Below are 115,343 nucleotides of genomic sequence, written 5' to 3' on the forward strand. Positions count from 1 at the left end.
GTCTTTGTAGCGTTCTTTTGTAATGTAGGCGCCGACACTCGCTGTTGTGTTTATCACAACGTTTTCTGTTCTGATATCACGATCAGCTAAGCTTTCCTCTATGCGGGCAGCGAGTCGTTCAGACTGACCTTCACTATAGCAATGGCTTAACACCACAAACTCATCGCCTCCTAAGCGGCCCACTGCATCTTGCTCTCTACAACGACTCATCAAAATTTTAGCTATTACTTGCAGCACTCTGTCTCCAGCATGGTGACCATACTGGTCATTAATTTCTTTAAATTTATCAATATCAATGAAGAGGAGTGTTAAATAGCCACCTTCTTTATTGAAGTTATTCAACAGCGACTGCGCTACTCCTTCCCAACCGCTGCGGTTTAATACTTTACATAAGGAGTCTGTCGATGCGCGTTTAAATGCACTAAGCCTGTCGTCATTAAGTTTTTTAACTTTTCTTGAAGTAGCAATAGCAAAAATAAAGGCTTCTATAGTTATCCCTAACACAAGGGAGTATCGATACAAAAATGGCGATACTTCTGTAAAAACTAAACGGAAAAGCATGGACAAAACCATCGCTGCGATCCCCAGCATTACTAAATTTGCACAATGCACTTTGCGATAGGCAGCGTAAACACAACTTGATAGCGTGCACGTCATAGTAATAAGGGTAATTAGACTCAACATGCTGTTTATTTTCATGGCATCTGAGACTGGAAGAATAAGCTGGACTACGGAAAACGCGAGTGCTGCACATGCCATTCCTAACATAAATTGGCGCTGCCACCCTTTTAGAAGCGCTTTAAAATCAAGTAGCTGATCTAAGAATTTCACGCCTGCAAAAAGGGTGATCCCAGCAAATAGTAAATGCAGTTGGAAATTCGCAAGCAAAGCGACTTGCGGAAATACAATGTTTAACAACCCTTCTTGGAGTAAAAAGAATACACCAGCACTGAAAACGTAAAAGCTATAGGAGTACAGGCCATAGTTGCGCATACTTGCCCCCAGCATGCCTACGTATAGAGTAAGCGCCAGACAAAAGCCAATAAATAGGCTCATCGTGAGGGTGTGAATAGATGCGAATTTATGGAAATTACCAAGCGATGTCACTTTAAACGATACGCGGCGTTCCACCTGAGCATTAATATCCAGATAAAAGCGGTTGCTTGAACTGTCAATTAAGTATGCTTCAAAGGCACTAGGTAACCTTTCAACTTTGCGCATTTTGCTATCGTATAGCTGGTTGTAATTAATATAATTACGCGGGAAATACAAAACATACTGCGCATCGACATTACAGCTTAACACAAGTCGCTGATCGCCCGCTTTAAGAAGAAAGGCTGTTGTAGTGGGCGCATCAATTTCGTTTTCAAAGTTGCATTTAGCAAGCGAGTGGGCACTTGCTGCACATAAAACAAGCCCTATAAATAAGCGAATAAAACTACCTGACACACGCCATGTCATAGATTTGCTTCCTACTGATACCGCAGCCAAATCCATGTAGCAAAAATATCCCTGTACGGCTATTACACTAAGATAAGTTATGCTTGGTTATATTTAGGTATAAAAACCAACACACATTAAGTTTAGTTTATAAATTTCAGTTCGCTCGAAAAAAGTTACTTTTATTTAGCGTCGCTCAATGGCTGGTATAGCAAAGTAAGCATCTAAGTCTGATTCTTTTAATGCGTCGAGTTTGCGCTTTCTCTGTGCCCTTTCGTTAATGGTTTCTCCAAATACTTCCATGTGCAAATCGGCTATAAGGGCCTTACCTTGTTCTTTGCTGATTAAGCCTATTACTTCACCGGCGTGCATGAACCCTTGCACGCGATATTTTTCTGCCTCTACTTTTTTCCCATCTTTACTTGCCTTGTAAAGACTTACCAGTTGCGCTTTGCAGGCGTCTAAAAATAGTTGTTTTTCACTCTCGTTTTGCATTTTCGCATCCCTTTTATTTGCCTGTATACCTTAGCGGTATTTGCTAGTTTTAGATAGCTGCCTTTACCAAAGGTCCAGTATTGTTTTTCTACTGTTTTTGATGGGTACAACTAAAGTTCATTGGTGAGGATGAGGCATAACACCTACGCTTTATTAAGTGCTAGAGGTTTAATCTTCTAGGAAGTCACGGGTAAAAAAAGCGAGCTCCACTATGCGAGTATCAACACTTTTAGGTATTGCCACTTTCTTGGTATTTCCCCCCATTGCTGAAGCTAAGGGGGCTGCAAATGGCGCTGCTCATCATTGGGAAACGTCACCCCATCATTTATCGGCACTAATAGGTACCACTTACACAAAAGAGTGTGGCAACGCATTCACATTGGGCATCGATTATGAGTATCGGCTTAGCGACTTTTTAGGCGTGGGGTTTGTTGCAGAATACGCTTTTGAAGACTTAGACGCTTATACTTATTTGCTAGTTGCCGACCTTCATATTACAAATAACTTTATTGCACAGATAGGCCCTGGCGTTGAGTTTCACGGTAGCCATAAAATGGAAGTGGCAAGGTTGGGCTTTCTATACGAATTTGAAATGTCGGGCATTACCGTGTCGCCGCAGCTTCATTACGACTATCATCGAAACCACAAAAGCGCGGTTGTTGCGGGGCTTGCGATTGGTATGTCGTTTTGATGTTCAGGAACAATAAAGTTAGTACACTAATTAAAGCCTTAGTGTAAAACTGTCATACTTTTTGCCATCAACTCTAAACCATTCATTATTAATATTTCGTGAAACCTATAGGTATTTGAGTAAACAGGATGCTTGTGACTCTCTAGAAATCAAGTTGCTTTTGATGCATATGTATCCCCCACAACTACCGCAAAAGCCCGTAGACATCTAACGCAGGCTATCGACTATATCCATTCATCCTCGAGCCAAGCAACTCCATCATTAGTTACTCTTCCCCTCAAAAAATCAATACGAAACCTCTGTTGTGTCGTGCCGGAAAAAACTTCGCCAGATTCAAAGCGATCAAACAAAGCACGAATTATTCGTGCATACCTCCCATTTATGCTAACGTGCTTATCTAAAAAGGGAGTAAGAAAGTCAAGTTCCGCAAAAGAGTAACTACAGCTTATTTTTGAATGTCTGAAGTAGGAAAGATGTCTTCTCAATACCTCGGGTTTAACTTCAAGTACTTCTTATGGGAAACTATTTCCGTAACTGCCGCCGAAGCAAATTCACTCAAATACAATTCCGCCATTCCATCTAAACGGAGCTTCACTTCTTCCCAATTAAACATAATGTCATTTTGTCCATATCCTTGACGTCCATAAAACTTCAACCATTAGAAAATAGCTTTTTATACATATCTAAGTAAAATATGCTCCCGCATTAGTTTTGAGTATTTTGGATGACAGTTAAAGCAATAGATTTATTCGCTGGTGCGGGTGGCTTCACTTGTGCGGCGCATGATGCAGGAGTTGAAGTTATTGCTGCAATTGAGTTTGATCAAGCTGCATCAATAACTTATCACAAAAACTTTATTGAACGCGAAAATCGCAAAATTGATTTGAGATCGGGTCCTTTCGATGGCGATATTAATAATGTCGACCCAAAAAAGCTCCGTGTTAATCTAAGACTAAAGCAGAAAGAATTAGATTTGATTCTAGGTGGACCGCCATGTCAGGGATTTTCTACTCACCGCATTAAGGACACTGGAGTAAATGATCCTCGAAATACCCTCCTCTTAAGGTATTTCGAATTTGTCAATGAGTTCAAACCAAAAGCCTTTCTAGTTGAGAATGTCGCTGGGCTACTTTGGACGCGTCATAAAGAATTCTTGAAGCAGTTTCTTACACTAACTCAAGAAGCAGGCTATGCAATCAAATTCTGCGATATAATAAATGCCAAAGATTATGGGGTTCCGCAGAATCGTAAACGAGTGTTTATCTTCGGCCTTAGAAACGACCTAGACAGTAAGGATATTGAATTTCCTCCACAACCTACACATTTTTCACCTACCTCAAGTAAAAAACCTCACTGGGAAACTGCCTCAAGTGTTTTTGAAAAAGTGCCAACTGAGCTATACGAAAAGTATTGGCTGCACTATTTCAAAAATAAATCAAAACTCAATAAAAAGCAGACTTTCGAGCTATTAGATTCGCTTAGCTACGGAGAGCCATTCAAAGAAAATGACCAGTGCGATATAAAAATGGAACCCACCTCAATGATGAAAGAACGACTTTCTGATACTCCGCTGAACGGAAGTAGAGAGGATGCAGGAGAGAAACATAGGCTAAAATGTCACTCTAATGGATACAAAGGCCACAAAGATGTTTATGGTCGCATATTAATTCATTTGCCCAGCAATACGGTTACTACTGGCTGCAATAATCCTTCTAAGGGCCGTTTTGTTCATCCGTGGCTCAACCATGGTATTACGCTTAGACATGCAGCGAGATTGCAATCTTTTCCTGACGAGTTTAATTTTTATGGAAGTTCAACCGAGAAAGCGCGGCAAATTGGTAATGCAGTGCCACCATTACTCGGCAAAGTATTGATAAGTGATATATGTAGTAGATTGAACTAAATAAAGTGCATACAATGTTAAGCACTTATTTAATAAATAACTATCTGACATGACTGAAAAAATAACAAAGAGATCTGTTTCGTTTAAGGCTCAAGCGCGAACGATAGACCATCTTGGTAAGGGGCAAATCGCGGATGCTCCAACGGCTGTCAGTGAGCTTTGGAAAAATTCATACGACGCTTATGCGCGGAACGTAGCATTGCATTTATTCGATGGCGATAACAAATGCGGATCAATAATTGATAATGGCTGCGGCATGACATATGACCAGCTTATAAATAGTTGGCTTACAGTTGGTACTGCTTCAAAAACTAAGAAAAAGTTACTTCCAGAAGAAGATAGATTTGGTCTTGATGACAGGTATACACAGGGTGAAAAAGGCATTGGTAGATTATCTACAGCTTTTCTCGCGCCAGTAACCCTGATCGTAACAAAAAAAATGAACACTAAATTTTCGGCTGTTCTGATTGATTGGCGTTTATTTGAAAATACTTATCTAGGCCTGAATGATATTAAAGTGCCTATGGAAGAGTTTGATAGCTTGAAACAATTGCCAGAAATATGCTCTGGCTTACAAAAAGAAATGCTTTCGAATCTTGCTTTAGAGCCTAAAACAGAGGACGAAAAGCTTTTGCGTCGAATGTGGGAGCTATTCACTGTAGATGAAAAAGAAGCGTTCGAACTTCGCCACAATCCAACCAATAATGACACCTTCGTCTCGACAGAAGATAAGGTTGAGGAACTATGCAATAATTTTATTTTTAATCCTAACTTCACTGATAGCTGGCAACCATTATTAGAAAAAGTTGAAGTACTAGATGGTTCGCAACATGGTACGGCATTGTACCTGTTAGATCTTGGAAGAGATTTAGAACTGCTAACTAATCGTGGAGATATGAGTAGAGACTCATCTGAATATCAAGAGGTTAAAAAAGACCTAGTAGACACTCTTCGAGCATTCGTTGATCCATTTAGCCGCAACCATCAAACTAAGAATGAATTTTTATATGAAATCAAAGGGTTTGATTCGGATGGCTATTTATTAGGTGAACAAAACGAGATCCTTAATTATCAAGAAGTCTTCGGTTATGAAGAGTTTAAAGAGCTTGAGCATAAGGTTGAAGGAATAGTTGATGAAAAAGGTTGGTTCCGTGGAAGCATTACAGCTTTTGGAAAAGATTATTCAGATGTCGTTATTCCGTGCCGTTCTCCTGGTATGGAAGCTTTTACAAAGTCTGGACCCTTTGCTCTTAAGATTGGTACGTTTGAGATAGAGTTGTCTAAATCAACACATGAACCAGAGCATCACGCATTATTAAAAGAGCAAGCAGAAAAGTATGCAGGCTTTATGATTTTTCGCGATGGTCTTCGAGTTTTACCTTATGGACGGGCTAATAACGACTTTTTCGAAATTGAAGAGCGACGAGGTAAAAACGCAGGTCGGTACCATTGGGCTACGCGTAGAATGTTTGGTCAAATCAAATTAGACCAAAAGGAAAACAAGAGACTAGTAGATAAAGCTGGCCGAGAAGGGTTTGTTAAAAATCAAGCAGCAAGAGAGCTCAAAGCCTTAATGACTAATCTCTTGGTCCAATTAGCTGACAGTTATTTTGGTACTAAATCTGATGAACGAAAATCACTTTTAGAGCAATTATCTAAGGATAAAAAAAGGCAAAATAGAGCTCGTAGTTCGTCAGCTAGAATCAATAAACAAGTATTTGTTCAAGCATTGGAAACCAATCTTCCGAAACTTAATATCCAAGTTGAAAATGCTCGTAACGTTCATAAAGAGCTTGAAAAAGGCATAGAAGTTTCTCTGCATCATTTAGATGAACTAGCGGCCCAGATTGACAAACTAGAATCTCTTCGCCCCGAGCTGAAGACACCAAACAAACCTGCAAAATTAAGTGATTCACAAGAAGTACAGTATCGTAGCTACCGTGACCTTTTTGGGGAACTTAGCGAATTGCTGCAAACATGCCGTGAACGTTTGAACAAAATTGAATCGCTTAGCCAGCAACGTAGCCCAATGGAGAGTGCACAAAATAAATATGACTCAAGTGACGCTGCTATTTCTAAGCAAATCAATCGTTATGCCAAAGCGATAGAAATGACGCTAGAGCGGCTTCAAGTCACTTGGAGACACGAAGTTCGAACAGATCGGGATACATATAAAAATCAGGCTATAAACATTTTAGATGCTGTTACTAACTCCAGCGATACTGAATTTGTTCTCAATGAGCTTGACAAAGTGTATAGAGAGTTAGCCGATGATATTGCGACAAAATATGAAAACTTTCTATTTGCTATAGACAAGTTGGAACGGGGTATAGATATTGAATCCGCATTCAATCTTGCTGAAGAGGAAAGAGAAAATGCTGAACAAGAAATCAACCAAATACGTAATCTGGCTCAACTAGGTATTAGTTTTGAAATTCTTGCACATGAGCTGAGTGCACAAGACAAGGCGGTTACTCGTTCTCTTAGCTCTATGAGTTCAGGAGCAAAAGAAGAAATTGGCTTTAAAAATGCTATGCGGGCACACAAGCAATTTACAGATTACTTGCGCTTTTTATCACCTCTTAAGCTATCAGGTTATCAAGTAAGAGATGATATATATGGTCGAGATATAGTTAAAAATATAACAAACTTTTTTACAGATCAGTTTGAAAAGCAAAATGTACATCTGAATATTAGTGATTCATTTCAAAGAATGAAAATAGTCGACGTGCAATCTCGCATTATCCCAGTATTTATTAACTTAGTTAACAACGCTCTGTACTGGGTAGGAATGGCAGAAGGCGAACGCATAATTAAAATTGATATCATCAACGATTTGGTCGTTATAGCGAATAACGGGCCTGCAATAGATCCTGAGGATGTGAAAAATCTCTTCCAACTCTTTTATAGCCGGCGCCCGACTGGGAACGGTGTAGGTCTATACCTTTCACGACAGAATTTAGCAGTTGCTCGTCATAGCATATGGTATGCAGAAAACCCAGAAGAAAAACTTATTAAGGATGGAGCGAATTTTGTTATTCAGTTTCGCGGAATGGAAGTAAGATAAATGCCAGAGTTATATAGAAATAAAATTGTAGAAGCATTTCGTGACAATGCTATTCGATCGGTTTTACTTATTGATGATGAGTATTTGCCATTTGAAAACTTAGTTGCTTCGAGCAGTTCATTTCGCAATGAATTAGAGGCTATTTCAGCTGATGTTAATCCCACTACACCAGATAAAGAAACAGTTTATCAAGCCAGACTAAGTAAGTTACAAACTTTGCTAACACAAGCAAGTAGCAATCTAATGAGATCGATGTCGCTAAAGAATTCGTTAGTTTCTTTCATGAAAAACGACTTATCTGTGATGTAGAAGATAGAACAGATAGTTTAGATAAAGATAAGGTTCGGAAGAGTGACCTAATTGTTTTAGATTATTATTTAAAAACAGATGTGCAGAATAATCCTGCAGAGTACTCTTTAAGACTCATCGATGAACTAAGTGAAAGTAAACACATGAATATCGTTGTTGTTTACACTAAAGAGAACCTTGATGACGTATGGTTTGAAGTTGCGGCTACGTTGCGTGGCAACCATGACAATAATGCGGAAGCTTTTTATTCTGAGCCTTCACTAAACAGAGAATGGCAAACTAACCATGCTGAATGGAAAGAAGAATGGCAGTTAATAGTCTCAAAAGATATACATGAGCAGTTCCTAAAATCAGAGCATGTTATTGAGCAACTGACTGAAGATTTAAGAAATGCATGCAATGATCAAAATTATGAACTACCGAATGTAGAACATGTAGAATGGCTCTTAGAGCAAGACATTCGCCCATATAATAAAAATAATTGCCCTATTTCTTCGTTTGAAATTCATGGTAAACGACAAAAGTGGCTGCAAGCTGGTGATGTATTTGTTGTCTTTTGTAGCAAAGACACTGGCGAAGGTGAGCAAAAACGAGATACAACCCCGGAAGAAGTATGGGAACTAATTCAGGAAACCTTGATTGATTGGTATCCTAGCTTTTATCGTGTTGTTACATCGGAATTACAAAATCAAGTCGAAGATGCCAACCTCTCAATGGAAAAAGTATTGGCAGCTGGAGATACCGAACAGATAGCAGCGTTGTGGGGGGTTTTAAGAGTAGAAGACTCTCAAAGAGAACAAGCAAGTAAGGAGTTATTAAACAACTTGCTCAATGATGTTGTTGATAAGATCCAAAATAGCTCAGAGCTGCTCAGATTTATAAAAGAAACAGCTAATTGCGTTGATGAGAACTTACCACAATATACAAGCCCAGATACTAATCAAGGCAAGTATGGTCAATATTTAAAAGACATTGTTAAATCAGCAGGAAAGAACCTTAAAGTTCCAATTGAAAATGTAACGGATGAATTTCGAGGTGATGTTTTGCATGCGTTTAATGAGCAGCTGAGTATAGAAAAAGAACTTCCAGATCATATTTCTACTGGTGCGGTGCTTAAAGATATTGATGACAATGTATATTACCTTTGTATTGCGCCAAGTTGTAATACGGTCCCAAAACAAATGACTGGTGAGATAACAAAGAGGATGAAGCCGCACAGACCTATGCGTTTCATTAGATTGGCTGATGTTACAAACAAAAAACTCGACCACCTAAGAAAAGCACATAGGTCACATGTAATATTTCTAAGTGATGAAGGTACCAGGCTTGCTCTTAATGTATATGAAAGTGATGACTCACCAACCATTGAGCAAGGTGTTGTTGTCAGTCATGACGATGAATATATAGCTCTAGGTAAATCGAAAGATGTACAGTTCTTGGTTACTAATCCTGAGACTCTTGCCTTAGAAGTGGCAACTCGAAAGTTTAAACTCGTAGCTAAGCTTCGCCCTGCGTTTGCATCTCGATACCAAAATTATCAAATACAATATGAAGCCCGTATAGGGGTGGATTTAGTAAGTGCTAATATGAAATGAAATAAATAATTCATCGCCACTGACTGCTTAGGCGCCTCTGTGTTAGATAAACAAGCGACTAAAAAGTGTTCATGAACAATTCAAAGTCGAAGTAATAAAAAAGTTACCGACACTGACCTTCTTTATTACTTTCGCTAAATGTTTAGGGGCATCTAGTCATAACCTTTATGCTTGGATTAAACGCTACGGTTTTGGCTCAGAATCGCATCCTCATAAATCAGTGAAGTCTGCCAAAATAAGTTATTGTAGAAAGTGACATGTTTGCGCATGTCATTTGCTTAAGGCACGCCTTTAAAGTTAGGAAAATAGTTTAGTAGCTATTCAAGGAAACGGGTTTTGCCTATTACATTGTCACTAATTATTCTTACAACCCCCTTTGGCTTAGGTGCGTTTAAACCACCTGCCCTGCTGCCCAACCGCTGCTCCACGCCCACTGGAAGTTAAAGCCGCCTAGCCAGCCGGTAACGTCAACCACTTCGCCAATAAAGTATAGACCTTCAACATTTTTCGCCATCATGGTTTTTGATGAAAGTTCGTTGGTGTCTACGCCACCAATGGTGACTTCTGCTGTGCGGTACCCCTCTGTGCCATTTGGCTTTATTTGCCAATTTTCTAACGTGTCAGCAATGGCGTCGCACTCGCTGTGGGTAAGCTGTTTCACCGGCACGTTGCGCCAGTTATGATATTCAATAAAGCTTTGCACCATGCGTTTGGGGAATACTTTATTTAAGCAGGTAGCAAGCAGTGCATCTGGCGTTTCGGTGCGTGCGGTTTGTATAAGTGCAGTGGCATCGTCATTGGGCAGCGTGTTAATGCTTAAGCTGTCACCCGCCTCCCAATAACTTGAAATTTGCAGCATAGCAGGGCCGCTTAAACCACGGTGGGTAAAGAGCATCGCTTCTTTAAACGTAGTGTCGTTACAGCTGGCGTATACATCAACGGCTATACCGCTAAGTTCCGCCAGTGTTTCTTTGTCTTTATCGTGCAAGGTAAAGGGCACCAGCGCTGCACGTGTGGGTAATAAGTTTAGGCCGAATTGCTCGGCAATTTTATAACCGAATGGCGTGGCTCCTAGCTTTGGCATACTCAAGCCACCGGTCGCGATAACTAAAGACTCACAGCTATATTCGCCACTCGAGGTGTTTAGTAAGTACCCACCATCAACTTTTTCTACGCTTGATATTTCACAGCGGGCAGTAATGGTAACGCCTGCTTTATTACATTCGTTAAGCAATAAATTGACGATATCTTTGGCGCTGTCATCACAAAACAATTGGCCCAAGGTTTTTTCGTGATAAGCAATACCATGTTCGGCAACTAACCCAATAAAGTCCCATTGGGTGTAGCGGCTTAATGCTGATTTACAAAAATGAGGATTTTGCGAAAGGAAATTTTCTGGTCCCGCGTACATATTGGTGAAATTGCAGCGCCCACCGCCTGACATAAGAATTTTGCGACCTACTTTTTTGGCATGATCGAGTACTTCTACGCTGCGCCCTCTCGCTCCCGCCTGTGCCGCACAAAAAAGCCCTGCAGCACCTGCACCAATAACTATAACGTCGCGCTTAATCACTCTGTATTTACCTTACATCAAGCCAAAAAAACTTACGCTCATTGTAGCGCAAATTAAGAATTCGGGATTATACGTAATAAGCCATACTGCACAATGCAAAGCCGAGTCTTACGGAAGATTTAATCTAGTTCTTTAGTAGAAAATTATGGTTTTTAATACTTTTTAACAATACTAAAAGATTTGTAATTCGCCTATAAATACGTTCCAGAATTGAGGTGCAACTCAATTTAGACGAACAAACAAACCAAACAAGCAGTAACTACTTCACAAATTACAGAGGATTGTATCCATGGAAGAGTTCTTAGCATCACTCGATATTAACGAGTACTTGCCTGCGGCATTAGCCTGGGCTACCAACATCCTTCTAGCCCTAGCCATTTTAGTTATTGGCCTTTGGATTGCTAGCAAGGTTTACAAGGGCATTGTTTCAATTGCCAATCGCCACCCTCAGCTTGATGACACGCTGTTTAAATTTTTTGGTAGCGTAGCTCGCTATACTATTCTTGCGTTCGTGGGCATAGCGGTACTTAATCGCTTTGGTGTTCAAACTGCGTCTATCATCGCGCTGTTAGGTGCAGCTGGCTTGGCGATAGGCTTAGCGCTGCAAGGCACATTATCTAATTTAGCAGCGGGTGTAATGCTTCTTATCTTCCGCCCCTATAAAGTGAACGACTTTGTCGATGCAGCGGGTAAATTTGGTAAAGTAACCGAAATTGACTTATTCACTACTATTTTGCAAACCTTCGATAATAAGCAAATCATTATCCCGAACAGCCAAATTTGGGGCGAGCAAATTGTTAATCATTCTCACCATGAAATTCGTGGCGTAGACATGACGTTTAGCATTGCCTACAACGAAAATATTGATGCAGCTCGTGCAGTCATCGACAAAGTATTGGCGGACCACGCAAACGTACTTAAAGACCCTGCGCCATTTGTTGAAGTATCTACGCTTAACGATAGCTCAGTAGACTTTATTGTTCGTCCATTCTGTCATGGGGAGCATTACTTCGACATTCTATTCTCAGTGCCTGAACAAGTTAAGAAAGCGCTAGATGAAGCTAACATTGAAATTCCGTTCCCGCACCGTAAAGTGATTGTGGTAAACGAAAACGCATAGCGCGTATGTAAAAAATAACGTGCTAGTAATTAAAAGGGCAGCCCATAGGCTGCCCTTTTTGCATTCTGTTTTTTTAGTTAGTTTTAAGCGACTTACTATTTAGTTTTTTGGAAATACGGCTAAAGGATGAGTAGTAATTAACTGAACGAAAGCACGAGAATTTGGCTTAACCGCATTCTCATGACTTACACGTACTTTAAGTTCATCACCGCTATCTAGTACAACAGCGTAAAGTCGACTTTCGCCCTCATAACGCACCCACTTCACCGTACAGTTAGTTTCGCTATGGGCTGCATCTAAACTTAAATCATCAGGGCGTACCAGCAAATCTACATTGCCGTTAGCGCCTTGAAGCGGCGTACCTGGCACCTTGCCGATCTCTGTAACAACCGTTTTGTCTGTATTTACTTCACTAGCATCAAATGTTGCACTTAAAAAGCTTGCCTCACCCATAAAACGCGCCACAAAGCGGCTAGCTGGTGAAGAGTAGCAGGCTTCAGGGGTGTCTAATTGCTCCAGTACACCTTTATTCAGTATCCCTACTCTATCGCCAACACTTAATGCTTCTTCCTGATCGTGCGTTACCCAAATTGCGGGTACGCCTGCCTTTTTAAGCGCATCGCGAATTTCCCAACGCAAGCTGTCTTTTAACGCTGCATCTAAGTTTGAAAGGGGCTCGTCTAGCAGTACAAAAGAAGGTTCGTGCGCTAGGGTACGGGCTAGCGCAACACGCTGCTTTTGACCACCTGAAAGACGTGCAGGTTTAGCATCGCGGAAATTATCTAGACCTAACAGTTTAAGCCAGTGATCCGCAAGCTTAGTGTCTTTTAAACGAAAGCATACGTTTTGCTGAACGGTAAGATGGGGAAATAACGCAAAGTCTTGGAACACCATACCAACGTTACGCTTTTCAGGCGGTACGTGTTTATTTGCTGTACTTTCCCAATTACCTAGGCTCATAGCGCCTTCTGAAGTAGGGATAAGCCCTGCCAATGCTTGCAAAATAGTAGTTTTACCGCAGCCAGTTGGCCCCACCAACATCAGGATTTCGTCTTGCCCAAGCTCAAGATTTAACTTGTCGACAACGCGGGTAGACCCATAATTCACTGACAAATTACTTACACTAAGCATTACGAACGACCATCCTCGGTAACAGTAAACTGGGCTTTTCTTTCGCCCGACAGCATGAGAACCAGCCCCACGCCAGATAATAAAACCAGTAGTAGCCCAGGTACGGCAGCGCGTCCAAAGTAACCCGCCTCGTAAACACGCCACATGTAAGTAGCTAAGGTTTCAAAACCTGTAGGCCCCAACATTAAGGTGGCGGGCAGCTCACGCATGGCTTCCAAAAACACTAATGCAGCCCCTGCAATCATACCACGAAGGGTTAAGGGCAGCGTAACCCGTATAAAGGCCTCTCTTGGGCTAGCACCAAGTACGCGAGCAGCTTTTACTAAGCCCGAATCTATATTTTCAGCGGTACTTCTAACGCTTCCTACCGCTAGAGGGATAAAACGCAGCACATAGGCCATAACCAATAAACTTAAAGTTTGATACAGCGCAGGCAAGTACTTAAGGCCTACGTAAACCAGCGCCGTTCCCATGACAATACCCGGAACGCCAAAGCCGAAATAAGTAATACGCTCCATAAAGCGGCCAGCTTTACCTGCAATGGCCGCGTGAGCCACCGGAATGGCAAGTAGCACGGCTACAATCGCGGCGATAAACGACGCATGGGCTGAATTCCACGCATAGCTTAATTCAAAACCGCCTGTCCCCTCTCGCACTAACCACAGCGTAAAGATAGCAAGGGGAAGTACAATAGCCATAAAAACTACGGGCATAGTCGCAAGCAGCATTAGGTTTCGCTGCCAGCGCGCAGGAAACAAGGACAAGTGCTTTCCTGGGCGTTCTTGAGCCCCACCTATTCGACTTTCTACAAACAGAATAAGCCCAACAATCACCATAAGCTGCAGGCTTAGCATAGCCGCTTGACTTAAACCAAAAGCGTTGTATTCAACAAAAATAACGCGGGTGAAGGTGTCAAAGCCCATTATCGCGGGCGTGCCAAAATCAGATAAGGCATAAAGCGCAGCAAGCAATGCCCCCGCAGCAACGCTATTTACTACGCGCGGTAGCACCACACGCCATAAACTTGCGCCTAGCGATAGCCCTAGTGTACGCGCCGCGTTAACCAAACTGGCATCTAAACTCAGCAAGCTTGAACGGGTTGTCATCATCACAAAAGGATAGGTGTATAGGCTCATTACCAAAGCAGAGCCCCACAAACCGCTAATCGGCGGCGTAGAAAACCCTAGTATATTTTCTATTTCGCCACCACGACCGAAAGAAAAATACATGGCGAATGCGCCAATATAGCTTGGCAGGGCCAGCGGCGCGGCCAGCAAAATAAGCCAGAACCGTTTAAATGGCATTTGCACATAGGCAGTTAAAAAGGCAAGGGGGACACCTATAAGCACCGAACCAATGATAGTAAGCACTACCAATGAGATAGTATTGCCTAGCACACGAAGGTTATGGGTATCGAAAAGTTGCGCACTATCTTGAGCTAAAGAAAATAAAACGCCGACGGGCAATAAAGCCATCAGCGCAATAAGTAGTGCCAGTGGATACGACTTTGGCCAGTTTGTCACAGTACGCCAACTTCCCTCATAAGGTTAAGTGTTGGGCGTAAATCAGCCAGTTTACGAAGGTCCATTTCAGGTGGCGAAAGCGTACTTAAATCCGCTAAGCCCTGTGGTGGTTCAACCCCTTGAACCAAAGGTATTTCATATGCTTCGCGAGCAAGGTAAGACTGCACTTCATGCGACAGCAGGTATCGAATAAAGTTAACCGGCAAATCTCCGTCGCTCAACGCCACAATGCCTGAAGCGTTAACGAGGCATCCCGCATCGCCTTTGCTGTAAGCAAGAGCCACATTCGCGTTTGGCTTACCTGATTTAAGACGAAGGGTGTAGTAGTGATTAGCAAAACCAATATCTACTTCACCACGTTCAACGCCCATCACTACACCAAGCTCACCGGCGTACTTTTTAGAGTGCTTATTAATGCCTTTAAGCCACGCTTTGGTCGCTTTATCGCCTTCCAAAATACGCATGGCGGTAACGAAAGACTGGAATGACGAATAAGCGGGAGCCCAGCCAATTTTTAAATCACTATCTGCTAACGCCATCACGCTTTCTGGGATTTGCTCGGGCTTAACACGTTCTGTGTTGTACGGCAGTGTGCGCACTCGGCCTGTCACAGGTGACCAGCTGGGATACTGAAAGTCTTCGCGAAGCTGTGAACGCAAATCGTCAGGCAACGGCTTTGCAGCGCCGGTATCAGTAACAACACCAATAGAGCCCGTATCTACAGCCCAAAACAGGTCAGCACGTTTAACGCCAGCTTTTGTTTCAGCAACAATGGTATTTGCCAGTGCTGCTGAACCGCCGCGTCTAACTTTTAAGTTTAGTTTGGGGTTGCGCTTTTCGATGGCTTTTAGAACATTTTCGTACAGGCCGCCTTCACCACGCCCCAAATACAAGGTGAGATCACCTTCTAGTTTAGGCAAAGACTCTACTGACACGCTGCCCGTTTGGGTCATAGCGTGAGCAAAGCTAAACGGCAAGCCAGTTAATGCACCAGCTGCGGCTAGACCTTGCAAGAATGTTCTACGTTGCATACCCCTTCCTTAAAATACGTCTTTGCGACTTTGTTCAACTTCAACTAAAAGTGCGCGAGCGCGATCAAGTTTAGCCTGCATAGACTCTACAACTTTGCGTACTGAATCTACGCCAGTATCTTTCGAAATGGCCTGAGGAAGCGTTACGTTAAAGTCTTTTTCTAGGTCTTCTACCAAGGCTGCGTCTTTCGCAATCAAGTCACCTTCAACACCTTCAAAGCGCTGAAGGTAGGTGTCGTGAACTAATGTTGTTGCGACTTCGTGAAGCTGTTCTGCGTACTTGGCAACAACACGATCAAGACGTGTTTTAATATCATCGATAACTTCAGGGCCTGTAGTAGGTTCTTCTTCAGTGGTTTGAACTTGGCCTACCAGACCTTTTTTTTGATATTGAGACGCAAGTTTAACCGCGCCTAACGCCTGCCACAAGGCATGATTTAGCTTCTCTTGCTCTACGCGCACATCAGCAATAGGCTTGCCTTCATCAATGGCAACTTTCACGCCATAGATTCCTTGCCAAATAGAGGCGTAAATAGGCACATATTGGGTTTCTATAGCAGAGTGAAAATCTACTTCCTCCCAGTACTCAATAAGCGCGTCTGTCTTAACAGACTTATCTTTCGCTTCATACGCGTCAACAACACTACCAAACTTGCTTTCTAACCAATGTACTTCTTCGGTATATTCGCCGATGTGCGCATGAAGATTGTTCACGTGTTCGCCAATGGCACCATTTGCAAGCGCCTGAGAGGATAGCATTGAGAAAGTAACCGCAGAAGCCAGTACCAAAGCACTTATTTTTTTCAGTGTTGTTGTCATATTTTTTCCTAAAACATTTGTCTTATCGCGCAAATGATACTTATTATCATTAAGCAAGTAAAGGTAACTAACCGAGGCTACATGCTAAGTAACGCAGTGCATCGGTCTTACGCTAGGCTTTAATTTTTCTACGTTTTTCACCAAGAATAATGCATGTCAAATGATTAACCTTCGCTGAACACTTTGATATTCAACGCAATTAGCAAACTGTGAGATCATAGTTTGGTTACATTTTAATGAAAATAGCGGCCAAGTATACGCATATATAAATTAATGAATATTCACAAAAAGCTAAAAGAAAAAAGCCCGCAACAATTGTTGCGGGCTTTGAGTAATTAACGCCTTTTGAAAAAATTAAAGGCTATCTAACATGCTCTGGGCATCGCTTACGTCAAAACGACCAGGGTCTTCAACGTTTAGCTTTTTCACTTCGCCATCTTCTACTAGCATAGAATAGCGTAGCGAACGCAAACCACCGAAGTTACCTGTACTCATGTCTAAGCCAATTTGCTTGGTAAAGAAACCATTACCGTCGGCCAGCATAGTAATTTCTTCTGCATTATTTGCTTTACCCCATGCATCCATAACGAATGCATCGTTCACACTAAGGCAAATAATACTATCAACACCTTTTGCCTTAAGCTTATCAGCAAGCGCTACATAGCCTGGCAAATGTGCTTGTGAGCAAGTAGGTGTAAAAGCGCCAGGTACTGCGAATAGTACAACGCGCTTTTCCGAAAACATTTCGTTCGTTCCTGGGTTAGTTATTTCGCCATTTTCTAAAAGGCTAAAATCTACTTCAGGCAAAGTGCCCCCAACTTGTATCATGCTACTCTCCTAGATTTTTTTGACACAAATACACATCAAATCTGTGTTTTTTGCTTTCAATAGCCATTGATGCTTTTATTCCTGCCAGCACATCTGCACTGTTTGGGCGTTTAACCACTACCCGGTGCGTAGCTAGCTTTAGTGCTGGCGGTAACAGCGCATCTGCGTCTGGGTCATGACCAAGCAGTTGCTGAAACAGCCGCATTTCCTTTTTCACCAAGGCTGACTTCTTTTTGTGTGGGAACATGGGGTCTAGATAAATAGCGTTCACATTCTCACCAGTGAAGTATTGCATTACCTCAGCGCTATTTCCATGCTGAAGCGACATTTTAGCTGCAAGTTCTGGAAAACTAAGTGCTAATCTGCGAATACCATCTTCAAGCAAGGCGGCAACCACAGGCGAGCGTTCAATCATAGTGACCTTGCAGCCCACGCTAACCAACACAAAGGCATCACGCCCAAGTCCTGGCGTTGCATCTACCACATGCCACGCTTCATTGCCTTTAAGGCCAATAGCTTTAACTATGGGTTCTTTTCGCCCACCGCCATGTTGCTTGCGATATAAGCTGGCCGGTGACGCAAAATCTACTTCAACGGGATGCACTTTTTTCTCACCTGCGTCAGCAAGGCCCAGCACGCCATTTTGCACCTGTAGATACAAGCCTTCGTCGGGCTTTTCACTGCTACTAATAACAGGAAAGCCCCATTTTTCGCTGATTGAACTTATTAGCCAAGCGTCTTCGCTATTTGCTTTAGCGCTGTTGCCGTTATCGCAATCAATCAAAGGCACACTCTTAAGCATGACCGTATTGCTCCTTATGCCCTATCCATCTATTAATGATAGCTTGAGCGTGAGACGGGTATTTGTCCCAAAGGGTATAGGCAATTTCTTGTACTTTAGGAATAAGAGCAGCATCGCGTACTAGATCAGCTATTTTAAGCTCCGCCATTCCGGTTTGTTTCGTACCCATAAATTCACCCGGCCCTCGAATTTCCAGATCACGCTGGGCAATATAAAACCCGTCGTTAGACTCACGCAGTACACCAAGGCGCTGAGTAGCGGTTTTAGATAGCGGACTTTGGTACATAAGTACACACTGACTTTCTACTGCTCCACGCCCTACTCGGCCACGTAGCTGGTGAAGCTGCGCTAAGCCCAATCGTTCAGGGTTTTCAATAATCATAATACTGGCATTCGGTACGTCTACGCCTACCTCAATAACCGTAGTTGCCACCAGCAAGTCCAGCTTACCGTCTTTAAAGTCAGCCATCACTTGGGCTTTTTCAGCGGGTTTTAAACGCCCGTGCACTAAGCCTACTTGCAAATCTGGCAATGCGGTACGCAAGGTTACCGCAGCGTCTTCAGCTGCCTGACACTCCAACACTTCCGACTCATCGATAAGCGTACACACCCAATAAGCCTGTCTGCCATTATCTTTACAAGCCTGACGCACGCGTTCTATCACATCGGCGCGGCGTGTATCAGGAAGCACCACGGTTTGTACCGGAGTTCTGCCGGGCGGCAGTTCATCAATTATCGAAGTATCTAAATCGGCATAAGCTGTCATGGCCAATGTTCTTGGAATAGGCGTTGCCGTCATAATTAACTGATGAGGGTAGCGACCTTGTTGTTCGCCTTTATCACGCAGAGCTAAACGCTGATGTACACCAAAGCGGTGCTGCTCATCCACAATAACCAGCGCTAGCTGCTGATAGTTCACGCTTTCTTGGAAAATGGCGTGAGTACCCACCAACATTTGAATATCACCAGCCTCTAAGCGCGCCATAACTTCATTGCGCGCTTTGCCTTTCAGCTTTCCGGCAAGCCAGCCCACTTCAATACCTAGTGGCTCTAGCCAACCTCGAAAGTTATTGGCGTGTTGCTCGGCCAATAGCTCTGTTGGTGCCATTAACGCTACCTGGTGCCCAGCGCCAATGGCCGATAACGCGGCCAGTGCTGCAACTAAGGTTTTACCCGAGCCCACATCACCTTGTACCAGGCGCATCATAGGCCGCGCGTGCTGCATATCTTTTTGTATATCTTCGACTACCCTTGCCTGTGCACCGGTAGGCGAAAACGGCAGCTGAGCGAGCATTTTATCGATAAGCGGTTGGTTAACCTTAATAGGAATACCAGGCTGCGCGTCTGATTGCTTTCGTACCTTAAGCACACTTAAATGATGAGACAGCAGCTCTTCAAGAATTAATCGATATTGAGCAGGGTGCAGCCCCTCTTCCATTTCATGTACATCTACATCAGGCGGCGGACGGTGCACCAAATGAAGCGCTTCGTTGAGGCTAATCTGATCGTCATAAATGCCTTCTGGTAGCAAATCGGCCAACGCGCCTTTATCTAAAAGCTGTAAGGCTTGGTCAGTTAAATTGCGTAAAGTAAGTTGTTTTACGCCATCTGTCGTCGGGTAAACCGGCGTAAGTGACTCTTCTGTGGGTGGCGCGTCTTCGTCCACTAGCTTAAATTCAGGGTGCATCATTTCAATGCCCCACTTGCCAGTACGCACTTCGCCGAAACAGCGCACCGTATTACCCGGTGTCATTATTGAGCGCTGTACGGCGCCAAAGTGAAAAAAACGTAGGGTTATTGTACCTGTTCCGTCGCTAAGCTTTACCACCAGCATGCGTTTCTTTCCGTATTGAATGTCGGCACTCATTACCTCGCCCTGTACGCTTACATGGGTAAACGGGCGGCATTCTGCCACGCTGTAAATGCGGGTTCTGTCTTCGTAGCGATGAGGGAGGTGAAACAGAATATCTTGAAGGGTAAACAAGCCAATTTTATTGAGCTTTTCTGCCACCTTTGCGCCTACGCCTTTAAGCGCAGTTATGGGTGTAGTGGCCAGTGCTTGCATCAAGCGACATCCTTCTTATGAAACATAGTTTACTTTACCTTTAAAGGGCACAAGCTGGTGTTATTCAACATATTATTAGAAAAGAAGTGTAAAGGATTGTAGCAGGGTTGGCGAGTACGCTTTAGGCCAGTTTTTTACGCTGGCCCCTATGCAAGTGAGAGCAAAAGTAAAAGCAAAACTAGTACGTTAGTTCTCAGTCGGCTTCTAGCGCATTGGCTTCTGCTTTCGTAATTTGCATTTCTTGCCACCAGCTATCTTCGGCATCCACTTCACCTAGAGTATTAATAGCAGGTAATGGCAAACCTTTGCGTTGGCAAAGTTTATACAAACGAGGGTAACCATTTTGAAATGCCAATGCCTGGCATTCTTCTTCAGGTAACTGCTGGGTATTGTACATACCCGCAATAGTACGCTGACGCTGGGCTTCATAAAGCACCAACGCTGCGGCTACCGATACATTTAGCGACTGCACCATGCCCATCATAGGAATAACGATGTCTTGATCGGCAATGGCTTTCGCCTCATCAGAGGCACCGTATTTCTCTTGGCCGAATAAGATAGCAGTAGGCTTTGTGTAATCAACATCGCGAAAATCTACCGCTGTATCAGATAAATGAGTGACCAGCACCTGCATACCTTGGCCTTTTAGCTCAGCCATTGCATCGCTAATACCATCGTGGTTGGTTTGGCGCACCCATTGCTGGCTGCCCATGGCCGTGCCACGTCGAAACTGGTATTTCTTTTCCCACACGGTGTGAACGCGATGAATTCCAACGGCGTCACAGGTTCGCACTATGGCAGAAACATTGTGAGGCTTATGCACATTTTCAAGACAAACCGTAAGGTCAGTTTGCCTTTTTTCCAACACATCTCTAATGCGTTGGTAACGCTCAGGTGACATGGCTTACTCCGGCAGTTCCATCACACCATCAATTTCAATTTGTGCGCCTTTAGGCAGCGCTGATACCTGAACGGCAGCGCGAGCTGGGTAAGGCTTATTGAAGTAACGGCTCATAATTTCGTTAACCGTTGCGAAGTGACCCAGATCAATAAGAAAAATATTCACTTTTACTAAGTCGTTCGTGGTGCCGCCAGCAGCGTCACAAACCGCTTTAATGTTTTCAAATACTTGTACCGCTTGCGCTTCAAAATCGTCAGAAACCATTTCCATGGTTTCTGCAACCAATGGAATTTGGCCTGAAAGGTAAACAGTGGTGCCTGCTTTTACCGCTTGGCTGTAAGTACCAATAGCAGCAGGTGCCTTATCGGTCTGAATAATAGACTTAGACATAGTAGTTCCTAAATTTTGTAGTAATTAGTGTCGTGATTGACTATGACGAGACACTTTCTGAACTTCCGGCATGGTGCGTATTTTCTTCATTACGCGCGCCAAGTGCACACGGTTGTGCGTGGTAAGTTCTAGGTCGATAAAGTAGATATTACTCTCTTTTTCTTCAGTTTGCAGACCAATGATGTTGGAATCGCACCCTGAAATGGTGTTCGTTAAAGTTGCCAGTGTGCCCTGATGGTTTATCAGTTCTATGCGCAGTGATGCTTTGAATTCACCTTGCGGGTTGTCGTCCCATTGCATAGGCAGCACGCGCTGAGGCTCTTCTCGAGTAAGCTTGCGAATGTTATTGCACCCAATTTGGTGAATAGTCATTCCGCGGCCTGGGCTTAATACCGCAACAATTTCATCGTCCGGTATGGGGTGGCAACAGCGAGAATAATGAACAAGCAGGCCTTCTGTACCGCGAATAGCCACATTACCCTTTTTGTCTGACAAATCAGTAGTGCTCTCGCCTAATAAACGGCGCGCTACAATTGCGCTTAATTCGTTACCAAGGCCAATGTCTACTAACAGGTCGTCAAAATTTGCATGTTTGGTTTCGGCTACCACACGTTCGATATCTTCGTTTGGAATATCGTCTAGTTTCACGCTACCTAACGCATGACGCAGTAGACGATTACCCATGTTCACCGCTTCTTGAGAATGCTGTTTACGCAGATACTGGCGAATACGGGTACGCGCGCGAGCACTCACCACAAAGTTTAGCCAATTCGCATTAGGCTTCGCTTTAGGTGAGGTAATAATTTCCACGGTTTGACCGTTTTCAAGGGGCTTACTTAAGCTGAAGTTTCTGCGCTCAACTCGCACCCCCACGCAGGTATTACCTACATCAGAGTGAACCGCGTAGGCAAAGTCAACGGCGGTTGCGCCCATAGGTAATTCAATGATGCGACCATCTGGGGTAAATACATAAATTTCGTCAGGAAACAGGTCTGTCTTCACAGACTCAATGAATTCAAACGAAGAACTGGCAGACTGCTGAAGCTCAAGTAAGCTTTGCATCCATTTACGAGCACGAAGCTGCGCTGTGGTGCCATTGTCGCCGGGCTCTTTATAAAGCCAGTGCGCTGCCACCCCTTTATCCGCCATTTGATCCATTTCCTGTGTACGAATTTGAATTTCAACAGGAATACCGTGAGGACCAATCAGCGAGGTATGCAACGATTGATAGCCGTTGGTACGCGGAATAGCAATATAATCCTTAAAGCGGTTTTCAATAGGCTTATAAAGACCATGCATTGCACCTAAAGCGCGATAGCAGTTGTCTACCGAGCTCACCACAATGCGAAATGCGTAAATGTCCATTACCTCGTTGAACATGAGTTCTTTGTTTTTCATTTTACGGTAAATGGAATACAGGTGTTTTTCGCGACCTAACACCTCAGATCGAATTTCATAAGCGTCTAAACGAGTGTTTAGCTCTCCGCGAATGTTTTCGATGATTTCTTTACGGTTGCCCCGTGCCTGACGCACAGCAGACTTCAATGCGCGATGACGCATTGGGTACATGGCCTGAAAACCTAAGTCTTCAAGCTCATTTTTAATATCGTGAATACCCAAACGGTGAGCAATAGGTGAATATATCTCTAGCGTTTCGCGCGCTATACGACGGCGCTTATCTGGACGTAGAGAGCCCAACGTGCGCATATTGTGGGTACGGTCGGCAAGCTTGATAAGAATGACCCTGATGTCTTGAACCATGGCCATCATCATTTTACGGAAATTTTCTGCTTGCGCTTCTTGCTTGGTACTAAAGGCAAGTTTATCTAGCTTACTTACCCCTTCAACAAGCTCTGCAACTGTCTCACCAAAAGCTTCGGCTAAATCGTCTTTGCTATAGTGTGTGTCTTCAATAACATCGTGCAACAAAGCAGCCATGATAGTTTCATGGTCAAGATGCATATCTGCCAGAATACCGGCCACTGCTACAGGGTGAGTAATGTACGGGTCGCCGCTTGAACGCATTTGCCCATCGTGCGCGTCTTGAGCTAGCACAAAAGAATCCTGAACCAGCTGAACGCGCTCTGCTGGCAAGTACTCTACAACTTTCTGCTTTAAACCTTCAAACAAATACACAGTGAAGCGTTACCCTTATATACCTAGACACCTTAAGAATACGTTTTATTGTGCAATAAGCCAATACACCAAAAGCAAAGCGCCAGTGCTTTTTTCAAAGCACTGGCGCCAAAATATCGATAAAACCGTTAAAAAGAGGTCTTATTGATCAGATAAAATATTTGCTACTGATGCAAATTCAGCGTGTTCTTGCTCTTCTTGAGCGTGCAGATCCGCTTGTTCTAGCGTAGCAGCAGTTACCAAACCTTCTTCAATTTCACGAAGCGCTGTTACTGTTGGCTTATCGTTTTGAACGTCAACCATAGGATCTTTGCCTCCAGTGGCAATTTGACGTGCACGGCGTGCAGCAACAAGCACTAAGTCAAAGCGGTTACCAATTTTATCTACGGCATCTTCTACAGTTACGCGAGCCATGTATTTCTCCGAAAATTAGGTTGAGCAAGTTATTCAAAAAACGGCCGCGTAGTATACACATATACACTGCGCGATCCTAGCATTTTGTTTGAATTTGAAGCAGTCAGATCGTAGTGATTGAGCACGGTTCAACTGCCGACAAACAAAATTGCTAGTTTGTGTAGGTAAGCTTACGCGCTACCAAGCAATTCGTCCAATAACACTTGATGACGCATCTGTTGTTTAGCTGTGCGAAGGCGCTGAGCTGTTACTATCGCTTCCAAATCGTTTAGCGCTGTTGCGAAATCGTCGTTAACGATCACACTTTCGAATTCACTAAAATGAGACATCTCTGATACGGCTTGTGCCATGCGCCCTGCAATTACTTCTTCACTGTCTTGGCCGCGGTTGTTTAAGCGTTGTTCTAATACATCAAGTGATGGTGGAAGAATAAAAATGCCACAAGTATCTGGCATGAGTTTTTTAACTTGGCGAGCACCCTGCCAATCGATATCTAAGAAAACATCAATACCACGGTAAAGTGTCTGCTCGATAGTCACGCGGGATGTGCCGTAATAATTGCCAAACACTTCAGCATATTCAAAAAATACGCCCTGTTCGATAAGCGCTTCAAACTGTTCTCGGCTTACAAAATGGTAATGTACACCGTCTACTTCACCCGGACGCGGTTGACGCGTGGTATGAGACACAGACACCTGCATAGGCGAAGTTTCATTACCTTCGTACTTTTCCATTAGCGCCTTGATAAGGCTTGATTTTCCAGCACCAGACGGAGCTGCAAGAATAAATAAATTGCCAAGTAGTGAAGCCATAGGATATTAAAATTCTATCAAAATGTGGTTATTTCAAGTGGCAATGATAGCATATGAAGCCATTGCGCTGTAACTGCGATTATCTGGTTTATCCATTGATGGTGCATACTCTTTAGTCGCAGACCGGTGTTAGCAAAATGAATAACAATAATAATTTTCTAAGAATGATGGTGGTAGAAAAAGTACTCTGACCCCACGTTTTTTTTGGAAAAGACAAAGATTGCCTTTGAGTAAGGATGACCTTTGGTAATGAAGCAATAATAACACTAGGAAACAAAGAATGACTCAGCAACTTCTGCCGTGCGTAGAGATAAACCCATCCACTACGTCTGATGCCTGCGTTATCTGGCTTCATGGTCTAGGTGATTCTGGCCACGGTTTTGCGCCTATCGTGCCTGAATTAAAGCTTCCTGAATCGATGGCCGTTAAATTTCTATTCCCTCATGCTCCTGAACGCCCCGTCACCATTAACGGTGGAATGCGCATGCGTGCATGGTACGACATCAAATCATTGGATTTTGAAAGCCGTGCAGATTTAGACGGTGTGAAAGAGTCTGCTGCGCAGGTAGAAGCACTTATTGAAGCGCAAATTGAAAGTGGTATTCCCAGTAAACGCATAGTGCTTGCAGGGTTTTCTCAAGGCGGTGTGATTGCACTTCACCTAGCACCTCGATATGCCCGTAAGCTTGCTGGCGTTATCGCACTATCAACCTATATGTGTGAGCCATCGCTACTTGCAAGTGAGGCAACAGACACAAACCGTGAAACGCCTATAATGATGGCACACGGTGAACAAGATGAAGTGGTACCCGTATTCATGGGCAATGCGGCGTTTAAAACGCTAAGCGAAAGTGGCTTTAACGCTACGTGGCAGACTTACACAATGCAGCACAACGTATGTATGCAAGAACTTAACGACATTAGTGCTTGGCTTCAACAGACTTTAAACTAAGTTTTACAATGCATTATCCAGTGTGATAGCTACAGCGCTAGTTATCACACTGGGTCCAGCAGTTATCCGACTATTATCGTTACATTCACGCGTTGCACTTATGCTTTGTAACTAAAAGTCAGAGCAATATATTTCAAACATCGCGCTATTCAGCGACGCGGTTTCTGCCACCATTTTTCGCTTTATAAAGATTGTCGTCGGCTTGTTTCAAGCTAGCGTGCAGTTTGTCGTCGGTAAGCGCGGTTGCCACGCCAAAGCTGGCTGTAATATTGTGATTGATATCCCCTTCTATAAATGGGCTTTCTTCAACAACCTTTCTCATCTTTTCCGCAAGTTTTACGCCTTGGCTCAAAGGCGCTACAGGAAAGAGTACTAAAAACTCTTCACCGCCGGTACGCGCAACGATGTCAGATGCTCTAACAGCGCCTTTGATGATGTTCGTGAAGTGGATTAGCACCTCATCACCGATATCATGCCCATAGGTGTCATTAATCTTTTTGAAGTGGTCTATATCGACAACCACTGCGGTTAGAGGGAAATAGGCGCCAGGATCTTTCATGGCCCGTTCAAAAAAGACGGTTTCTAAAAAACGTCTATTGGGTAATTTGGTGAGTGGGTCTGTATTAGCCTGTCTCATACGCTCTAAGTTTTCACGCAGCATTTCTTTTCGACTTTTGTGCCAGAAATTTTCGCCAATAAAGGCAACGCAAATGAAACAGAACGTAGCAATCAAAAACCGTGAAACATGCTCATCGGGGTATTTAGCAACAATAATGTCTTGGTTATAGAGCATATAAATAGACAGCCCTATGGTGACAGCAACGTAAAGCATAGCGGGCTTAAATCGCACCACAATTATTTGAATAAAAAGTAGCGGAAATATGAAGTACAAGCCTGTGTTATTTAGCCCTCCGGTATATACCAGAGCATTGATGGTGAAAAGAACAATAAGCCCTGCGAAATAATAAAACACATCACTTTTTGGGAAAATATGTGAGAGCGCAACGTTAAGGTAAATAACGGTGGCAGATGTAGCTAATACGCTAACCAATAATGGGTTATTGGTGCCAAAATTAAGCCACGCCATAAACGCGATTATGGTGCCACCAACATAGGAAATGAAATACAACGTAAGTTTGCGTCTTTTTACTTCAGCTTCGTCTTGTTGCGCGTTTCTTAGTAACTGTCCAATTGGCGTGTTGTCCATACTAACAACTCTACTCCCCAAATTTATAAGCAGACACTTTGTCCAACTACAGCATAGACGTATATCCACGCAAAAACCAAGTAGAAAACTGCGTCTAATTTCAAACATTAACGCAGAAAATGCGTATACTACAAAGCATCTCGTATAACGCAGAGTTACAGCGTTTAAGTTTATTTTTTACAGAGTTTGGAATAGCCATGAGTTACCTCAACACTACCCGCACCGTTCGAATTGCTACCAGAAAAAGCGCGCTAGCGCTTTGGCAAGCAGAGTATGTGAAGGCAAAATTAATGGAGCACTATCCATCGATGACCGTTGAGCTTGTACCAATGAGCACTCAGGGCGACAAAATTTTAGATACGCCACTGGCCAAAATTGGCGGCAAAGGCCTGTTCATTAAAGAACTTGAAATAGCTATGTTGGAAGGCCGTGCTGATATTGCAGTGCACTCAATGAAAGACGTGCCCGTAGCGTTTCCTGAAGGTTTTGGTTTGCACGCTATTTGTGAACGCGAAAATCCGTTTGACGCATTTGTCTCTAACGATCACGATAGCCTAGATGCGTTACCACAAGGCGCAGTAGTGGGCACATCTAGCCTTCGCAGACAATGCCAAATTCGCAAGTATCGCCCAGATCTCATCATTAAAGATTTACGCGGTAATGTGAACACGCGATTAGCAAAGCTAGATGCGGGCGAATACGACGCCATTATCCTAGCTTCTGCAGGTCTTATTCGCCTTGAAATGGAATCTCGTATTCGTATGCCGTTGCCTGCTGATATTTCGCTGCCGGCTGTAGGCCAAGGCGCGGTAGGTATTGAATGCCGTAACGACGACGAAGAACTGATTAACTTACTACAAGCGTTGAATCATACAGATACCAACACCCGTGTTACCGCAGAGCGCGCCATGAATGAAAGATTGGAAGGCGGCTGCCAAGTACCTATCGGTAGTTTTGCAACCCTTGATGGCGACGTACTTACTTTAACCGGTATGGTTGGAAAACCAGATGGTACTGAACTGCTGTTTGCGTCGGCTACCGCGTCGCGTGAAAAAGCCGCAGACATCGGCGTCGAAGTGGCTGACGCGCTTTTAGAGCAAGGTGCCGGAGAAATCCTTAAAGCACTTTATAACTAAGTTATATTCAGTAGAAGCGCGCATTTCTAGGCACATAGGAATGCGCAACAAACTTAAAAGGATGAGAGTTCGATAAAATGCTTCTGTTCACGCGTCCACTGCCAAAATTAAAAGCGAGTGCTTCGGCTTTCGAACAAGCGGGCATTAATGCGGTAGGCGTAGCCACCTCTGACATTATTGATATTCCATCTGAACGAAAAGCCTCTGAAGAGTATTTAGCTTCAAATACAGTAAACGCAATTATTGTTACCAGCGTATACGCTGTGAATAGTGTTATTTCGGGGCTGCGTAACACTGCCACCCCACTCCCTTTGATTATTGCCGTTGGCGATGCCACTGCGCGCAAGTTGCAGGCTGGCCTTGAAACGTTTTCTTCGGCCAACGTGGTTACTCCAAAGGTCCATACATCCGAAGGTATACTGGCAATGCACCAACTTAATGAGGCAAACTGTCAGCATGTCGTTATTATTAAAGGTGAAGGTGGGCGAGACGCCATAGCTAAAGGATTAGACGAAAAAGGTATTTTAGTGAATAGCTTTTGCGTTTATAAAAGAGAGCAACTTACGCGCCCAGTTTACACAAAACGGTGGAAAATGGGCGAAGTTAGCGGCATTATCGCAACAAGCGAAGCAATGGCACTGCAACTGATAGAAGAATTCGGTAACGCTTTGTTAGCCTTTAAATGGTTAACAGTGAGTGACCGAGTCGCCCAAACCCTTAACAGCAAAGGTGTTGAAGAGGTAGCGGTTTGTCAGCGAGCCACCGATCAGGCACTCATCGCCTGGGTAAAGGATAACTGGGAGTATTGAATGGCCAACAATAATGAAAATAGCCCACAAAAAGAGGAACTCGTAAAAGTGGAAGCTGAAAAAGAAGTAATTGAGTCTTCTGCCACGCAGAGTGAATCGACTGAATCTGGCGCTAAGAAAAAGAAATCATCAGGCAATGGCCTGTTGTGGTTCGTCGTTATCATCTTATTCTTGGTAGTGATAGGCATGGCTGGCGCAGGCTATTGGTATTACATGCAGCAGCAGTCGGCTAGCACAGACTCCGCCAATGCACAGCAAAGCAACACCGCAAAGTTAAACAATATCGAACGAGAACGTAGCGACATTCTAGCGTCGCTAGAAGCCGTGTCGCGAACGAATAAAGCTCTACAAAGCACGGTTGGTGAGCTTAAAGCTGAGAACGAAAAACTTAGCTTACAGGCTGAGTCTACACTTCAGCAGCTTAATAATATGGAAGGCCGCCGTCCGGCAGATTGGCTAATTGCTGAAGCCGACTATTTAGTTCGTATGGCGGGCAGAAAACTATGGTTAGAAAACGATGTACGTACCGCCATTTTACTACTCGTTAACGCAGACAAGCGTTTAAAGTCTTTGGCCGACCCTTCTGTGCTACCTGTTCGCGCTAACCTAGCTGAAGATATTCAAACACTACAACAGCTAAATCCTGTCTCGCAAAGCTCGGTAGCACTTGCGCTTACCGGCATGATTGCGCAAATCGACAAGCTTCCTCTTGATACATTCGAAAAACCAGAAGATGCTAACGCAGAAGACACCACCTTGTCAGAGTCGGCTGACGACTGGCAGGAAAACCTTGCGAAGGTGTGGCGTTCGTTGGTGAATGATTTTCTTACGGTTAAAACCATTGAAGGTCCTGTAGAGCCAGTACTTTCATTAGAAGCGCAGTTCCTGGCAAAAGAGCAGCTTCGCCTACAGCTTATGCACGCACAAACCGCAGCGCTTCAGGGCGATGCCGGGCTTTACAGCCAATCGCTTCAGTATGCGCAAACGCTGCTTATTGAAAAATATGATACTGAGAAGAGCCAGGTAACCGGCTTTGTTGATGCACTTCAAAACCTGATTGCTACTGATGTATCACGCCCAATTCCTACAGAGCTAGCGTCACAAAAACCGCTAGAGCGTTTACTGGATAGCCGTGTTAAGCAGGCGTTTGGTCAAGGAGCAAGTGCACTATGAAATGGTTAGCTATTGCCCTTGCGGTATTAGCCGCATTCGTTGTTGCGCTTATTGTTGGTCCAATGATACTTGGCGATAAAGGTTACGTACTTATTTCCTTAGGAAGTACAGCTATTGAAATGACCGTGATCAGCTTTTGTATTTTGGTCATAGGTGCCGTCATTGCCTGGTATGTGTTATCTCGTTTTGTTCTGTGGGCGTTAAGCTTAATTACAGGCTCACATAAATGGTTTGGCACCTTAGGTGAGCGTAAGCGCAAGCGCGCATTTTACGATGGCTTGCACGCCATGGCCGCAGGTGATTTTGATTCGGCGCAAAAAGCACTAGGCAAAACCACCAATGGTGATTTTGAAGGCGTAAACTATTTGGCCTCAGCGCAAATTGCGTTTGCCAACGACGACCTATCCAAAGCCCGTTATTTTCTGGTTCAAGCCACTGACTTTCCGAAAGCAAAAGTAGCCGCAACAGTAATGCATGCACGCATTGATGTAGCTGAAGAAAAGTTTGATGCGGCGTTAGAAAAGCTTAACGAGCTAGACGAACAAGACCGTGAGAACAAGCAAGTTGTGCAATTGAAAGCACAAATTCTTGCCAAGCTAGGTAAGTGGCAGGTGCTTCAAGAGAATTTATCAGGCTGGCGTAAAGCCTTGCCTAAAGCTGACTACACCGCGTGGAGCCAGCGTATTGCTAAGGGTAAGTTTGCAGAAATTGCCAGTAAGCAAGGTGCCGTTGAGCTTAAATCGTATTGGGACACCCTGCCCCGTAAGCTGCGTCACGACGACGCTTATCGCGCCGCTTACGTTCAACAGCTACTTGACCAAGGCATGCATGCCGACGCTCAGGATTTGTTAGTTGAATGGCAAAAACGTGGACCGAACAGCGCCCTATTCCCGTTTTTCATGCAGCTTAATATTCCTGATGCATCGCCATCATTACGTTTACTTGAAAGCTGGATAAAACAGGACGAAGAAAACGTTGAGCTTTATTCCACGCTAGGCCAAGTGGCGTTTAACTCTGGCGATGATGTGTTAGCTGAGAAAGCCTTGCTTAAAGCCACTAAAATGCAGTCGCGTAAAGAAGATTTATTGCTGCTATCTGCCATTAGTGAGCGCAAGCATGACACAGCCACCGCCCTTCAGCTTTACAAAGAAGGTCAACAACTAGCTAGCTAAATGAATATTCGTTTAGCTTTCTGGTAGTACTTGTATTTCACGTAAAGTTGAAGATATAGTAAAAGGGAATTCTCGATTCGGGCTGTTTCAAAAATAAACGGCCTGTATCGACGCAAACAACTTGTCGGAGTGCTTCACTGGTAACCCAGTAAGCTGAGACCGCGAAAGTGGGATCCGTAGAACCTGATCAGGCTAGTACCTGCGAAGGGAACAAGAAAATACAATGTGCACGATGTTAAGCAACAGTTTGGCATTGTGAAGCAAGGTTAGATTACTGAGTGGTTTGTTTGTCACTTTTATAACTGGCACCAAGCGTTCACTTTGAGATAAAGCATCAAATTCCAACGATGCCATTTGCAACTCAAAGTAAAGAGCTTAAGACCTTAAGAGCAAACAACAGTAAAAGGTAACGGGCTCATTCTTAGCATCTTTACTTTCAACCTTGCTACAGTAGAGGTTTACCCCTCTTAACACTTACACACTGTATTCTCCTTCACTCCTGACAAGCATTTTTAGAACCTATTTTTACAAGGTAAAATGCTATGTCGAACAGACGCGAACAACGCCAACAAGCTCAGCAATTCATAAATGAACTAGCGGGCGAAGCTTACCCTAATTCAACACGCCACTACGAGTGTGGTAGCCGCGACGACATTCGCGTGGCCATGCGCCTTATCCACCAGCACGACAGCTTAGTCGGTGGCACCGAAGAAAACCCTATCTTAGAGCCCAACCCACCGATTCCTGTGTACGACACCTCGGGTCCCTACGGAGACCCGCAAGAAAACATAGATGTACACACGGGTTTAGCACCACTTAGACAAAAGTGGATTGAAGAACGCAGCGATACTTTCGCGTTAGAAGGCGTTTCATCAAGCTTTGCAAAAGAGCGCGAAAACGACATTTTTACCGAAGATTTTCGCTTTATTCGAAGCCGCAAACCACTAAAGGCGAAAGCAGACAAAAACGTAACGCAGCTTCATTACGCAAGAAAGGGCATTATTACCCCTGAAATGGAATACATTGCCATTCGTGAAAACATGGGCCGTCAAGCCATTAAAGATGCCGAGCTTACGCAACAGCACAAAGGCGAGCACTTTGGCGCGAATTTACCCGATACCATTACGCCTGAATTTGTACGCCAGGAAGTAGCCGCAGGCCGCGCCATCATTCCATGTAACATTAATCACCCCGAACTAGAGCCAATGATTATAGGCCGTAACTTCCTGGTGAAAATAAACGCGAATATTGGTAATTCTGCAGTAACCTCATCAATAGAAGAAGAAGTAGAAAAGCTAGTGTGGTCTACGCGCTGGGGCGCCGACACCATCATGGACTTGTCTACCGGCAGAAATATTCACGAAACACGCGAGTGGCTGCTACGTAACAGCCCAGTTCCTCTTGGTACCGTGCCTATTTATCAAGCGCTAGAAAAAGTAAACGGTGTAGCCGAAGACTTAACTTGGGAGATGTTTAAAGACACGCTTATCGAGCAAGCTGAGCAAGGTGTGGATTACTTCACCATTCACGCAGGCGTTTTGCTTGAGTACGTTCACCTTACCGCAAAACGGGTAACTGGCATTGTGTCGCGGGGCGGTTCGATAATGGCGAAGTGGTGTTTAAGCCACCACCAGCAAAGCTTCTTATACGAGCACTTCCACGATATTTGCGAAATTTGTGCGAAATACGATGTAGCGCTGTCGCTAGGTGATGGCTTGCGCCCGGGTAGCGTGGCAGATGCTAACGACGATGCGCAGTTCTCAGAACTACGCACTCTTGGAGAGCTAACGAAAATCGCCTGGGAATACGATGTTCAAGTAATGATTGAAGGCCCAGGGCATGTGCCAATGCACATGATTAAAGAGAACATGGAAGAGCAGCTTAAACACTGTCACGAAGCGCCGTTCTACACGCTTGGCCCACTTACCACAGATATTGCACCTGGCTACGATCACTTCACATCAGGCATTGGCGCCGCCATGATTGGTTGGTTCGGTTGCGCAATGCTGTGCTATGTAACGCCTAAAGAACATTTAGGGTTGCCTAACAAAGAAGACGTTAAGCAGGGGCTTATTACCTACAAAATAGCGGCTCATGCTGCCGACTTGGCGAAAGGCCACCCCGGCGCACAAATTCGTGACAATGCCATGTCGAAAGCGCGCTTTGAGTTTAGGTGGGAAGATCAGTTCAATTTAGCCCTAGACCCCCACACTGCTCGTGCTTATCACGATGAAACCTTGCCTCAGGCCTCTGGTAAAGTTGCGCACTTTTGCTCTATGTGCGGCCCCAAATTTTGCAGCATGAAAATTTCTCAAGAGGTGCGCGATGTCGCTAAACAAGCAGAGCAACAAGAGTTTGAGAAAGAAAAAGGCATGAAAGACATGGCTGATGCGTTTAATCAGTCGGGTGCTCAGCTTTATCACAGTGCAGATAGCAAGGTAGAGTTGCCATGACAAACAGCCACCAAAACACATCCATTTCACAGCTACCTTGTGCAAGGCTGCCAGTGATATGGTGTGTAGGCGGCGTTGACTCAAGTGGTGGCGCGGGAATAACCCGCGACGCCATTACGCTTGCCGATTTAAACGTTCATGCCTGCGTGCTAACCACTCAGCTTACCGTGCAATCAAACCTGCAGTTGCTGAATAAAGAAAGCGTGAGTGCATCTGCGTTAAACCAGCAATGGCAGGTGCTATACGAAGATACACCACCACGCGCTATTAAGATTGGCGCCATAGCAAACGATGAACAAGCGCTGTTGCTATGCGCACGTATTCAGTCGTTAATAAAGCCTCGCCCCTTTGTGATATGGGACCCTGTACTGTCGTCTTCATCTGGAGGCGTGTTAACCGACTTAAGTGAAAGCGTCATCGACGAGCTGTTAAACACGGTAGATTTGGTTACCCCAAATATCGACGAGCTTGCCTGGCTGTCTAACTTACCGGTGAATGATGATACAAGCCTAGCTTCGGCAATTAATCGGCTTATTGGAAAAGGGGCAAAGAGTGTTTACGTAAAAGGCGGCCACGCCGAATGGCAAGCACAGGCATATGACACCTTTGTCTGTGCCTCACACACTCTTCATTTTTGTCAGCCGAAGGTCAATAACGGCAAACTTCGGGGTACGGGATGCATGCTAGCAAGTGCGATTGCGGCATTTATCGTTCACGACTATTGCATTGAAGATGCACTAACCCTAGCGAATGCCTATGTGTGTGAAGTAAGGCGAAGTACCCTTTGCGAGCCTGATACGGACAGCGCTAAGGCGCATAATCATGGGGATAGTTTACCCACGTACTTCCCGCGGTCTAACGGTTTCCCCTCGCGCGCTGCAAGTTTTCCAAAGGTAAATTTTCACCAAGGTGGCACTGTTTTTTACAATAAAGATTTATGCCTAGAGAATTTATCGAACAGCGTCCCCCCCTCAGAAAGTGAGCAAGGTAATATAGCCCGCTTCCCTACACTCACTTATACGAACCTAGGCATTTACCCCGTGGTAGACAGCGTTGAGTGGATAGCGCGGCTTTGGCCGACGGGCGTAAAAATCATTCAACTTAGGGTAAAAGAAGGCTCACAACAAGAAATTCGCCAGCAGATAAAAGATGCTATTGAGTTAGTAGCGCACACCAACTGTCAGTTATTTATTAACGACTATTGGGAGTTAGCCATAGAGCTTGGGGCTTATGGCGTACATCTAGGCCAAGAAGATCTCGATGCCGCCGATTTAAACGCCATTCGAAGCGCAGGGCTAAGGTTGGGTATTTCAACCCATGGATTCGCTGAAATTCAGCGCGTTCGCGCACTGACCCCGTCTTATATTGCTCTTGGTCATATATTTCCAACCAATACCAAAGACATGCCGTCTAAACCCCAAGGTATAGAGCGCTTGGCAAAGTATGTGAAGCTGTGTGAAGGCATACCCACCGTCGCCATTGGAGGTATTAACTTATCGCGCATAGGTGACGTTGCTAAAACCGGCGTTGACGGTATTGCCGTGGTCAGTGCCATTACACGTGCGGAACAACCTCTGAAAGCTTACCAAGCGCTGGCGCAGGAGGCGGGTTTTGCCTAGTCAATCTGTACATCATACAGCTAATCGCCCATTTAATTACGCTAATGGCTCTGTTAATACCGCTAATGGCCCACGTAATAACGCTAGCGGCTTTAGCCCCCAACTTTCGCACCAAGATATACAGCGTTACAGCAGGCAGCTTTTACTCGACTGTATTGACCACGACGGTCAGCTTAATCTAGCGAACGCCCATGCCGTTATTGTGGGGCTGGGCGGCCTAGGAAGCTTAACAGCCCGATATTTAGCTGGCGCAGGTGTTGGTAATATTACTTTGATAGACGGCGATACTGTCGACATCAGTAATTTGCAGCGCCAAGTTAGCTACAACGAAATGCACTTAGGCGAGCTTAAAGCCAAGTCGCTATATAACGAACTTCGTAAAGTTAACTCTGATTTAAACATCCAGTTTAAAAGCAAGTTTGCTGATAGTAATAACTTACCAACCTTAATTTCATCAGCCACCTGTGTACTCGATTGCACTGACAATATTACGGTAAGACGGCAGATAAATGCGGCGACCTATCGCGCATCGATTCCACTTTTTATAGCGGCGGCAAGCGGGCTCACCTGGCAAGCGCTGAACTTGCCTCAAAACTCAGCGACCTGTGGTTGTTACGAGTGCCTAGTGAATAACATAGCCGTACGCGAAGACTGCCTGAGCAAAGGCGTACTTGGCCCCGTAGTTGGTATGGCAGCGTGCCATCAGGCAACACAAGCTTTGTTGTTTTTAGCAAAAGGGTTTAAGGCCGACATTAAATGGGGCCACTACCTAACCGGGAATGCTGGCTTAGGTTCCCTACAAAGCTTTGCATTACCCCCCTCTTCTACTTGTGAGGTTTGCAATGACACAAATTAAAGTAAACGTAAATAATCAACCTATGGACGTTATCTCGCCCATCTCACTTAGCGAGTTAATCGCCCTCAAACAACTGAATGACGACGGTGCCGCCATTGCTAAAAATGCCGCCATAGTGAGTAAAAAAGAATGGTCGACCACTTACCTTAAAGACAACGACACCGTTGATATCTTCACCCTAGTTGCAGGAGGCTAATATGCTAACGCTTGCAAACCACACTTTTTCATCACGCCTTTTAACCGGTACAGGAAAGTTCAGCAACGCCGCCACTATGAAAGACGCAGTGGCCGCTGCACAAAGTAACATTGTTACCTTAGCAATGAAGCGCGTGGCAAGTAATAGCGCGCAAGATGAAACGTTAACGGCGCTTCGAGAGTTAGGGGTTACCCTGCTGCCTAACACATCGGGGGCTAAAAATGCGCAAGAAGCTATATTTGCAGCAGAACTTTCTTATGAAGCGCTTGGTAGCCCATGGATAAAGTTGGAAATTCACCCTGACCAGCGCTATTTGCTGCCCGACCCCATAGAAACCCTTCAGGCCGCTGAAGCACTAGTAAAAAAAGGGTTTAACGTACTGCCTTACTGTGGCGCAGACCCCGTTTTGTGTAAACGCCTAGAAGAAGTCGGCTGCTCCGCTGTTATGCCGTTAGGTGCCCCCATAGGTAGCAATCAGGGCTTACAAACTAAGCCTTTCTTGCAAATTATTGTTGATCAAGCCTCTATTCCGGTCATTGTAGATGCAGGTATCGGCAAGCCTAGTGAAGCCATGGCAGCTATGGAAATGGGCGTAGATGCAGTACTGGTAAATACCGCCATCGCCACCGCCCAAAACCCTGTTGCTATGGCAGAGGCCTTTGCAAATGCTGTGGAAACAGGCCGAAAAGCATTTGAAGCAGGGCTTGGGGCAACATCTGATTTGGCGCAGCCCTCTAGCCCGCTTACTGCCTTTTTGGAGCCAGCGGTATGAAGGTAGCACGGGCGCTAATGCAGCAAGACTTAGCTCATCTAGCTATGTCAATTAACAGTAAAACCGCGAGCGATGTAGAGCGAGCGTTAAACGCTAATACACCTTCGTTAGATGACTTTATGGCGCTTATCTCACCTGCTGGCTCACATTACTTGGAAGCAATGGCAAGTCGCGCGCAAGCACTCACCCGCCACCGGTTCGGCAATACCATGCAGCTATTTGTGCCTTTGTACTTATCGAACCTGTGTGCCAACGAATGTACCTATTGCGGCTTTACCATGAGTAACAAAATAAAGCGCAAGACCCTATCTATAAGTGAAGTACTTACCGAAATCGAAGCTATTAAAGACATGGGCTTTTCTCAGGTGTTGCTGGTAACAGGCGAACACGAAACTAAGGTGGGCATGGACTATTTTGAGCAAACCCTCAGCGCCATTCGCGACAAGGTAAGCTACATCATGATGGAGGTGCAGCCATTAAAAAAAGAGCAATACGAAACCCTAAAGCACCAAGGGTTAGATGCTGTTTTAGTGTATCAAGAAACTTATTCGCCCCAGCAATACGCCAGCTACCATACCCGAGGTAAAAAGCAGGATTTTTTATGGCGATTAGAAGCCAGCGACCGCATAGGGCAAGCCGGTATAGATAAAATAGGTATAGGTGCGCTACTTGGTTTAGGTGACTGGAGAGTTGATAGTGCTATGACCGCCCTTCACGGCAAATTAATCCAGCAACATTATTGGCAAAGCCGTGTATCTATTGCTTTTCCGCGTCTTAGAAGCTGCGAAGGTAATAGCACTGGCGGGAATGCGCTCACCAACAGCAAGCTGCCAAATGAGCGAGACCTGTTGCAGTTAATTTGCGCCCACCGCTTGTTCAACCCGCAAGCGGAGTTATCCCTGTCTACCCGCGAGTCGGCTGCGTTTAGAGACGGCGTAATGCCGCTCGGTATCACATCGATGAGCGCTGCGTCACAAACTCAGCCCGGCGGTTACAGTGAACCTTCACAGGCACTAAATCAGTTTGATATTGATGACAGTCGCTCGGTGCCAGAAGTGGTAAACGCGATTGCAAGGAAAGGGCTAGAGCCTGTTTGGAAGGATTGGATGCCCTTTGAAGTACGTGTTTAGGCTTACTACACTGGATGCCTACTAACGCTCAAGGCATGATTAAAGCGCTGATTTATAGCCCATCAAACATTAGTTTTTTTAAGGCAAAATAAATAAAAAATTTGTTTTGCTTTCCCGTAAAACCCTCCGTAGAATCCGCCCAAATTTTAGCCAGACGCTATTTTTAAGCGTCTGGCTTTTTCGTCTTATTTATCCCATATTACATTTATCAGAAGTTAAGGAATTGGCGTTGGATACTTTTGAATTTATTCAAATTCGAAAATTTATTGTGAAGCTTGGAAAAATGCTTCACAAATACGGTACGCCTGCATTTCGGCTAGAGGCCTACCTTGGCGACGTGGCAGAGTATTTAGGCGTACATGCTTCTTTTATCTCTACTCCAACCTCGCTCACTTTTGTAATCTGGAGCGACCGTCACGAAGACGAATACAACCACTCGGCGCGATTACAGCCAGGCGATTTAGATATGAACGCGCTGTCGCTAACCGACGAATTAGCTAGCGAGCTATTATCGGGAAACCTTTCGCTAACTGAAGCCGATAAGCGTCTAAATGAAATAGATGCGATGGGCAGCCCCTACGGCAAATTATCTACCGGAACGGCGTTTGCCATGGCCACGGGCGCATTCGCTATGCTAATGGGTGCAAGCTGGAGCGAAATTGGCTGGTCTGCGGCACTGGGCATTATAGCCTACCTGTGGACCTTATGGGCAGAGCGCTCGAAGCGCGTAAACCTAATGCTAGAACCTGTTACGGCATTCGTAGGCGGCATTTTAACCTGCGCCATAAGCCAGTATGTTGACCCGGGAATTAACATTCCCTTGGTTGTGCTTTCATCGGTCATTGTATTTGTGCCTGGGCTTGCGCTGACGATGGGCTTAGCGGAACTATCTTCCCGTAACATGGTGTCGGGCACAGCCCGCACTATGGACGCCATTATGCAGTTATTCAAACTGTATTTCGGTGCGTTTTTGGGTGTTTCGGTAGGCTTTAGCGTATTTGGTGAAAACGTGTATACCCCGGCTGAATCGTTGCCTTACTGGGCAACTTGGCTTGCTGTGTTTTTACTTTGTATTGCGCTTGTTGCGATATTTAGAACCCGTATTAAACACATCCCGTGGGCACTGGCAGCTGCATTTATTGCCTATAGCGCAACGGCGTGGAGCTCTGATTACATGAGCCCCGGGCTAGGTGCATTCGTAGGTGCGTTTGCATTAGGTATTTTTGCTAACGCGTTTACGCGCATTGCCAATCAGCCTGCGACTATTGTGGCTATGCACGGGCTTATCGTACTGGTGCCTGGGTCTAAAACCTATATTGGCTTGAATTCGTTTATGACCGGCCAAGACTTTGTAAAAGCCGATCATTTGGGCCAAGAAGTGTTTCTGATCTTTATGTCGCTAGTGGCTGGGCTTATCTTTGCTAACGTGGTTATGCCCACCAAAAAAGCCCTGTAACAGCCTTTCTCGCGGGGCCGCCTCGGGAAACCTCACTTTTAATGCTCGAGTTGATTACGCTACCTTGTAAGAGGCAGATTTTCCTAAATAAGCATAAAAAACAGCTTCAAAATGTAGCGTAGCTAGAAGCGCTATTTAAGCAGCTTGATTAGCGCTCTTCCTAAGCGAGCGTTAAGCGCACCTGCGGCAATGGCTTCAGCCGAGTTTTCCATAAACTTGGCTGACAAGCTACCGCCAATTTGATTAGCCACTTCGTCGGTAGCTAAGTCGAATACGCCCTGCGCTGCAATGTTTTGCGCCAATACTTTTAGCAGTTTCCAGTTTCCCGCTGTGCTTGGCCTTAACCCGTATACTCGCGCCATGCGGCGAATGGTGCGAAAACTAATCCATACTACGGCAGAGGTTTGAATAAGGTTGTTAGGGCTAATAAATGCCAGGCTTCCTGCGGTTACCGATTCTTTATTTAACACCTTATGTGCTTTTTCCTGCACTGGCTTCAATACCGTATCTTCGTAAAGGCCAAGTCGCTCAGGCCCCGTCATGTCATCTTGAAGCTGCTGTTTGTAGCGGTCAAAACAATGCGCCGCGTAAGAGCTTCGAGAAAAGCGTTTGCCGTGCTGATTTAACACGGGTCTATTTGTTGCGGCGATGTTTCACTTCCTTTATTAGCCAGCAAATCTCGAATAACGCTGGCATCTTCCATCGCTGTGTTTACTTGCTTATAGCCACGCCACTCTTTAAAGCTTAGAAAGCTAAAACAGCTAACAAACCCCACCAGCAGCGCACCTAAAACGCCTGTTCCAATGGGATGCTCAGAAGCGTTCGCGGCAAGGGTGGTGTAGGCTTCAAATACAAAAAAGCCAATTAACGAAACAACACCAAAACCCAAGGTTGCTGCACCTAACGAAAAGCCACCTTTTTTCGCTTCTACTTCCCAGACGTCTTCGGTGACTTGCTGTGGAAGCTTGGTTTCAGGCTGCGCGATATCTAAAGTTTGCGTTTTCACTTTGGTTTTGTACTGCGGCTTGTTTACTTCACTACTATTTTGCTCGCCCTGAGATGCTGTTTGAGATTTCGGGTTTGCTTCATCTTGCTGATCGCTATTTGCGCCATAAAGCGCTTCGCTTCTGATATTGGGCGAGTTGCTAATATCGGACGAGCGAGGCGGCTCTGGGCTTTCGTCAAATGTATAAGGTTTATCGCTCATTCTTGCTCTCCTTTGCCCAGTAAAAACTGAAGCAATCTGTCTACGCCCTTGCCCGCTAAAATACGCGCTTTGAAATCACTCGGCACACTTACATTAGGTACCGGGAAGTGACTGCCCTCTTCCATATCTTTTAATGTACGGGGTATGGGTTCAAACGTAGATTCTACATAACGGCCATCGGTATCTTTGTAACGAATAGCGTCTGGGTTACTGCCGTCGTCAGTGACTTGCATGCTAGACACCAAAAAGTGTTCAAACTGAATAGGTTTTCCATCGAACCGTGCTCTGGCTCCCTCTGTAATTTGGGTGAGCAAGTTAAGTAAGTTTACGCGCTGATTTACCGGCACTAAGTCAGACTTAGTGGCAACAAACGCCACTTTTCCTATCTGTTCTTTTTTCAATATATTGCGGGAAAACCAAGTACTTTGACCGTACACAAAAGTATCGGCCAAGTGACTTAACGTTTCTTTTAACTGATACAAATGCTGTCTGCTGTGGTTAAGCCCTTCAAACAAATCCACAAGAATAATTTGCTTATCGGTTTCTTTGAAAATGGACTGCTTTAAAGGTGTTAGCCAAGCACTTTGAAACTTCGAAAAATGCTTATCAAATATTTTAAACCACGGGTGCGACACGTCGCTGGTAATGCTAGAAGGCAGCGGCGTAAAGCCAAAAGCCTGCCAATCAAAATCGCTCGACTCCAATAAAAAACTGCCCGGCTGAAGCAAGGATATGCCGTTAGCTTTAGCCTCAACCAAATAATCACGGTAGGCGTTAACAAGCAGCTGAATGCGCTGTTCCGTGGGCTCTTGTTCAAAATCAAACTGATTAACAAAAGCTTTCCACTGGCTTGCAAAGTATTGCTGCGGCCCGCTGCTAAGCTGCGCCCATGCAGAGTCTGACCAATGAGCATAGGTTTTACTTAACATGGGAATATCGGTAACCCACTCGCCAGGATAGTCAATGAATTCAAACACAACTTCGCTATGGGGCAAAACATGACGCTTAAGTGAAGCGGTTTCTTTTAAACGTACCACTAACTTAAAGCCAAACGCTTCTTCAGTAGCCTTAGGCCACTGGCCGTTTTCAAGATCAGCAATATTCTGCAAATGCGGAAAGGGTTTATAGCCTTCAATGGGCGCTATGCGCATATCAAGCACCTGGGAAGGTGGTAAATATCGCAGCAACGGTAGACAGGCATAGCCCTCTTCACTTCGGCTTTTCAGCATGGTGATAAGGCTGGTGAACAGCATAGATTTACCACTTCGACTTAGCCCGGTAATAGTGAAGCGGTGCGTTTCTTTGTTAAACGCACTGCTAAGTTTGTCGCCAGTTAGCGACGCCATAGCCCGAGTTTTGTCAAAAAGTGTAGCGATGTTTTTCTGCATTATTGTTTTGTGTTCTGCCTTTGCAGCTCCTATAGCTTTAAACCTATACCTTTGAACCTATTACCATGAAGATAAGGTGCCGCGAGAGCAGTTTTCACTTCATTGCCCTCACTTTAGCATAGCGTTAGCGATATAAGAGTAATGCGGTTTCGTAGGGGAAAAGCAAGGGCAGTGCCATTTAAACACACCGTTTAGCAAAACAAGCCGCGCTATCTACAGCCTGATAATTAATGTTCACGAGTTTGATTAAAAAGCTTCTTCTTTATACGGTTTTTACTGGAGTGCCAGTGGTTCTTAGGTTTGCGAGGTGCGTTCTCGATAACGTGCTCAAAATCAATATCCGACTTTTTAGTTGGCGGCACGTGCGCGCAAAAGAATGTATCAATTTGTGACTGAGCTAGCTTTTTTAAGCTTTCGCGATATTGGTTTGGGTGACACAAAGGATACGGTGGTACTAGCTCACCTTTCACCTGAACCAAAACATCGGCAATGTAAGCCTGCTGCGTAGGTATGTGCTGAAGCGTTAAGTCATGATCGGTATGGCCTGGCGTGTACATTACCTGCCAATCGGGAAAACCCGGCAAAAGCTGATTGTCGGCAAGCGTGATATCTGGCGCTAAAATCGGGTTGTACCAAATGGGCATTTTTGGTTTGCCGATACGGTTTGCCACCCACCAGGTTAACAGCAAATCAATACAGTGAGCGGTACGCCCAGCGAAGCCTGCATACCAGTTGATAGCTTTGGGGTGAGAGGCCACCTGTGCCCCTGTGCGCTTACGCAATTCAATGGCGCCACCAGCATGATCGGGGTGCATGTGGGTAACGGCGATAAGCTTTAGGTCTGTTAACGGGCGGCCAAGGGTTTGCGTGATGTACTGACACACATTGTCTACGTCGGCTCGACTACAGCCATCAAGCAACAGCAAGCCACTGTTGTCTTCAACAAGATAAATATGCTGTATGTAGCCTGATAATGTGTGAATTTTCATTACTACTTCCTTTTCACCCGAACCTGCAGCGCTTGCTAAAAGTACTTCGTAAGAAGCACGCGCACTTACTTCTACCCACTTTCAAAACCATCACAGCCTTTTACTATAAAGTCGCGAAGCACCACAATGCACAAACACTTTGCTGGTATTCGCCTTTCCCCAGCGACGAGTGGTATAAACCTTATCAAAACCTATCTGGTATGACCAGATTCAGCAAACAAGTGTAGCATCAAATCCCGTAGCCACATCAATCCTGGCTCGCCTTCTTGTTGGCTATGCCAGTAAAGGTGTGTTTCCAGTGCGGGTATTTGATAAGGGAGTTTAGTGCTGATCAAGTTATCGTCGCTTACTGCATCGGCCACCGAACCCGGCAAAGTTAATAGCGCCTCAGTATTTGCCACCACATCTGCCGCAGCGCGATAGTTCTGGCAGCGCCACAAAGAGGGCCGACTTACGCCTAGCTGTTGCAGCGCAATTTCTTCCACCGACGCACCTTTAGCACGATTAGACACCGTAATATGACGGGCCGTTACATACTTTTTCTTATCTAAATTCTTTGCCAGAGAGTTTTGCTTATTCATAAGCACTTTGTAAGTATCGCGACGTAACAGCGAATGTGAAATAGGCGCGGCAACGGCACGACCAATATCAATAACTAAATGAAGATTTCGATTTGATAGGTCTGCCAACATGGTATCGCGATGTAAGCGGGTACTTACTATTTCGATATTGGGCGCTTGTTTTTCTAACGTAGATAACAATACAGGTAACACACCTAACTCTAACGACTCCTGCATGGCAACAACAAAGCGCTGGTGACTGTGTAGCGGGTCAAAATTGGTAAACTCGCCTAATGCCTTTCGAATATCACCCAGGGCTTTTAAGATAGCGGGCGCTAACCGTTCACAGGCAGCGGTAGGCAACATGCTTTGTTTTTCTTTTACAAAAAGCGGGTCGCCTAAAATATCTCGAAATCTACGCATGGCATGACTTACTGCCGACGGCGTAATGTGCAGCGCTTCGGCCACGCGGGTCATGTTTCTATGCTGCCAGAGTGCTTCGAAAACCTTGAGTAAGTTCAAATCTAGCTTTTCAAATTGCCTGTTTTCTAACACTCGCAACACCATGAATATAATTCACACCATTTGAGGATTATATTTCATTTCATTCACCAATCAAGTTTCATTATTATGCGTTTAACGAATAGTTTGCATGCCTTCTCGATTACCAATCTTCATTGCTTTGTAAGCGGAGCAAGCTGCCCGAATAGGCGATATGAAGCTTTAACCCGCTGCTTTTAAGCATTGAAGTTTGCGGCTTTTAAGCGACGTTAAATGCGCGATGCGAAACAAAACGCTAATTTTAAGTGCAAAACAAATTAAAAAGGTGCCCTATGGATTTTTCACATAACGACAAAACGAAAGCCTTGCTAGAAAAGCTAGATAACTTTATTGCTGAGCATATAGCGCCGATTGAAAATGAAGTTTACGACTTTCATCATAAAGAGAATAATCACGGCGATTGGAAAAGCTGGAAGCTGCACCCTGGTACAGAAGCACTTAAAGTCAAAGCACGTGAAGCAGGCTTAGCTAACTTATTTTTACCCGATGCTGAATTAGGCCAGGGCCTTACCACGCTTGAATATGCGCCAATGGCTGAACGCATGGGTAAATACTTATTTGCCCCTGAAATATTTAACTGTAATGCGCCTGATACTGGCAACATGGAAGTGCTTTATCACTTCGGTAATGATGCACAAAAAGAACAGTGGCTAAAACCCTTACTGGCTGGTGAAATTCGTTCAGTATTTGGCATGACCGAGCCAGATGTTGCATCGTCTGATGCCACCAACATGGCCGCAACCATTATTGAAGATGGTGACGACGTCGTTATTAACGGCAAGAAATGGTGGTCGACAGGCTTAGGGCACCCTAACGCGGCCTTCACAATATTCATGGGTTTATCGAACCCTGACAATGACAAACACAGCCGTCACAGCATGGTGATAGTGCCACTAGATACACCAGGAATTACCATAAAGCGTATGCTAGATGCCTACGGCGATTACGATGCGCCATACGGCCACGGTGAAATGCACTTTGATAATGTACGCGTAAGTAAAAACAACATTGTAATGGGTTTAGGCAAAGGGTTTGCGATAGCTCAAGGTCGCTTAGGCCCGGGCCGTATTCACCACTGCATGCGCGCTATCGGCATGGCAGAAAAAGCATTAGAGCTTGCGCTTAAACGCGGTCATGAGCGCGTTGCGTTTGGAAAGCCTATCATCCGTTTAGGCGGTAATTTAGAACGCGTAGCCGATGCTCGCATGGCAATAGAGCAAGCGCGATTACTTACCCTTCATGCGGCGTGGAAGATTGATAATTTAGGTGTTAAGCACGCCATGACAGAGATCTCGGCCATCAAAGTAGTGGTGCCAAACATGCTACAAAGTGTAGTAGATATGGCATTACAAATTCACGGTGGCGCAGGTATGTGTAGCGACTTCCCACTTGCGCGCTTTGCCGCAGGCGCCAGAGCCCTTCGCCTAGCTGACGGCCCTGACGAAGTGCATAAAGGCATGGTGTCTCGGTTAGAGCTTAAAAAGTATCAGTAGTCATAATTGATACAAAAAATGCGGCTTAATGCCGCATTTTTTATAGGTTCGAAGAAGCGCGAAGAGTTAGTTATCTTCTTCACGTTGCTTAATGCGCTGGTGAATAGCGTCTAGTTTAGTAAAGCTATCAAATAGTTCTGGGTGTGTGGCAATGAGCGCGGCAACATGCTCAAAAGCTTCTTCGCGCGTGTCGCTTGTTAGAAAGCGAATATGATCATCGCTAGGTAAGCGATTAAAGTCGATGCCCGTACCGGTAGAAGACGTTTGAATCTTCATAGCGCGAAAATCTTTTACATAGCGGGGTTCACAGCTTTTGCGGGCAATTTTGCTGCCAATGGGTTTTTGATACTTGCAGATAACATCGAACTTCGCAGTTTCATTGATGCTATTGTACAGTTCTAAGAATTCGAAGCGCTGATTATCGAATGCTCTTTTTAATTGCGGTGTAGTCTTTTGGCCAAATACTTCAATGGTTTCTACATTTTCTTTGTCATTTTGCGCAGTTACTTGAAAGCTAGCCACAAGCGCCAGCGAAAGCGCAGCAGTTTTTATAGCATGAAATCCATTTTTCCGTGGGTTTATCACAGTCAACATCCTCGTTGTTTCATTTGTATACTACTCAAACTAGCAGCTGAACAAATTTCAGTCAAAAAAAATACCGCTTCTTGCAATAAGAAACGGCATTTTATTTTACTTATAAACTAGCTAGTTAGCTTATTACCTAGCTAAAACTGGCTTAGTAAGTGTAGCGTGCCTGCACGTACCACATACCACCGTTGAAACCAAACGGGCTAGACTCAGAATAAAGCTGACCTAAGCTTCCTGCGCTAGGGTTTTCTTCTGGGTATTCGTCGAACAAGTTGTTTACACCAACAACAAGATCTAAGTTTTCGCTATAAGAGTATTTGGCTTCTACGTCTATCAAGATAGCCGCATCAATACCATCTACGCCATTACCAGTGTCGTCCCAACCACCGTAGTAGTTAGCACGAACTAGGGTGCGAAGTGCGCCTTGCGTGTGGGTCCATGAAATATTACCGCGAAGGTTTGGCAGTAAGTCTTCAATTGCAGCAACACGGCCTTCGCCAATTGGGTTAAGCGTACCTACATCGTCCACTTCTGTTTCGTTGTAGTTTGCCGCTAGCGTAATACGTGAATTACCTTCCCATAAATCGAAGCTGTAGTTACCTACGATGTCGATACCGCGTGTAGTGGTGTCGAAGCTGTTCGAGAAGAAGCGGAACTGTGATAGGTCGTCTAGACCAATAAAGTCTGAACGGTTGATAACACCCGATGCATCAAGCTCGGTAAGCGCTTCAGATACGGTTGCGTAGTCTGTACCGCCACCTGCAAAGTTAAGCGCCTCTAGGAAGTTAACATTAGCACCTAGGGCAACACGGTTTTCCATCTCGATGTTGTAGAAATCGATGGTCCAGCTCATGTCTGCCACATCAATTGACGCACCAAACGAGAAGTTAACTGCTTCCTCTGGCCCTAAGTCTGGGCGTCCGTTACCTTGGCTTTCAATGAAATCTGCCGCTAGCTGACCTGCCGCCGATGACAATGGCAATGTACCTTGGTCAATCAGCACGCCGTTTACGTTTTGCGTGGTAACGTTAGTAATGCTTGCCTGCCCCGCTGTTGGCGCGTGGAAACCGGTTGAGTACGCTCCGCGTAAACGGAAATCGTCAGTTACGTGGAAAATACCCGCTAGTTTAAAGTCGGTAGTATCGCCAAACTCACTGAAGTCTTCACGACGCAACGCTGCTTGTAAGGTTAGTTGATCGGTAACATCAGCTTCTAAATCAATATAAACCGCGTTGCTGTCTTGCGACGAGCTGGTATCACGAGGGAAACCACCAAAACCGTTCGAGCTAGACGAGAAGCCTTGGCTTGCTAGCGGGCCTAGTGCGTAAGACGCTTCATCACCGGCAAACAAATCAAACTCTTCTTTGCGGTATTCTGCACCAAACGCAACGTTTAAGTCAGATGCTAAACCTACATCTACACCGTATACAAAGTTAAGGTTAACCAAGGTTTCGGTTTGCTCTTGTCCACCAGGCACAAAATCACGCGGTGTATCTGGGCCTAAAGACGCATTAATGGTGTTCTTAATGAAAAAGTCAGTACGGTTAGAGCCCCGCTGTGCACTGAAGTCGTAGCCTAAGCCGTTACCAATTTCTAAGTCACCACGTACACCTACGGTAAACGCCATGTCTTCGTTATCGCCACCAAAGCGCGGTACAAAGCCCGTTGGGATGGTTTCAATGAACGAGAAACAGTTATCGTCAGCCTGTACTTGTGCTAGGAATGTTGGGTCTGGGAATACATTGCCTTCACCGCCAATTGGAATACCGTCAATACAGCTTCCACCTACGCCTACACCGTCTAGGTCGCCAACAAGTACTGAGTGTACGCCGTCTGGGTCGGCTAAACCTGTTAGTGGGTCAACCGTTGGGCCTGCATATACACCGCCGCGCTGGCTTCCTTCCGTTACCGGGTTACGGTAGAAGAAACCACCGGTAACCGTACGTTTACCGTAGTTACCAAATAAGTAAAGCTCGGCTTTGTCGTTTAGCTCGTACGCTGAGTTAATAAATACTTTATAGTCGTCTTCTACGTCTGGCTGGCCCCAATACTGAGGTACTTCATTGGTATAGGTATTAATGGTAGAAAAATCTGACTGACTTAAGTAACCGGCATCGACCATACCTTGTACGTCGTCACGCACGACTGAGCGTACGGTACCTTCAACATCGCGAATTTCACCTGTGATATTTACAAAGCCGTCTGCGCCTAGCGAGAAACCGGCGTTAGCTGAAATAGTGTAGTTGTCGCCATCGCCTTCATAGGTAGAGCCATAGTTTGCGCGGAACTCAAAACCTTCATCGTCGTCGCGAAGCAAGAAGTTAAGTACACCTGCAATAGCGTCTGAACCGTATTGTGACGATGCACCGTCACGCAGTACTTCTACTTGCTTCAAAGCAAGTGATGGAATTGCCGAAATATCAACACCCTGTGCACCATCTGAAATACCACCACCTAGGAAAGAAATGATAGAGCCACGGTGACGACGCTTACCGTTTACCAACACCAACACGTTATCTGGCGATAGACCGCGCATGTTTGCCGGGCGCACAATGGTAGCTGCGTCACTGATTGGCTGGGTATTCACATCGAACGACGGTACGTTAGTACGCAGCATGTCTTGCACGTCGCTAGATGAGTTTTGACGGAATTCATCGCCGGTAATGACGTCTACCGGCACGGGTGAATCTGCCGCTGAGCGGTTGCTCATACGCGTACCGGTTACAATGATGTTTTCAACGTCTTCTGCTTTTTCTTCTGCTTCTTGTGCAAAAGTTGGCGCTGACATTGCCGCAAAAAACGGTAAAGAACTAGCAATAATGGCTGAGGTTATTCGATTAAGTTTTTTCCCCTTAGGGAAGTTACCTTGATCCACTGTGTTTCTCCTTCAAGACTTGTTGTTTTTTATATGGTTTTTATATTTTTATTATTGGCGTGGGTAATATTTAGCAGTGACTGCCAATAAATATGCATGACAGTTACACTAATAAACATCGAATAATTAGAATGGAATAACTAAAAAAGAACCCTGAAAGAGATAATTATCACTCATAAGGCTTAATTTATATTAGTCTTTAGGATAGTTTCGCTTTTGGGCTTTCTGAAGGATGGGATTTAGGGCCGCTTTTACTTAAGGTAAAGCGAGCTGAAAGTAGAAGGGTTAATTATTCTTAAGGTTTTGTAATCAGCGTAGTTATTAGACAAGCGGCAGCTAATCCTAAAAGATTAGCTACCTTTGCCATTTAATAGCGCTTCAATTAAAAGCTATACGAAGCACTTAACTGCGCGTTAATGCCAGCGCCGTAGTAACCCACGGTATGTAGGCTGTTGATGTACTTCTTATCAAAGATGTTGTTAATGTTCATGCGAACCGTTAGGTCTTCAGTAAACGCGCGCGATGCATACAAATTACCCAAGAAATAGGCACCTTGTTCAACGTTATAATCAACATTGCTTATTTCAGACTGCCAACGACCGCCAAAGCCTACTTCCACTTCAGGTGCTTGTGGCACTGTGTACGCTATTTGGAAGGTTACTACGTCGCGCGGCGCCCATAGGTTAGCATCATTGCCTTGCTCGTCTTCTACGTCGATAGCGGTATAAGACGCATTAACACGCAGCGCATCGGTTACCTGCCCCGCCACTTCAATTTCAAAACCATCAGACTCTACCGACACGCCTTCATAGTAATACTGCAGCGTTTCTGGGTTAGTGCCCGCATAGGCGGCTAGGTTGTCTTGCTCTGCGGTAAAGTAAGCGAACGTTGTTAATAAACGGTCATCAAACCACTGGGCTTTCACGCCCGCCTCAAAGTTTTGGCCTTTTGTTGGGTCTAGGTACTGACCGTTAATGTCGTACTGTTCTTGCGGCTGGTACACATCTGAATAACTTACATACGCGTTCAAGCCTTCCGTTACCGCGTAAGTAGCACCAACGTAAGGGCTGGCTTCGCTTTCTGAGTTATCGATAACCGCGCCTGCGTTTTGCCCTGTACGCTCAAAATCAATAGCGTTGAAACCAGCAATTACATGCATTTCATCGGTAACGCTGAAACGCGCAGAACCAAAGTAACGCGTTAGGTTTTGCTCAATGTTCGAGTACTCGGCAGCAGCTAGCCAATCAGGCTCGGCAATAGCATTCAACGCGTAAGGGAACGCTGGCGTTGGGCCGAATGCAGGCGTAGTAGCGTAATCAAATGAGTGAGCAGAAGACACATCGTCGCTAGTAGCGTGACTTACACCAAAGTTCACTTCATGATTGCGGCCAAACAGCTCGAAATCACCAAATACTCGGCCTTCTACAAGATGAGAATCGCGCTCAGAGTCGTAACGACCTGGCCAGCCAACAAGGCCTAAACCCGTGTCTTTATCAATTGCGCCGTAGGCGTAAAACAGTTTACTTTGATCTTCAAAGTCGCGGTAGTTATAGCTAAGTAGTAGCTGCCAATCGTTATCGAACACATAGTCTAGCTCTACAAACGCATTGGTGGTTTCGGTATCCCATTTCGTCCACTCTTGAGCAGTGGTATCGCTAATGTCCCACTCGGCTTGGGTGCCATCGGTATAGTTAAACACTAGCCCGCCCCAGGTGTTGCCGTCGGTATTCGCATCTTGATAAGACAACCCAAACGTTACGGTAGCATTGTCGGTTAATTGGCCGTCGATAACACCGTACACAAAGCTGCGATCGTTCTCTAGGCCATCAAGGTGTGACTCTTTATCTTCAACACTTGCTACTACACGGGCTGCCCAGCTGCCGTCTTCGGTAAGCAGCATTGAATAGTCGCCCTGTACACGCTTAAAGTTGTACGAGCCAATGCTTGCACCAATCTCACCGCCCTCTTCATTAGTTGGACGCTTACGTACATAGTTAATGGTACCTGACGCATTACCCACACCGGTTAGCAGGCCGTTAGCACCACGAATAACTTCAATTTCTTCATAACCATACGCTTCGACAGAGCCGGTAACAATGCCCCAGTCGTTCGGCAGGCCCACACCATCAATTTGAGTGTTTTTAATTTCAAAACCACGGGCGGTGTAGTTAGTACGGTTGGTTTCCCACTCTTCTACGTTAATACCCGGCGCAAGCTTTAGCGCATCATTAATATTAAACGCACCAAACGACTGCATTAAGTCTTCAGAAAGAATGCTAATAGACTGCGGCGTTTCGCTAATTTCCATGGTTAAGCCCGTTGCACCGCGGCTAACGCGGTTTTGACGAACGCCAACAATACGAATTTTTTCAACGTCTGCTTCTTTAACTTCTACCGTATCGTTTTGCGTAGTTTGCGCATTTACCGACAATGCAAACGCGATAGGCGTTAGGGCAAATAAACTGCTTAATTTCATGGTTTTCTCTGTTATTGATTTTGAAGGGTTAGAATATTTTCGGGCAGGAGTATAAAACAGACCAAAATTAATTTAAATGATAATTATTACTATTTATATTAAAAATAGGACAACCAAACAGAGACTGGAACCAAAACTAGATAACGCTTTTAAGCCATACTACCAATGGTGCTTTTAAACCTTTTAAGCGCTATAAAATAAAACGCACAACCAATAGCTAAAAGCGCCAACAACTGAGGGTATATAACGCTAACGCCCGCCCCTCGATACAATACCCCTTGGGAAGCCATTACGAAGTGCGTATTGGGCATTAGCAACATTGCGTATTGAATGAATTCAGGCATGCTTTCTCTTGGTGTTACACCACCAGATAGTAACTGTAGAGGCAGTAAGACTAAGATGAGTAACAACCCGAACTGGGGCATAGAACGCGCAATAGTGGCCATAAAAATACCCATACTCGATACGGCGAATAATTGTAAAGCAGCAGCCACCATAAAAAGCCATATTTCGCCATTGATAGGCACCGCCAGTACCCACTGAATGATTAGATAAACCGAAAGCAAGGTAGCAACCCACACAACTACCCCCGAGGCCAATAGTTTAGACAGCATAATTTCACTGTCTGATACTGGCATAGCTAACAAGTGCTCTATGGTGCCACGCTCTTTCTCTCGAATAAGCGCAGCCCCAGACAAAATTATAGCTACCATTGTTACAGCATTAATAAGCTCCATAACAGAACCAAACCAAAAGCTTTCGAGCGCGGGGTTAAAGCGGGCTCGCATAATCAGTTCGACAGGGTAAACCGTGTCAGACTTATAACCCTGTAAATATGCGTTTACTTCATCGGTGATTATTTCAGTAATGTAGCCATTACCGGTAAACGCCTGGCTGATACGCGTGGCATCAACGTTAACCTGAACGTCGGGCTGTAACCCGGCCATAATGTCTTTTTCAAACTCAGGGGGAATGGTAACCACAAAAGTATATTTACCTGTGTCTAAATACGTGTCGGCTTCATTACTTTCAATGATGTCTGGCGCTAGAAAATAGGGAGGGTAAAAAGCATCTATCACTCGATTAGATATCTGCGAGTTGTCGTGATCAACAAAGGCAATGGGCGCATTGTGCAAAGATTCGGGTACCGCAGTGGCCGCCGTGTAGATGTTTACCGTAAACACATAAGCAATGAGAATAAGCATGGCCGGGTCGCGCCATAGACTCCAAAGCTCTTTTATACTTAACTGGGTTACATTTTTAATTTCCACGGTTTAGCGCTCCTGCTTGCGCAACAAAACAGTGGCAAGCCACAGTGTAATTGGAATAGAAATAGCAATGGCAAACACTACAAAATCAAGCGTGCCAAAGCCTAACCCTTTGCTAAATATTCCCCGGCTAGCCGTTAAAAAATAACTGATGGGGTGAAGCTCACCTATTAAGCGCCCTGCCCCTTCTAAAGCAGAAACTGGCGTTATCATGCCTGCAAACTGCACAGCCGGAACCATGGTGCCAATGGTGGTAAGCAAAATTGCGGCAATTTGACTGTTCGTAAAAACTGAAGCCAACAAACCAAAGCTGGTAGAAAAAGTAACGAATAACAACGTTATAAAGCACAACGCCACTATATCCCCTTTTAGTGGGATATCGAAAAGCCACACTGCCATTGCAACTAACAGCAAGAAGCTAACAAACGAAGTAGCGATATAAGGGAGTTGCTTGCCCACCAAAAATTCGATGCGTGTAACTGGCGTGACGTACAAATTGATTATTGAGCCTAGCTCTTTTTCACGCACCACCGCCAACGACGTTAGAAGCGCAGGAATCATCAACAATAACATGGGCATTACCGCAGGTACGATTGCTACTAAGCTTTGAACATCTGGATTATATAAATAGCGTGATTCCACATTAATACTGCTGGTCGACTGCACTTGGCTAGCTTGTGAAGCTTGCTGCAAAAGCCATTTCAAGTGAATACCTGTTACATAACCCTCTATCGTTTCTGCTCGTGAAGGCATAGAGCCATCAATCCATGCCCCTATTTCCACCTGCTCGCCCTTATGCAGTTTTTGGCTAAATTCGGGGGGAATTTCCACGGCCAAAGATAACTCACCGCTTTTCATTCGCCTGTCCATATCGGCGTAACTGGTTATGGCAGGTTGCTCGTTAAAATAGCGTGAGCCCGATAAAGCATTGCGATAGTTAAGGCTAGTAGAAGTTTGGTCGCGGTCGAATACAGCATAGCTTAAGTCATCAACATCCATAGTAATGCCATAGCCAATAACCACCATTAACACCATGCTGCCTAAGAACGACATAGTTAAGCGAATAGGGTCGCGAATAAGTTCAAGGGTTTCACGCGAGGCGTAGCTTAACAACCGTCGCAAGCCTTTTGCGCGTTTGCTTGGTGGTGTGGTTTCATTTGCGCTAAAACTTTCTTGTGCGCTTTGCTCTGGCTTTTGAGTCTGGTTCGCTGGCGTTTGTGCTTCAACCAAGTAATCGATAAACGCGCTTTCTAAAGTATCGGCAGATTTAGACGCTTTTATCCCCTCTGGTGTGTCGGTTACCAACACTTCGCCTGCATGCATTAGCGAAATTCTATCGCAACGTACTGCCTCATTCATAAAATGAGTAGAGATAAAAATGGTTACGCCGTCTTTTCTTGCTAGAGAAATAAGTAGCTGCCAAAAGTTATCTCGGGCTACGGGATCTACGCCAGAAGTGGGTTCATCTAGTATTAATACTTCAGGTTTATGAACCATGGCCACAGCCAGAGACAGACGCTGGCGAATACCTAATGGAAGATCGTTAGGTAAGCTGTGTTGGTGATGGCTTAAGGCAAAGCGATTAAGCATTTCATCTACCCGCGAATTTAGTACCTTGCTTGCTACTTTGAATAGCTTGGCATGAAGTACAAGGTTTTGCCGCACGGTTAGTTCGGTATACAAAGAAAAGCTTTGCGACATATAACCTACGCGGTAGCGGGTACTAATATCATTAGCAGCAAGCGGGCTGCCCAGTAACCATGCCTCGCCAGAGGTTTGCGGTAAAAGGCCGGTAAGCATTTTCATGGTGGTAGACTTACCACAGCCGTTCGACCCTAGAAAGCCAAAAATTTCACCTTTCCCAATAGTAAAGCTAACGTTATTTACCGCCGTAAAATCGCCAAACTTCATAGTAAGATTTTTAGCTTCAATAGCAGTTTGCGTATGCTCACTAGCCTTATAAGGCTGCACAACTACGCTGCGATGCTGATGCTTTGCGTCTGCGGGTAAAAGCGCTATAAATGCCGCTTCTAAATTGGTGGTTTGCGTTTCCTCAAGCAGTGCCTTTGGCGAGCCACTTGCCAGTATTTCACCTGCATTTAACGCTATTAGGTGATCGAACTGTTGGGCTTCATCCATATAGGCCGTAGCTACCAGTACCGTAATATTCGGCTGGGCTTTGCGGATATCTTTAATAAGCGACCAAAATTGACTGCGGGCAAGGGGGTCTACCCCTGTGGTGGGTTCGTCTAAAATAAGTAAGCGGGGGTCGTGTATTAAGGCACAGCATAAACCGAGCTTTTGCTTCATACCACCAGACAACTTACCAGCTGGGCGCGATAAAAACGGATAAAGCCCAGTTCGCTTGGTAAGGTTATCTATTCGAATGCGACGCTGCGCGCGATTATGCCCAAAAAGTTTGGCAAAAAACTGTAAGTTTTCTTCTACCGATAGCGTGGGGTATAAGTTTTTACCTAACCCTTGCGGCATGTATGCAATATCGGAACATATAGCGGTGCGGTGCTTTTCATCATGCATATCGCCACCAAGTACCTGCAACTGCCCCTCTTGCATAACTCGCTCGCCGGCAATAAGCGAGAGCAACGTAGATTTTCCCACACCGTCAGGCCCAATAATGCCTACCGTCAGGCCTGCGGGAATAGAAAGGGCAATATTGTGAATGGCAGTGGTGCTTTTGTAACGAACCGTTAGAGCATTGCACTCAATAATGTTGCTCATTAGTCGACAAGCTCAGGTAGGTCGCTAGGCCATTCAGCGTTGTCATTTAACTTTACCCATACTTCACCTGGCAGCCCTGTTTTCACTTTTTCAATGTGCTGCTTTAACAAATCTACAGGAATTTGCGCTTTAACCCTGAACATTAGCTTTTCTCGTTCGCTTTGGGTTTCAACCGACTTAGGTGTAAATTGCGCTACATCGGCAACGTAAGAAATGGTGGCCGGAATAGCGATATCGGGCGCAGCATCAAGCACAATACGAGCTTCACCGCCCATTGTTAGCTTGCCCACCTGCGAGGCAGGTAAAAAGAATGTCATGTATACGTTTGTTAGGTCAACCAAACTAAGCACACGGCCACCTGCGCCAACAACTTCACCAGGCTCTACAACACGGTATTGAATACGTCCACTGCGTGGTGCTTTTAACACCATATCGTTTATTTCAGACTGAATTTGCGCAATGGTTGCATCGGCCGCACTTACTGCCGCCTGTGCAGAATAGTATTGCGCACGCGAAGCTTCAATGGTGGCATCGGCCGCGGTTAAACGAGCATTAGCAGCGTTTACTGCTGCCTTTGCACTTTCAACAGTGGTTAGGTTATCTTCTGCCAATTGCTTAGACACTGCGCCCGTTTTTGCCAATTCATTAGTGCGGGCAGCATGAGCCTCGGCTGCTTTTAGCTCGGCTTTAGTTTGTAGCAAGGCAGCTTGAAGTGCTGATTTTTCACTTTGGCGCTGTGCAACAGCCATATTTGCAGCTTCTACCGCACTTTTGGCTTGCTGACGCTGTGCCTTGGCCTGCTGAAGCTGGCTATTAATGGTAGTGGTATCGAGTTTAGCGACCACATCACCCGCCGTTACTCTGTCACCTTCGTTCACATAAATTTCTTCTACACGACCTGCCACCTTAGCTGAAATACCAATTTCAGTAGCTTCAATACGCCCGTTCCCCGACACCACATCTACATTTTCAGGGCCACTAAAGATAGTGCTAACAACCACAACCAAAAACACAACGAACATAATAGATAGAATAAACGGCGTTTTTTTCACAGCGGCGCTCCCTGTGGTTTAACAATAAAGGTGAGAAGTGGCGAAAACGCCAAGGTTAATAGCTTAAGTATACTGAGTAGTGCACTTTAGACTTTGCGCTGGATCAAACTTTTGGTAGGTTGGCTTTACTAGCCGAGTATTAAGGCATGCGGTAAATTAAATTAAAACAACGAATGGACTCTGTTCACAGTGACAAAAACAATTGAACACTACAGTGAAAAAGCACAGCACTATTTCGATTTATACAACTCGGTAGACGCCGAAAGTGTGCACAGCGACTGGAAAGCATTACTACAAAACGTCAAAGCAGGCACAGCCTTGGACGTAGGTGCTGGAAGCGGCCGTGACGCCAACTGGTTAGCCGAACAAGGATGGAAAGTAATAGCCGCAGAGCCTGCCGATGAGCTAAGAAACCTAGCACAGGCCAACTCACATAACAGTGTTACATGGTGTAACGCCCTGCTACCCGCGCTTACCGCCCTACCCCAAGCAATAAAGGCATACGACCTAATACTACTTTCTGCCGTGTGGATGCACTTGCCCGAAACGGAACGTCCACACGCGTTAAAACGTTTGGCGGAGCTGCTTTCAGACAGCGGAACAATGTATATAAGCCTTCGATTCGGCCCCAATGATGAGGCAAGGCCCATGCACCCTGTCAGCTATGAGGAGTTGGTAACTTTAGCAAAAAGCAACGGATTAGCTGCACGCAATTTAAACCCAGTTCCGAGTCAGGATGGTTTAAAGCGAGATGACGTGAAGTGGGTTACGGTTGAAGTGGTGACGGGATAATGTGGCACCGATATGGTGCCACTGCATTTAGTTGTTGAGCTTCAATGCATACAACAATTTTTAGGTACAAATAGTCATTTCTGCCAACCCAATTTTTAGTTATCGATTAAGCGGCTTTTTTTACTTCGTGTATTTATAACCCTTCTTGTAATAAAAAGTTTTGCGTAGGTACATTGTGGCAGGGAACCAGCAAACCTACTTCAAAACGCCTTCTCGACTTTCTTTTAGTCCAACGAACCAAAGCATCTATTGTCCCGCCATTAAATATTTCAACCTTCACCTTGTCTCCAACATTATGTAGTGTCTGTGCGGTAATTTTCATGCCGGCTTGTGAAATATCTAAGACCAGTGCGGGCGGCCCACTTTCTGAAAGTCTGACCGGTATTTCCACTTCTTTACGCGGAAATTGGCGTAAGCTTTTAAGTAGCTGCGATCGTTTTGTATGTTGAATGAAAAACGAGATAAACAACCCCAGTGACGCTCCTTTCATAAAGCCAATGGCCGCCATGTATGCCATTTTATTTTCCTGCGCAGTAAAGAAATGCATAATAGACACATAAGGCGCTGTAGTGTTCATATTAAAGGTGTACGACACTGCACATTGCATAAAGGCCAGCGCAACACCTAACGTAAGCCCATTTACAACAGCAAACCGTTTAAGATCTGAAGGATCGAGTGTACTGGTTACAATAGCCCGATAGACAATAGGACTTAATAAACCAAACGAAAGTGCTAACGTTGTTCGTGCTATCGGGTTGCTTTCAGAACGAACGTGTAACTCGTTGACCACAATGAAATAGATAGCAGAAGCTAAAGTAGAAAGGACTAAACACACCAACATGGCTGCGGCCTGATTGACATTGCCTCTACGCCCCTCAAATGACGCCACCACAGCAGCTGCAAAAATAGACAATAGAAACGACAGTAAACTGCCTAGCGACCACGTAAAAAAACGTTCCACGGTAACTGGGACCGGACTGCTATTGGCTAGTACCTGTTGAATCATCAGGACTGACACCACTGATACGAATGCCACATACACACCACACACAAAAAACGACGAGGCCAACTTAGGCCTAAAACAATCATCGTGGTTAGTTTTAAAGCCGTAACTTTCCAGCGCCTGTATTCTGTCGGTAAGATTTTCATGCTTTTTAACGACACTTTTGCAAATACACACTTCCAAAAATTCAATAATGTCTTTGAGTTCCTTCCGGTAGTTACTGCTCTCTTGACCGTCACGGGTAATAATCAAGCTACCTAAGTCCTGCAACTTTCGTTCGGTGCTCTCCGTAGAGCCCAAAATGCGATAGGAACAAGTTTGCTTAGCCACTGTTAACATGTAAACGCAGTTCAAAAAATACCAAAAAATAGATCCCTTGCGTTTTTCTTCTTCGAAATTTTCCAAATACTCCAGCCAGCGCTGTTCCAACAAGCTAAACTGCGGTGAAAACTCTTTTCCTGCCTCAGCTATCTGTTCTTTGGCAATGCGGTAATAAAAGGCAGACGGTGTGAACCTGTCTACTGAATTTATTCGGCTGCGTAACTCCATAACATCGCGGGGTATACGCGCTAACATATGCAGCCGATTGCGCCAGTCTTCCTCATACTTTTTCAGCGGGGGAACACTTACTAAGCACACGACAGCGAGCGCCCAAAAAGCATAAGAGTCACCGTTTTCAGGCATATTTAAGCCGCTGAAAAGGTGAGAAATGGCGGGATAATTGGCGAGTTCAGGAATACCATGAAGAACAAGTATCATTAAAAGTACAGATAACACATACAGACTAAAAAACGCCAAGAAGCGTTTTACACTGATAAAATCGGAAGGCTTTCCTTTAATTCCTGCCAGCGATTCTCTCGGCCAAGCGTTAAAACGTACAATTGAAAACGTAATGACAATAACTGCTGTCGCGACCATATTTAAAAGCAAACTGATATCCATATTCTTATCCTCAGAACCAGATTGTTATTTTTGTTCTGTGTGCAGTACCTCCCTATCTGCGTATGTAAGCATAGTCTAAAAAAACTAAATTGATCAATTTTTAATCAATAAGATTGCGATTTAAGTGCCCAGTCCGGCGCCCTACCATAATATATCGATAAACGAGTAAGCAGACGAGCAGGCATCGCTACAACAAATTGTCTCGTGATATGTATTACCGTGAAGCTCTAATTGGGTAAGTCGGTCAGGTTGGCATACCGAGCAATCACATCCCCATTCAATACTGCTTAATCAGCATCCATTGCTGGGGAATACTGAATGTAAACATTCCTTTCTATTGCTGTTGGTTGTTATTCTGGGGGGACGAGTTGTTCCCATATTACACAATGTTATGGCGCAGGAACGCATGGCATAGTTTGGATTTGTATTTGCAAAAGAAATGATTTAGAAAATAACGATGACGATGGAAATGCCACAAAGTTAACGCCTTGACTATAAATATAACGTATTACTCAACTAACGCCTCTGCTCTGGCTAATGAATATGACAGCATTCCCTTCGAGTCTGTTCACAAAGACTGGTTACAGGCAATACCTAAAGAAGGAATGGTGCTGGATGTAGGTGCTGGTTCCGGTCGCGATGCTCGTTATTTAGCTGCAAAAGGCTTAGGTGTAGTCGCAGTTGAACCCGCCTCTGGCATTCGAGAACTTGCGCAAGCCTATACGGTCTCTAGTCCTATTCACTGGATATCCGATTCATTACCTGAACTAACTGAAGTTTTTCGTCTACAAACAAAATTTGACCTAATCCTTCTAAGTGCAGTTTGGATGCACATCCCGCCATCATCCCGAGAACGCGCCTTTAGAAAACTATCTTCGCTATTAAAACCCAACGGTAAACTAATTATATCTTTGCGCCATGGTGACTGCGCTGACGAACGCACCATGCACCCTGTTTCAGCAGACGAACTGGCTAAGTTTGCAAGTCAATTCGGGCTTACCTATCGACTACTTACCCCTGAAAAATCGAACGATGAATTGGGCCGTGTTGATGTCCAATGGCAAACGGTTTTACTCACGTTACCCGACAACGGCACCGGGGCATTTCCTTTAATTAGAAACATTGTAATAAACGACAGTAAATCCTCAACGTACAAGGTTGCACTTTTACGGACACTACTCAGAATAGCCGAAGGCCATCCGGGCGCGGTTATAGAACAGACTAACGAACACGTAATTCTGCCTGTTGGATTAGTAGCTCTTTATTGGTTGAAGCTTTATAAACCGTTAATTGATAAATTCGAAATGCAACAAAACAGCAACTCTAGTAGAGGGTTGGGATTTATTACAACTGAAGGTTGGCAGCAGATTAAAGCCTTTTCTAGTAATGATTTTTATATTGGCGCGCACTATTCAGATAGTGCAACGGTACAGGCGATTTACCGAACTCTAAAAGACATCGCTTCGACTGTAAAAAATATGCCCGCCAAACACACCACGTTGCCTGGTACTGATAAAGGTGTTTTCAACGTTGAGCTCAATAAAACTAGAAAACCTAAAACCGATTTATTATTAGATTTCGATTTTTTGTCTTCGTTAGGAAAGTTCTATGTGCCCGTGCATATTTGGGACTCATTAACTCAGTTTAGCGTGTGGATAGAGCCGACATTGATTAACGAGTGGTCATCTTTAATGGCAGGTTATGGTTTAAACAAACAAAGGCCGTTTACTAAAGTCGATTATCTAAATGCACTTCGGTGGGAAGACCCAGAACGCTCCACTTTTAAAATTCGAAAACGAGTTAATGAGTTACTCAGCAATGAAGGCGTTGCATGCTGCTGGTCTGGAAAGCGGCTAAAACTTTCTGGCTACGCTATCGATCATGCATTTCCTTTTGCGCGATGGCCCAATAACGACCTGTGGAATTTACTACCGACTCAGTCGAGTATAAACGCTCGCAAATCCGATAAACTGCCCACCGGTTTGAAGATTTCTAACTCTCGTGAGCTAATCGTTTCTTGGTGGAAACAAGGCTGGCAAAACAATCAAACTGAGTTTTTTAGTCAAGCCAATTTAGCCCTACCTAACCTTAAGCCAAATAACACAAACTTTGATGACGTGTTTGAAGCGTTCGCTCTGCAACGTGACCGTATTAAGGCGTTGCAGCAGTTGGAAGATTGGCGGTAACATTGGCGGATAGTTTAATGAAACTTACTTCTAAACCAGCGTCTAAAATCACCGTCCAGCGCTGCGATATTTCTTCCGTATAATCGCTGAATATCGCTCATTGAAAGCTCTTCACAGCCATTTTCGCTTTCTAACAGTAAAAGTCGGCTCATAAAATCTTGGTTGTCGCTCATTAGAAAAGCAACGAAAGCCCAACTAGAAGCATAGAATTGATGCGGATCTTGGCGCCAACTACTCTCCGTCCCTTCAAAGAGTGTGGTCAATACTAGCGGCTGATTACTTTTAAAATGATTAACCCATGCGCTGTCAGTCAAATTTCCCGGGGTTTCTGAATATTCCGCCATTCCTTCATTCAACCATTTCGCCACTTGGCCATACCAATATCGATTAATGGTATGCATTACCTCATGCGTTATAGTTTGGAGTGTTTCCTTATTGTTCCGAATCAAAATGGCAGATTCATTTCTGCCCGAAGAATAAAAGCCTGTGCTTGTGGGTATAGAAAGATTAAAACGCTTGCTATATTTTTCATACGCACCCTTATCGCGGAAACTCCTTATGTTAGCTACAACAGGAACCATTGATTCGGTAGGTGTAACAGGCGCAAAAGCATCTAATGCTTCTTGTACTCTTCCTCGTACCGCGCGCTGAACGTCAAACGGTAAATTATGCGAGAGAAAGTTAAGCGAAATAGCCTCTGGGTTAATTATTTTGGCTACTTGTACTGAAGTATTACTGTTCAGTTTCCTAGGAGAGTCACTTATATGCTTAACGCCTTTCCCATCTGTCCATGTATAAATTGTCTTTCTCTCGGGTGGTTTTATCTTGTCTAAACATTTATATGCGTGAGGGGCTTCATGCTCACCTATTCGAGAAGTACTTTGTCTATATCTGACTTCAGAATTTGCCTTAGGCTCTAAACTATTTTGGCCAATAGAAATTTCTGACTGTGAACGTAAAACATTAGGTATAGAGATTTCTTGATTACTTTTTCCCTGAAGTTTAGCTTCTGTAAGCTCGAATACGAGATGCAGGAATTGAGGTAGCTTGAAACTATCACGCGCGAAGTATAGAACTCCTAAACTATTAATAACTATCACACTTGCGACTATAAACAACTTAGCGCCAATTCCATTTCTGTTTACCATGCTAGTCCTTCAACACCGTCATATATCTAGACGTATAATCAGACTACAACATCATTTAAGAAACAAAGTATTAGTTAGAAGAATAGGTTTGAATTTCGATACATAGTTATAAGATAAAAACACTGACAACTATTCTCCAATCTGAAAAGATCGAGCAATAGGATATCTATATAAACGTAGCTACGATACCGTAGTAGCACAACTTAGCTCAATAAAATTGCTCCCCATATAGCTTTTCAAGGATGATAATGAAAAAGGCGTATACTTTACTTCCATTACTACTAACAGCTACATATTCGTTGGCTGACTCTGACTTTAACCCTTCTAAATATCGATGCGCAGGCATAGAGCAGCGTATCGACAACATTAACTCAAAAATGCGCGCTGGTTACAGTACGAGAGAAGGCGAGCAATTAAAAAGCCAACTTCGAAACCTAAAAAAACAACGTTATGAATGCAAAAAGAAAGGGTTCTCAGTTAATTAGATAGTAAAGGGACTATTACACCGAACCCATGACCTTTGCCTCCGGAGTGCAATACCATGAATTAGCTTTTCATGGGTTAGCCCTCAATCGCCCGATCAAAGCTTTTATCTTCATCGAACACTTTAAACTCCTTACGCTATGGTTTAGCCACCCGCTTTTTAAATACGGTAATTATTGAAGCTAATTCAGTTTATAATAGCGGTTAAACAGCTTTTGAATTACATCGACCAACGTGAGTAGAACATGGCCCATAAAGTACGTTATAAGTTTAAAGGTGTGGCAAAAGAGATAAATTTTTCTTACAGCCTCCATCAAAATATGCATGAAGCCGTGGCCGATGCTGAGGGAATAGACCTTTCCCAGTTCCTGCAAACTGAACAGCAGCTTGCCGCTATCAGTAAAGACAAAAAAACCGTGAGAAATTTCAGAGATACTGAATTTGCAAAAATGGGGTTTTCTGATTTGTACTTCTTAAAAAACGGTCAAGAATGATGGTTGCGCCCTTGCAACAAAGACTATCAAAACAACGCGATGCTTCTACCTTAAAGTCGGTGGAAAAACCGCGCTTAGCCGTAAGATGATGTAGCCACCGATAACCACTTTACACAATTAACTCTTATGAAGATTTCAGGCGTTGTACATTCCTAATAACGCCACAAACGCCTAAATTCCATCTATCTTTGGCACCAATAATAAACAACTGATTAACTTTTAATCGTAATAAATTAACTTTTTTGAGATTTATTTTTAACTCGCTCAATGGGCTACAAGGCCCGTCAATTATGGGTTGTTCGAGTTTACGAACCCTTATCAGAACTCAAAAACATCTTGTTTGAATGTGCGCTTGTTAAAAAGGACGCTTAGCAAACATGAATTTCATAGATTCCAGCCTGTCGATGTTATGAGGCGAGTTAGCAGTTGCCATAAAACTTACAAAGTGCTGCTTATTCGAGTAAAGCACCCACTCTAAAACATCAACATATACAAGAACTGGAAATAACAAATTGTCATTGTACTGCCTGCATAGCATACGCAAAATGCTGCTATAAAACGTGTATGACGAAGATTGTTTCCTAAAAATAATAATTTAATAAGTTACTTTCAAATGGCTGACATATTGCTCATAAATGAAAGTAAAAGGCTAAACATATGAAACTAAACCAGCTCAATTTCCGTGTAAAACTTAGTCCCATTTTTGTCGCTATGGCCGCTGCCAATTTAACTTATTCTTTACCAAGTTTTTCTCAAGAAATCGATAACGAAGCCCCCGTTGTTGAAAAGGAAGAAAACACCGACGATGCCCCAGATATTGAAGTATTAGAGAGAATTACTGTATCTGCTACCAAACGTGATACAGACCTAATGAACACGCCAGTTGCAATTTCTGCCTTCACCGAAGAGCAATTGAACAAGATTGGCATTACTAATGTAAAAGATTTGAATAACGTGGTGCCTAATATGAGCATCATGACGGATAGAGAGTCTTCAGCTCCAATCATTACCATGCGAGGCGTACGCTCAACCAATACTACTGAGTGGGGAGATCCTGCCGTTGGTGTGCATTATGATGGGATTTATTCACCGCGCCCCCAAGGTGCCCTTTCGTTAATTTTCGATGTAGAGCGAGTTGAAGCACTACGTGGTCCTCAAGGTACATTATTCGGACGTAACTCTACGGTAGGGAGCTTGAATATCATCTCCGCAAAACCGAATTTAAATGAGGTAGAAGGCAAAATTGAATTAGAAGCGGGACGATGGAATCAACAAGTCATCAAAGGAGTATTAAATGTTCCTATTTCAGATTCATTTGCGTTAAGAGGCTCATTCTTTAAAGAAACAAGAGACTCTAATTTAAACGGTTATTACGACCCTAACCAATGGGATCAGCGTTACCTAGGTCTTGATACATCACAACTTACGCCCATCAGTGAAGGCATCACTCCAGCGGATCGCGATACTGACAACCGCACCTATTTTAATGACACCTTATATGAACCCATAAAAGCCGATCCCGCTGATTTTTATAATAACTCAGACCAATATGCTTTCAGGATTTCTGGGCTATATTCCCCAAGTATAGATTTTTCTTGGCAGTTGACTTTCGAGCGTTATGTTGATCAAGGTGCTGGCACAGCTGCTTCCCGTGATTGTGAGAAGATAAAAGATAGACCTTCTGATGTGAATGGTGGCTCGTGTACCGATTTGTGGGGAACGGAGGATAATCATACCGTATATGTAAATGTTCCGGGTAAAGTAGATTTGACCCTAGATAGCTATCGTTCGAGCATTCACTATGACATAACCGACGATATTCAGTTTTCCTATTTAGCAGGTTTTCAAAGCCAGGAGCGTTCAGGACAGGTTGATTTAGATCAGGGTATGTATTTCTATGATCAAATACTCAAATGGATTGATACGGATTATGACTCTTGGTCCCATGAGTTACAGTTTAAGTCTACGGGTGAAAGCGATTTACAATGGATTGTGGGCTATTTCAATCTTAAAGAAGATAACTCAATGAACGGCCAATATCATGGGGCAATGGGAGGGGTCTCATGGTGGCTTCAACCATCGCGCACGGTAGAGTCTGAGGCATTTTTTGCGCAGGGTACTTACGCGTTTACGGATAAGTTGTTTCTAACCCTAGGTGCTAGATATACGGAAGACCAGAAAGAAGATAAAGGTGGCCGAAACCTAGGGTGTTTCTCAAACGAATGTTATACCGATGTGGCTTGGGGAGAGGTCTGGGATTATATTGATTGGTCAATTCCTTTAGATGAGCAAATTGAGAATACCAGCGCGGTGCGTGCGAATTTAAATGCACTACCTGTTGATTACTACGACTCGCCTGTTGAAGGGGCTGAAGTAGACAGCGAAAATGACGTAAAACAAAGCTGGTCAAAAACCACTTGGCGTGTGGGCTTAGATTATCAAGCCACTGCAGATACCCTGTTTTATAGCTATATTGCCAATGGCTTTAAAGGCGGCGGTATTGGCGACATTTTAATCAAGCAATCAGATGGTACACGCTTTGATACCAGTTACGATGGTGAAGAAGTGGTGACTTATGAGATTGGTGCCAAAACAACACTGTTAGACGGCAAGATGAATCTGCGCGCAAATTACTTTTTCAGTGATTATAAAAACCAACAGTTCTCTACTTGGACAATTTACGACACTATCACTGAAATGCAGGAAGACCCGCGTACCGGTGAGATGATTGAAATGACCCAAGATTTTGGGACATTTTTAACCCGCAATGCATCTAACTCAAAAATCTCTGGCTTAGAGTTAGAGTTGGATTTAGTACCTTGGAAAGGTGGTTTCATTGGCGGTTATTTAACTTTTCTTGATACCGAAATTACATCTGACTATTGGAAAGCTTGGGGCTCAGAACCATCACAAGTTTTTGCTAATCCAGACGACGTAGAGATACCAGGAACCCTAGATACGTCTCAGCCTTGGTTTAGGAACCTAAAAGGCAATCAGTTAGCCTACTCCCCCGAAGTCTCGTTTACATTGAATATCAGTCATACCTTTGAGTTGAGTAACGGTGGGCGAATCATCCCATTCGTTAATATTCATTGGGAAGACGACTCTTATACCTCAATCGACAATACCGATAAATGGGATATTCCTGCGGAAGCATTAAACGAAGGGATTGATTTAGATATCTACTCTGATAAACGAGAAGCATGGGCGATGATTAATGCGAACTTGAAGTACGAGACAGCTGATAGTACTTGGTATATAGAAGGAGGAATTTATAACCTTACCGATGAAGATGTGAATTGGTGGCAAGGCTATTCTGGTAGTACACCTGTTGCTGGTAAAGCAAGACGTAACTGGAACATTCGAGTTGGATACAACTTTTAACTGACAATACCAATTGGTCTTGTTGACCGCACAAGCAAGGCCTCGTGATATCTCTTCAGATTCGCGAGGCCTTGATCAACGTATTTATCTTGATTTTATATTACCAAGGAAGCGCGATGACAACTCCTAGTTTTGTTATCAATAGCCAGCACCATACGCAAAACCCTAGTGGGTACGTGTTCCCACTAACGGTGCTCACCTCATTGTTTTTTATGTGGGGTTTTATCACCTGTTTAAACGATATACTGATCCCCCATTTAAAAGCAGCATTTAGCTTAAGTTACACCCAAGCAATGTTGGTTCAATTCTGTTTTTTTGGGGCCTATTTCATTGTTTCATTACCCGCAGGTAAATTACTGAAACGCATCGGCTATCAAAAAGGGATTGTGGTGGGTTTGGTGATAGCTGCATTAGGCTGTTTACTATTTTACCCAGCCGCCTCTAGCCATAGTTACCCTTTATTCCTTTCTGCGTTGTTCGTACTTGCCTCGGGAATCACTATTTTACAAGTCTCAGCAAACCCTTATGTGACCTTCCTAGGGCCAACTAAGACTGCGTCTTCGCGTTTAACATTAACTCAAGCATTTAATTCTTTGGGTACGACAATTGCGCCCTATTTGGGGGCGTTATTTATTCTTAACGAAGCAGTAAGCACAGTTTCAGTTAACCCATCTGCTGAGTCGGTGCAAGGGCCCTATTTAGTGCTGGTGGCATTGTTATTATTGTTAGCGGCAATCTTTGCGCTTATCAAACTACCTCACATCCCCAGCGCTACAGTGACTGAAAGTGAAGTCATAGGCGCTAGTGCATGGCAACAGCGCCATTTAGTATTAGGTGCGCTGGGTATTTTTGTGTATGTCGGTGCTGAAGTGGCGATTGGGAGCTTTATAGTCAACTTTTTAGGCGAGAAAAATATTGCGGCGCTAGAAGAAGCAGAGGCGGCAAAATACTTAACCTATTATTGGGGTGGAGCTATGGTCGGCCGCTTCATTGGCGCCGCGGCGTTACAAAAAGTTTCTGGCGGAAAGGTACTGGCATTCAACGCCGCTACAGCCTGTGTGCTATTACTGTTTACCGTGCTAGCTTCTGGCAGCGTTGCCATGTGGTCCGTATTGCTGATTGGCTTGTGCAACTCAGTGATGTTTCCCACTATCTTCAGTTTGGCCTTAAACAACTTAGGAAAACTGACTCCTCAAGGCTCTGGCATATTGTGTTTAGCCATTGTGGGCGGTGCCATTGTCCCTCTTATCCAGGGTGTACTAGCAGACATCCTAGGCGTGCAATTAGCCTTTATTTTACCTCTTTTTTGCTATCTATATATTGCTTACTACGGCTTGGTAGGAAGCCGAGTAACAGCTTAACGTGATTGGAAACGAACATGAGTAAACTAATAACTATAAGTGTAATCCTAAGCTTGATGTGTGGTCTCGCTGCATGTAAAAGTGAAAATAATTCACAAACACCTTCTGCCAAAAATGCCGCTGACATATGGCCAAAATTGGATATTGCGGTGAAGCAAGACCCACAGGTAGAAGAACAAGTTAAACAAATATTGGCGACGATGACGCTAAAGCAAAAAGTCGCGCAAATGATTCAGCCAGAAATACGCGATATATCAGTAGCCGATATGCGTAAATATGGCTTCGGTTCTTATCTAAACGGTGGCGGAGCTTTCCCAAACAACAAGAAACATTCCAGCGCCGATGATTGGGTTAAGTTGGCCGACGAAATGTATTTAGCCTCCGTGGATGACAGCTTAGATGGCACAACTATCCCTACTATGTGGGGAACTGACGCTGTGCATGGTCACAATAACGTCATTGGCGCGACTTTATTTCCTCATAACATCGGGTTGGGCGCAGCCAACAATCCGGATTTAATTGAAAGAATTGCAAACATTACGGCCACTGAAGTAATGGCCACTGGTATTGATTGGGTTTTTGCACCTACCGTAGCAGTGGTGCGCGATGATCGATGGGGACGCACCTATGAAGGCTACTCAGAAGACCCTGAAATTGTCAGAAACTATGCCGCATCCATTGTAAAGGGGTTACAAGGAGAGGCGAATAAAGACTTTTTGTCAGACAACCGAGTGATTAGTACGGTGAAACACTTTATTGGTGATGGTGGCACTTTAGATGGTGATGACCAAGGTGACAATATCAGTAGCGAACAAGAATTGTTTGATATCCATGCTCAGGGTTACGTGGGAGGCCTAACCGCAGGCGCTCAGTCTGTAATGGCTTCGTTCAATAGTTGGCAAGGCGATAAAATTCACGGTAATCAGTATTTATTGACCGAGGTACTTAAAAAACAGATGGGCTTCGATGGGTTTGTTGTTGGTGATTGGAATGGCCACGGCCAAGTCGAAAATTGCAGCAATGAAAGTTGCCCCCAAGCCGTTAATGCAGGATTGGATATTTTCATGGTGCCAACAGGTGCGTGGCTTCCTTTATACGAAAATACCATAGCTCAGGTTAAAAACGGTACTATTCCAATGTCGCGTATCAATGACGCTGTTACGCGCATTTTACGAGTTAAAGTGCGTGCGGGATTATTCGATAAGCCCAACCCAGCAAAGCGCAAATTTTCCGGGCAAAGCGAATTAATTGGTCATAAAAGCCATAGAGAAGTTGCACGACAAGCGGTTCGCGAGTCCTTAGTTTTATTAAAAAATAAAAATCACTTGCTACCATTAGATCCGAAGCAGTCAATTCTGATTGCCGGTGATGCAGCAGATAACATTGGCAAACAATCTGGCGGCTGGTCGATTACTTGGCAAGGCACTAACAATAGCAATGCAGATTTCCCAGGGGGAAGCTCAATATTTGCGGGGTTAAGTAAGCAGATCAATGCAGCTGGTGGGCAGGTAGAGCTAAATGAGCACGGCGATTTTACCAATAAGCCCGACGTTGCCATTGTGGTATTTGGCGAAGAACCCTATGCAGAAGGGCATGGCGACAGAGCTAGTTTGGCTTATCAACAGGGAAACAAACGAGACCTCGCCCTATTGAAGAAACTGAAAGCACAAGGAATCCCCGTGGTTGCGGTTTTCATATCGGGACGACCAATGTGGGTTAACGCCGAACTTAATACTTCAGACGCATTCGTTGCAGCTTGGCTTCCAGGCTCTGAAGGAGATGGTATCGCCGAAGTAATACTCGCAAATCCGGATGGATCCATTCAACACGATTTCAAAGGTAAACTATCTTTTTCTTGGCCTAAATCTGCTCAGCAAACCACTGTAAACCATGGTGATTTAGACTATGCGCCGCTATTACCCTATGGGTTCGGGTTAACCTACCAAGATGAAAACCTGTTAGCTGATAATCTGTCTGAGCAAGTCGAGCTGAATTTAAATCAAACCCAGCGCACAATGTTATATACAGGCGCTATGCACAAACCATGGGAAATGCATTTATTTTCTGGTGAGAAAGAAATTGCGGTTAATTCTAACTCTCATCAATTAAACGGATTAACTTTTCGCACTGTGGATAGAGAGGTCCAAGAGGATTCGTTTTTAGTTAATTTAGATGGCAATCAATTGTCTGGTGTGAAAATAGTCAGTGAAAGTCATTTTAAGGAAGACCTCAACCAAGAATTTTTGGCTGGCAGTACAATATCAATGTTAATCAAAGTGACTAAGAAACCTAGCGACAATGTCTACATCGCCATGAATTGTGAAAGTTTTGGCGACGACGCAGGCAGTTGCAGTGGGAGACTAGATATCAGCTCAATAGTCGATGCATTGCCGGTTGACGAGTGGCATCCTCTGAATATTGACTTGCAGTGCTTTGCGAAATTGGGTATTAAGTTTGATAGCTTAGTGTCGCCTTTTTCATTAGAATCTGCAGGTGCAATGCAAATATCACTATCGGAAATAGGGTTCATTCCGCAGCCTTCCGATGAAGCGACATTTAGCTGTAATTGAGCTAACGGATAGCTGGCTACAACTGATAAAGAAAACTTGTTCTAAGATTAACGCATTATCTTGGGACAAGTTTTCAGCAGGTTGCTAGAGCATATATCGTAATTGGTATTGGTAACTTCCCTATCAACAAATTCGTTGGTTGAGATTGAAAATTACGATAGCATCGGTAGCGGATTTATTACTCACATATTCTGACAAATTATTGCGGTGTACAGTGGGCACCTTTCGAAGGATTTTATTTAATTACGCCTATGTCGAAGTTTAAATGTGTAGTTACGCTCTATGAGTAGCGTTGTATTTAACTTAAATGACATCACATTAGTAATGACTATTGTTCTGTCAATTTTGTTTTCCTTAATGCTGTTATCCAGTCACCGTATGAATGATAATAGCGCTTACTTACTCGCAGCATTCTTAATTTCCCACGCATTTATAGCTTTTCATGAGTTGACCTTCTTCGGAGAAAAGTTTCGTTTTGAAGCCTTGGAATTTGCGCCAAATATACTTTTTGTAGGTAGTCTCGCGTATTGTCTAGATGCAGTATTGCTCTACTTTTATATTAAGTCATCGGTGTTTAGTGATTTCAAATTTTCTAAAAAATATTTAGTGCACCTTATTCCTTTCTTCCTATACGCCATCTATTTGATCTTTAATTACTACAGCCTTAGTGACATCGCAAAACAAATCGTTATTGAGAATTGGGGGCTGTATAGCACATGGCACTATGTTGCCACTGATACTTCTATTAAGCTCCTCAGGTTAGCTTACTTAATCGGTTGCTTTGTTTTAATCGCTAGATACCATAAACGTCATAAAGAAGAGCGGGCGGATATTTCAACTATTGATTTAAATTGGCTTCGTTTACTTCTTATAGGTTTTTTGGCCATTATGCTCACAGAAGCTTTTTTAAGCATATTGAAAGTCATCAATCTTAGCTATGTAATTGAAGTAGAAACGTTTATTAGTATAGGTCTACTTTCTTACTACATTACCTTTTTGCTAGTAGTCTCTTTATTATTTTATAGTGTAACTAAATCCCATTCTATTATTCCCATTCCAACAACAGATGAAAATCAGAATTTTGACGAAAAGAGTGTGTACAAGCCCGTCTATATTGAACGGATAGAAACTATAATGCGGAAGGAAAAGCCTTATCTTTTATCAGATATTACCATTGATGAATTGGCCAAAAAACTGCACGTTTCAACTAAAGATTTATCAGTTACTTTAAATCGTCATTTTCAAATGAATTTTTACGAATTTATTAATAATTACCGAATTGAAGAAGCTAAAACTTTGTTGGTAGAGGACGTAAACAAATCTATTACCGACATTTACTTTGACGTGGGATTCAATAGTAAGTCAGTTTTTTATACTTTTTTTAATAAAAAAGAAGGGATTACCCCCTCAGAATTTAGAAAACGTCATAGTAACAACTCTTAATTGCAGATACTTATTTGTTCTAATTATTCAGACCAGTTGACTACAATAGTAAAAAACAAAATTCTATGAGTAAATTGACCACTGAAACACTTTGCTTTTGAGGAGTAACAGTTAAATTTTCATGGCTTACCCTCAACCTGCCCATGAAAAGCCTCAATCGCCTTATCAAAGCTTTCATCGTTGTCGAAATAAAGCTGGCTTAGTCGGCTTTTCTTTATTTTGTAGGTAGCACTTGCAAAGGCTAGCGCTTCTCTAAAGCTACTAAATTCTTCATCGAATACTTTGAGCACTTCGCCCTGTGGTTTTGCTACCCGCGTTATGTTGCCGTTTACTTCATAGTCGAACCCAGGAAATTGAAGGCGTGAAAGGGTTTCTTTGCCCAATCGCTACCGCCTTTTAGGCTTATTTGAAATGCGGCGTCCATTTCTTCTATTTCTTCCATGCTCCAATGGTTAAACACCCTAATGGCCTTTTTGTACTTTTCTGCCAATCGCTTTTTTAAGGTGTTTATTCTGGGTTCTAGGGTGCCGTTGTTTTCGTTTTTTAGTAGGTCGAAGCATTCGTTACATGAAGGTACGGAAATGAAGTCGGCCTGTAAGTGTCCGCTTTGCCAGTCGTGAATGAATTTTATGGGTGGGATAAAGTCTTGGCGGGCCGATTCACAACCACAATAAATGCACCGACTAAAGTCTGCTGAGCATACTGCTCTTAAGGGCCTGTAAAACTTTGTGTAACGCAATGCTAAGGTTATGCTTTTAATGTGTAATACGCTTACAGTAACACAGCACAGCGCACAACATAATAATTGCCTACATCGTGCAGCGCGTTACTTTCTGCTTGTAGTGTGCTGATAGATATCGCGCCAGCGCGATATATTCATTCCAAAAGTGCGTTTGAATAGCCTGTTAAAGTGTCCTGAGTCTTGATAACCAACTGCCCACGCTATTTCTTCTACGCTTTTATCACTATGCTTTAAGAGTTCCTTCCCTTGCTCTATTCTTAGCTGCTGAATATAGCCTAACGGGGTTTCACCTGTGGCTTCCTTAAACCTGCGCTTAAACGTACGCTCAGTCATATTAATACGCGTAGCCATTTCTCCAATTGTGACTTTTTCAGCGAAGTGTATTTCTAGCCATTGCTGAATATTTAAAATATCGTCGTCTTGATGGTAGGTTTGATGGTTAAGCGATGTCGTTTCTAAGTTTACGCCACGACGGAAATCGACAAGAAACGCTTGCTCTATAGCTTCGCCTACCGCTTTGCAACTTAACCGCGATATTAAAAAAACAATAATTTCTAATGCCGCATTTAGTCCCGCCGAGCAATACAGTTCACCAGTGGCGGTAATAAAGCGATCTGCCATTAAATTTACTTTGGGAAACGCCCTGGCAAAGCGAGCCTGCTTATGCCAATGCGTGGTACCCATTCTGTCGTTTAATAGTCCTGCCTGCGCTAAAAAGAAGGCACCCGTGGCAGCTGCCATTATTGGAATGCCTCTGCTGTGCCACTGTCGCAATTTAGGGTATAGCGCCGCTTGCTGAGTAAGCAAAGGCGTAATATCACCCCACACACTATGCAATATCACTAAGTCGGTTTCATCTATTTCGGCTAGCGCACAATCTGGTGTTATCGCCAATCCGCTAAACGTAGTGGTGGGTAGGCCGTCAATGGTTACCAACTTAACTGCTATAGGGCTACCAAGCAGCTTTTGTTGTAAATCAGACGCAAACTTAAGTACATCGTGAGTAAGCCCCATACTTAAACCCATGGTGTTTTCGCTGGCATATAAGGTTACGTGTTTAAGCATGCTTTCCTCTTTGTAGCGCTCCATTCTGATCTCGCCACTTTGGCCCGATTGGCCAGTTAATTGTCCCAAGTCACACTGTTAACATTATTTTCACAAAATTACTATGAAGCAGGTCACAATTCTATAGAGATTAAAAATGCAATTTACTGAAGAACACAATGCACTTAGAAAAACGGTCCACGATTTTGTAAACCAAGAAATGGACCCATTTATTAACGAGTGGGAGCAGGAAGGCATTGCCCCGCTTCATAGTTTATTTAAAAAAATGGGTAACTTAGGGCTGTTGGGTATTCAAAAGCCTGAAGCCTACGGCGGTGCGGGTTTAGATTATAGCTACAACCTTGTATTTGCAGAAGAAATTGGTCGCGCTTACGGTGGCTCTATCCCCATGGCTATTGGGGTACAAACTGATATGGCTACCCCAGCCTTGGCCCGTTTTGGCAGCGATGAACTTAAACGCGAATTTTTAGCACCGGCTATTGCGGGCGATATGGTTGCCTGTATTGGGGTAAGCGAACCGGGCGCAGGGTCGGATGTAGCAGGCCTGAAAACCTCAGCCCGCACAGATGGCGATGACTACGTTATCAATGGCACTAAAATGTGGATAACCAACGCTACGCAAGCCGATTGGATTTGTTTGTTAGCGAACACCAGTGATGGTCAAGTACACGCCAATAAATCACTTATTGTTGTCCCCCTCAACACCCCGGGTATCACAATTTCTAAACCTTTAAACAAGCTAGGCATGCGTGCCAGCGACACCGGACAGATTTTTTTCGATAACGTTCGTGTACCCAAGCGCTTCTTAATTGGTGAAGAAAACAAAGGCTTCACTATGCAAATGATGCAGTTTCAGGAAGAACGTATGTACGCTGCTGCAAGTGCTTTAAAAGGCATGGAGCGCATTATTAACGACACCATTGCCTGGGCTAAAGACCGTCAAACCTTTGGTCAGCCAGTCATTAACAACCAAACTGTTCACTTCAAACTAGCCGAACTGCAAAGTGAAATTGAAGCGTTGCGCGCATTAACATGGCAGGCCTGTCAGGACCATATTGGAGGAAAAGATGCGACTTATTTAGCGTCTATTGCAAAACTTAAAAGTGGTCGATTATGGCGGCAGGTAAGTGATGGCTGTCTTCAATACTGGGGCGGTATGGGCTTTATGTGGGATAACCCCGCGGCTCGTGCGTATCGCGATACACGCATATTGTCGATAGCAGGCGGTAGCGATGAAATGATGCTGGGCATTATTGCCAAGTATATGGATATTTTCCCGAAACGTAGATAGCGCTGTGCTCAATATGAAAAAACCTGTTCACGATTTACTTGATAAAAATATGCGCTTACCAATTATTTGCGCCCCCATGTTTTTAGTATCTAGTCCTAACTTAGTCATTAACGCTTGTAAAAATGGCATTGTCGGTAGCTTTCCAGCTTTTAACACTCGTACGCAAACGGCACTAGATGAGTGGTTAACAACCATTACTGAAGCGCTTAAAAATGAAAAGCAAAAAGACCCGACGGCAAAGGTGGCACCGTTTGCTGTGAACCTGGTGGTTCACGCATCAAACAAACGCCTTCAGGCCGATTTTGAGGTAGTGAAAAAGCATAAAGTCCCCTTCGTTATTACCAGCCAGGGCAATCCGCAATCTATCGTCGATGCTGTACATAAGTGGGGCGGCATAGTGTTTCACGATGTAATTACTGTCGCTCATGCACGAAAAGCCATTGACGCTGGTGCCGATGGGTTAATTTTGGTTGCTGCAGGTGCTGGCGGGCACGCTGGTGAGGTAAACCCGTTTGCACTGGTGCGAGAAGTCAGAGAATTTTGGCAGGGCCCTCTAGTATTAGCAGGAGCAATCAACGATGGGTATGGCGTTAGAGCAGCAGAAGTACTAGGTGCTAATTACAGCTACATGGGCACGCGCTTTATTGCTACTACAGAGGCAGAAGTCGACCCGGATTATAAAACTATGCTGGTAGACGCAGACCTAAACGACTTGGTGTTTACCGACACATTTACTGGCGTCAAATGTCACTTTTTAAAACCATCAATTACTCGCGCTGGCGTAGATTTATCGCTGATTGAAGGAAAAGCACATGTTGACTTAGATTTAGGCGGCAGCAACGCGTGGAAGGATATGTGGAGCGCAGGACATGGCGTAAGCGGCATCCACTCTGTGGTACCAGTCGCCCATCTTATCGAGCAGCTTGCCAGCGAATACAACAACGCGTCTCAACTTCAAGCATTCAGTAGCGCGTCTTCTCACACTCCCCAAGTAGGACGCTGATCTATGGCCATATTTCACTCAAATATTGACGTTAAAAGCGAGTCATTTAATCAAAACTATTCGACGATGGAAGAGGCAGTAAACGAATTTCGCACTATTGAGCAAACCGTTATTCAAAATGCCCAAGAAAAAGCGCCGCGTTATGAAAAAAAAGGGCTGCTATCACCGCGAAACCGACTAGCTTTACTACTTGACCCCAATAAGCCATTTCTGCCTATTTCTACCCTATGCGGTTATTTGCAAGAAGGCGATAAAGACGGCAGTGCCGCAGGCGGCGGGGTGATAGCAGGAATTGGTTATGTGGCAGACACCCGCTGCGTGGTAATGGTTGACGATTACCTTACCAAAGGCGGCAGTATTACCGAACTTGGCAGTAAAAAACGTCTGCGACTTTATAATATAGCGCTTCAACAGAAGTTACCGGTTATCGCGCTATCGCAAAGCGGGGGAGGCGACCTTACTTCCCTAGGCGACTGGTTTGGATTTTCAGCAGCAGGATTTGCCATGCAGGCGCGTTTGTCGGCGGCTGGCATACCTCAAATTACCGTGGTGCACGGTAGTGCAACCGCGGGCGGTGCATACCAGCCAGGGTTGTCTGACTACGTGATCATGATTCGCAAACAATCAACGGTATATTTGGCAGGCCCCCCTTTGCTTAAGGCAGCTACCGGCGAAATTGCTACCGATGAGGAAATTGGCGGTGCCGAAATGCATAGTGAGGTGTCGGGCGTTGCTGACTTTTTAGCAGAAAATGATGCCGACAGCATTCGCATTGCACGTGAAGTAACACAAATGCTGAACTGGAACAAAGATAGCCGTGAAGAAAAGCCACCGTGCAACGCTGCACCTGCTTATTCGTCCGACGAGCTGCTAGGCATTGTGCCTAAAGATGCGAAAACGCCCTTTGATTTACGCGAGGTAATCGCCCGTATCGCCGACAAATCAAATTTCGTTGAGGTAAAGCCTGAATTTGATATGGGTACGGTGTGCGGTTATATCGCCATTGAAGGAAGAGCTTGTGGCGTAATAGGTAATAACGCCCCCATCACGGCAAAAGGGGCAGCTAAAGCAGCGCAGTTTATTCAGCTTTGCGAGCAAGCGGGCACCCCATTATTGTTTTTACACAATACTACCGGCTTTTTGGTCGGCACCGAGTCTGAGCGTGCGGGCATAATCAAGCACGGCGCTAAGCTTATTCAAGCGGTTACTAACGCCACAGTGCCCAAAATAAGCATTGTATTGGCGGGGTCGTTTGGCGCAGGAAATTACGCCATGGCTGGTCGAGGCATAGAGCCCGACTTCATGTTTTCGTGGCCGCGTTCGGTTGTGGCGGTAATGGGTCCTGCTCAGGCAGGTAGTGTACTGCGCACCGTTGCACACGCCAAAATGCAGCGAAGCGGCGACATAGACTCAGACAAGCTCACCGCATTGGAACAGCATACCGTAAGCGTAATGGAGGCGAAATCTCGCGCGCTGGCAAACTCTGCTCGCCTATGGGATGACGGCATTATCGACCCAAGAGATACCCGTTCTATCGTTGCATTTGTTCTTACTATTTGCGATCACGCGAAAACGAAGCAATTACACCCCACCAGCTTTGGCGTTGGCCGGCTATAACCCAATATCGACTAAGGAGCAGCGGCAATGGAACACGAAATTACCCAGCTAAATTCTGTAGATTTTAAAGAGATTTCTGTGCAACTTGAAGACAGCATCTTGCACATACAATTTAACCGCCCCCATAAAAAAAATGCGATGAACTTAGCGCTGGTTGAAGAAGTTATGCAGTGTTTTACCTTTGGAGCAAACCTTGAAAGCTTGCGAGCAGTTGTCATTGTAGGAAGTGAAGGTAATTTTTGCTCTGGTGGCGATATATCTGACATGCATTTGTCGTCGTTAAATGAGTCTGAACGAGAAGAAACCATTTGGCATTTTAATCGCAGTTTCGGCCGCATGATAACGCAGGTAAAGCATTCCCCAATACCTGTTATAGCGGCAGTCGAAGGCGCTGTTTTAGGCGGTGGATTTGGTTTGGCCTGCGTTGCCGATATCACTATTGCGAGCGATAGCGCCTTCTTTGCACTGCCTGAAACCGGATTGGGGGTTATTCCTGCACAAATAGCGCCATTTGTGGCTGGCCGTATAGGCATTGATCACACTAAGCGTTTAGCGCTAACGGGTGAAAAGCTCAATGCCGAACAAGCACTGCACTTGGGTTTAGTGCATCGCGTTTGTTCCGCTCACTCCATCAAAGATCAAATAAATAACGCGATTAAACAGTTAAAGCAATGTGCACCTGAAGCGAACTCGAACACTAAGCGCTTACTGTTAGGGTTAAATAACACACCGCTTGAGCAAATTCTTGATGACGCCGCCGCTGCATTTGTTAGGTCACTATCTTCTGAAGAAGGGATAGAGGGAACCAAAGCCTTTATGCAAAAACGCAAACCTTCTTGGTGCGAGTAACCACATTATGACGCAAATTATACAGAAAATTCTTATTGCGAATCGCGGCGAGATAGCATGCCGCATTATGAAAACCGCACACAAACTAGGCTTTTTTACAGTAGCCGTTTATAGCGATGCTGATCGTAATGCATTGCATGTACAGCAGGCCGATGAAGCCATTTACCTTGGCGCTGCTGATCCCACTTCATCTTACCTTGATAGCGAAAAAATCATAAAAGCCGCGCTAATGACACAGGCAGATTCCATTCATCCAGGATATGGTTTTCTATCTGAAAATGCAGATTTTGCCGACAAATGCGCACAGGCAGGCTTAGTTTTTATAGGTCCTAGCCCAGACGCGATAACCCTGATGGGAAGCAAGCGTTTGTCTAAAATTGCAATGTTGAACGCCAATGTACCTTGTATACCCGGCTATGAGGGCAGCGACCAAACCGACACTACGTTAATAGAAAAAGCCAAAGCCATTGGCTTTCCACTTATGGTTAAAGCTAGCGCGGGTGGTGGCGGTAAAGGCATGCGTTTAGTGCATGAAGCAGATGAGTTAGCCGCCCAAATTTCAACGGCACGCTCTGAAGCCCTAAACGCGTTTGGCAACGACGAGCTTATTTTAGAGCGAGCCTTGATTGCGCCAAGGCATATCGAAATCCAAATTTTTGCAGACCATAACGGCAACACAGTTTATTTAGGCGAACGAGACTGTTCTGTGCAGCGCCGGCATCAAAAGGTTATTGAAGAAGCCCCCTCTCCTTTTGTTACTGATGCACTGCGCAAACGCATGGGGGAAGCGGCTGTAGCTGCTGCAAAAGCATGCCAATATTGCGGTGCAGGCACAGTAGAGTTTCTGGTAGATAGCGACAGACAATTTTACTTTTTAGAAATGAACACTCGTCTACAAGTAGAACACCCTGTAACCGAATTAGTAACCGGTCTGGATTTAGTTGAGTGGCAGCTGCGCGTTGCATGCAAAGAACCTCTGCCGTTAACGCAACAACACATTCAAATTAGCGGTCACGCTATTGAAGTACGCTTATATGCTGAAGAGCCTCGACAGCATTTTATGCCGCAAACCGGTAAGGTAAAAGTATGGCAGCCAGCGTCAGATGCCAGAACTGACCACTGCGTTTACAAGAATATGGAAGTGAGTAGTCACTACGATCCAATGCTAGCCAAAATAATCGTGCACGCCGATGACCGCACTAGCGCAATACGAAAAATGGCACGAGCCCTTAGCAAAACACAGATTATAGGGATAAATACGAACAAGCACTTTCTACAAAACATTGTGCAAAGTGAAGCGTTTGCAGGCTCAGATGTAACCACCGCTTTCATTGAGCAATATGCTCAAGACGAAGCCGTGCAAGGTAGCCTTACGCCATCTTTCTCGCTGCTAGCTAAGGCAGCTTTACTATTTACGCTACCACGAACTAGTAACCATGATGTACTCAGTCCCCCCACTCCAACGTGGCAACACAGTACGGGCGTGGCCTACCCTATAGACCTTTACTGCAACGACGTGACCACCTCGTTAACAGTTACCGATGAAGGTAAGCACTTTCGCATTTGCCATCCAAAAACAGAGGCTGAGGCGACACTAACGCTGGTCAGTCACTCAGCCACAAGCCTAGAAGTAGAAAGCGACCACCAGCGAAGCCGAGTGTGCTTCGCGAAAACAGACGACATTCTATTTATTGACGATGGCTTGGGACACTTTGCGTTTACCTGTGTCACCCATAGCAAAGCGGTAAATCAAACTAAGCAGGGAACGGCGCAAGTCAATGCCGTGATGGACGGCGTTATTGTTGCGTTACTAGTAGAACAAGGCGGCGCGGTGAGCGCAGGCGACACCGTGGCTATTATGGAAGCAATGAAAATGGAGCACCCGCTAAAAGCAACAATGAACGGCATTGTCCAGCTTAACGCTATTGAAACAGGCGACCAGGTTAAATCAAAACAAGTTATCGCCACTATATTGCAAGCCGATGAGGTTACCCATGAACAAAAGTAATGTACGTATTGGAGGGGCGTCGGCTTTTTATGGCGATAGCCAGCTTTCAGCCAGGCAGCTAGTTGAAAAGGGCGACATCAATTACCTTGTTTTTGACTACCTGGCCGAAGTGACCATGGCCATTTTATCCCAGGCAAAGACTAAGAACGAAAACCTAGGCTACGCCGTTGACTTTGTCACCGTAGCCATGAAGGACGTGCTGCAAGACTGCGCCACAAAAAAGATTAAAATAATAGCAAACGCAGGAGGTGTAAATGTACCCGCCTGTATTGAAGCACTAAACGCATTATGCAAAAGCCTTAATCTGAATTTAAACATAGCAGGTGTTTCCGGTGACAACTTACTTAGCGACATGCGCGACACCGTACTGGCAAACAGTAACACTGATGATATAGATTCTGGGAATAGCTTGCCGGATACGCTTGCTTCAATGAACGCGTATCTTGGTGCACAACCCATTGCCGATGCACTCGATGCGGGGGCTGATATTGTCGTTACGGGTAGAGTGGTAGACAGCGCACTTGTGCTTGGACCGTTAATTCACGAATTTTCATGGTCCAAAGATGATTACAATACACTAGCGCAAGGCGCGTTAGCAGGGCATCTACTTGAATGTGGCGCGCAGTGCACGGGCGGTAACTTTACCGACTGGGAGCTGGTTCCCGATTTTTCAGATATGAGCTACCCCATAGCCGAAGTAGAACCAAACGGGGAATTCACGATAGTCATTCCACCGCAAACTGGCGGTTTAGTTACCACACATTCCGTGGCAGAGCAGCTACTTTATGAAATAGGTGACCCCGCTAACTATCGATTACCTGATGTATGCTGCGATTTTACTGGCGTTACCTTACAGCAAGAGCAAGATAATGCTGTGAGAGTAACGGGTGGGCGTGGCTCTTCGCCAGGCTACCATTACAAAGTGTGTGCAACCTATATTGATGGTTACAAACTTAGCGGCACTTTTTTTATCGCGGGTTTTCAAGCAAAACAAAAAGCGCTGACAAATATTCAAGCGTTAATAGCACGTACAGAGCGCGCTTTGCAGCAAAAAGGCTTAGCCCCATTTGCAAATACCTGTATTGAAATACTGGGAAGTGAGGCGACTTTTGGTCCGCATGCTTCAAATGAACACTCGCGAGAGGTAATTGCTAAATTTACCCTTCACCACTGTAACATTAAAGCCCTTTACTTTTGCGCAAGTGAAATGGCTTATTTGGCGACATCTGCCGCGCCGGGTATGGCTGGCTTTGGTGCAGGACGTCCTAAGCCACAGCCACTTATTCGGGTGCACTCCTTTCTAGTCAGCAAAGACGATGTAGCGGTAACGATTCAAAAAAACCAAGAAGTAATAAACCAAGGCACGTACGAAACCGATACAAATATTCAACTTTCTGTAGGAACACGCTACGCAGAAACAAGGCTTTCAGCACCTGAAGGCAATGACGGTGTCGTTACCCTTCCACTTGTTGAACTGGTGTGCGCCCGTAGCGGCGATAAAGGTGACAACTTGAATATTGGCGTGGTGGCGCGACACCCAGAACTGCTTCCCTTTCTCTATCACACCCTGACCGCTGAAACTGTGAAAGCCTTCTTCGCTTATTCGGTAAAAGGCAAAGTTACACGCTATGAACTACCCGGCATTGGTGGTTTTAATTTCCTACTGACTCAAGCTTTAGGGGGCGGCGGTACGGCGTCATTACGTACGGATAGCCAGGGTAAATCTGCCGCGCAAACGCTACTAACTATGCCCATCAGCGTGCCCATTTCACTTTTGCCCTTCACTAAAAGTAAAGGTGAATAAATGTCGTATAAATCAACGTTAGCGGCAAACAGTTTTTTGGGTCAAACCATTGTCATAACTGGAGGCGGTAGCGGTATAGGTCGCTGCACCGCGCATGAACTCGCATCGTTAGGTGCTGAAGTAGTGTTAATAGGAAGAACAGAAAGTAAATTAGCCGTCACAGCACGTGAGATAGAAAGGGATGGAAAAAAAGCAGGCTATTTTTCATTGGATATTCGCTGTGAAGATGACGTTGCACGTACCGTAAATACACTGCTTCAAACTCATAAGCGGATTCACGGGCTTGTAAATATGGCGGGAGGACAGTTTCGAGCTCCGTTATCGAGTATTTCTCAAAACGGGTTCGAGCGAGTTGTTCAAACCAATCTAGTTGGTGGCTTTCTAATGGCCAAAACCCTCTTTAATGAACACTTTAAAACCTATGGCGGCAATATTGTAAATGTTACGGCAGATAACAAAAACGGCATGCCGGGCATGGGGCATTCAGGTGCGGCGCGTGCTGGCGTAGAAAACCTAACTAAAACGGCCGCCTGGGAATGGGGACCGTTTGGAGTAAGAGTAAATGCCGTAGCACCTGGGTGGGTCGCATCGTCAGGATTAGACTCATACCCCGAAGAAATGAAGCATGCCATTCGCGGCTTAAAGCATGCGGTACCGCTTGGGCGCATTGCTAGCGAAGCTGAAATTGCCGCCACCGTCTGCTTTCTATTAAGTAAAGGTGCCAACTTTGTTTCGGGCCAAACCTTATTTGTAGATGGGGGCGCCAGCATGGGTTCGGCGCCAGCTCTGTACCCACTTAAACATCCTCGCCAACCGGCGAGTAAAACATGGGATGGTTTTCACTTAAGCACCACGCCAGACGTTTTGCGTTAACGACAAGGACACAAGCATGAACACACAACAATTAGAAAAAAACTTAGTAGAACGCGTTGCAATAGGCGACTTGCTGCGAAGACGTGCAAGAGACAGTGGTAACTTGCCGGCGCTGGTAGATTTTTACAACAATGAACGTCGCTCAGTAACGTACCGCGAGCTTAATACAAAAGTTAACAAGCTTGCCAATGCTCTTATGCAGAAAGGCATTCAGCAAGGCGATAGGTTAGCAGTGTTAGCAATGAATCAAATCGACGTCGTCACTATTTATTTTGCTTGCTATAAACTTGGCGTAATTGTTGTGCCGATAAACTTTATGCAAAGCGTGTCTGATGTAACCTTCAACATTGAGCACAGTGGTGCAAAAGTAGTAGTTTTCGATCCACTGCTGTCTGACCTCGCGCTGGCAGCGGCAGGTAATAACAATAAATTAAGCTTCACTATTCAGATAGGGCAACACGAAGGTAAAGCTACGTTCGCCCTAGAGACATTTATTAAAAATAGTTCCGAAACAGAAATAGAAGACAGGATCATTAGCGATAGAGACACTGCGCACATGATCTATACCTCGGGTACAACGTCTAAACCAAAAGCAGTAGAGACTTCTCACCTGTCGTTAACCATTGCTGCACTTACTGCCTCTATAGAATTAGAGCTGAGTTCCCAGTGCAAAATGCTGCTGGTACTACCTTTATTTCATTGCACAGCGCTATCGATTTTATACCCCACTTTTTTAAGGAGTGGTTGCTGTACGCTACACGCTTCATTCGAACCCATGCAAATAGCAAACAGCCTAGAGCATGAGAAAATAGAGACCTCTGTATTATTGCCTATGATGTGGAATGCGCTGATGGCTACAGAAGGATTTAACCAGCGCGACCTTAAGCACTTCAAATTAGCAATATATGGCATGGCGCCGATGAGTGAACAAAATCGACAGCAAATTCGGGAAGCATTTGGATGCAAAGTTCACTTGGGCAGCGGTCAGACAGAATTTAGCCCTGTGTCCACCTTATTTAAAGACAGATGTGAAACAGAGTTTGACGAGGGCAACTATTGGGGGGTGCCCTTGTGCTTTAATGAACAAGCCGTAATAGACGAAAATGGTAATGAAGTGCCACAAGGTGAAACAGGTGAAATCGTTTGGCGCGGTCCTCAAGTCATGAATGGCTATTATGGAAATACCGAAGCCAGTAGAGCCGCCTACAAATTCGGCTGGCACCATACAGGTGACTTGGGATTTATTGATAGTAAAGGTCAACTTATGTTCATTGACCGAGTAAAAGACACTATTAAATCTGGCGGGGAAAACGTGTCTTCGCAAAAAATAGAGCAAACGCTTTGTTTAATTGATGAGGTAGAGGCCGCAGCCGCGATAGGTGTGGCCCACCCTTATTGGGGAGAAGCCGTTTGCGTTTGTGTAGTGGGAAGCCAATTAACAGAAGCGTCGCTACCGGTTATAAACGCCTTCTGTAAAGAAAGACTTGGTAAGTTTGAAGTACCTAAGCAGGTGTTTTTATGCGATACACTGCCCATGACCAGTACAGGAAAAATTCGCAAAGTAGAGCTTCGTGATCGCTATAAAGATTATTTCATGCACTAACAAGCTAGTTTAAGGGGGCTTTTAAGCCCCCTTAAACGCGTAACACAAGGTATTCGCGAGTGCTGCTTAGTTAATTACAACCGCGATGGCCTGCTGTGCGGGTCGCCTTCAATGTGATCTTTTGGTTCCCGAGGTTTAGGTTTTGCCGCTATAGGTACCTCTTCTTCGGCTTCCTCACCTTCATCGTCAATATCCCACGTGCCTTCTGCGCTCCATGGGTCGTCGTCTGGGAACTCACCAATATTGATTTCTTTTACCGAGTAGTCGGGCTGGTAACGCATGTCGTAGTTTGCGGCCCGTACAATGGCAATACACAACATAAAGGCAACAGCTAATAGCGGTACGCCCCCTATTATTGATGCGGTTTGTAGTGTTTCTAGCCCGCCCACAAACATAAGCACTATGGGCATGAATGATAGCGCAAAGGCCCAGAATAAGCGGTTCCAGCGCAGCGGCTCTTCGTCTACTTCTTTTTGCACTACAGCAGCTAGAATGTAAGAAATAGAATCGAAGGTAGTGGCGGTAAATATTAACGCCAATAAGGTGAATACAAAGATAACTAGGTAGTCCATAGGCAGCGTATGCAGCATGGCAAAAATGGCCGCCGTTGGGCTTTGTTGGTTAAGTATGGTGACTACGTCTAGTTCACCTGAAAGCTGTAGGTACAGGCCATAATTGCCCATTACCATGAAGAATAAGAAGCAGCCCATGGTGCCGAAGAACATAGAGCCCGCCACCATAGTACGGATGGTACGGCCCCTTGAAATACGCGCGATAAATAAGCCTACGCTTGGTGCAAATACCAGCCACCATGCCCAGTAGAATATGGTCCAGTCTTGCGGGAAGTGCGTGTTTTCAAAGCCGTTGAACTCGGCGAAGGGTTCTAGCCATGTGGCCATTTTTATGATGTTGCTAAGTACACGGCCTAAGGCATCCAAACCTGTGTTGGCCATAAACAAAGTTGGGCCCACAATAAAGATGAACAACAGCAAACCAACCGCCAGCCAAAAGTTAATGTCTGACAGCAGCTTAATGCCTTTTTTAAGGCCAACATAGGCGCTGTAGCCAAATATAGCGGTACAGGTAATTAGCACCACTACTTGCGTAGTTAACGATTTTGGAACCCCGAATAGTTCGTGCACCCCTTCGTTTATCATAGGTGCAGCTAAACCAAGCGTTGTCGCCCCGCCGCCTAGCATGCCGAAAATAAAGCTGATATCGATAATTTTACCCAGCCAACCGTGGGCCATTTTCTCGCCGATTACCGGCATAAGGGCTTCGGATATTTTAAGTACGCTGTGATTACGTACGTAGTAGAAGTAGGCAATAGGTACCGCAGGAATAAGGTAAATAGCCCAGGCTAACGGCCCCCAGTGGAATATACCGTAGGCCGCGGCCCATTTTGCGGCTTCAGGGGTTTCGCCCTCTATGTGAAACGGCGGTGCTTGGTAGTAGTACACCCACTCAATCATAGACCAGTACAAGATAGACGCCCCAATACCGGCACAGAACAGCATTGCGGCCCATGATACGGCAGAGAACTCAGGCTTTTCTTCAGGCTCGCCCAGTTTTATTTGGCCAATGTCGCTAAACATGATGTACACCATGAAGCCACCTGCGCCTACACCAAGTAATAGGTATAAAACGCCCAGCTTGCTGGTAACAAATTCTTTGGCTGTGGCTACCCACTGTGCGCCTTGGTCGGGCCAAATGATAAGAGGAAGGGTGACAGAAAGAAGAAGAATAAGAGAGCCAAAAAAGGTTGGCTTGTCTATTACGCTAAACGCGCTTTCCTGTTCAGTGGAGAGCTTCGGCGAGGCCGCATCTCGGGTATTACTGCTCATACACGATCCTTTATTTTGCTTTTTATCGATGCCATTGTGCAATGAAGCTTTAAACGGGCAACCTTTTAAAACAGTTTATCAGAATTATGTTATGCATGTTTATTACAGCGTTTAGCTGGTTTATAACTGAAAAGGGTCAGATGGATGTATTTACGCGATTGAATGAACAGACATCCCGGTTGAATAAACGTAGAATAAAAGCATTAGATTATCATTATATAAAGACGTGTGTTATACGTTTTTTATTGGTGAATTTTAAAGGAGAGCGCATTGGAAAGCTGGACAACAACACCGTTTGAACCGTTAGCTGGGTTAGTAGGCGGGCTGCTTATTGGTTCTTCAGTGGTACTTCTACTTTATACACTGGGTCGTATTGCCGGAATATCGGGCATTGCAGCAGGCGCGATGACACAGCGCGGCATTGAACGCTACTGGCGGCTGGCGTTTTTATTAGGATTTGTATTAGCTGCTGTGCTTTACATGGTGTTTGTTGGTAATTTACAGGTTCAAACACAAATGAGCTCGGCATGGTTGGTTGTGGCTGGTTTGTTGGTGGGCTTTGGTACACGCCTTGGCTCTGGGTGTACGTCGGGCCATGGCGTTGCAGGCCTTTCAAGGCTATCCCCCCGTTCTATTGTTGCCACACTCACGTTTATGAGCGCGGCTGTACTCACCACCACAATTATCAGACATCTGTAAGTAACCGAGGAGAGAATGTTATGAGAGCAATTATCGCCTCGCTTATTTGCGGGCTTCTGTTTGGCTTCGGCCTTATTGTATCGGGTATGAGCAACCCTGCCCGCGTGCTGAACTTTTTAGATCTAAGCGCTAATTGGGATGCCACATTAGCGTTCGTAATGGGCGGCGCTATTTTAGTAGCTGCACCAGGTATGTATTGGGTACGCAAGCGCAGTAAACCGCTTTTTGCGAATAAATTCGATATCCCTACCAGCAAAACCATTGATGCAAAGTTGATATTAGGCTCTGCCGCGTTTGGTATTGGCTGGGGAATCAGTGGTTTCTGCCCAGGCCCTGCTGTAGTGGCGATTGCCTCGCTTCAAACTGACGTGCTGTTGTTTGTAGGTGCCATGATTGTTGGTATGCTGGCTCAGCATTGGTTGAAACCAAAGGCCAATTAATCTATCTCTGTAGCCTCAGACACCAATCTTGCCCCGCCCTCTTCCTCAAGCTGAAAATATCCATAGCTTTTGCGAAGTTATGAGAGGCTTTCGTACAGAAAAAAGCGTCATTCGTTAGCCTCTGTTTTATTAATCAAAAGTATAAATTTAAATATAAAGAAAAAAATGCTTCATTTTGTTGTTGCAAATGAGTAAAAGATTTGTAAAATGTCCATCGTTGGTCATAAACATGCACATTATTACGTTATGCAGTTTTCGGTGTAAAAAGCACACTCAAAATTACAAGGTCTGTCAGGAGGCTTCATGGGTCATCGTCAAACAAGTCAACACAACACAAAGCATTTTCAGAAAAAGCGCTTATCTATTTTAGTATCTTCACTTTTCGCATGCACGGGGGTAAGCATGTTAGCAATGGGCAACCTAGCCTATGCACAAGAAGAAGTGCCGGAAAAACCAGAAAAAGAAATAGAACGAATTTTTGTTACTGCAGTGCCAGGGGGAAGCGTAGACCCACTAGAGTCGTCAGTATCAATTTCTAGCATAGACTCAGACAGCCCAGTTTTTGAAGTATCTCGTACAACCGCTGAAATACTTAGACAGATTCCAGGAGTCCGTTCAGAAGCGTCCGGTGGTGACGGTAATGCGAACATTGCAATTCGCGGTTTACCAATAGCTTCTGGCGGTGCAAAATTCTTGCAACTTTGGGAAGACGGCCTTCCAGTATTAGAGTTTGGCGATATCTCTTTTGCTAACGCGGATATCTTTTTAAGAGCAGACGCAAACGTAGCACGAGTTGAAGCTATTCGAGGTGGTTCGGCATCGATACTTGCCAGTAACTCACCCGGTGGTGTTATCAACTTTATCAGTAAAACGGGTGAGCAAGGCGGCGGCACAGTAAGACTTACCAAAGGGCTAACTTACGATACTACTCGATTAGATTTTGAAGCCGGTCATAACTGGGAAAATGGTTGGTATGGCCATATCGGCGGCTTTTACAGAGTAGGTGAAGGCCCTCGTGAAGCTGGATATGATGTTAACAAAGGTGGTCAGATCAAGGCTAACCTTACGAAAGAATTTGATGGCGGTTATATCCGCGGTAATATGAAAATCCTTAACGACCGTGCAGTAGGTTATATGCCAACGCCTATGTTCGTAAGTGGTACAAATGCGAATCCGTCATATAGCTCTATTCCGGGCTACTCGGCTAATGGCGATACCCTACAAAGCGTTCATACAGATATTATTCAGGTATTGGATGAGCAAAATAATGTGGTGCAAAAGCGTCTTTCAGACGGCATGCAATCTGACGTAAAGCAATTTGGCTTTGAAGCCAGTTTAGATGACATTGGTGGCGGTTGGGCATTATTAAACCGCTTTAAAATGGCCGATATAAGCGGTGAGTTTGTGGTGCCCTTCCCTGCTTCGGTAGGCACCCAGGACAACCGTGGCGCGTTCGTTGGAAACTATCTAGCAGGCTCAGAAGGTCGAACAGACTTTAGCTATATCTATGCAACGGGCCCCAATACAGGTCAAGCACTTGCGCCCGATACATCTGTGGCTGTTATCCACACGTTTAATACAGAGATGCAAGATTTAAGCAACCTGATGAATAACTTAGACTTGAGCAAGGTATTCTCTTTATCTGATGATTCTGAGTTAGAAGTGCACGCAGGTTGGTATCACTCAGAACAAGCAATTGAGAACTTTCAGAGTTGGCCTTCGTATCTGACATCAGTTGAAGGTGGTGGCGACACTGCATATGTTGATGTTGTAGACGACGTGAGCGGAGAAACCCTGACTAGCGGTGGATTAATTTCATATGGCCCCGCTGAATGGGGAAATTGCTGTAACGGGGGCTTCAATTTAGATACGAAGATTGATGCCTTTTATGTGAATACTACCTATTACAGTGGTGACTTCACGTTTGATGCGGGTCTCCGTTACGACTCAGGGCGCACTACGGGTTCTCGTTCGCTCGATGCTAACTCAATTCGTGTTACAGACTTTGATGTTAATAACAACGGTAGTATAGAGGGCGTAGAAGGTCAGGTGTCTTTACATAACCCTGAACCTGAATTTGCTGTCGATTTCGATTATGATTATTTCTCATATTCCCTTGGTGCAAATTACCTAGTAGATACTGATTTAAGTGTATTTGGCCGATACTCTGTAGGCTATCGCGCTAACTCAGAACGTCTTATTGGCTTGGTTTATACACCTGCGAATGTTGTCGACCCAGATAGCTCAGCCTTTGGTAAAAAAGTGGGTGACATTGACGATGAGCGCATTGAAGATCAAGTAAAAATGTTAGAAATCGGTGTTAAGTATCGTTTCGATAGTTTAGATATCAACGCCGTTTATTTCTCAGCCGAAACTCAAGAAGTCGTAGGCGAAAGCCGTGTTACTGGCGGCCCATTATCTTTACGCGATTATGAGTCTTCAGGTATCGAAGTAGAAGCGTTCTACTCTATCAATAACTTTAACTTCTCTGGCAATGTAACCTGGACAGATGCTGAAATTGCAGCCGACGATTTATTCCCTGACTTTGTTGGAAACGTACCGCAACGCCAAGCAGATTGGGTATACTCTGCTATAGCATCTTACGATACAGAGTCATATACGGTAGGACTAAACATAGTTGGCACGACTGACTCATATGTACGAAATGAAAATGTGTTAGTAATGCCTGGTTATTTAACAACAAATCTGTTTGCCACTTATCGGTTCAATGATGACTTGTCGGTATCACTTAACGTTAACAACTTAACAGATGAAATTGGTTTAACTGAAGGTGAGAATGCTGCTGTAGGCGCATCAGAGCCGTTTACTAATGAATATGTGAGAATGCGTTCAATTAGCGGTAGAAGTGCAGTTGCAAGCATCAACTATACTTTCTAAATGAATTTACATGGCAATGTGTAAGTGTGTCTCTCCATTATGGGTCTGTGTGGGACCCGACATGTGAGAGCAGTGTGTAGCTCTTGTTTTAAGAGCGTGAAAGAGGGCCTTTGGTCCTCTTTTTTTCGTTATGCACATTTTACGAATTTAATAAGAACACTGAATATTTCAGATTGATATTGAGAGTTTAAATATGCGCAAACCCGATAATGCAATAAAGAAAGTAATCATAGTTGGTGGCGGTACTGCTGGATGGATGAGTGCTTCTGCTTTAGCAAACTCCCTTAAAAAAAACAGTGTAGATATCACCTTGGTGGAATCTGATCAAATTGGAACCATTGGTGTTGGCGAAGCAAGTATTCCGCACATAAAGACATTTAATCGCCACGTAGGGATTACAGAGAAAGATTTCATGAGCCGAACTCAGGCCACGTTTAAATTAGGCATTGAGTTTGTTGATTGGAAGCAAAAGGGCCATCAATACTTTCACCCTTTCGGGCCATATGGTGTTGATATGGATGGCGTGAGTTTCCATGCGTTTTGGCAACGTTTGCAGACCTGTGGTCACAGCGACACCTTAGATCAATACAACATAATGGCGATGGCAGCTAAACAACATCGCTTTAGACACCCCGTTCAGCAGAAGAATACGCCGCTATCTGAAATTGGCTATGCGTATCACTTTGATAGCGCGTTATATGCTTCTTATTTGCGCGGTATCGCAGAAAATAAGGGCGTAAGGCGCATTGAAGGTAAAGTAGTTAATACTACATTGCGAAATGACAATGGCTTTTTAAAAAGTATTACATTGGAAAACGGACAAACCTTAGAAGCCGACTTATTTATCGACTGTTCAGGGTTTTACGGTTTACTTATAGATAAAGTATTTAAGGTACCTTTCGTCGACTGGAGCCACTACTTACCTAACAATAGCGCTTGGGCCGTGGGTAGTGAAAAGCTGACTTCTCAACCTCCTTTTACCCGCTCTACCGCTGTAGAAGCCGGATGGCAATGGCGGATACCACTACAATCACGTACAGGCAATGGCATTGTATATTCTAATGTGCACACGGATGACCAAAGTGCACAAGATACACTGCTACAAAATATAGAAGGAAAATTAGTAGGTGAACCACGAAAAATTAGCTTCAAAACGGGACATCGAGCCCAGTTTTGGGTGAAAAACTGCGTTGCAATCGGGCTATCATCTGGTTTCTTAGAGCCTTTGGAATCAACGTCTATTCACTTAATCCAGTCTGGTATATCTAGGCTCATTAGACTGTTTCCAGATTTGGATTTTGAACAAATTGATATCGATCACTTTAATGAGCAATCTGTCACCGAGTTTCAACAGATTCGTGACTTTTTAATTTGTCACTACAAGGTGACAGAGCGCACCGATTCAAGCTATTGGCAGTTCTGCAAAAACATGGAGATACCAGATAGCTTATCACGCAAGCTTTCGCTGTTTGAAAGCCGAGGACGGATCTTCAGAGAAAACGAGGAGCTATTTAACCGTTATTCTTGGCTTGCAGTTATGGTTGGTCAGGGCCTTACTTCTCGCGGGTATGATGCAAATGCAGACATCTACTCGGAACAAGAACTGAAGAAGAGAATGTCTGATATAAAACACATAATTGATGTAAACGCGAAGTCGATGCCGGAACACGGCGCTTACGTAGAGAATTACTGTAAAGTGTAGTTTGAATAAGCGCTGAAACGTAATATTTTGTATAGTGACTCCACTAAATATTACATTGCAGCGCTTAATTTTCTAAGTAAAGTCCGTTAGAGAAATCTTGGTAACATGCTCGGAAATATTTACGTTATTCAGAGATGATGAAGGGAATACTAACGAAGTAATGCATTGCTCACCGTCGTTAAAAAAACATTCGAATGAACAAGCGTCAACATAAATCTCTAAACAAATAGTATCGCTCGTATCAAACACGATGGGTATGGTCGACGCTGAATCAAACCCTTTTTCAAAAAAACCAGTCTGGCTTCGATCAACTGTTATTTCAGACCTTTTTAGATCAATAGAAATAGAAAAGACCTCACCTTCCTTGTTAGTCCATACGATATCGGTCTGCTCTTCGCTTGGCGATATATTTAAGGAAAGCTTGTAGGCTCGAGGTAGAGCCTGTTTACGCGAAAAATCTGCTTCTTGCGTTCCATATTCGCTAAAATTTGGAAAAGCTGGCGTCAACAGCCGATACGAATTACTGCGTTTACCCAGCTTAATTCGTCTAGGTAGCGTCATCGAACCACGCCACGTATCATCTGGGGTATTATTTGCGTAGTCCCAGTTACTCATCCATGCTGTATACACTCTTTCTTCAAGTATGTTTGGTGTATTATCCCAAGTAATACCTGCGTAACAATCTGTACCATGGTCTAACCAACGAATTTCATCATCCTGCGGTACGAATTCGATACCGTCGAAGCTACCTATGAAATATTGAGTTGCAGATCCGCCATTAGGCCCACCAGGGTTAATACTGATTAATAGCACCCAAAACTGCTGCCCTGTTTCTTCACATAGTAAAGGAAACAAGTCAGGACATTCCCAAACGCCGCCATGAGCGCCAACGCCCTCACCAAACTCTGACAATTTTGTCCATGTTTTGAGATTCTCAGACTTGTAGAAATGTACGCAATGCCCCGCGACTACAGCTTTAACCCAGTATTGTCCGTCTTGACCATCAAACCAAACCACCTTCGGATCTCTAAAGTCTTTAATACCAGGGTTAGCAATCACAGGGTTTTCATTGAACATGCTAAACGTATTACCGCCATCTACAGAATAGGCGATGCTCTGTACTTGCTCCTCTTTCACAGACTGTTGCGTGAAAGTAGCAATTATTGGAGGAACATTATCTATACCAAAACCTGAAGTATTTTTTTCATCCACTATTGCCCCACCCGAGAAAATGTATCCCAAACCTTCTGGCTCAGCATACAACGCTATTGGTTTGTGCACCCAATTAATTAAATCAGTCGACTCTGCAGCTCCCCAGTGCATATTACCCCACACAGTTGCATCAGGGTTTAGCTGAAAGAAAAGATGATATTTACCATCTAGATAAAACAGTCCGTTAGGGTCATTTATCCAATGACCAAACTTGTAAAAATGAAAGTGTGGCTCCCATTTGCCATTTTGCGATGGGGATGTCTCGCGAAGGGTACTATGCATAACTTACTCATCATTACGAATGTGGGAAAAAAGACTTGATTAAATGTCTATCGTTGGTCATTATGATGACTGATTTTAACAGTTTGTCAACAAATTCGAACAAATGTGAGACAATTATGTCTCCATAAACTTACCGAAATATATATTCATGTCATCTATAAAAGACGTAGCCGCAAAAGCTGGTGTATCAGTTAAAACAGTTTCAAGAGTGCTGAGCAATTATGACGGTGTAAGCGCTAAAACAAGGCTGAAAGTAAATAAGGCGATGGAGGAGTTAGAATTTTATCCTTCAGCTGCTGCACAAGCGTTGAGAGGACAGGAAAAAGGCATCGTTTGTCTCATAACCGAGAACCTTACTACAACCCCTGACTCGTTCGACATTATTGCGGGGATCCAGCACGAGTGCGAAAAGCACGGCAAATTACTCATGATTGGTGAGTCAGGTGGCAATGTTAAAAGCTTTTCTCGTCTTGTCGATGATTTTAGGCGACAACGCGCCGAAGCAATTATTTTTGCTACCGTATCTCATAAAGAGGTAAGCATTAAAGAGTCGTTCAACAAATGTCCGCTTATATTGGTCAACTGTTACGAAAGCATTTTGAGACATCCAACAATACTACCTGACGATTATTTAGGTGCGTTCAATCTCACCAATGAACTGATCAAGTCCGGACATAAGAAAATTGCCTACCTAACATTATTTGAAGAGATGACCGCAACGCCTCTTCGAGTAAAAGGCTTTAGAAAAGCGCACGAAGAAGCGGGGCTTAGCGTTGAAGACGAATTGATTGTAGTGGGTGTTTGTGAGAACCCAGATGATGAGTTCGCTAATCTCCAAGGTATTTTAAAGGACATTATGTCTATGCCGGAAAGGCCTACTGCGATCTGCTGTGGTAACGACAAAATGGCAATGCGTGTTTTTATGCTTATTCGAAAAATGGGGTACAAAATACCTGAAACCATTTCAGTCGTTGGTTACGACAATTATAAATTGATTGCAGAAAACCTTGTGCCGAAACTCACTACAGTGAGCCTTCCTTACTTTGACATGGGGCAGATTGCCGCACAAATAGCTATTGATAAAGCATTACAAATAAACACCAAAATTCAAGAGATTAGCGGGCAATTACTTTTGCGTGATTCGCACCGCGCTATCTAATACCAAAACCAAGGAAAACTAATGACCGATGCCATATCAAAACGCAATTACTGGTTACTGAGCGGTTGTATACTTAGCTTTTTTTTAACATGGTCATTTTGTTTTTCGATTTACCCAATTTGGCTGAATCAGTCGATTGGTTTAGGCGGTACAGAGACAGGGTTAGTTTTTAGCATTAATGCTTTAACCGCTCTTTTCGTAATGCCCTGTTACGGTTTTCTGCAAGATAAATTAGGTATGCGTAAAAATTTACTCTTGTTTATTGGCGTAATGCTGCTACTCAGCGGCCCATTTTTTATCTATATATACACACCATTACTTAAGCATTCTCTTTACCTAGGCGCAGTCATTGGTGGATTTTATTGCTCTACCGCATTTTTTGCGGGTGTAGGTGCTGTCGAAACCTACATTGAAAGGGTTGGACGCACGACAGGATTTGAATTTGGCAAGGCCCGTATGTGGGGCTCGGTAGGTTGGGCGATAGCGACGTTTTTTACAGGTCAAATTTTTAATGTATCCCCAAGCTTGAATTTTGTGCTTGCCAGCCTTTGTGCACTCATATTTCTATCCTGCCTTTACTTCGTTAAGGTAAGTGAGAATACTACGAAGGAATCGGCTATTAACCAACAGGCAAACGCGCTTAAATTAAGTGACGCCATTGCTCTATTTCGTCAGCGTAAATTTTGGGCTTTCGCGACTTGGGTTATAGGTGTTTCTTGTATTTATGGTGTCTACGATCAGCAATTTGCCGTTTACTTTGCAGCGCAATTTCCAACCCAGGCTGAAGGTAATTCTATGTATGGATACTTAAATTCCTTTCAAGTTCTTCTTGAAGCTGGCGGTATGTTCATTGCGCCTTTCATTGTTAACAAGATCGGTGCTAAAAACGGTCTATTATTAAGCGGAGCTATAATGGCGTTGCGCATTATAGGTTCTGGCTATGCCGGCGATCCTATTTCAATTTCAGCCATGAAACTTCTACACGCCGCCGAACTCCCCATTATGCTGATAGCCATTTTTAAATATATTGCCGCAATTTTTGACGCAAGACTGTCGGCAACAATTTACATCGTGGGCTTTCAATTCATGGGACAAGTTGCCGCAAGCGGTTTATCAGTATTACTAGGTACGCTGTATGACAAAATTGGCTTCGCTGATGCGTACAAAATCATAGGCCTCGTTGTACTATTTTTCGTTTTAGTATCTGCAGTTGTACTCTCTTCAGATAGAAGAGCGGACCCGCTAGGGCTCTCACCACAATATAAGTAGACCATTGTATCTAAAACGTTTTTTAAGGGTGTGGGAATAAACTCTGCATTGAAAGTACTGTTATAGATCGAAGAATATTCAATAAATGGCCCGCCCTAGAGGATTCGAACCTCTGACCTCGGCCTCCGGAGGGCCGCGCTCTATCCAGCTGAGCTAAGGGCGGTTTGTAGAACCAGTGAGATAATCACCGAGCGTTTACAACAATGAATACGCGACTGCACGTATGCTGCAAACGGGGCGTAATAATACTGACGCCACGGGCTGGCTTCAACTCATTTATTAAAATCTCTTTAGATGGCTTGGCATAAGTGTTAAAAATCCTTACTTTTTATGGGTAATTGGCCTCAAATAGTTGTTCAGCCCCAATTAACCGTTATAATCTGGCCAGTTATATTTTAAACAAATTCATCATTGCCTGGAGACAGATGTGAAATTAAAGACTTGGTTAACTGTTGCTGCTACTGCGCTAACTGTTTTTGCAGCACAAGCACAAGAAATGAGTAACGATGAAATTGCCGATCGCATTAAGCCGGTAGGTCAGGTACATGTTGCTGGTGCAGCAGCTGAAGGTAGTGCTGGCGCAGCTGGCGGAGCAAAGTCTGGCGAAGACGTTTATAACTCTGCGTGTGTAGCATGTCACTCTGCAGGTGTTCTGGGCGCGCCTAAGGTTCACGTTGCAGCCGATTGGCAGCCTCGTTTGGACGAGCGCGGTCTTGACGGTGTATGGCAAAACGCTCTGAACGGTATCAACGCTATGCCTCCTCGCGGTACCTGTGGCAACTGTTCTGATGACGAAATTAAAGCCGCTATTGAGTATATGATTGAAGGTATCTAATACCTACACGATCACAACAACTTGATGGAAAAGTAGCGTTTTCTCCGCTAATCGGGTAAGTTAATTGGTTGGGAAACGTTACTTTTTTTACTGGCGAGCGGAATGTCACAAGATTCTACGCAACATGAGTTGACGGAAGAAGAACTGCGCGAACTTATACCGCAGCTTCAACAACTCACTGACAAATACAAGCGCGCTGAACGTGTTCAGAAGGCGCTTTTTGACATTTCTGAACTTGCCAGTTCTGTAAGCCACCTCAACCGCCTTTACTCAGCTATTCACGAAATCATTGCCGATTTTATGAATGCCGATAACTTCTTTGTTGCCTTCTACGAACCTGAAAATCACGTTGTTGATTTTGCCTATTTTATTGACGAGTTCGACGAAAAAACCGTATCTCAACTTCCCGCAGAGTCTTTAATGGACGGCATGACCGGCTACATTCTTAGAACCGGTAACTATCTTTTCTATAAGCGCGATAAAGAAGAGTTTTTTGCATCTGAGCACGATATTAAGTTGGTAGGTTCTCAACCTTATGAGCTTTTAGGTGTACCGTTAAAGCGGGGTAGCCAAGTCATTGGGGCCATGGTAGTGCAAACCTATGATGAGGGTGTGCACTATACTCAGGAAGATTTAGAAGTACTGCTTTTTGTCTCTCAGCACATTGTTACCACTGTTGATAGAGTTAAAAACCGAGAACTTACTGAACGCACTATTCGCGAACGTACCCGCCAACTTCGACAAACAAACGACGATCTTCAAGAAGAAATTTTAGAACGACAAAAAGTTGAGTCGTTGCAACAAGCCCTCTTTGAAATATCAGAACTTGCCGCCACACTTGAAGGCGACATGAATGTATTCTATTCCAGCCTTCACGATATTTTAGCGCGATTAATAAGCGCACCAAACTGCTACATTGCTATACACAACAAAGAAAAAGAGTTACTAGAATTCCCTTACTTCAGTGATACTCATGATAAAGACATAAGCTCACGTCCATTGGGTCTTGGGCTTACTGAACTTGTATTGCGAACCGGTCAAGCTGAACTAGTTAATCCTCCGCGTGTACTGCAGTTAGCCGAGTCGGGTGACCTAGATGTATCGGTTGCACAAACCATGCTTAATAGCGCTAATTCGTGGCTGGGCTCACCCCTTGTTGTTGAAGGTGAAATTGCCGGGATTATTGCGGTTCAAACCTATGGTAAGCATGCGAAATATAATGCCCGCGACCAAGAGCTTCTACGCTTTGTTTCGCACCATATTGCGGTAGCTATCGAACGCAAGCGCAACACCGAGTCGATGCAACGCTACAATTCTGAGCTTGAAGAACGCGTAAAAGAGCGTACCGCAGAGCTTAACCGAGCAAATAAGTTTCTTAAGCAACAGATAGAAGAGCGTAAAGAAATTGAACTTAAGCTTATTCACGACGCCCACCACGACTCGTTAACCGACTTACCTAACCGTTCCATGTTTACAAGCCGGTTAGAGTTAGCTATAGCCAGCAAACAACGTTATAGCGAAAACATGTTTGCGGTTTTATTTATCGACTTAGACCGTTTCAAAGTTATTAACGATACCCTAGGTCACCATGCTGGTGATGAATTCTTAGTTGAAGTTGCCAGGCGCATAGCACTGTGTATTCGTGGTCATGACTTGTTAGCCCGTTTAGGTGGCGATGAGTTTGTTGTACTGCTGGATAACTTTGAAGATGAAGCTGATGTTGAAGAGGTGGCCAGCCGTATAATCTCATCGATTTCAGAACCATTTTTACTAGATGGTCGCGAAATGTATTCTGGTGCGAGTGTGGGTATTGCCCACCTTGAAACCTATTATCGCAGTGCAGATGAAGTGCTAAGAGACGCCGATGCCGCCATGTACCAGGCTAAAACACTTGGCCGCGGCCGCTTTGTTATGTTTGACAAGAGCATGCGCGACAGGTTGATAGAAGAGCTTGAGCTTGAAAACGAATTCAGGCGAGCTCTGCGTGAAGAAGAGTTTGATTATTTCTTACAGCCAGTCGTTGATTTAAATGACAACAGCACACTGTATAAAGAAATGTATATTCGTTGGTCTCATCCAGCGTATGGAAAAATAGCAAGAGAACAATTTCGACTGGTTGCAGAACAGAGCGGTTTAACATTAGATCTTGATTTGTTCCAACTCAATAAAGCCTGTGAACTACTTAACTATTACAAAGGTACAAACGACCCGATAAACAAAATTGCGGTGAACGTATCAATTAACCACTTGTTGCAGGCATCGATGGTTAATCAGATGATTAATGTGATTTCGTCATCTAATATCACCCCAAGTCAGTTAGTATTTGAATTTGATGAAAACGATTTAAACCGCCGCTCGCAGTTTATTCTTCCAGCTATTAAAAAATTAAAGCGCGCAGGCGTAACACTGGTACTCGATAACTTTGGTAGTGGCTTGGCCTCGCTAAGCTATCTGTTTGCTTACCCCTTCGACTTTATTAAAATTGATCATCGATTTGTGAAGTCACTGCCGCGCTCGCAACGTAATTTGAAGCTTATTCAATCGGTAATGCTGATTTCTGAACACTTGAAATTTCATGTGATTGCTGAAGGTGTAGACTCTCAGGCGCAGCTTGATGCCCTGAACGAAATTGATTGTTCTTACGGTCAGGGCAAAATATTAAGGCACGCTAAAGTGCTTGATATGGCATCGTTAGTAGGCTGAAAATGCGTGCGTAGTTTACCCGCTACTTTTTCCCTAAAATACCTCTTAAATTTGCAATACCCACCTGCGCTTTCTGCTGGCGCTCTTCTTTGGTAGCTTTCGGCTTTTGGTTTTCCCACTGTACATCGTCAGTCGGTAGCTCGAATAAAAAGCGGCTTGGCTCTGGGTTGATCACTTCACCAAACTGTCGGCGCTCTTTAGCAAGGCTGAACACCAACTCACGCTGAGCTCGGGTGATACCTACATAGGCAAGTCGGCGCTCTTCTTCTACATTGTCTTCATCAACACTGCTCTGGTGCGGCAACAAGCCTTCTTCCATGCCTACTAAGAATACAATGGGGAATTCCAGGCCTTTTGAGGCATGCAATGTCATTAGCTGAACCTGGTCCCCTTCCCCGTCGTCTTCGCCCCGCTCCATCATATCGCGCAGTATTAAGCGGTTTACCACCTCGGTTAAGGTCATGGGCTGGTCTAGGTCATTGCCTTCTAACATGTCGTTAACCCAACCAAATAACGTACTCACATTGGCCATCGCCATTTCGGCGGCTTTAGGGCTCGCGCTGGTTTCATATAGCCATTCTTCGTAACCCATAGTACGGATCATGGTACGAACCGCATCGGCAGTATTGCCGCGTTCGGCGTTGTCCGACAGCTCGACCACCCAACGGGCAAAAGTTGATACCGAATGAAAGGCTTTATCAGGCAACACACTATTTAGATTAGGGTGTGTAGCCGCTTCAAACATAGACACGCCCAAGCTATTGGCAAAGTTACCTAGTTTTTCTAACGTAGCGCGGCCTATACCTCGCCCTGGCGTGTTAATGATGCGAAGCAAGGCGTTATCGTCGTCCTGATTCACAAATAGCCGTAAATAAGCCATGATGTCTTTCACTTCAGCACGACCGAAAAACGACATTCCACCGCTTATTTTGTATGGGATGCGGTTACTCATTAACAGCTTTTCGAAAATACGGCTTTGGTGATTCCCGCGATACAAAATGGCGTAGTCTTTAAACTGAGTGCGGTTCATGAACTTGTGCGCCAATAGTTCAGCAACCACACGCTCACCTTCATGCTCTTCGTTCTTTGCCTCTATGACTTTTAGCGGCTCGCCGTACTGCAACTCTGAGAAGAGGGTTTTATCGAACAAGTGCGGGTTGTTCTGAATAAGAATATTCGCACAATGCAGAATACGCCCTGACGAGCGGTAGTTCTGCTGAAGCTTAATTACGTTTAATCGCGGGAAGTCTTCTTGCAGCAAATGTAGGTTTTGCGGCTTCGCACCACGCCATGAGTAAATAGACTGGTCGTCGTCGCCAACCACAGTAAAGCGTGCGCGTTCGCCCACTAATAGCTTTACTAACTCGTACTGACTGGTATTGGTATCTTGATATTCATCCACCAGCAAGTAGCGAATTTTACTTTGCCATTTTGCTCTTATTGTTTCGCTGCTTTTTAGTAACAGTGTGGGAAGCAGAATAAGGTCATCAAAATCTAGCGCGTTATAGGCTTTTAAGTTGTCTTGATAGCGCTTATAGGCTTCTGCAAATTCGCGTTCGCCCGTGCTGGTTGCCGATTTCAATAAAGCATCGGGCAAGATAAGGTCGTTCTTCCAGTTCGATATGCAGCTTTGCAGTAGCTGAAGCTGATCTTTATCGCCATCGAGGGTGTCGGACGTTAGGTCGTTAAGCAGGGCAAACGAGTCTTTATCATCGAACAGCGAGAACCCCGGCTTTAGACCTAAGTCTTTTACATGGGCTTTAATAATGGTTAGGCCCATGGTGTGAAAGGTAGATACCTTTAACCCTCGCGCCTCTGGCTTACCTAAGGTTTGCGCCACACGTTCTTTCATTTCACGTGCTGCTTTGTTGGTAAAGGTTACCGCGGCAATATAACGTGCTGGCATATCGCAGTTTCTAACTAAATGAGCAATTTTGTTGGTAATTACACGCGTTTTACCACTGCCCGCCCCTGCCAGCACCAAACATGGGCCAGACACAAAGGTTACGGCAGACTCTTGAGCTTCATTTAGTTTCATTTAATTCCTAAAACAACGTACATTTTGGGCGCGACACAGTTTTCATTGCATGTCGTGTCGATACCGATAGAATAGCTTTCATATTTTGAGCTGCGCATTATAAGGGAATTCCATGTTGGATCCGAAGAAACTCGAAGATTTAGCGAAACAAATTGCTGATGCCGTACCACCTGGCGTTAAAAACATGGCTGAAGAAGCAGAAGGCCGAGTGAAAACTGTATTGCAGTCGCAGCTGTCGAAGCTTGATTTAGTCACTCGCGAAGAGTTCGATATTCAAAGCCAAGTGCTTATTCGCACTCGCGAAAAGCTAGACGCTATGGAAAGCCGCATGGCCGAGCTAGAAGCGAAACTAGCAGAAAAGTAGTCGTTCACAGCTTGTAGAAAACTCAAAGCGCCTTTATGGCGCTTTTTTGTTTTCTTCAATTATGTTTGAGTGTTGAAGTTCTTCATACAACGCTTTTGACATGCAACTATTTAAACGGTTTGATATCGATAGTTTGCCCATCGGGAAACTTTGCATGAAGTTCTAATGTTCCGCCGAGTGCTTCAATGTATTGAGATAAAGTACTTACGAGTAAATCAGGTCTAGACTCTATTTGAGAGATATTGGGTTGTGCTAAGTTTAGGCGTTTTGCGACTTGCCCCTGATTTAAGCCACGCGCTTTTCGGGTTTCAGAAAGCGTCATATCTGAAATAATTTCCAAAGCTTTAGCTCTTGCTGTCGCTTGAATTTCGGGTTTTACTTGCTTACGCAACTCACTTATTGTTTTTGCCATAATACTAAGCCTCCGGTTTATAAAAGTCCTTCATCTTTTAAATATCGCGTAAACACTTTTTCAGCCAAATAAATCATTCGTTTGTAAAACAACTTATCTTTCTTACCGTTTTTGCGCCCTCCACACAGAAGCACTGCACTTCTTTTCGGATCGAAAGCATACAAAATACGGTAGGGCTTTCCTGAATGCTGAAGCCTTAATTCCTTTAAATTTCTAATTTTATCACTGCCTTTCAATGTATCAGCATAAGGTCTTCCTAAAGTGGGGCCTTTAACCTCTAAAACATTGATCATCGCAAGAATATCTACTTGCTCGTGATCAGATAGTGACAAAAACCACTGCTCAAATTCATTTGTGACAACAATTTGCCATTCCATTGGCACCCTTTAACATACTCTTGAAAATATATACCGTCAAACGTATATAGTTACTTTCATTCAGTTATAATGTGACGTAAGAAGGTAAAAGCAACAAATTGCTACTGTGAGTAATTTTAACTGCGGCTTACTTGATTAATAGTTGTATGGTTTTGGGTGTATTAACAAGTACCCTACTAAACCAAACAAAAATGCAGCGCCGTACCAAGCGTAATGGCTAAACCAATGTAGTGGTTTTCAATAAACGCCGTGAAGCAACCTTCACGCTGGCGGCGTTTAATAAGTTGATATTGACGCACGCATAGCAAAGCAGAAAACAGCACGGCTGTGTAGAAAGGCCATGTCGCGTTGATTGTGCAGCCTATACACCACAGAATTGTAAGTGCGCAGGCTTGCAACAACATCACAATTAGCACGTCGCTTTTACCGAACAATATGGCGGTAGACTTAACGCCTATTTGTAAGTCGTCGTCGCGGTCTACCATGGCGTACATGGTGTCGTACGCTACCGTCCATAGTAGGTTAGCAATGAACAGCCACCAAGCGTACGTTGGTACAGTTTCTAGCACAGCCATAAAAGCCATAGGAATGGCCCACCCGAACGCTGCACCTAATACTACCTGCGGAAAATGCGTATAGCGCTTCATGAAAGGGTAACTAGCTGCAAGCATAAGTGCTACGACAGATAGCGCGACGGTTTGCCAGTTAAGAAACAGCACTAACACAAACGCGATGGCGATAAGAGCGCCAAATAATTGCAGCGCTTGTTTAGGTTTAACTTCGCCCGTTGCCAACGGACGCTGTGTGGTGCGCTTTACGCGTCCGTCCACCTTCCTGTCAGCATAGTCATTGATAACGCAGCCCGCTGAACGCATAACGACTACACCAGCCACAAAAATAAGCGTAATGCCTAAAGGCGGTAAACCTTGCGACGCCATTAAAAGAGCCCACAATGTAGGCCACAGTAGTAAATAAATACCTACAGGTTTATCTAGGCGCATAAGTCGCGCGTACGCATTCCAATTGTGTTTCATAATTGTTGTTCGCTTTCCTTTTCGCTTGTCGCTGACTGACCGTAAGCCGGAGAATGAGGAAGAAAAACTTCTGCTACTATCATGCTGTAGCTATCTAACGTAAACAACGAGCGTCTTCCCCACAAGGTTTGGTTACCTTTAATGCCAAACTTGGAAGCTTGGGCTATACACAATTGAAATTCTGAGCGGGTGAACCGCGTGTCGTTGAACAAGCGTTTTCCTAGTGGCTCGCGGCCTAAGTCAGAAAGTTCGCTGTCTACAAATGCTTGAGGAATAATAGAGCGTGCGAACACCCAGGGTTGGTGGTTACCACACAGCAGAATTTCACGAGCTTGATAGCTGGTATTACCGTTACCGTGTAAAAGCGCCAGCTCGTTATCGTGAGGAGTTTGGGTGCGCTGCCCAATAAGCTCCAACGAAAAATGTTCGCTTAAAGATTGCACTCGCTCGGTTAATGACCCGGTGTCTAATAACCAGTTTTTCAGTTGTGCATTAGGAATTGTGATGCCAGAAGGTGCTTGCCAGTCAACCGCCAAACCCACTGGAAAAGTGGCATTAAAACTCACACGAAAAGCCCGAATAATGAATCTGTTAGTATGATAACACGTCATGTTTAAATATTTTCACTTGGTTAAACTTTTGCAGTAGTGTGTTTGATCAGAGATTTGCTACACTACTTGGTGAATTTATTACTTTGGTGTATCGGACTTCACTATGTTTAAGTCACTAGTTTCACGTGTATTCGCAGTTAGTTTTTTTGTACTAGGGTGCAATACAGCATTGGCACAAGATAAAGCCGACTATGCTTATTTGGGCTTAGAGCCAGAAATTGTTACCAACTATATTAGCGACAGCGCACAAAAGCTGGGTTACGTTCGCGTATCGGTAGAATTAATGATTAACGATGTGAATCAGCTTGAAATTGCTGAACACCATATGCCGTTGTTACGTTCAACCGCTATTGAAATTTTCGGGCAGCAGCCAGCGGAAAAAGTAAAGTCACTGACTGGTCGTGAAGACATTGCCGCGCTATCTTAAAAGCCTTTCAAGAGCATATGAAGCAAGAAACCGGCGGTGAAGTTATTAAGAATGTTATCTTCACCAAGTACCTATACCAAGGTACCTAAAGAAGCACATTTGCTGGTAAGAGCGAAGATAAAAGCGAGCCTTTTTGACCAGCTCGCTTTTTATTTTTTGCAGCTGCACCACAGCAATTTTTAGGTAATAAATGATTTAAGTGCCTGCTGATACAGCATCTATGCTTACTATTTTAAATGTTTAGCGCTTACCAGACCCTAAACTTAGCGTTGCAGCTAGTAAGCAGCCAGATATAAGCCCCGCCGTATGCGCAGCATTTGCCATACTTACCCATAGAATGTCGGCATAACCAAAGACTAACCACACTAGCATGAAGCCAACGATAGAGTTTGGCAGCGACAACCCCCAGCTTGGGCGCAACCAGCCAAGCCACCACACAAAGCCCATCACCGCATATACCACACCTGACAAACCGCCAAACAAGAAGAAGTTACCTTGGACGGGGTCGCTAAACAGCGCTTGTGCGGCATTAGAAATAGTGGCCGACACTAAAAAGACGATAAACAGCATACTCATGCCTAACGTGCGTTCAATTTTAGCCCCTAGCATGCCCCACCACAGCAAATTGAATATGATGTGGAGCGCCGAAAAATGAATGAACGCAGGGCCAAGTAGGCGCCACCATTCGTGATTTTGCGACAAAATAGAAAACGGCTGCATTAATAAGTGTTGTGCAATAGAGGCAAATAAACCAAACAAAGACAGTAAGTAAATTACCGCACACATTACAAACACGACTGATGTAAACGGCGCTCTAACTGCATCGGCAATTATTTTACTTATCGAAAAGCCGCTGCCGGATGGCGCAAGCTGCACATTTTTACCGTTATCCCATGCCGCTTGCTGATATTTAGGGTTTGTAGGATTTGCCAAAAAATCTTCTGCAATAATTTTTGCGCGATCGATATGCTCGTTGTTATCTAGAACAACTACAAACTCTTTGTCGTGCAGGACTACGTTGGCGTTGATATGCTGGCTGGTTAAGTAATTGGCGAGAAGGTGCGCTGGACTTTGCTGATTAAACGCAATTAAAGGATGACCCATAAGCTAGTTATTACCCCAAAAGCAGTAGAGTGTGAATGCGATTTACGTGTATAAGGCCGTGGTACCATAGCTCTTTATACTGACCCTTTATACTGAAATAGTTAAGTGCCTGCAAAACATAAAACAAAGGTGCACGTTGTGCACCTTCATAAAATCGCTATTCGGTTACTACCGGGTTCGACTGTCGCCATGCTTCAAAGCCCCCGTCCATACTATAGACGGTTTCAAAGCCTTGCTGTGCTATTACTTGCGCAGCCTGCTGGCTGCTTACGCCGTGATAACACACCACAACCACAGGGGTGTCTTTAGGGCTTTGGTCGACAAACGCTCCGAAGTTGTCGTTGTTAAGCGGTGCCGCATTGGGCATATGGCCATTAGCAAACGATTGAGGATCACGAATATCCACAATAGTTACGTCGCCTTGAAAGTTAGCCACGTCGTTTACGCTAATGTGTGAAAATGTTGTCATTATTGCCAATCCAAAATAACTTTGCCTGAATGTCCTGACCCCATGGTATCAAACCCTTCCTGAAAGTCATCAATGGAAAAAGTATGAGTGATAATGGGCGAAAGGTCCAAGCCGCTCTGTAGTAAGCTCGCCATTTTGTACCAGGTCTCGAACATTTCTCGGCCATAGATGCCTTTTATCACCAAACCTTTGAAAATAACTTGGTTCCAGTCGATAGCAACATCTTGCGGAGGAATACCCAGCATGGCAATTTTGCCACCGTGATTCATTTTGTTAAGCATGTCTCTGAAGGCTACCGGCACACCAGACATCTCAAGGCCCACATCAAAGCCCTCTGACATACCCAGTTCGTTCATAACGTCTTGTAAGTTTTCTTTACTTACGTCGACAGCGCGGGTTGCCCCCATTTTTTCAGCAAGCCCAAGACGGTAAGGGTTGATGTCGGTAACTACGACGTGACGGGCACCTACGTGCTTAGCCACCGCTGCCGCCATAATGCCAATAGGGCCAGCACCTGTAATAAGCACGTCTTCACCAACTAAGTCAAAACTTAGCGCAGTGTGAACAGCATTACCAAAGGGGTCGAAAATAGACGCTAGGTCGTCACTGATATTGTCTGGAATTTTAAACGCGTTGAAGGCAGGAATAACTAGGTATTCGGCAAATGCGCCAGGGCGGTTTACGCCCACACCTTCGGTGTTGCGGCACAAATGTACGCGGCCAGCGCGACAGTTACGGCAATGACCACAAGTAATATGACCTTCACCGGATACACGGTCACCTACTTCGAAGCCTTTTACTTCTTGACCCATGCCTACTACTTCGCCCACGTATTCGTGACCTACTACCATAGGCACTGGAATAGTGTTTTGCGACCACTCGTCCCAGTTGTATATGTGCATATCGGTACCGCAAATCGCGGTTTTGCGAATTTTAATCAGTAGGTCGTTGTGCCCTACTTCAGGCTTTGGGGTATCTTGTAGCCAAATGCCTTTCTCCGCTTTCGCTTTTACTAGCGACTTCATGAAATCACTCCCATTTCACGGCCTACTTCGATAAATGCATCAATGGCTTTATCAACGTGTTCAAGGCTATGACCTGCAGACATTTGCGTACGAATTCGGGCTTGCCCTTTTGGCACAACAGGGTAAGAGAAGCCAATAACGTAGATGCCTTTTTCTAGCAGTTTGTCGGCCATTTCACTGGCTAAGCGGGCATCGCCCAGCATTACAGGAATAATAGCGTGATCTTTACCTGCAAGGGTAAAGCCCGCGTCTTCCATACGCTTGCGGAAGTGGTTGGCATTTCGCCATAGATTAGCGCGTAACTCATCGCCGTCTTTCATCATTTCAAACACTTTTAATGATGCTGAAACGATAGGTGGCGCAACAGAGTTAGAGAATAGGTAAGGGCGTGAGCGCTGACGTAGCCACTCTACAACTTCTTTTTTTCCAGAGGTGTAACCGCCTGACGCACCGCCCAGGGCTTTGCCTAGAGTACCTGTAATAATATCTACACGGCCCATTACACCGCAGTATTCGTGGCTACCTTTACCGTTTTCGCCTAAGAAACCCGTAGCGTGACAGTCATCTACCATTACCATGGCATCATATTTGTCGGCAAGGTCACAGATAGAGGCTAAGTCGGCAATTACGCCATCCATCGAAAATACGCCGTCGGTAGCAATAACTTTAAAGCGTGCGCCATCGGCATTAGCTTGCTTTAACTGCTCTTCTAACGCTGTCATGTCGTTGTTGGCGTAGCGGTAACGCTTTGCTTTACACAGGCGCACGCCGTCAATGATACTCGCATGGTTTAACGCATCAGAAATAATGGCATCTTCCGGCCCAAGAATGGTTTCAAACAAACCGCCGTTGGCGTCAAAGCAAGACGGATAAAGAATGGTGTCTTCGGTGCCTAAGAAGTCGCTGATAGAGGCTTCTAGCTGCTTGTGAATGTCTTGTGTACCGCAAATGAATCGTACAGATGCGACACCAAAACCATGGCTATCTAGGCCTTCTTTCGCAGCTTCAATTAAGCTTTCGTTGTTTGCAAGACCAAGATAGTTGTTAGCACAAAAGTTAATAACGTGCTCTCCACCAGCAACGCCAATATCGGCTTGTTGTTGCGACGTGATCACACGCTCTTTTTTGTACAAACCATCTTCTTTCGTGGCTTCAATTTGCGTTTGCAAATGAGAAATAAACGCCGCAGACATGCCATTCTCCAAGTGTGGGTATAAAACCGCTAGTGTAATGAAAGTGCATGAAAGGGTACACACCTTTGCGCTGTATTTAATGGGTTTGTCGACTAAGTTTGTAAATTAATCAACACACTCACAGATAAACGTTCGAAGGACACTTGTTCACTATCAAGGTTACGTAAAATCTCTCCAAAAGCCATTTTCGACTTTGTCGCTTAATATGCCCCATATATCTGCTTCAGGAATTGGGCGGCTTATAAGATAACCTTGACCTTGATGGCAATCGAAATGGCAAAGTAATTCGTATTGCTCATTGGTTTCAATACCTTCGGCCACTACCTGCATTCCCATGTTACGCACCATCGATATGGTGGAGTGAACTATGTTTCTGTCGTCTGCACTGCTGGCAATATTGGCTACAAAAGAGCGATCTACTTTAATGTAGTCAGCTGGCAGCGACTTTAAGTAGCTTAGCGATGAATAGCCAGTTCCAAAGTCGTCAATAGCTAACATACATCCCATATTGCGTATGGTTTGCATTATTTCAGTTGCCCGTTTGATATCTGAGACCAATACGGTTTCGGTGAGTTCTAAGCAAACCTGATCAGGGGCGATATCATTTTTGATAATTTGGTGCTGTAAGAACTCGGGTAGGCTCGGATCGAGGAATTGCCCCGCTGATAAATTAAGCGCTATTTTAATACCCGGGTAGCCGCTATTTTTGAATTCACGCACTAAATGGGTAGAACGTGTAATAACCCAATAATCTAGCTCTAGCATAAACGAGGTATTTTCAAGCAACGGTATAAAATCACCAGGCGAAATATGACCTTTCTTGGGGTGATACCAGCGCAATAGCGCTTCAAAGCCCATGAGTTTACCACTATGCATGTCTATTTGCGGCTGTAAGGCTAGGCTGAACTGGTTGTCTCTTAATGCTTCTCGGGCTTCAGACTCTAACTCAACCTTCTGCATCACTTTTAGATTCATTGTGGCGTCATAGACTCTGAACTCGGCGCCTTTCTTCGCTTTTGCCTCGTACATCGCAATATCGGCATGACGCAACAGCTCAACCGGCGTGGCTCGCGAGTGATTAGTAATGGCAATACCGATGCTGATTGAAACATAAAAAGTAACGCTATCAACAATAATAGGCTCTTTAAACTCGTCGATAATTTTTTGCGCTACAGTATCAACGTGTTTTTTACTCTCTATATTCGACAGTAAAATAACAAATTCATCGCCACCGAAACGAGAGGCAATGTCAGATTCTCGAATAGGCCGAGAAATTCGCATGGCAGCGGCTTTAAGCAACTTATCGCCAACATCATGGCCGTGACTATCGTTAACTTTCTTGAAGTCGTCTAAGTCCATAAACATAAGCGCGACTAGCCTGTCATCGCGAATTGAACTGGCCAGTTGTTTTTCAATTTGAAAGGTCAACATGTTGCGATTTGGCAGACCTGTAAGCACATCGAACATCGCCATTTTTTCGAGTTTAGCGGTGTTTATTGCCATTTGACCGTCGAAACTTTCGAGCTGACGCGCTAAATCGTTCGCGGCTTCCTCAACCACATCCAGTTCATCAGTTAATCTAAACATTGGCAGCTTTCGGCGCTTAGCAGCAATAGAATAATACTCGCTGAACTTGTGCTCTGCCAACATAGGTAAGCGTTCGCTTATATCTAAAAGCCGTGTGCGATATTGATTTAAAAAAAGGTAAAGCAGTGAAGAGAAAAGTAAAAACAACGCAATAGCACTAGAGATAACAACGTACCGATATTGTTCGTTTTGTCGCATCATTGCCGACACATCTTGAACAATAAGTAGATAAGGATGGTCGCCAGAGGCATGGTCGAAAGGCAGCAGACTGACTAAAAGCTTCTGACCATTTAAACTCACGTTTAGCCCTTTTATTACAAGGTCGTCGACACGCCAGTTTTTAGGTAATGCTTGAATAAGTGAATTCAAAAACTGTTTATTTGCTGCGGTAACCTGACTTGATACCTCCAGCGCAACTTCCCCGGTTTGTGACTCGCTTAATTGAACAACAGCTACTTTATGCATATCGGTTGCTCGGCTAAACAGGTACAGCAGTTCACGCATGGAAGTAGATACGATTATAACTGGTACTTTCTCGCTCGACGCCATTATAGGTATGGAAATATAGTGCGTACATACGCTTTCACACAAAAGCGAAGACCGGCTTTCAAATGTAGCTCGGGTGGTATCGACAAGCCGTTCTATGGTGCTGTCAACTGGGTAAATTGGCTGTCCGACAACGCCGTTTTCATCGAATAAATAAAGCGTTTCCACTTGAAAGTTTAACGCTAGATATTCGCTTAAGTCATCCAACGTACTGTAGAGCTTTTCCAGGTCATTGGAATTTGAGCCGTTTTTTCGGCTGATGATATCAATGAGGGTGATCATGCGGCTGTGAAGGATATCCTCAAACAACTGTACACGACGTTGATTGCTGATTTGACTTTCTCTTTGCTGTAGCACAAGTTGTGCTTCAGCCTCTTGAATAAGCACAGTAGATATGACGACGGTAACGGTTAAAACCATGGCCAGTAAAATAGCGATGGTTTTGGTGGTAAACGATACCTGAACCTTCATTTGTTACCCTTAAAACCAATACATCAACTGCAGTGACCACATTTCCCAATGTTTATCAGCGTGGGATGCCACATCACGATTTAATAAGCTTACTACACGCGTTGCCCCTTCAACCCAGTGATATTCGCCCTGCAGTCGCCATTTAGGTGCGATGTCCCAGCGTAAACCCACCGTATAAGTATCTTGATATCCGAAGTAGGCAGGAATAAGGCCACCGGTCCTAGCTTCTAGAGCCTTGCCATCGCTGTCGGAGGTATCGTTGATGTAAGTATCGTAACCAATCAGGCCACTGATTTTGTTGTTAAACAGATACCTAAATTGAACGAAACCGCCTTCTCCTGTGCGCTTTTCGGCAAAATCTGGGGTAAACAATCCCTTGCTATCTTGCTTTTCACGAAGTAACTCAGCAGATACCTCCCAGTTTTCAGCAAAATATTGGGCAGACAACATAAATCGCTCGACATTAGCTCCGCCTGATAACCGATTATCATCTTGCGATGGCGTGTACCTGAAATCGGAATTAAGCCAACTAGCACCTATTCTCCAGGTCATGGATGAGGGCTGTAAAAACACGCTTGCTTGATGTACAAAGTCTTGTTTTATCTTACCTTTAGCGTCATCGCCTAGGAGAAAGTCACGCTGAGAGTCGTTAATATTCGAGCGCCCGTAGCTCCAATTAAGCTCCCAAGTATATTCTTTACCGTAATGAGAAAAACTGGTCAGAATGCCGTTACTGCCCAATGCCACATCGCGAAAACCATCAAAGTACACCGATTGCGGCAATACTGAGGTATATCGCGTTTGAGGAACATCCCGGGTAGAGGAGTACAGCCAATGAGTATTTTTGAAGCGCCCTGCATGAATTTGTCCGCGCCATCCGCCAGGTAATTTAGGTAGTTTCCAATCGACAAATAAGTAGTCTAGACGAGCACCTTCCTCAAAGCGGTTTCCACCACCTAAATAATTGATTTGCCCAGCAATAGATATATTTTCGGCTAGTTGATAATACCCGTTTAAACCAATTTCGGTGATTTCACCCGTTATATTATCGTCGTCGGTAATAAAGCTGCTGTCTTTCGACTGGGTTATGCCTTGGGAAATATAGCCATGCCATGTAAAGTCTGATTGCGCGTTAACAACAAAAGTACTTAAGAGCCCAAGCGCAAAAGCGATGTATCTTTTCATTCTAAGTCTACCTCAACGCGTCTAAGCTTTACGATATCGGTTTGCTCAACGTAACCGATAGAGCCTGCCGTGTTTTCTAGCGCATCAACTAATGCTTGGTAAGAGGTCACCCTTATGGGGGTAATGCCTTGGCCGGAATAAGTCATCTGGTCCCATAGCCGAGACAGTTGATAAGGAAACATTTGCAGTATCTCGCGACAAAATTGTCGGTGTAATTCGTCGCTGTCTTGCAGTACAAAAACCGTTATTTTAGTGCCGTTGTCCCAGTACTGACGCTGCCCTGTAAAAATCTGTCGAAGCTCAGAACGATTAAGCTCTGCGACTATTACGCTTTCGTTCACCATTACTTTGAGTTCCGAGGCATTCACTTTAGACGCACAAATAAATAGTACTGCTAACGTTAGCAATACTATTTTAGATGTGGTGAAAGCTTGAATCTCGGACAGCCATCGCAAAGCGGGCTTTTTCATTAAGTAACGACTCCATGTTTTACAGAAGTACACAGCACAACGCTAAGTGTAGATAATAGTTGGTAGTTTTACCTTCCAAGAAAAGAAATTAAGCAAGAAACGGTAGAACTTTTTGCTTTACCATATCCACTGTAATCTTTTCCATCATTTGTTTTCCTTTGGCTCGCGTTTCCCATGGCAAGGCATCACATGGTTACCCTTTTAGTTCTTCTACGCATTCGTCATAGATAGACACAACCCTATCAAGGCCGTTGTAAGGCCCTGTTCTACTTGGGTTTGATTATGCATATAACCCAATAACGGGTGTGTGTACCGTGGTAGTCATGTGAGCAGGTCCAGTGTCTGTGCAATAACTAAGTGGGCATGCTTTAGTAACATAAGCAGCTGTTGCAATTTTGTTTGCCCAGTAAAGTCGTTAAGCGGATATTTCACACGCGCTTTAATTGCATCAGCAGTTTTGCGGTCTAAACCTCCTGGACCGGCATATAATATCACGATGACCCCAGCCTCTTAGATATAGTCGGCAATACTTGCGTATCGCTGTGGCAATCAAATTCTCTCGGCCTTACTTGCCTCTAGAGAAATAACAACATATTTACCCAAGGTTTTTACTTATTCTTCTCCCCACTTCACATCTTCTGACGCAACGGGAATATTCCGAGAAATGGCTTTTGACTCAGGTACGGCCAATGCATCGGCAAAATCCATAAAACCTTTAAGCGCATGAGCATGCTTTGTAGCAGCATCGCGTCACTGTGATTGAATTCGAGCAACCATTGCGACGGCATGACATACATCCCCAATGGCCGATAAGCGTATTAAACAAATCTTTTTTACCGAAGAAGCTCTCTCGTTGCTGAAAAACCAAAATAAATCATTAGAATATGAAATTTACCATAAGTTGTGGGCAACATGGCGACAATGCGACGAGACATAGGTGCTGGGCACCACTTTATTTTCGACAACACTTTGGTCAGTCAGCCTAACACAGAAATGTTTAGCCCTGAATTTTGGCAGCTGCAAAACAAAATAACAGGTCAAGCTAAAGGACGTGGTACAACCATTTTCATTGAGCATGAGGGTCAACACTGGGTTTTACGTCACTTTATGCGTGGCGGTCTGGTGGGCAAAATACTTAGCGACCAGTACTTTTT

The 115,343-nt window shown here is 44.4% G+C and carries 88 protein-coding genes, 1 tRNA gene, 3 pseudogenes and 1 riboswitch (2 of these 93 cut by a window edge); of the genes and pseudogenes, 46 read left to right on the plus strand and 46 right to left on the minus strand.

Annotation, left to right across the window (positions count from 1 at the left end; genetic code table 11):
• Together KL866_RS08480 and KL866_RS08485 are read right to left on the minus strand one after the other, a co-directional pair.
• Positions 1–1,497, minus strand: the 5' portion of a protein-coding gene (locus KL866_RS08480; protein ID WP_251139920.1) for a diguanylate cyclase. 87 nt of this gene lie to the left of the window's left edge; 1,497 of the gene's 1,584 nt are visible here — the first part of the coding sequence; it begins with the start codon at positions 1,495–1,497; its stop codon lies off the left edge, out of view.
• Positions 1,498–1,626: 129 nt separating this feature from the next.
• The gene (locus tag KL866_RS08485) at positions 1,627–1,935 is read right to left on the minus strand and encodes a hypothetical protein (RefSeq protein WP_025256999.1); all 309 of its coding nucleotides are present in this window, start codon (positions 1,933–1,935) and stop codon (positions 1,627–1,629) included.
• 211 nt (positions 1,936–2,146) lie between these two features.
• On the opposite strand from KL866_RS08485, the gene KL866_RS08490 reads away from it, so the two are divergent.
• From KL866_RS08490 to KL866_RS08510, 5 genes are all read left to right on the plus strand, one after another.
• Positions 2,147–2,626: a hypothetical protein gene (locus KL866_RS08490; RefSeq protein WP_025257000.1), complete on the plus strand. Its 480-nt coding sequence runs from the start codon at positions 2,147–2,149 to the stop codon at positions 2,624–2,626.
• A gap of 724 nt (positions 2,627–3,350) precedes the next feature.
• Positions 3,351–4,529 carry a DNA cytosine methyltransferase gene (locus KL866_RS08495; RefSeq protein ID WP_214994596.1) on the plus strand — a complete coding sequence of 393 codons (1,179 nt, stop codon included), beginning with the start codon at positions 3,351–3,353 and terminating at the stop codon, positions 4,527–4,529.
• Positions 4,530–4,578: 49 nt separating this feature from the next.
• The gene (locus KL866_RS08500) at positions 4,579–7,596 is read left to right on the plus strand and encodes an ATP-binding protein (RefSeq protein WP_214994604.1); all 3,018 of its coding nucleotides are present in this window, start codon (positions 4,579–4,581) and stop codon (positions 7,594–7,596) included.
• Positions 7,597–7,905, plus strand: coding sequence for a hypothetical protein (locus tag KL866_RS08505; protein WP_214994606.1), 309 nt, complete (start codon positions 7,597–7,599; stop codon positions 7,903–7,905).
• Positions 7,893–9,500 carry a response regulator receiver domain gene (locus KL866_RS08510; RefSeq protein WP_311236138.1) on the plus strand — a complete coding sequence of 536 codons (1,608 nt, stop codon included), beginning with the start codon at positions 7,893–7,895 and terminating at the stop codon, positions 9,498–9,500. Before KL866_RS08505 ends, KL866_RS08510 begins: the two co-directional genes overlap by 13 nt.
• Positions 9,501–9,891: 391 nt before the next feature.
• Here KL866_RS08510 and KL866_RS08515 read toward each other — a convergent pair whose 3' ends face one another.
• On the minus strand, positions 9,892–11,073 hold the full coding sequence (locus KL866_RS08515) for an NAD(P)/FAD-dependent oxidoreductase (RefSeq protein ID WP_025257001.1): 1,182 nt from the start codon (positions 11,071–11,073) through the stop codon (positions 9,892–9,894).
• A 289-nt stretch (positions 11,074–11,362) separates the two neighbouring features.
• On the opposite strand from KL866_RS08515, the gene KL866_RS08520 reads away from it, so the two are divergent.
• Positions 11,363–12,193 carry a mechanosensitive ion channel family protein gene (locus KL866_RS08520; protein WP_025257002.1) on the plus strand — a complete coding sequence of 277 codons (831 nt, stop codon included), beginning with the start codon at positions 11,363–11,365 and terminating at the stop codon, positions 12,191–12,193.
• A 99-nt stretch (positions 12,194–12,292) separates the two neighbouring features.
• On the opposite strand, the gene KL866_RS08525 is transcribed toward KL866_RS08520, so the two are convergent.
• The 12 genes from KL866_RS08525 to gmk all read right to left on the minus strand — a co-directional run bounded on the left by KL866_RS08525 (position 12,293) and on the right by gmk (position 25,045).
• Positions 12,293–13,324, minus strand: a complete 1,032-nt coding sequence (locus tag KL866_RS08525) for an ABC transporter ATP-binding protein (protein WP_025257003.1) — start codon at positions 13,322–13,324, stop codon at positions 12,293–12,295.
• Positions 13,324–14,847, minus strand: coding sequence for an iron ABC transporter permease (locus KL866_RS08530; protein WP_025257004.1), 1,524 nt, complete (start codon positions 14,845–14,847; stop codon positions 13,324–13,326). Before KL866_RS08530 ends, KL866_RS08525 begins: the two co-directional genes overlap by 1 nt.
• Positions 14,844–15,878: an extracellular solute-binding protein gene (locus KL866_RS08535; RefSeq protein ID WP_025257005.1), complete on the minus strand. Its 1,035-nt coding sequence runs from the start codon at positions 15,876–15,878 to the stop codon at positions 14,844–14,846. Before KL866_RS08535 ends, KL866_RS08530 begins: the two co-directional genes overlap by 4 nt.
• 9 nt (positions 15,879–15,887) lie before the next feature.
• Positions 15,888–16,697, minus strand: a complete 810-nt coding sequence (locus tag KL866_RS08540; RefSeq protein ID WP_025257006.1) for a hypothetical protein — start codon at positions 16,695–16,697, stop codon at positions 15,888–15,890.
• A gap of 354 nt (positions 16,698–17,051) precedes the next feature.
• A complete protein-coding gene (locus KL866_RS08545; protein WP_025257007.1) occupies positions 17,052–17,525 on the minus strand; it encodes a peroxiredoxin in 474 nt (157 codons plus the stop codon).
• 1 nt (position 17,526) lies between these two features.
• The gene (locus KL866_RS08550) at positions 17,527–18,327 is read right to left on the minus strand and encodes a class I SAM-dependent methyltransferase (protein ID WP_025257008.1); all 801 of its coding nucleotides are present in this window, start codon (positions 18,325–18,327) and stop codon (positions 17,527–17,529) included.
• The gene (recG, locus tag KL866_RS08555) at positions 18,320–20,392 is read right to left on the minus strand and encodes an ATP-dependent DNA helicase RecG (RefSeq protein WP_025257009.1); all 2,073 of its coding nucleotides are present in this window, start codon (positions 20,390–20,392) and stop codon (positions 18,320–18,322) included. Before recG ends, KL866_RS08550 begins: the two co-directional genes overlap by 8 nt.
• Before the next feature lie 193 nt (positions 20,393–20,585).
• On the minus strand, positions 20,586–21,293 hold the full coding sequence (gene trmH, locus KL866_RS08560) for a tRNA (guanosine(18)-2'-O)-methyltransferase TrmH (protein ID WP_025257010.1): 708 nt from the start codon (positions 21,291–21,293) through the stop codon (positions 20,586–20,588).
• 3 nt (positions 21,294–21,296) lie between these two features.
• The gene (locus tag KL866_RS08565; RefSeq protein ID WP_025257011.1) at positions 21,297–21,683 is read right to left on the minus strand and encodes a RidA family protein; all 387 of its coding nucleotides are present in this window, start codon (positions 21,681–21,683) and stop codon (positions 21,297–21,299) included.
• Positions 21,684–21,707: 24 nt separating this feature from the next.
• On the minus strand, positions 21,708–23,819 hold the full coding sequence (gene spoT, locus KL866_RS08570; protein WP_025257012.1) for a bifunctional GTP diphosphokinase/guanosine-3',5'-bis pyrophosphate 3'-pyrophosphohydrolase: 2,112 nt from the start codon (positions 23,817–23,819) through the stop codon (positions 21,708–21,710).
• A 141-nt stretch (positions 23,820–23,960) separates the two neighbouring features.
• Positions 23,961–24,233: a DNA-directed RNA polymerase subunit omega gene (gene rpoZ, locus KL866_RS08575; protein WP_214994616.1), complete on the minus strand. Its 273-nt coding sequence runs from the start codon at positions 24,231–24,233 to the stop codon at positions 23,961–23,963.
• Positions 24,234–24,403: 170 nt separating this feature from the next.
• Positions 24,404–25,045 carry a guanylate kinase gene (gmk, locus tag KL866_RS08580; protein ID WP_025257014.1) on the minus strand — a complete coding sequence of 214 codons (642 nt, stop codon included), beginning with the start codon at positions 25,043–25,045 and terminating at the stop codon, positions 24,404–24,406.
• Between the two features lie 280 nt (positions 25,046–25,325).
• On the opposite strand from gmk, the gene KL866_RS08585 reads away from it, so the two are divergent.
• Positions 25,326–25,997, plus strand: coding sequence for an alpha/beta hydrolase (locus KL866_RS08585; protein ID WP_025257015.1), 672 nt, complete (start codon positions 25,326–25,328; stop codon positions 25,995–25,997).
• Between the two features lie 145 nt (positions 25,998–26,142).
• On the opposite strand, the gene KL866_RS08595 is transcribed toward KL866_RS08585, so the two are convergent.
• Positions 26,143–27,204, minus strand: coding sequence for a GGDEF domain-containing protein (locus KL866_RS08595; RefSeq protein ID WP_214994618.1), 1,062 nt, complete (start codon positions 27,202–27,204; stop codon positions 26,143–26,145).
• A gap of 197 nt (positions 27,205–27,401) precedes the next feature.
• Between KL866_RS08595 and hemC the strand changes: the two genes are divergently transcribed.
• The 11 genes from hemC (at position 27,402) to KL866_RS08650 (ending at position 39,976) form a co-directional block, all read left to right on the plus strand.
• The gene (hemC, locus tag KL866_RS08600; protein WP_118495330.1) at positions 27,402–28,340 is read left to right on the plus strand and encodes a hydroxymethylbilane synthase; all 939 of its coding nucleotides are present in this window, start codon (positions 27,402–27,404) and stop codon (positions 28,338–28,340) included.
• A gap of 77 nt (positions 28,341–28,417) precedes the next feature.
• Positions 28,418–29,149 (plus strand): uroporphyrinogen-III synthase, encoded by a 732-nt coding sequence (locus tag KL866_RS08605; RefSeq protein WP_025257018.1) that lies wholly within the window; start codon positions 28,418–28,420, stop codon positions 29,147–29,149.
• Positions 29,150–30,322: a uroporphyrinogen-III C-methyltransferase gene (locus KL866_RS08610; RefSeq protein ID WP_214994625.1), complete on the plus strand. Its 1,173-nt coding sequence runs from the start codon at positions 29,150–29,152 to the stop codon at positions 30,320–30,322.
• The gene (locus KL866_RS08615; protein WP_214994627.1) at positions 30,319–31,494 is read left to right on the plus strand and encodes a heme biosynthesis HemY N-terminal domain-containing protein; all 1,176 of its coding nucleotides are present in this window, start codon (positions 30,319–30,321) and stop codon (positions 31,492–31,494) included. The genes KL866_RS08610 and KL866_RS08615 overlap by 4 nt, the downstream gene beginning before the upstream one ends.
• A gap of 115 nt (positions 31,495–31,609) precedes the next feature.
• A riboswitch (TPP riboswitch) is annotated at positions 31,610–31,721 on the plus strand.
• A gap of 315 nt (positions 31,722–32,036) precedes the next feature.
• Entirely contained in the window at positions 32,037–33,947 is a 1,911-nt protein-coding gene (thiC, locus tag KL866_RS08620) for a phosphomethylpyrimidine synthase ThiC (RefSeq protein ID WP_251139921.1), read from the plus strand.
• A complete protein-coding gene (thiE, locus tag KL866_RS08625) occupies positions 33,944–35,566 on the plus strand; it encodes a thiamine phosphate synthase (RefSeq protein WP_025257022.1) in 1,623 nt (540 codons plus the stop codon). Before thiC ends, thiE begins: the two co-directional genes overlap by 4 nt.
• 118 nt (positions 35,567–35,684) lie before the next feature.
• Positions 35,685–36,422, plus strand: coding sequence for a HesA/MoeB/ThiF family protein (locus KL866_RS08630; protein WP_214994714.1), 738 nt, complete (start codon positions 35,685–35,687; stop codon positions 36,420–36,422).
• Positions 36,409–36,618: a sulfur carrier protein ThiS gene (thiS, locus tag KL866_RS08635; protein WP_214994628.1), complete on the plus strand. Its 210-nt coding sequence runs from the start codon at positions 36,409–36,411 to the stop codon at positions 36,616–36,618. Before KL866_RS08630 ends, thiS begins: the two co-directional genes overlap by 14 nt.
• 1 nt (position 36,619) lies before the next feature.
• Complete coding sequence (locus KL866_RS08640; RefSeq protein WP_214994629.1) at positions 36,620–37,390, plus strand: thiazole synthase; 771 nt, start codon at positions 36,620–36,622, stop codon at positions 37,388–37,390.
• A complete protein-coding gene (gene thiH / locus KL866_RS08645) occupies positions 37,387–38,520 on the plus strand; it encodes a 2-iminoacetate synthase ThiH (protein WP_214994632.1) in 1,134 nt (377 codons plus the stop codon). The genes KL866_RS08640 and thiH overlap by 4 nt, the downstream gene beginning before the upstream one ends.
• A 229-nt stretch (positions 38,521–38,749) precedes the next feature.
• Positions 38,750–39,976 carry a threonine/serine exporter ThrE family protein gene (locus KL866_RS08650; protein WP_025257027.1) on the plus strand — a complete coding sequence of 409 codons (1,227 nt, stop codon included), beginning with the start codon at positions 38,750–38,752 and terminating at the stop codon, positions 39,974–39,976.
• 131 nt (positions 39,977–40,107) lie between these two features.
• On the opposite strand, the pseudogene KL866_RS20625 reads toward KL866_RS08650, so the two are convergent.
• The 4 genes and pseudogenes from KL866_RS20625 to KL866_RS08670 form a co-directional block, all read right to left on the minus strand.
• Positions 40,108–41,183, minus strand: a pseudogene (locus tag KL866_RS20625) (DUF697 domain-containing protein).
• Entirely contained in the window at positions 41,180–42,571 is a 1,392-nt protein-coding gene (locus KL866_RS08660; RefSeq protein WP_214994634.1) for a YcjX family protein, read from the minus strand. The pseudogene KL866_RS20625 and the gene KL866_RS08660 overlap by 4 nt, the downstream one beginning before the upstream one ends.
• A gap of 227 nt (positions 42,572–42,798) precedes the next feature.
• Positions 42,799–43,560 (minus strand): MBL fold metallo-hydrolase, encoded by a 762-nt coding sequence (locus tag KL866_RS08665; protein WP_214994642.1) that lies wholly within the window; start codon positions 43,558–43,560, stop codon positions 42,799–42,801.
• Positions 43,561–43,751: 191 nt separating this feature from the next.
• A complete protein-coding gene (locus KL866_RS08670; RefSeq protein ID WP_214994643.1) occupies positions 43,752–44,687 on the minus strand; it encodes a LysR family transcriptional regulator in 936 nt (311 codons plus the stop codon).
• A gap of 266 nt (positions 44,688–44,953) precedes the next feature.
• Between KL866_RS08670 and KL866_RS08675 the strand changes: the two genes are divergently transcribed.
• Complete coding sequence (locus KL866_RS08675) at positions 44,954–46,174, plus strand: acyl-CoA dehydrogenase family protein (protein WP_214994651.1); 1,221 nt, start codon at positions 44,954–44,956, stop codon at positions 46,172–46,174.
• A 66-nt stretch (positions 46,175–46,240) separates the two neighbouring features.
• Here KL866_RS08675 and KL866_RS08680 read toward each other — a convergent pair whose 3' ends face one another.
• The 6 genes from KL866_RS08680 to KL866_RS08705 form a co-directional block, all read right to left on the minus strand.
• Entirely contained in the window at positions 46,241–46,759 is a 519-nt protein-coding gene (locus tag KL866_RS08680; protein WP_025257033.1) for a hypothetical protein, read from the minus strand.
• A 151-nt stretch (positions 46,760–46,910) separates the two neighbouring features.
• The gene (locus tag KL866_RS08685) at positions 46,911–49,637 is read right to left on the minus strand and encodes a TonB-dependent receptor domain-containing protein (protein WP_311236136.1); all 2,727 of its coding nucleotides are present in this window, start codon (positions 49,635–49,637) and stop codon (positions 46,911–46,913) included.
• Between the two features lie 382 nt (positions 49,638–50,019).
• Positions 50,020–52,113, minus strand: coding sequence for a TonB-dependent siderophore receptor (locus tag KL866_RS08690; protein ID WP_214994653.1), 2,094 nt, complete (start codon positions 52,111–52,113; stop codon positions 50,020–50,022).
• Positions 52,114–52,262: 149 nt separating this feature from the next.
• A complete protein-coding gene (locus KL866_RS08695) occupies positions 52,263–53,384 on the minus strand; it encodes an ABC transporter permease (protein WP_214994656.1) in 1,122 nt (373 codons plus the stop codon).
• A gap of 3 nt (positions 53,385–53,387) precedes the next feature.
• Positions 53,388–56,120, minus strand: coding sequence for a ribosome-associated ATPase/putative transporter RbbA (rbbA, locus tag KL866_RS08700; protein ID WP_214994658.1), 2,733 nt, complete (start codon positions 56,118–56,120; stop codon positions 53,388–53,390).
• Positions 56,120–57,172, minus strand: coding sequence for an HlyD family secretion protein (locus KL866_RS08705; protein ID WP_214994660.1), 1,053 nt, complete (start codon positions 57,170–57,172; stop codon positions 56,120–56,122). Before KL866_RS08705 ends, rbbA begins: the two co-directional genes overlap by 1 nt.
• Before the next feature lie 189 nt (positions 57,173–57,361).
• Here KL866_RS08705 and KL866_RS08710 point away from each other — a divergent pair, with 189 nt between their 5' ends.
• Complete coding sequence (locus tag KL866_RS08710; RefSeq protein ID WP_311236137.1) at positions 57,362–57,964, plus strand: class I SAM-dependent methyltransferase; 603 nt, start codon at positions 57,362–57,364, stop codon at positions 57,962–57,964.
• A gap of 133 nt (positions 57,965–58,097) precedes the next feature.
• Here the strand turns inward: KL866_RS08710 and KL866_RS08715 are convergent, their stop codons facing one another.
• Positions 58,098–59,909, minus strand: a complete 1,812-nt coding sequence (locus KL866_RS08715) for a PilZ domain-containing protein (protein ID WP_214994662.1) — start codon at positions 59,907–59,909, stop codon at positions 58,098–58,100.
• Between the two features lie 488 nt (positions 59,910–60,397).
• Between KL866_RS08715 and KL866_RS08720 the strand changes: the two genes are divergently transcribed.
• Positions 60,398–62,095 (plus strand): class I SAM-dependent methyltransferase, encoded by a 1,698-nt coding sequence (locus KL866_RS08720; RefSeq protein ID WP_214994664.1) that lies wholly within the window; start codon positions 60,398–60,400, stop codon positions 62,093–62,095.
• Between the two features lie 14 nt (positions 62,096–62,109).
• On the opposite strand, the gene KL866_RS08725 is transcribed toward KL866_RS08720, so the two are convergent.
• A complete protein-coding gene (locus tag KL866_RS08725; RefSeq protein ID WP_214994666.1) occupies positions 62,110–63,243 on the minus strand; it encodes a DUF4124 domain-containing protein in 1,134 nt (377 codons plus the stop codon).
• 248 nt (positions 63,244–63,491) lie between these two features.
• Here KL866_RS08725 and KL866_RS08730 point away from each other — a divergent pair, with 248 nt between their 5' ends.
• The 6 genes from KL866_RS08730 (at position 63,492) to KL866_RS08755 (ending at position 72,978) form a co-directional block, all read left to right on the plus strand.
• On the plus strand, positions 63,492–63,728 hold the full coding sequence (locus KL866_RS08730; RefSeq protein WP_025257042.1) for a hypothetical protein: 237 nt from the start codon (positions 63,492–63,494) through the stop codon (positions 63,726–63,728).
• Positions 63,729–63,971: 243 nt separating this feature from the next.
• Positions 63,972–64,220 carry a DUF2960 family protein gene (locus KL866_RS08735; RefSeq protein WP_214994668.1) on the plus strand — a complete coding sequence of 83 codons (249 nt, stop codon included), beginning with the start codon at positions 63,972–63,974 and terminating at the stop codon, positions 64,218–64,220.
• Between the two features lie 657 nt (positions 64,221–64,877).
• Positions 64,878–67,604 carry a TonB-dependent receptor gene (locus KL866_RS08740; RefSeq protein WP_214994670.1) on the plus strand — a complete coding sequence of 909 codons (2,727 nt, stop codon included), beginning with the start codon at positions 64,878–64,880 and terminating at the stop codon, positions 67,602–67,604.
• Between the two features lie 116 nt (positions 67,605–67,720).
• The gene (locus KL866_RS08745; RefSeq protein ID WP_025257055.1) at positions 67,721–68,965 is read left to right on the plus strand and encodes a sugar MFS transporter; all 1,245 of its coding nucleotides are present in this window, start codon (positions 67,721–67,723) and stop codon (positions 68,963–68,965) included.
• 17 nt (positions 68,966–68,982) lie between these two features.
• A complete protein-coding gene (locus tag KL866_RS08750) occupies positions 68,983–71,535 on the plus strand; it encodes a glycoside hydrolase family 3 N-terminal domain-containing protein (RefSeq protein ID WP_214994672.1) in 2,553 nt (850 codons plus the stop codon).
• Between the two features lie 282 nt (positions 71,536–71,817).
• On the plus strand, positions 71,818–72,978 hold the full coding sequence (locus KL866_RS08755; protein ID WP_025257057.1) for a helix-turn-helix domain-containing protein: 1,161 nt from the start codon (positions 71,818–71,820) through the stop codon (positions 72,976–72,978).
• 119 nt (positions 72,979–73,097) lie between these two features.
• On the opposite strand, the pseudogene KL866_RS08760 reads toward KL866_RS08755, so the two are convergent.
• Together KL866_RS08760 and KL866_RS08765 are read right to left on the minus strand one after the other, a co-directional pair.
• Positions 73,098–73,717, minus strand: a pseudogene (locus KL866_RS08760) (hypothetical protein).
• Between the two features lie 87 nt (positions 73,718–73,804).
• Complete coding sequence (locus KL866_RS08765) at positions 73,805–74,785, minus strand: GlxA family transcriptional regulator (protein ID WP_025257059.1); 981 nt, start codon at positions 74,783–74,785, stop codon at positions 73,805–73,807.
• A 136-nt stretch (positions 74,786–74,921) separates the two neighbouring features.
• On the opposite strand from KL866_RS08765, the gene KL866_RS08770 reads away from it, so the two are divergent.
• From KL866_RS08770 to KL866_RS08805, 8 genes are read left to right on the plus strand one after another with little or no spacing between them, the layout of a single operon-like run.
• Positions 74,922–76,076, plus strand: coding sequence for an acyl-CoA dehydrogenase family protein (locus KL866_RS08770; RefSeq protein ID WP_214994679.1), 1,155 nt, complete (start codon positions 74,922–74,924; stop codon positions 76,074–76,076).
• A 13-nt stretch (positions 76,077–76,089) separates the two neighbouring features.
• Complete coding sequence (locus KL866_RS08775; protein ID WP_214994682.1) at positions 76,090–77,079, plus strand: nitronate monooxygenase family protein; 990 nt, start codon at positions 76,090–76,092, stop codon at positions 77,077–77,079.
• A gap of 3 nt (positions 77,080–77,082) precedes the next feature.
• Positions 77,083–78,696, plus strand: coding sequence for an acyl-CoA carboxylase subunit beta (locus KL866_RS08780; RefSeq protein ID WP_025257062.1), 1,614 nt, complete (start codon positions 77,083–77,085; stop codon positions 78,694–78,696).
• A gap of 27 nt (positions 78,697–78,723) precedes the next feature.
• Positions 78,724–79,545 (plus strand): enoyl-CoA hydratase/isomerase family protein, encoded by an 822-nt coding sequence (locus KL866_RS08785; protein ID WP_251139924.1) that lies wholly within the window; start codon positions 78,724–78,726, stop codon positions 79,543–79,545.
• Between the two features lie 7 nt (positions 79,546–79,552).
• A complete protein-coding gene (locus KL866_RS08790; RefSeq protein ID WP_214994684.1) occupies positions 79,553–81,553 on the plus strand; it encodes an acetyl-CoA carboxylase biotin carboxylase subunit in 2,001 nt (666 codons plus the stop codon).
• Positions 81,540–83,357: an acyclic terpene utilization AtuA family protein gene (locus KL866_RS08795; RefSeq protein WP_214994686.1), complete on the plus strand. Its 1,818-nt coding sequence runs from the start codon at positions 81,540–81,542 to the stop codon at positions 83,355–83,357. The genes KL866_RS08790 and KL866_RS08795 overlap by 14 nt, the downstream gene beginning before the upstream one ends.
• A complete protein-coding gene (locus tag KL866_RS08800) occupies positions 83,358–84,230 on the plus strand; it encodes an SDR family oxidoreductase (protein ID WP_214994689.1) in 873 nt (290 codons plus the stop codon).
• A 16-nt stretch (positions 84,231–84,246) separates the two neighbouring features.
• Entirely contained in the window at positions 84,247–85,833 is a 1,587-nt protein-coding gene (locus KL866_RS08805) for a class I adenylate-forming enzyme family protein (protein ID WP_025257067.1), read from the plus strand.
• Between the two features lie 74 nt (positions 85,834–85,907).
• Here the strand turns inward: KL866_RS08805 and KL866_RS08810 are convergent, their stop codons facing one another.
• Complete coding sequence (locus tag KL866_RS08810) at positions 85,908–87,677, minus strand: BCCT family transporter (protein ID WP_214994691.1); 1,770 nt, start codon at positions 87,675–87,677, stop codon at positions 85,908–85,910.
• Between the two features lie 270 nt (positions 87,678–87,947).
• On the opposite strand from KL866_RS08810, the gene KL866_RS08815 reads away from it, so the two are divergent.
• From KL866_RS08815 to KL866_RS08830, 4 genes are all read left to right on the plus strand, one after another.
• Positions 87,948–88,376 carry a YeeE/YedE family protein gene (locus tag KL866_RS08815; protein ID WP_214994693.1) on the plus strand — a complete coding sequence of 143 codons (429 nt, stop codon included), beginning with the start codon at positions 87,948–87,950 and terminating at the stop codon, positions 88,374–88,376.
• 20 nt (positions 88,377–88,396) lie between these two features.
• Positions 88,397–88,816 (plus strand): YeeE/YedE family protein, encoded by a 420-nt coding sequence (locus KL866_RS08820; RefSeq protein WP_118490889.1) that lies wholly within the window; start codon positions 88,397–88,399, stop codon positions 88,814–88,816.
• Positions 88,817–89,119: 303 nt separating this feature from the next.
• On the plus strand, positions 89,120–91,714 hold the full coding sequence (locus KL866_RS08825) for a TonB-dependent receptor (RefSeq protein WP_025257071.1): 2,595 nt from the start codon (positions 89,120–89,122) through the stop codon (positions 91,712–91,714).
• A gap of 193 nt (positions 91,715–91,907) precedes the next feature.
• The gene (locus KL866_RS08830; protein WP_214994695.1) at positions 91,908–93,416 is read left to right on the plus strand and encodes a tryptophan halogenase family protein; all 1,509 of its coding nucleotides are present in this window, start codon (positions 91,908–91,910) and stop codon (positions 93,414–93,416) included.
• A 72-nt stretch (positions 93,417–93,488) separates the two neighbouring features.
• Here KL866_RS08830 and KL866_RS08835 read toward each other — a convergent pair whose 3' ends face one another.
• Positions 93,489–94,910 carry a glycoside hydrolase family 32 protein gene (locus KL866_RS08835; RefSeq protein WP_120649664.1) on the minus strand — a complete coding sequence of 474 codons (1,422 nt, stop codon included), beginning with the start codon at positions 94,908–94,910 and terminating at the stop codon, positions 93,489–93,491.
• 148 nt (positions 94,911–95,058) lie between these two features.
• Between KL866_RS08835 and KL866_RS08840 the strand changes: the two genes are divergently transcribed.
• Positions 95,059–96,069 carry a LacI family DNA-binding transcriptional regulator gene (locus KL866_RS08840; RefSeq protein WP_025257074.1) on the plus strand — a complete coding sequence of 337 codons (1,011 nt, stop codon included), beginning with the start codon at positions 95,059–95,061 and terminating at the stop codon, positions 96,067–96,069.
• A gap of 21 nt (positions 96,070–96,090) precedes the next feature.
• Positions 96,091–97,338, plus strand: coding sequence for an MFS transporter (locus tag KL866_RS08845; RefSeq protein WP_025257075.1), 1,248 nt, complete (start codon positions 96,091–96,093; stop codon positions 97,336–97,338).
• A gap of 86 nt (positions 97,339–97,424) precedes the next feature.
• Here the strand turns inward: KL866_RS08845 and KL866_RS08850 are convergent.
• Positions 97,425–97,501: transfer RNA gene (locus KL866_RS08850), tRNA-Arg, on the minus strand.
• A 264-nt stretch (positions 97,502–97,765) separates the two neighbouring features.
• On the opposite strand from KL866_RS08850, the gene KL866_RS08855 reads away from it, so the two are divergent.
• Positions 97,766–98,173, plus strand: a complete 408-nt coding sequence (locus KL866_RS08855; protein ID WP_014947775.1) for a cytochrome c5 family protein — start codon at positions 97,766–97,768, stop codon at positions 98,171–98,173.
• Positions 98,174–98,275: 102 nt separating this feature from the next.
• Complete coding sequence (locus tag KL866_RS08860) at positions 98,276–100,876, plus strand: EAL domain-containing protein (RefSeq protein ID WP_214994697.1); 2,601 nt, start codon at positions 98,276–98,278, stop codon at positions 100,874–100,876.
• A gap of 22 nt (positions 100,877–100,898) precedes the next feature.
• Here KL866_RS08860 and rep read toward each other — a convergent pair whose 3' ends face one another.
• Positions 100,899–102,914 carry a DNA helicase Rep gene (gene rep / locus KL866_RS08865; RefSeq protein WP_214994699.1) on the minus strand — a complete coding sequence of 672 codons (2,016 nt, stop codon included), beginning with the start codon at positions 102,912–102,914 and terminating at the stop codon, positions 100,899–100,901.
• A gap of 112 nt (positions 102,915–103,026) precedes the next feature.
• On the opposite strand from rep, the gene ubiK reads away from it, so the two are divergent.
• Positions 103,027–103,278, plus strand: coding sequence for a ubiquinone biosynthesis accessory factor UbiK (ubiK, locus tag KL866_RS08870; RefSeq protein ID WP_025257078.1), 252 nt, complete (start codon positions 103,027–103,029; stop codon positions 103,276–103,278).
• Positions 103,279–103,384: 106 nt separating this feature from the next.
• Here the strand turns inward: ubiK and KL866_RS08875 are convergent, their stop codons facing one another.
• The 4 genes from KL866_RS08875 to KL866_RS08890 all read right to left on the minus strand — a co-directional run bounded on the left by KL866_RS08875 (position 103,385) and on the right by KL866_RS08890 (position 105,667).
• The gene (locus tag KL866_RS08875) at positions 103,385–103,690 is read right to left on the minus strand and encodes an XRE family transcriptional regulator (RefSeq protein WP_025257079.1); all 306 of its coding nucleotides are present in this window, start codon (positions 103,688–103,690) and stop codon (positions 103,385–103,387) included.
• 17 nt (positions 103,691–103,707) lie between these two features.
• Positions 103,708–104,067, minus strand: coding sequence for a type II toxin-antitoxin system RelE/ParE family toxin (locus KL866_RS08880; protein WP_025257080.1), 360 nt, complete (start codon positions 104,065–104,067; stop codon positions 103,708–103,710).
• A 176-nt stretch (positions 104,068–104,243) separates the two neighbouring features.
• Positions 104,244–105,101 carry a 4-hydroxybenzoate octaprenyltransferase gene (gene ubiA, locus KL866_RS08885; protein ID WP_214994701.1) on the minus strand — a complete coding sequence of 286 codons (858 nt, stop codon included), beginning with the start codon at positions 105,099–105,101 and terminating at the stop codon, positions 104,244–104,246.
• Positions 105,098–105,667, minus strand: a complete 570-nt coding sequence (locus tag KL866_RS08890; RefSeq protein WP_025257082.1) for a chorismate lyase — start codon at positions 105,665–105,667, stop codon at positions 105,098–105,100. Before KL866_RS08890 ends, ubiA begins: the two co-directional genes overlap by 4 nt.
• A gap of 148 nt (positions 105,668–105,815) precedes the next feature.
• Here KL866_RS08890 and KL866_RS08895 point away from each other — a divergent pair.
• Positions 105,816–106,228: pseudogene (locus KL866_RS08895) on the plus strand (flagellar basal body-associated protein FliL).
• 151 nt (positions 106,229–106,379) lie between these two features.
• Here KL866_RS08895 and glpG read toward each other — a convergent pair.
• The 8 genes from glpG to KL866_RS20630 form a co-directional block, all read right to left on the minus strand.
• Positions 106,380–107,243 (minus strand): rhomboid family intramembrane serine protease GlpG, encoded by an 864-nt coding sequence (gene glpG, locus KL866_RS08900; protein ID WP_214994703.1) that lies wholly within the window; start codon positions 107,241–107,243, stop codon positions 106,380–106,382.
• 157 nt (positions 107,244–107,400) lie between these two features.
• Entirely contained in the window at positions 107,401–107,712 is a 312-nt protein-coding gene (gene glpE, locus KL866_RS08905) for a thiosulfate sulfurtransferase GlpE (RefSeq protein WP_025257085.1), read from the minus strand.
• A complete protein-coding gene (gene tdh / locus KL866_RS08910) occupies positions 107,712–108,737 on the minus strand; it encodes an L-threonine 3-dehydrogenase (RefSeq protein WP_025257086.1) in 1,026 nt (341 codons plus the stop codon). Before tdh ends, glpE begins: the two co-directional genes overlap by 1 nt.
• On the minus strand, positions 108,734–109,930 hold the full coding sequence (locus KL866_RS08915; protein ID WP_025257087.1) for a glycine C-acetyltransferase: 1,197 nt from the start codon (positions 109,928–109,930) through the stop codon (positions 108,734–108,736). Before KL866_RS08915 ends, tdh begins: the two co-directional genes overlap by 4 nt.
• A 159-nt stretch (positions 109,931–110,089) precedes the next feature.
• Positions 110,090–112,534 (minus strand): EAL domain-containing protein, encoded by a 2,445-nt coding sequence (locus KL866_RS08920; RefSeq protein ID WP_025257088.1) that lies wholly within the window; start codon positions 112,532–112,534, stop codon positions 110,090–110,092.
• A gap of 9 nt (positions 112,535–112,543) precedes the next feature.
• Positions 112,544–113,719 carry a hypothetical protein gene (locus KL866_RS08925; RefSeq protein WP_214994705.1) on the minus strand — a complete coding sequence of 392 codons (1,176 nt, stop codon included), beginning with the start codon at positions 113,717–113,719 and terminating at the stop codon, positions 112,544–112,546.
• Entirely contained in the window at positions 113,716–114,189 is a 474-nt protein-coding gene (locus KL866_RS08930; protein WP_025257090.1) for a hypothetical protein, read from the minus strand. Before KL866_RS08930 ends, KL866_RS08925 begins: the two co-directional genes overlap by 4 nt.
• 280 nt (positions 114,190–114,469) lie before the next feature.
• On the minus strand, positions 114,470–114,583 hold the full coding sequence (locus tag KL866_RS20630) for a glycosyltransferase family 9 protein (protein ID WP_409173980.1): 114 nt from the start codon (positions 114,581–114,583) through the stop codon (positions 114,470–114,472).
• Positions 114,584–115,101: 518 nt separating this feature from the next.
• Between KL866_RS20630 and KL866_RS08940 the strand changes: the two genes are divergently transcribed.
• Positions 115,102–115,343: the 5' end (the start) of a 3-deoxy-D-manno-octulosonic acid kinase gene (locus KL866_RS08940; protein WP_025257091.1), read on the plus strand. 484 nt of this gene lie beyond the right edge of the window; 242 of the gene's 726 nt are visible here — the first part of the coding sequence; it begins with the start codon at positions 115,102–115,104; its stop codon lies beyond the right edge, outside the window.

Origin of the sequence: Alteromonas sp. ALT199 (assembly GCF_018619335.1) — a bacterium.
Taxonomy (GTDB): domain Bacteria; phylum Pseudomonadota; class Gammaproteobacteria; order Enterobacterales; family Alteromonadaceae; genus Alteromonas.

What these genes read in the sequence shown, in the direction of transcription:
- KL866_RS08485 (WP_025256999.1), bottom strand. Translation starts at nt 1,935, where the DNA reads ATGCAAAACGAGAGTGAAAAACAACTATTTTTAGACGCCTGCAAAGCG.
- KL866_RS08490 (WP_025257000.1), top strand. Translation starts at nt 2,147, where the DNA reads ATGCGAGTATCAACACTTTTAGGTATTGCCACTTTCTTGGTATTTCCC.
- KL866_RS08495 (WP_214994596.1), top strand. Translation starts at nt 3,351, where the DNA reads ATGACAGTTAAAGCAATAGATTTATTCGCTGGTGCGGGTGGCTTCACT.
- KL866_RS08500 (WP_214994604.1), top strand. Translation starts at nt 4,579, where the DNA reads ATGACTGAAAAAATAACAAAGAGATCTGTTTCGTTTAAGGCTCAAGCG.
- KL866_RS08505 (WP_214994606.1), top strand. Translation starts at nt 7,597, where the DNA reads ATGCCAGAGTTATATAGAAATAAAATTGTAGAAGCATTTCGTGACAAT.
- KL866_RS08520 (WP_025257002.1), top strand. Translation starts at nt 11,363, where the DNA reads ATGGAAGAGTTCTTAGCATCACTCGATATTAACGAGTACTTGCCTGCG.
- KL866_RS08525 (WP_025257003.1), bottom strand. Translation starts at nt 13,324, where the DNA reads ATGCTTAGTGTAAGTAATTTGTCAGTGAATTATGGGTCTACCCGCGTT.
- KL866_RS08535 (WP_025257005.1), bottom strand. Translation starts at nt 15,878, where the DNA reads ATGCAACGTAGAACATTCTTGCAAGGTCTAGCCGCAGCTGGTGCATTA.
- KL866_RS08540 (WP_025257006.1), bottom strand. Translation starts at nt 16,697, where the DNA reads ATGACAACAACACTGAAAAAAATAAGTGCTTTGGTACTGGCTTCTGCG.
- KL866_RS08545 (WP_025257007.1), bottom strand. Translation starts at nt 17,525, where the DNA reads ATGATACAAGTTGGGGGCACTTTGCCTGAAGTAGATTTTAGCCTTTTA.
- KL866_RS08550 (WP_025257008.1), bottom strand. Translation starts at nt 18,327, where the DNA reads ATGCTTAAGAGTGTGCCTTTGATTGATTGCGATAACGGCAACAGCGCT.
- recG (WP_025257009.1), bottom strand. Translation starts at nt 20,392, where the DNA reads ATGCAAGCACTGGCCACTACACCCATAACTGCGCTTAAAGGCGTAGGC.
- trmH (WP_025257010.1), bottom strand. Translation starts at nt 21,293, where the DNA reads ATGTCACCTGAGCGTTACCAACGCATTAGAGATGTGTTGGAAAAAAGG.
- KL866_RS08565 (WP_025257011.1), bottom strand. Translation starts at nt 21,683, where the DNA reads ATGTCTAAGTCTATTATTCAGACCGATAAGGCACCTGCTGCTATTGGT.
- rpoZ (WP_214994616.1), bottom strand. Translation starts at nt 24,233, where the DNA reads ATGGCTCGCGTAACTGTAGAAGATGCCGTAGATAAAATTGGTAACCGC.
- gmk (WP_025257014.1), bottom strand. Translation starts at nt 25,045, where the DNA reads ATGGCTTCACTACTTGGCAATTTATTTATTCTTGCAGCTCCGTCTGGT.
- KL866_RS08585 (WP_025257015.1), top strand. Translation starts at nt 25,326, where the DNA reads ATGACTCAGCAACTTCTGCCGTGCGTAGAGATAAACCCATCCACTACG.
- KL866_RS08595 (WP_214994618.1), bottom strand. Translation starts at nt 27,204, where the DNA reads ATGGACAACACGCCAATTGGACAGTTACTAAGAAACGCGCAACAAGAC.
- hemC (WP_118495330.1), top strand. Translation starts at nt 27,402, where the DNA reads ATGAGTTACCTCAACACTACCCGCACCGTTCGAATTGCTACCAGAAAA.
- KL866_RS08605 (WP_025257018.1), top strand. Translation starts at nt 28,418, where the DNA reads ATGCTTCTGTTCACGCGTCCACTGCCAAAATTAAAAGCGAGTGCTTCG.
- KL866_RS08610 (WP_214994625.1), top strand. Translation starts at nt 29,150, where the DNA reads ATGGCCAACAATAATGAAAATAGCCCACAAAAAGAGGAACTCGTAAAA.
- KL866_RS08615 (WP_214994627.1), top strand. Translation starts at nt 30,319, where the DNA reads ATGAAATGGTTAGCTATTGCCCTTGCGGTATTAGCCGCATTCGTTGTT.
- thiC (WP_251139921.1), top strand. Translation starts at nt 32,037, where the DNA reads ATGTCGAACAGACGCGAACAACGCCAACAAGCTCAGCAATTCATAAAT.
- thiE (WP_025257022.1), top strand. Translation starts at nt 33,944, where the DNA reads ATGACAAACAGCCACCAAAACACATCCATTTCACAGCTACCTTGTGCA.
- thiS (WP_214994628.1), top strand. Translation starts at nt 36,409, where the DNA reads ATGACACAAATTAAAGTAAACGTAAATAATCAACCTATGGACGTTATC.
- KL866_RS08640 (WP_214994629.1), top strand. Translation starts at nt 36,620, where the DNA reads ATGCTAACGCTTGCAAACCACACTTTTTCATCACGCCTTTTAACCGGT.
- thiH (WP_214994632.1), top strand. Translation starts at nt 37,387, where the DNA reads ATGAAGGTAGCACGGGCGCTAATGCAGCAAGACTTAGCTCATCTAGCT.
- KL866_RS08660 (WP_214994634.1), bottom strand. Translation starts at nt 42,571, where the DNA reads ATGCAGAAAAACATCGCTACACTTTTTGACAAAACTCGGGCTATGGCG.
- KL866_RS08665 (WP_214994642.1), bottom strand. Translation starts at nt 43,560, where the DNA reads ATGAAAATTCACACATTATCAGGCTACATACAGCATATTTATCTTGTT.
- KL866_RS08670 (WP_214994643.1), bottom strand. Translation starts at nt 44,687, where the DNA reads ATGGTGTTGCGAGTGTTAGAAAACAGGCAATTTGAAAAGCTAGATTTG.
- KL866_RS08675 (WP_214994651.1), top strand. Translation starts at nt 44,954, where the DNA reads ATGGATTTTTCACATAACGACAAAACGAAAGCCTTGCTAGAAAAGCTA.
- KL866_RS08690 (WP_214994653.1), bottom strand. Translation starts at nt 52,113, where the DNA reads ATGAAATTAAGCAGTTTATTTGCCCTAACGCCTATCGCGTTTGCATTG.
- rbbA (WP_214994658.1), bottom strand. Translation starts at nt 56,120, where the DNA reads ATGAGCAACATTATTGAGTGCAATGCTCTAACGGTTCGTTACAAAAGC.
- KL866_RS08715 (WP_214994662.1), bottom strand. Translation starts at nt 59,909, where the DNA reads ATGGATATCAGTTTGCTTTTAAATATGGTCGCGACAGCAGTTATTGTC.
- KL866_RS08725 (WP_214994666.1), bottom strand. Translation starts at nt 63,243, where the DNA reads ATGGTAAACAGAAATGGAATTGGCGCTAAGTTGTTTATAGTCGCAAGT.
- KL866_RS08730 (WP_025257042.1), top strand. Translation starts at nt 63,492, where the DNA reads ATGAAAAAGGCGTATACTTTACTTCCATTACTACTAACAGCTACATAT.
- KL866_RS08735 (WP_214994668.1), top strand. Translation starts at nt 63,972, where the DNA reads ATGGCCCATAAAGTACGTTATAAGTTTAAAGGTGTGGCAAAAGAGATA.
- KL866_RS08740 (WP_214994670.1), top strand. Translation starts at nt 64,878, where the DNA reads ATGAAACTAAACCAGCTCAATTTCCGTGTAAAACTTAGTCCCATTTTT.
- KL866_RS08745 (WP_025257055.1), top strand. Translation starts at nt 67,721, where the DNA reads ATGACAACTCCTAGTTTTGTTATCAATAGCCAGCACCATACGCAAAAC.
- KL866_RS08750 (WP_214994672.1), top strand. Translation starts at nt 68,983, where the DNA reads ATGAGTAAACTAATAACTATAAGTGTAATCCTAAGCTTGATGTGTGGT.
- KL866_RS08755 (WP_025257057.1), top strand. Translation starts at nt 71,818, where the DNA reads ATGAGTAGCGTTGTATTTAACTTAAATGACATCACATTAGTAATGACT.
- KL866_RS08765 (WP_025257059.1), bottom strand. Translation starts at nt 74,785, where the DNA reads ATGCTTAAACACGTAACCTTATATGCCAGCGAAAACACCATGGGTTTA.
- KL866_RS08770 (WP_214994679.1), top strand. Translation starts at nt 74,922, where the DNA reads ATGCAATTTACTGAAGAACACAATGCACTTAGAAAAACGGTCCACGAT.
- KL866_RS08775 (WP_214994682.1), top strand. Translation starts at nt 76,090, where the DNA reads ATGAAAAAACCTGTTCACGATTTACTTGATAAAAATATGCGCTTACCA.
- KL866_RS08780 (WP_025257062.1), top strand. Translation starts at nt 77,083, where the DNA reads ATGGCCATATTTCACTCAAATATTGACGTTAAAAGCGAGTCATTTAAT.
- KL866_RS08785 (WP_251139924.1), top strand. Translation starts at nt 78,724, where the DNA reads ATGGAACACGAAATTACCCAGCTAAATTCTGTAGATTTTAAAGAGATT.
- KL866_RS08790 (WP_214994684.1), top strand. Translation starts at nt 79,553, where the DNA reads ATGACGCAAATTATACAGAAAATTCTTATTGCGAATCGCGGCGAGATA.
- KL866_RS08795 (WP_214994686.1), top strand. Translation starts at nt 81,540, where the DNA reads ATGAACAAAAGTAATGTACGTATTGGAGGGGCGTCGGCTTTTTATGGC.
- KL866_RS08800 (WP_214994689.1), top strand. Translation starts at nt 83,358, where the DNA reads ATGTCGTATAAATCAACGTTAGCGGCAAACAGTTTTTTGGGTCAAACC.
- KL866_RS08805 (WP_025257067.1), top strand. Translation starts at nt 84,247, where the DNA reads ATGAACACACAACAATTAGAAAAAAACTTAGTAGAACGCGTTGCAATA.
- KL866_RS08810 (WP_214994691.1), bottom strand. Translation starts at nt 87,677, where the DNA reads ATGAGCAGTAATACCCGAGATGCGGCCTCGCCGAAGCTCTCCACTGAA.
- KL866_RS08820 (WP_118490889.1), top strand. Translation starts at nt 88,397, where the DNA reads ATGAGAGCAATTATCGCCTCGCTTATTTGCGGGCTTCTGTTTGGCTTC.
- KL866_RS08825 (WP_025257071.1), top strand. Translation starts at nt 89,120, where the DNA reads ATGGGTCATCGTCAAACAAGTCAACACAACACAAAGCATTTTCAGAAA.
- KL866_RS08830 (WP_214994695.1), top strand. Translation starts at nt 91,908, where the DNA reads ATGCGCAAACCCGATAATGCAATAAAGAAAGTAATCATAGTTGGTGGC.
- KL866_RS08835 (WP_120649664.1), bottom strand. Translation starts at nt 94,910, where the DNA reads ATGCATAGTACCCTTCGCGAGACATCCCCATCGCAAAATGGCAAATGG.
- KL866_RS08840 (WP_025257074.1), top strand. Translation starts at nt 95,059, where the DNA reads ATGTCATCTATAAAAGACGTAGCCGCAAAAGCTGGTGTATCAGTTAAA.
- KL866_RS08845 (WP_025257075.1), top strand. Translation starts at nt 96,091, where the DNA reads ATGACCGATGCCATATCAAAACGCAATTACTGGTTACTGAGCGGTTGT.
- KL866_RS08860 (WP_214994697.1), top strand. Translation starts at nt 98,276, where the DNA reads ATGTCACAAGATTCTACGCAACATGAGTTGACGGAAGAAGAACTGCGC.
- rep (WP_214994699.1), bottom strand. Translation starts at nt 102,914, where the DNA reads ATGAAACTAAATGAAGCTCAAGAGTCTGCCGTAACCTTTGTGTCTGGC.
- ubiK (WP_025257078.1), top strand. Translation starts at nt 103,027, where the DNA reads ATGTTGGATCCGAAGAAACTCGAAGATTTAGCGAAACAAATTGCTGAT.
- KL866_RS08875 (WP_025257079.1), bottom strand. Translation starts at nt 103,690, where the DNA reads ATGGCAAAAACAATAAGTGAGTTGCGTAAGCAAGTAAAACCCGAAATT.
- KL866_RS08880 (WP_025257080.1), bottom strand. Translation starts at nt 104,067, where the DNA reads ATGGAATGGCAAATTGTTGTCACAAATGAATTTGAGCAGTGGTTTTTG.
- ubiA (WP_214994701.1), bottom strand. Translation starts at nt 105,101, where the DNA reads ATGAAACACAATTGGAATGCGTACGCGCGACTTATGCGCCTAGATAAA.
- glpG (WP_214994703.1), bottom strand. Translation starts at nt 107,243, where the DNA reads ATGGGTCATCCTTTAATTGCGTTTAATCAGCAAAGTCCAGCGCACCTT.
- glpE (WP_025257085.1), bottom strand. Translation starts at nt 107,712, where the DNA reads ATGACAACATTTTCACACATTAGCGTAAACGACGTGGCTAACTTTCAA.
- tdh (WP_025257086.1), bottom strand. Translation starts at nt 108,737, where the DNA reads ATGAAGTCGCTAGTAAAAGCGAAAGCGGAGAAAGGCATTTGGCTACAA.
- KL866_RS08915 (WP_025257087.1), bottom strand. Translation starts at nt 109,930, where the DNA reads ATGTCTGCGGCGTTTATTTCTCATTTGCAAACGCAAATTGAAGCCACG.
- KL866_RS08920 (WP_025257088.1), bottom strand. Translation starts at nt 112,534, where the DNA reads ATGAAGGTTCAGGTATCGTTTACCACCAAAACCATCGCTATTTTACTG.
- KL866_RS08925 (WP_214994705.1), bottom strand. Translation starts at nt 113,719, where the DNA reads ATGAAAAGATACATCGCTTTTGCGCTTGGGCTCTTAAGTACTTTTGTT.
- KL866_RS08930 (WP_025257090.1), bottom strand. Translation starts at nt 114,189, where the DNA reads ATGAAAAAGCCCGCTTTGCGATGGCTGTCCGAGATTCAAGCTTTCACC.